The 115,343-nt window shown below is 45.2% G+C and carries 108 protein-coding genes, 3 tRNA genes and 5 pseudogenes (1 of these 116 running past the window's edge); 35 read left to right on the plus strand and 81 right to left on the minus strand.

Translation table 11 applies throughout. The features are described from left to right. Both fabV and MKX30_RS12875 read right to left on the minus strand, forming a co-directional pair. A protein-coding gene (fabV, locus tag MKX30_RS12870; protein ID WP_341062877.1) for an enoyl-ACP reductase FabV crosses the window boundary here: on the minus strand, nt 1-696 show its 5' portion. 486 nt of this gene lie to the left of the window's left edge; only the first 696 of its 1,182 coding nucleotides appear in the window; the start codon lies at nt 694-696; its stop codon lies off the left edge, out of view. Nucleotides 697-864: 168 nt separating this feature from the next. Then, nucleotides 865-1,221 (minus strand): winged helix-turn-helix transcriptional regulator, encoded by a 357-nt coding sequence (locus MKX30_RS12875; RefSeq protein ID WP_023987974.1) that lies wholly within the window; start codon nt 1,219-1,221, stop codon nt 865-867. A 197-nt stretch (nt 1,222-1,418) separates the two neighbouring features. Here MKX30_RS12875 and MKX30_RS12880 point away from each other — a divergent pair, with 197 nt between their 5' ends. Beyond that, entirely contained in the window at nt 1,419-1,949 is a 531-nt protein-coding gene (locus MKX30_RS12880; protein ID WP_341063006.1) for an NAD(P)H-dependent oxidoreductase, read from the plus strand. 93 nt (nt 1,950-2,042) lie between these two features. Here the strand turns inward: MKX30_RS12880 and MKX30_RS12885 are convergent. Continuing rightward, nucleotides 2,043-2,126, minus strand: a tRNA-Leu gene (locus MKX30_RS12885). 377 nt (nt 2,127-2,503) lie between these two features. On the opposite strand from MKX30_RS12885, the gene MKX30_RS12890 reads away from it, so the two are divergent. Next, nucleotides 2,504-2,938, plus strand: a complete 435-nt coding sequence (locus MKX30_RS12890) for an N-acetyltransferase (protein ID WP_341062878.1) — start codon at nt 2,504-2,506, stop codon at nt 2,936-2,938. A gap of 20 nt (nt 2,939-2,958) precedes the next feature. Here MKX30_RS12890 and MKX30_RS12895 read toward each other — a convergent pair whose 3' ends face one another. Together MKX30_RS12895 and MKX30_RS12900 are read right to left on the minus strand one after the other, a co-directional pair. Beyond that, nucleotides 2,959-3,477 (minus strand): GNAT family N-acetyltransferase, encoded by a 519-nt coding sequence (locus tag MKX30_RS12895; RefSeq protein ID WP_023987972.1) that lies wholly within the window; start codon nt 3,475-3,477, stop codon nt 2,959-2,961. Between the two features lie 70 nt (nt 3,478-3,547). Further along, nucleotides 3,548-4,063: a hypothetical protein gene (locus tag MKX30_RS12900; protein WP_341062879.1), complete on the minus strand. Its 516-nt coding sequence runs from the start codon at nt 4,061-4,063 to the stop codon at nt 3,548-3,550. A gap of 309 nt (nt 4,064-4,372) precedes the next feature. On the opposite strand from MKX30_RS12900, the gene MKX30_RS12905 reads away from it, so the two are divergent. After that, a complete protein-coding gene (locus MKX30_RS12905) occupies nt 4,373-4,870 on the plus strand; it encodes a hypothetical protein (protein ID WP_341062880.1) in 498 nt (165 codons plus the stop codon). A gap of 200 nt (nt 4,871-5,070) precedes the next feature. Here the strand turns inward: MKX30_RS12905 and nspC are convergent, their stop codons facing one another. The 7 genes from nspC to MKX30_RS12940 all read right to left on the minus strand — a co-directional run bounded on the left by nspC (nt 5,071) and on the right by MKX30_RS12940 (nt 12,826). Continuing rightward, the gene (gene nspC / locus MKX30_RS12910) at nt 5,071-6,210 is read right to left on the minus strand and encodes a carboxynorspermidine decarboxylase (RefSeq protein WP_023987969.1); all 1,140 of its coding nucleotides are present in this window, start codon (nt 6,208-6,210) and stop codon (nt 5,071-5,073) included. Nucleotides 6,211-6,218: 8 nt separating this feature from the next. Beyond that, nucleotides 6,219-7,418 (minus strand): saccharopine dehydrogenase family protein, encoded by a 1,200-nt coding sequence (locus MKX30_RS12915; RefSeq protein WP_013309649.1) that lies wholly within the window; start codon nt 7,416-7,418, stop codon nt 6,219-6,221. 315 nt (nt 7,419-7,733) lie between these two features. Further along, complete coding sequence (locus MKX30_RS12920; protein WP_252508810.1) at nt 7,734-7,883, minus strand: hypothetical protein; 150 nt, start codon at nt 7,881-7,883, stop codon at nt 7,734-7,736. Between the two features lie 264 nt (nt 7,884-8,147). Beyond that, nucleotides 8,148-10,028 (minus strand): molecular chaperone HtpG, encoded by a 1,881-nt coding sequence (gene htpG, locus MKX30_RS12925; protein WP_341062881.1) that lies wholly within the window; start codon nt 10,026-10,028, stop codon nt 8,148-8,150. Nucleotides 10,029-10,208: 180 nt separating this feature from the next. Then, nucleotides 10,209-10,832, minus strand: coding sequence for an SMI1/KNR4 family protein (locus MKX30_RS12930; protein ID WP_341062882.1), 624 nt, complete (start codon nt 10,830-10,832; stop codon nt 10,209-10,211). 155 nt (nt 10,833-10,987) lie between these two features. Next, on the minus strand, nt 10,988-12,301 hold the full coding sequence (locus tag MKX30_RS12935) for a PQQ-binding-like beta-propeller repeat protein (protein WP_339201785.1): 1,314 nt from the start codon (nt 12,299-12,301) through the stop codon (nt 10,988-10,990). Nucleotides 12,302-12,355: 54 nt separating this feature from the next. Then, the gene (locus tag MKX30_RS12940; protein ID WP_053325130.1) at nt 12,356-12,826 is read right to left on the minus strand and encodes a DUF7716 domain-containing protein; all 471 of its coding nucleotides are present in this window, start codon (nt 12,824-12,826) and stop codon (nt 12,356-12,358) included. 132 nt (nt 12,827-12,958) lie between these two features. On the opposite strand from MKX30_RS12940, the gene MKX30_RS12945 reads away from it, so the two are divergent. Further along, entirely contained in the window at nt 12,959-14,089 is a 1,131-nt protein-coding gene (locus MKX30_RS12945; protein WP_341062883.1) for a phosphodiester glycosidase family protein, read from the plus strand. 133 nt (nt 14,090-14,222) lie between these two features. Here the strand turns inward: MKX30_RS12945 and MKX30_RS12950 are convergent, their stop codons facing one another. Together MKX30_RS12950 and MKX30_RS12955 are read right to left on the minus strand one after the other, a co-directional pair. Next, nucleotides 14,223-14,672, minus strand: a complete 450-nt coding sequence (locus MKX30_RS12950; protein ID WP_341062884.1) for a DUF6386 family protein — start codon at nt 14,670-14,672, stop codon at nt 14,223-14,225. A gap of 221 nt (nt 14,673-14,893) precedes the next feature. Then, a complete protein-coding gene (locus tag MKX30_RS12955; RefSeq protein ID WP_014599622.1) occupies nt 14,894-14,992 on the minus strand; it encodes a hypothetical protein in 99 nt (32 codons plus the stop codon). Nucleotides 14,993-15,716: 724 nt separating this feature from the next. On the opposite strand from MKX30_RS12955, the gene MKX30_RS12960 reads away from it, so the two are divergent. After that, nucleotides 15,717-16,055 carry a helix-turn-helix domain-containing protein gene (locus MKX30_RS12960; protein WP_023987960.1) on the plus strand — a complete coding sequence of 113 codons (339 nt, stop codon included), beginning with the start codon at nt 15,717-15,719 and terminating at the stop codon, nt 16,053-16,055. On the opposite strand, the gene MKX30_RS12965 is transcribed toward MKX30_RS12960, so the two are convergent. Both MKX30_RS12965 and MKX30_RS12970 read right to left on the minus strand, forming a co-directional pair. Beyond that, nucleotides 16,052-16,423, minus strand: coding sequence for a hypothetical protein (locus tag MKX30_RS12965; protein WP_340958426.1), 372 nt, complete (start codon nt 16,421-16,423; stop codon nt 16,052-16,054). The two genes, MKX30_RS12960 and MKX30_RS12965, sit on opposite strands and share 4 nt — an antisense overlap. Nucleotides 16,424-16,449: 26 nt before the next feature. Next, nucleotides 16,450-16,863, minus strand: a complete 414-nt coding sequence (locus tag MKX30_RS12970) for a hypothetical protein (RefSeq protein WP_340958427.1) — start codon at nt 16,861-16,863, stop codon at nt 16,450-16,452. A 382-nt stretch (nt 16,864-17,245) separates the two neighbouring features. Here MKX30_RS12970 and MKX30_RS12975 point away from each other — a divergent pair, with 382 nt between their 5' ends. The 3 genes from MKX30_RS12975 to MKX30_RS27385 all read left to right on the plus strand — a co-directional run bounded on the left by MKX30_RS12975 (nt 17,246) and on the right by MKX30_RS27385 (nt 18,142). After that, the gene (locus MKX30_RS12975) at nt 17,246-17,560 is read left to right on the plus strand and encodes a transposase (RefSeq protein WP_340958428.1); all 315 of its coding nucleotides are present in this window, start codon (nt 17,246-17,248) and stop codon (nt 17,558-17,560) included. 151 nt (nt 17,561-17,711) lie between these two features. Then, nucleotides 17,712-17,876: a hypothetical protein gene (locus tag MKX30_RS12980; protein WP_341062885.1), complete on the plus strand. Its 165-nt coding sequence runs from the start codon at nt 17,712-17,714 to the stop codon at nt 17,874-17,876. 47 nt (nt 17,877-17,923) lie between these two features. Further along, nucleotides 17,924-18,142: a helix-turn-helix domain-containing protein gene (locus MKX30_RS27385; protein WP_441952288.1), complete on the plus strand. Its 219-nt coding sequence runs from the start codon at nt 17,924-17,926 to the stop codon at nt 18,140-18,142. Between the two features lie 179 nt (nt 18,143-18,321). Here MKX30_RS27385 and MKX30_RS12985 read toward each other — a convergent pair whose 3' ends face one another. The 3 genes from MKX30_RS12985 to MKX30_RS12995 are packed head-to-tail and all read right to left on the minus strand — an operon-like array spanning nt 18,322 to nt 24,771. Then, nucleotides 18,322-19,704, minus strand: coding sequence for a lanthionine synthetase C family protein (locus tag MKX30_RS12985; RefSeq protein WP_053325125.1), 1,383 nt, complete (start codon nt 19,702-19,704; stop codon nt 18,322-18,324). 16 nt (nt 19,705-19,720) lie between these two features. After that, nucleotides 19,721-21,586: an ABC transporter ATP-binding protein gene (locus MKX30_RS12990; RefSeq protein ID WP_341062886.1), complete on the minus strand. Its 1,866-nt coding sequence runs from the start codon at nt 21,584-21,586 to the stop codon at nt 19,721-19,723. Continuing rightward, complete coding sequence (locus MKX30_RS12995) at nt 21,583-24,771, minus strand: lantibiotic dehydratase (protein WP_341062887.1); 3,189 nt, start codon at nt 24,769-24,771, stop codon at nt 21,583-21,585. The genes MKX30_RS12990 and MKX30_RS12995 overlap by 4 nt, the downstream gene beginning before the upstream one ends. 533 nt (nt 24,772-25,304) lie before the next feature. Here MKX30_RS12995 and MKX30_RS13000 point away from each other — a divergent pair. The 3 genes from MKX30_RS13000 (at nt 25,305) to MKX30_RS27395 (ending at nt 26,124) form a co-directional block, all read left to right on the plus strand. After that, nucleotides 25,305-25,607, plus strand: a complete 303-nt coding sequence (locus MKX30_RS13000) for a transposase (RefSeq protein ID WP_445671353.1) — start codon at nt 25,305-25,307, stop codon at nt 25,605-25,607. A gap of 71 nt (nt 25,608-25,678) precedes the next feature. Beyond that, nucleotides 25,679-25,795 (plus strand): IS3 family transposase, encoded by a 117-nt coding sequence (locus MKX30_RS27390; protein WP_209435656.1) that lies wholly within the window; start codon nt 25,679-25,681, stop codon nt 25,793-25,795. Between the two features lie 230 nt (nt 25,796-26,025). After that, nucleotides 26,026-26,124, plus strand: coding sequence for a hypothetical protein (locus MKX30_RS27395; protein ID WP_425325617.1), 99 nt, complete (start codon nt 26,026-26,028; stop codon nt 26,122-26,124). 183 nt (nt 26,125-26,307) lie between these two features. Here the strand turns inward: MKX30_RS27395 and MKX30_RS13005 are convergent, their stop codons facing one another. The 6 genes and pseudogenes from MKX30_RS13005 to MKX30_RS13030 all read right to left on the minus strand — a co-directional run. Next, the gene (locus tag MKX30_RS13005; RefSeq protein WP_053325122.1) at nt 26,308-27,075 is read right to left on the minus strand and encodes a hypothetical protein; all 768 of its coding nucleotides are present in this window, start codon (nt 27,073-27,075) and stop codon (nt 26,308-26,310) included. Between the two features lie 12 nt (nt 27,076-27,087). Then, a complete protein-coding gene (locus tag MKX30_RS13010; protein WP_053325121.1) occupies nt 27,088-27,921 on the minus strand; it encodes an ABC transporter permease in 834 nt (277 codons plus the stop codon). After that, nucleotides 27,918-28,646, minus strand: coding sequence for an ABC transporter ATP-binding protein (locus MKX30_RS13015; RefSeq protein ID WP_053325120.1), 729 nt, complete (start codon nt 28,644-28,646; stop codon nt 27,918-27,920). Before MKX30_RS13015 ends, MKX30_RS13010 begins: the two co-directional genes overlap by 4 nt. Before the next feature lie 156 nt (nt 28,647-28,802). Further along, entirely contained in the window at nt 28,803-28,976 is a 174-nt protein-coding gene (locus MKX30_RS13020; RefSeq protein WP_081047461.1) for a gallidermin/nisin family lantibiotic, read from the minus strand. 180 nt (nt 28,977-29,156) lie between these two features. Further along, on the minus strand, nt 29,157-29,798 hold the full coding sequence (locus MKX30_RS13025) for a response regulator transcription factor (RefSeq protein WP_338533438.1): 642 nt from the start codon (nt 29,796-29,798) through the stop codon (nt 29,157-29,159). 246 nt (nt 29,799-30,044) lie between these two features. Next, nucleotides 30,045-31,028, minus strand: a pseudogene (locus MKX30_RS13030) (helix-turn-helix domain-containing protein); the annotation flags it as partial. A gap of 313 nt (nt 31,029-31,341) precedes the next feature. On the opposite strand from MKX30_RS13030, the pseudogene MKX30_RS13035 reads away from it, so the two are divergent. Then, nucleotides 31,342-31,464 (plus strand): annotated as a pseudogene (locus MKX30_RS13035) (Tn3 family transposase); the annotation flags it as partial. Between the two features lie 2 nt (nt 31,465-31,466). Further along, nucleotides 31,467-31,937: pseudogene (locus MKX30_RS13040) on the plus strand (IS3 family transposase); the annotation flags it as partial. A 71-nt stretch (nt 31,938-32,008) separates the two neighbouring features. Here the strand turns inward: MKX30_RS13040 and MKX30_RS13045 are convergent. The 8 genes from MKX30_RS13045 to garR all read right to left on the minus strand — a co-directional run bounded on the left by MKX30_RS13045 (nt 32,009) and on the right by garR (nt 42,778). Beyond that, entirely contained in the window at nt 32,009-33,148 is a 1,140-nt protein-coding gene (locus tag MKX30_RS13045) for a 5-methyltetrahydropteroyltriglutamate--homocysteine S-methyltransferase (protein ID WP_023987955.1), read from the minus strand. Between the two features lie 123 nt (nt 33,149-33,271). Continuing rightward, entirely contained in the window at nt 33,272-34,174 is a 903-nt protein-coding gene (locus tag MKX30_RS13050; protein WP_023987954.1) for a LysR family transcriptional regulator, read from the minus strand. 179 nt (nt 34,175-34,353) lie between these two features. Further along, on the minus strand, nt 34,354-35,763 hold the full coding sequence (locus tag MKX30_RS13055; RefSeq protein ID WP_340958431.1) for a glycoside hydrolase family 1 protein: 1,410 nt from the start codon (nt 35,761-35,763) through the stop codon (nt 34,354-34,356). Between the two features lie 76 nt (nt 35,764-35,839). Beyond that, on the minus strand, nt 35,840-37,720 hold the full coding sequence (locus tag MKX30_RS13060) for a beta-glucoside-specific PTS transporter subunit IIABC (protein WP_023987952.1): 1,881 nt from the start codon (nt 37,718-37,720) through the stop codon (nt 35,840-35,842). Between the two features lie 184 nt (nt 37,721-37,904). After that, nucleotides 37,905-38,762 (minus strand): BglG family transcription antiterminator LicT, encoded by an 858-nt coding sequence (gene licT / locus MKX30_RS13065; RefSeq protein ID WP_023987951.1) that lies wholly within the window; start codon nt 38,760-38,762, stop codon nt 37,905-37,907. 223 nt (nt 38,763-38,985) lie between these two features. Further along, the gene (locus MKX30_RS13070; RefSeq protein ID WP_028542872.1) at nt 38,986-40,344 is read right to left on the minus strand and encodes a GntP family permease; all 1,359 of its coding nucleotides are present in this window, start codon (nt 40,342-40,344) and stop codon (nt 38,986-38,988) included. A 53-nt stretch (nt 40,345-40,397) separates the two neighbouring features. Next, nucleotides 40,398-41,843, minus strand: a complete 1,446-nt coding sequence (locus tag MKX30_RS13075; RefSeq protein WP_340958432.1) for a four-carbon acid sugar kinase family protein — start codon at nt 41,841-41,843, stop codon at nt 40,398-40,400. 41 nt (nt 41,844-41,884) lie between these two features. Beyond that, entirely contained in the window at nt 41,885-42,778 is an 894-nt protein-coding gene (garR, locus tag MKX30_RS13080; RefSeq protein WP_341062888.1) for a 2-hydroxy-3-oxopropionate reductase, read from the minus strand. Between the two features lie 242 nt (nt 42,779-43,020). Between garR and MKX30_RS13085 the strand changes: the two genes are divergently transcribed. Then, nucleotides 43,021-43,641 (plus strand): GntR family transcriptional regulator, encoded by a 621-nt coding sequence (locus MKX30_RS13085; RefSeq protein WP_023987947.1) that lies wholly within the window; start codon nt 43,021-43,023, stop codon nt 43,639-43,641. 87 nt (nt 43,642-43,728) lie between these two features. Here MKX30_RS13085 and MKX30_RS13090 read toward each other — a convergent pair whose 3' ends face one another. Next, nucleotides 43,729-44,064 (minus strand): carboxymuconolactone decarboxylase family protein, encoded by a 336-nt coding sequence (locus MKX30_RS13090; RefSeq protein WP_023987946.1) that lies wholly within the window; start codon nt 44,062-44,064, stop codon nt 43,729-43,731. Next, nucleotides 44,061-44,447 carry a tautomerase family protein gene (locus MKX30_RS13095; protein WP_023987945.1) on the minus strand — a complete coding sequence of 129 codons (387 nt, stop codon included), beginning with the start codon at nt 44,445-44,447 and terminating at the stop codon, nt 44,061-44,063. The genes MKX30_RS13090 and MKX30_RS13095 overlap by 4 nt, the downstream gene beginning before the upstream one ends. 111 nt (nt 44,448-44,558) lie before the next feature. Here MKX30_RS13095 and MKX30_RS13100 point away from each other — a divergent pair, with 111 nt between their 5' ends. Then, complete coding sequence (locus tag MKX30_RS13100) at nt 44,559-45,434, plus strand: LysR family transcriptional regulator (RefSeq protein WP_023987944.1); 876 nt, start codon at nt 44,559-44,561, stop codon at nt 45,432-45,434. A gap of 163 nt (nt 45,435-45,597) precedes the next feature. On the opposite strand, the gene MKX30_RS13105 is transcribed toward MKX30_RS13100, so the two are convergent. From MKX30_RS13105 to MKX30_RS13120, 4 genes and pseudogenes are all read right to left on the minus strand, one after another. After that, the gene (locus MKX30_RS13105; protein WP_341062889.1) at nt 45,598-47,526 is read right to left on the minus strand and encodes a PTS fructose transporter subunit IIABC; all 1,929 of its coding nucleotides are present in this window, start codon (nt 47,524-47,526) and stop codon (nt 45,598-45,600) included. A 67-nt stretch (nt 47,527-47,593) separates the two neighbouring features. Next, a complete protein-coding gene (pfkB, locus tag MKX30_RS13110) occupies nt 47,594-48,505 on the minus strand; it encodes a 1-phosphofructokinase (RefSeq protein ID WP_338533435.1) in 912 nt (303 codons plus the stop codon). Between the two features lie 2 nt (nt 48,506-48,507). Next, a complete protein-coding gene (locus tag MKX30_RS13115) occupies nt 48,508-49,254 on the minus strand; it encodes a DeoR/GlpR family DNA-binding transcription regulator (protein WP_023987941.1) in 747 nt (248 codons plus the stop codon). A 350-nt stretch (nt 49,255-49,604) separates the two neighbouring features. Beyond that, nucleotides 49,605-49,820: pseudogene (locus MKX30_RS13120) on the minus strand (methyltransferase); the annotation flags it as partial. Between the two features lie 9 nt (nt 49,821-49,829). Between MKX30_RS13120 and MKX30_RS13125 the strand changes: the two are divergent. After that, nucleotides 49,830-50,069: pseudogene (locus MKX30_RS13125) on the plus strand (LysR substrate-binding domain-containing protein); the annotation flags it as partial. Between the two features lie 89 nt (nt 50,070-50,158). Here the strand turns inward: MKX30_RS13125 and MKX30_RS13130 are convergent. Next, nucleotides 50,159-51,241: an ankyrin repeat domain-containing protein gene (locus tag MKX30_RS13130; protein ID WP_341062891.1), complete on the minus strand. Its 1,083-nt coding sequence runs from the start codon at nt 51,239-51,241 to the stop codon at nt 50,159-50,161. A gap of 205 nt (nt 51,242-51,446) precedes the next feature. Here MKX30_RS13130 and MKX30_RS13135 point away from each other — a divergent pair, with 205 nt between their 5' ends. From MKX30_RS13135 to MKX30_RS13145, 3 genes are all read left to right on the plus strand, one after another. Then, nucleotides 51,447-52,121, plus strand: coding sequence for a Crp/Fnr family transcriptional regulator (locus MKX30_RS13135; protein ID WP_341062892.1), 675 nt, complete (start codon nt 51,447-51,449; stop codon nt 52,119-52,121). Between the two features lie 76 nt (nt 52,122-52,197). Then, nucleotides 52,198-53,010 (plus strand): DNA alkylation repair protein, encoded by an 813-nt coding sequence (locus tag MKX30_RS13140; protein ID WP_341062893.1) that lies wholly within the window; start codon nt 52,198-52,200, stop codon nt 53,008-53,010. A 90-nt stretch (nt 53,011-53,100) separates the two neighbouring features. Beyond that, nucleotides 53,101-53,511: a DUF4183 domain-containing protein gene (locus tag MKX30_RS13145; protein ID WP_023987937.1), complete on the plus strand. Its 411-nt coding sequence runs from the start codon at nt 53,101-53,103 to the stop codon at nt 53,509-53,511. A 92-nt stretch (nt 53,512-53,603) separates the two neighbouring features. Here the strand turns inward: MKX30_RS13145 and MKX30_RS13150 are convergent, their stop codons facing one another. The 3 genes from MKX30_RS13150 to lpdA all read right to left on the minus strand — a co-directional run bounded on the left by MKX30_RS13150 (nt 53,604) and on the right by lpdA (nt 59,134). Continuing rightward, a complete protein-coding gene (locus MKX30_RS13150; RefSeq protein WP_053325106.1) occupies nt 53,604-55,298 on the minus strand; it encodes a methyl-accepting chemotaxis protein in 1,695 nt (564 codons plus the stop codon). 346 nt (nt 55,299-55,644) lie between these two features. Next, the gene (locus MKX30_RS13155; RefSeq protein WP_341062894.1) at nt 55,645-57,627 is read right to left on the minus strand and encodes an AraC family transcriptional regulator; all 1,983 of its coding nucleotides are present in this window, start codon (nt 57,625-57,627) and stop codon (nt 55,645-55,647) included. 121 nt (nt 57,628-57,748) lie between these two features. Continuing rightward, nucleotides 57,749-59,134: a dihydrolipoyl dehydrogenase gene (lpdA, locus tag MKX30_RS13160; protein ID WP_053325104.1), complete on the minus strand. Its 1,386-nt coding sequence runs from the start codon at nt 59,132-59,134 to the stop codon at nt 57,749-57,751. A gap of 196 nt (nt 59,135-59,330) precedes the next feature. Between lpdA and MKX30_RS13165 the strand changes: the two genes are divergently transcribed. Continuing rightward, nucleotides 59,331-59,897, plus strand: a complete 567-nt coding sequence (locus MKX30_RS13165) for a TetR/AcrR family transcriptional regulator (protein ID WP_023987933.1) — start codon at nt 59,331-59,333, stop codon at nt 59,895-59,897. Nucleotides 59,898-60,040: 143 nt separating this feature from the next. Here the strand turns inward: MKX30_RS13165 and MKX30_RS13170 are convergent, their stop codons facing one another. Continuing rightward, entirely contained in the window at nt 60,041-60,919 is an 879-nt protein-coding gene (locus MKX30_RS13170) for a radical SAM/SPASM domain-containing protein (protein ID WP_025719701.1), read from the minus strand. A 229-nt stretch (nt 60,920-61,148) separates the two neighbouring features. On the opposite strand from MKX30_RS13170, the gene MKX30_RS13175 reads away from it, so the two are divergent. From MKX30_RS13175 to MKX30_RS13185, 3 genes are read left to right on the plus strand one after another with little or no spacing between them, the layout of a single operon-like run. Further along, nucleotides 61,149-61,904, plus strand: coding sequence for a helix-turn-helix domain-containing protein (locus MKX30_RS13175; RefSeq protein ID WP_028542888.1), 756 nt, complete (start codon nt 61,149-61,151; stop codon nt 61,902-61,904). A 17-nt stretch (nt 61,905-61,921) separates the two neighbouring features. Continuing rightward, nucleotides 61,922-62,572 carry a GNAT family N-acetyltransferase gene (locus MKX30_RS13180; protein ID WP_104411499.1) on the plus strand — a complete coding sequence of 217 codons (651 nt, stop codon included), beginning with the start codon at nt 61,922-61,924 and terminating at the stop codon, nt 62,570-62,572. Then, nucleotides 62,569-63,573: an alpha/beta hydrolase family protein gene (locus tag MKX30_RS13185; protein ID WP_341062895.1), complete on the plus strand. Its 1,005-nt coding sequence runs from the start codon at nt 62,569-62,571 to the stop codon at nt 63,571-63,573. The genes MKX30_RS13180 and MKX30_RS13185 overlap by 4 nt, the downstream gene beginning before the upstream one ends. A gap of 144 nt (nt 63,574-63,717) precedes the next feature. Here the strand turns inward: MKX30_RS13185 and MKX30_RS13190 are convergent. The 3 genes from MKX30_RS13190 to nrdR form a co-directional block, all read right to left on the minus strand. Then, a tRNA-Lys gene (locus MKX30_RS13190) sits at nt 63,718-63,790 on the minus strand. Nucleotides 63,791-63,802: 12 nt separating this feature from the next. Further along, nucleotides 63,803-63,878: transfer RNA gene (locus MKX30_RS13195), tRNA-Ala, on the minus strand. Nucleotides 63,879-64,008: 130 nt separating this feature from the next. Beyond that, complete coding sequence (nrdR, locus tag MKX30_RS13200) at nt 64,009-64,476, minus strand: transcriptional regulator NrdR (RefSeq protein WP_013309614.1); 468 nt, start codon at nt 64,474-64,476, stop codon at nt 64,009-64,011. A 105-nt stretch (nt 64,477-64,581) separates the two neighbouring features. Between nrdR and MKX30_RS13205 the strand changes: the two genes are divergently transcribed. Continuing rightward, nucleotides 64,582-64,806: an alpha/beta-type small acid-soluble spore protein gene (locus MKX30_RS13205; protein ID WP_013309613.1), complete on the plus strand. Its 225-nt coding sequence runs from the start codon at nt 64,582-64,584 to the stop codon at nt 64,804-64,806. A 119-nt stretch (nt 64,807-64,925) separates the two neighbouring features. Here the strand turns inward: MKX30_RS13205 and MKX30_RS13210 are convergent, their stop codons facing one another. The 15 genes from MKX30_RS13210 to citZ form a co-directional block, all read right to left on the minus strand. Continuing rightward, nucleotides 64,926-65,489, minus strand: coding sequence for a lytic transglycosylase domain-containing protein (locus tag MKX30_RS13210; RefSeq protein WP_341062896.1), 564 nt, complete (start codon nt 65,487-65,489; stop codon nt 64,926-64,928). Next, nucleotides 65,486-66,082, minus strand: a complete 597-nt coding sequence (gene coaE, locus MKX30_RS13215) for a dephospho-CoA kinase (protein WP_023987927.1) — start codon at nt 66,080-66,082, stop codon at nt 65,486-65,488. Before coaE ends, MKX30_RS13210 begins: the two co-directional genes overlap by 4 nt. 11 nt (nt 66,083-66,093) lie before the next feature. Next, a complete protein-coding gene (locus tag MKX30_RS13220; RefSeq protein ID WP_341062897.1) occupies nt 66,094-66,885 on the minus strand; it encodes an MntP/YtaF family protein in 792 nt (263 codons plus the stop codon). A 111-nt stretch (nt 66,886-66,996) separates the two neighbouring features. Then, complete coding sequence (gene mutM, locus MKX30_RS13225) at nt 66,997-67,827, minus strand: DNA-formamidopyrimidine glycosylase (protein WP_023987925.1); 831 nt, start codon at nt 67,825-67,827, stop codon at nt 66,997-66,999. A 71-nt stretch (nt 67,828-67,898) separates the two neighbouring features. After that, nucleotides 67,899-70,553: a DNA polymerase I gene (gene polA / locus MKX30_RS13230; RefSeq protein ID WP_341062898.1), complete on the minus strand. Its 2,655-nt coding sequence runs from the start codon at nt 70,551-70,553 to the stop codon at nt 67,899-67,901. Between the two features lie 177 nt (nt 70,554-70,730). Further along, nucleotides 70,731-71,390 (minus strand): phosphate signaling complex protein PhoU, encoded by a 660-nt coding sequence (gene phoU, locus MKX30_RS13235; RefSeq protein WP_023987923.1) that lies wholly within the window; start codon nt 71,388-71,390, stop codon nt 70,731-70,733. A 39-nt stretch (nt 71,391-71,429) separates the two neighbouring features. Next, complete coding sequence (pstB, locus tag MKX30_RS13240) at nt 71,430-72,188, minus strand: phosphate ABC transporter ATP-binding protein PstB (RefSeq protein WP_023987922.1); 759 nt, start codon at nt 72,186-72,188, stop codon at nt 71,430-71,432. Nucleotides 72,189-72,315: 127 nt separating this feature from the next. Then, entirely contained in the window at nt 72,316-73,440 is a 1,125-nt protein-coding gene (locus MKX30_RS13245; protein WP_023987921.1) for a methyl-accepting chemotaxis protein, read from the minus strand. Between the two features lie 159 nt (nt 73,441-73,599). Beyond that, nucleotides 73,600-74,331, minus strand: coding sequence for a response regulator transcription factor (locus MKX30_RS13250; RefSeq protein WP_013309604.1), 732 nt, complete (start codon nt 74,329-74,331; stop codon nt 73,600-73,602). A 128-nt stretch (nt 74,332-74,459) separates the two neighbouring features. Beyond that, nucleotides 74,460-76,262: a two-component system histidine kinase PnpS gene (gene pnpS / locus MKX30_RS13255; protein WP_028542891.1), complete on the minus strand. Its 1,803-nt coding sequence runs from the start codon at nt 76,260-76,262 to the stop codon at nt 74,460-74,462. Between the two features lie 120 nt (nt 76,263-76,382). Then, nucleotides 76,383-77,252 (minus strand): SDR family oxidoreductase, encoded by an 870-nt coding sequence (locus MKX30_RS13260; RefSeq protein WP_023987919.1) that lies wholly within the window; start codon nt 77,250-77,252, stop codon nt 76,383-76,385. A 208-nt stretch (nt 77,253-77,460) separates the two neighbouring features. Further along, nucleotides 77,461-77,877 carry a hypothetical protein gene (locus MKX30_RS13265; RefSeq protein ID WP_023987918.1) on the minus strand — a complete coding sequence of 139 codons (417 nt, stop codon included), beginning with the start codon at nt 77,875-77,877 and terminating at the stop codon, nt 77,461-77,463. A 306-nt stretch (nt 77,878-78,183) separates the two neighbouring features. Further along, nucleotides 78,184-79,125 (minus strand): malate dehydrogenase, encoded by a 942-nt coding sequence (gene mdh, locus MKX30_RS13270; protein ID WP_028542892.1) that lies wholly within the window; start codon nt 79,123-79,125, stop codon nt 78,184-78,186. A gap of 16 nt (nt 79,126-79,141) precedes the next feature. After that, entirely contained in the window at nt 79,142-80,437 is a 1,296-nt protein-coding gene (gene icd, locus MKX30_RS13275) for an NADP-dependent isocitrate dehydrogenase (RefSeq protein ID WP_023987916.1), read from the minus strand. Between the two features lie 151 nt (nt 80,438-80,588). Further along, nucleotides 80,589-81,701: a citrate synthase gene (gene citZ / locus MKX30_RS13280; protein WP_028542893.1), complete on the minus strand. Its 1,113-nt coding sequence runs from the start codon at nt 81,699-81,701 to the stop codon at nt 80,589-80,591. Nucleotides 81,702-82,046: 345 nt separating this feature from the next. On the opposite strand from citZ, the gene ytvI reads away from it, so the two are divergent. Then, on the plus strand, nt 82,047-83,165 hold the full coding sequence (gene ytvI / locus MKX30_RS13285; protein ID WP_023987915.1) for a sporulation integral membrane protein YtvI: 1,119 nt from the start codon (nt 82,047-82,049) through the stop codon (nt 83,163-83,165). A gap of 29 nt (nt 83,166-83,194) precedes the next feature. On the opposite strand, the gene MKX30_RS13290 is transcribed toward ytvI, so the two are convergent. The 7 genes from MKX30_RS13290 to MKX30_RS13320 all read right to left on the minus strand — a co-directional run bounded on the left by MKX30_RS13290 (nt 83,195) and on the right by MKX30_RS13320 (nt 89,540). Continuing rightward, nucleotides 83,195-83,593 carry an FxsA family protein gene (locus tag MKX30_RS13290; protein ID WP_013309596.1) on the minus strand — a complete coding sequence of 133 codons (399 nt, stop codon included), beginning with the start codon at nt 83,591-83,593 and terminating at the stop codon, nt 83,195-83,197. Further along, the gene (locus tag MKX30_RS13295; RefSeq protein WP_023987913.1) at nt 83,590-84,108 is read right to left on the minus strand and encodes an acyl-CoA thioesterase; all 519 of its coding nucleotides are present in this window, start codon (nt 84,106-84,108) and stop codon (nt 83,590-83,592) included. The genes MKX30_RS13290 and MKX30_RS13295 overlap by 4 nt, the downstream gene beginning before the upstream one ends. A 134-nt stretch (nt 84,109-84,242) precedes the next feature. Beyond that, a complete protein-coding gene (gene pelA, locus MKX30_RS13300) occupies nt 84,243-85,532 on the minus strand; it encodes a pectate lyase (RefSeq protein ID WP_028542895.1) in 1,290 nt (429 codons plus the stop codon). 288 nt (nt 85,533-85,820) lie between these two features. Then, nucleotides 85,821-86,663, minus strand: a complete 843-nt coding sequence (pstB, locus tag MKX30_RS13305) for a phosphate ABC transporter ATP-binding protein PstB (protein ID WP_023987911.1) — start codon at nt 86,661-86,663, stop codon at nt 85,821-85,823. A 17-nt stretch (nt 86,664-86,680) separates the two neighbouring features. Then, nucleotides 86,681-87,577 carry a phosphate ABC transporter permease PstA gene (gene pstA, locus MKX30_RS13310; protein ID WP_023987910.1) on the minus strand — a complete coding sequence of 299 codons (897 nt, stop codon included), beginning with the start codon at nt 87,575-87,577 and terminating at the stop codon, nt 86,681-86,683. Next, nucleotides 87,577-88,509 (minus strand): phosphate ABC transporter permease subunit PstC, encoded by a 933-nt coding sequence (gene pstC, locus MKX30_RS13315; protein ID WP_013370343.1) that lies wholly within the window; start codon nt 88,507-88,509, stop codon nt 87,577-87,579. Before pstC ends, pstA begins: the two co-directional genes overlap by 1 nt. A 107-nt stretch (nt 88,510-88,616) precedes the next feature. Further along, nucleotides 88,617-89,540: a phosphate ABC transporter substrate-binding protein PstS family protein gene (locus MKX30_RS13320; RefSeq protein ID WP_025722004.1), complete on the minus strand. Its 924-nt coding sequence runs from the start codon at nt 89,538-89,540 to the stop codon at nt 88,617-88,619. 207 nt (nt 89,541-89,747) lie between these two features. Here MKX30_RS13320 and MKX30_RS13325 point away from each other — a divergent pair, with 207 nt between their 5' ends. After that, on the plus strand, nt 89,748-90,644 hold the full coding sequence (locus MKX30_RS13325) for a LysR family transcriptional regulator (protein ID WP_028542897.1): 897 nt from the start codon (nt 89,748-89,750) through the stop codon (nt 90,642-90,644). 98 nt (nt 90,645-90,742) lie between these two features. Here MKX30_RS13325 and pyk read toward each other — a convergent pair whose 3' ends face one another. The 6 genes from pyk to MKX30_RS13355 form a co-directional block, all read right to left on the minus strand. After that, a complete protein-coding gene (gene pyk, locus MKX30_RS13330) occupies nt 90,743-92,173 on the minus strand; it encodes a pyruvate kinase (protein ID WP_023987907.1) in 1,431 nt (476 codons plus the stop codon). A 125-nt stretch (nt 92,174-92,298) separates the two neighbouring features. Next, nucleotides 92,299-93,282, minus strand: coding sequence for an acetyl-CoA carboxylase carboxyltransferase subunit alpha (locus MKX30_RS13335; protein WP_023987906.1), 984 nt, complete (start codon nt 93,280-93,282; stop codon nt 92,299-92,301). Next, a complete protein-coding gene (gene accD, locus MKX30_RS13340; RefSeq protein WP_013309586.1) occupies nt 93,283-94,176 on the minus strand; it encodes an acetyl-CoA carboxylase, carboxyltransferase subunit beta in 894 nt (297 codons plus the stop codon). 180 nt (nt 94,177-94,356) lie between these two features. Continuing rightward, a complete protein-coding gene (locus MKX30_RS13345) occupies nt 94,357-94,545 on the minus strand; it encodes a hypothetical protein (protein ID WP_013309585.1) in 189 nt (62 codons plus the stop codon). A gap of 153 nt (nt 94,546-94,698) precedes the next feature. Then, a complete protein-coding gene (locus MKX30_RS13350; RefSeq protein WP_023987905.1) occupies nt 94,699-95,196 on the minus strand; it encodes a phosphatidylglycerophosphatase A family protein in 498 nt (165 codons plus the stop codon). 167 nt (nt 95,197-95,363) lie between these two features. Further along, complete coding sequence (locus tag MKX30_RS13355; protein ID WP_071558957.1) at nt 95,364-99,053, minus strand: DNA polymerase III subunit alpha; 3,690 nt, start codon at nt 99,051-99,053, stop codon at nt 95,364-95,366. A gap of 137 nt (nt 99,054-99,190) precedes the next feature. Here MKX30_RS13355 and MKX30_RS13360 point away from each other — a divergent pair, with 137 nt between their 5' ends. Beyond that, a complete protein-coding gene (locus MKX30_RS13360) occupies nt 99,191-99,520 on the plus strand; it encodes a YtrH family sporulation protein (protein ID WP_013309582.1) in 330 nt (109 codons plus the stop codon). A 12-nt stretch (nt 99,521-99,532) separates the two neighbouring features. Next, a complete protein-coding gene (locus MKX30_RS13365) occupies nt 99,533-100,030 on the plus strand; it encodes a hypothetical protein (protein WP_023987904.1) in 498 nt (165 codons plus the stop codon). 44 nt (nt 100,031-100,074) lie between these two features. Here the strand turns inward: MKX30_RS13365 and MKX30_RS13370 are convergent, their stop codons facing one another. The 3 genes from MKX30_RS13370 to MKX30_RS13380 all read right to left on the minus strand — a co-directional run bounded on the left by MKX30_RS13370 (nt 100,075) and on the right by MKX30_RS13380 (nt 102,308). Next, nucleotides 100,075-101,409 (minus strand): DRTGG domain-containing protein, encoded by a 1,335-nt coding sequence (locus MKX30_RS13370; protein WP_013309580.1) that lies wholly within the window; start codon nt 101,407-101,409, stop codon nt 100,075-100,077. A gap of 197 nt (nt 101,410-101,606) precedes the next feature. Beyond that, complete coding sequence (locus MKX30_RS13375) at nt 101,607-101,891, minus strand: hypothetical protein (protein ID WP_013309579.1); 285 nt, start codon at nt 101,889-101,891, stop codon at nt 101,607-101,609. Nucleotides 101,892-101,963: 72 nt separating this feature from the next. Beyond that, nucleotides 101,964-102,308, minus strand: coding sequence for a YlbF family regulator (locus MKX30_RS13380; RefSeq protein ID WP_013309578.1), 345 nt, complete (start codon nt 102,306-102,308; stop codon nt 101,964-101,966). Nucleotides 102,309-102,470: 162 nt separating this feature from the next. Between MKX30_RS13380 and MKX30_RS13385 the strand changes: the two genes are divergently transcribed. From MKX30_RS13385 to MKX30_RS13410, 6 genes are read left to right on the plus strand one after another with little or no spacing between them, the layout of a single operon-like run. After that, nucleotides 102,471-103,841, plus strand: coding sequence for a YheC/YheD family endospore coat-associated protein (locus MKX30_RS13385; RefSeq protein WP_023987902.1), 1,371 nt, complete (start codon nt 102,471-102,473; stop codon nt 103,839-103,841). A gap of 43 nt (nt 103,842-103,884) precedes the next feature. Further along, a complete protein-coding gene (locus tag MKX30_RS13390; RefSeq protein ID WP_103744401.1) occupies nt 103,885-105,039 on the plus strand; it encodes a YheC/YheD family endospore coat-associated protein in 1,155 nt (384 codons plus the stop codon). 12 nt (nt 105,040-105,051) lie between these two features. Then, complete coding sequence (locus MKX30_RS13395) at nt 105,052-106,422, plus strand: YheC/YheD family endospore coat-associated protein (protein ID WP_013309575.1); 1,371 nt, start codon at nt 105,052-105,054, stop codon at nt 106,420-106,422. Next, nucleotides 106,419-107,528 carry a YheC/YheD family endospore coat-associated protein gene (locus MKX30_RS13400; RefSeq protein WP_103744402.1) on the plus strand — a complete coding sequence of 370 codons (1,110 nt, stop codon included), beginning with the start codon at nt 106,419-106,421 and terminating at the stop codon, nt 107,526-107,528. The genes MKX30_RS13395 and MKX30_RS13400 overlap by 4 nt, the downstream gene beginning before the upstream one ends. A 16-nt stretch (nt 107,529-107,544) precedes the next feature. Beyond that, nucleotides 107,545-108,060 (plus strand): GNAT family N-acetyltransferase, encoded by a 516-nt coding sequence (locus MKX30_RS13405; protein ID WP_023987899.1) that lies wholly within the window; start codon nt 107,545-107,547, stop codon nt 108,058-108,060. Continuing rightward, nucleotides 108,042-109,244 (plus strand): YheC/YheD family endospore coat-associated protein, encoded by a 1,203-nt coding sequence (locus tag MKX30_RS13410; protein ID WP_028542900.1) that lies wholly within the window; start codon nt 108,042-108,044, stop codon nt 109,242-109,244. Before MKX30_RS13405 ends, MKX30_RS13410 begins: the two co-directional genes overlap by 19 nt. Before the next feature lie 103 nt (nt 109,245-109,347). Here MKX30_RS13410 and MKX30_RS13415 read toward each other — a convergent pair whose 3' ends face one another. From MKX30_RS13415 to MKX30_RS13425, 3 genes are all read right to left on the minus strand, one after another. Further along, complete coding sequence (locus MKX30_RS13415) at nt 109,348-110,049, minus strand: HAD family hydrolase (protein WP_013309571.1); 702 nt, start codon at nt 110,047-110,049, stop codon at nt 109,348-109,350. Nucleotides 110,050-110,133: 84 nt separating this feature from the next. After that, nucleotides 110,134-110,796, minus strand: a complete 663-nt coding sequence (locus MKX30_RS13420; protein ID WP_068940180.1) for a class I SAM-dependent methyltransferase — start codon at nt 110,794-110,796, stop codon at nt 110,134-110,136. A 25-nt stretch (nt 110,797-110,821) separates the two neighbouring features. Beyond that, a complete protein-coding gene (locus MKX30_RS13425; RefSeq protein ID WP_341062899.1) occupies nt 110,822-113,629 on the minus strand; it encodes a bifunctional glycosyltransferase/class I SAM-dependent methyltransferase in 2,808 nt (935 codons plus the stop codon). Nucleotides 113,630-114,064: 435 nt separating this feature from the next. Between MKX30_RS13425 and MKX30_RS13430 the strand changes: the two genes are divergently transcribed. Then, on the plus strand, nt 114,065-115,135 hold the full coding sequence (locus MKX30_RS13430) for a glycosyltransferase family 2 protein (RefSeq protein WP_023987894.1): 1,071 nt from the start codon (nt 114,065-114,067) through the stop codon (nt 115,133-115,135). Nucleotides 115,136-115,343: the final 208 nt, after the last annotated feature.

Consider the following 115,343-nt stretch of genomic DNA (forward strand, 5'->3'; position numbering starts at 1 on the left):
AGCCTCCGTAATTTCGGGACCAATATACGAGTAAGCCAGTGTGGTTACCCCTTCAGCCAGCAGATCAGCTTCTTCCAACGCTTTCAGCCACAAGGACCAATCTTCGCCACCCATTACCGTAATGGTGTTCTCAATTTCCTCCTGCGTAGCCGGTTCTAGCGTAATTTCTGATACGACACCTGTATTCGTATTCACTGTTTTATTAGAAAAAGACTGTCCGATAGGCTTGAGAACGGAATTAAAGGTCTCACCCGTATCGGGATGTGTCCGTCGCGGTGAAGCGACACTATACACAATCAGGTCTACCTTGCCCAGCTTTTCCTTTACCAGCTTCAACGTCTCCTGCTTAATTTCATGAGAAAAAGCATCTCCATTAATGCTTTCTGCTATGTAGCCAGCTGCTCTGGCCGCTCTTTCAAAGGCTACCGTATTGTACCAGCCTGCTGAAGCCGTGCGCCCCTCTGATGCGGGACGTTCATAGGATACCCCTATGGTGTCCGCTCCCAGACCGAAGCTCGCAGCAATACGAGAAGCCAGCCCATATCCAGTAGATGCTCCGATCACAAGTACCTTTTTAGCTCCTTGTATTGATGTGCTATCTTTGATGTAGTTGATCTGACGGTTAACATGAGCCGCGCATCCTGCAGGATGTGCAGTCGTACATATGAAACCACGAATTTTCGGTTTAATAATCATTGCAAGGGTCCCCCTACTTTAGCATTCATTTAATATGGATGTAATGGTTGTCCAGTCATAACTATATAGCAAATCAGCTTGCGGCTCAACATATAACCTAGCACTTGAAGGCAGCCGAAGAAAACCGTCGTAAACATCATAGTCTACAACGCTTTTTTACTCCACTATTCATTTTGAATCATTTTCTAACAACATCACATCTTCTCCTTGCTGTTGTCTTATTTGGATATTAGCCCTTCCCCAAGAACACATTAAGTCAATAATTTCATTTGCTGTAATTCCATATTCCGTTATATAATACTCCACTTTTGGAGGCATTTGATTATACACATGTCTACCTATGATACCATCCTTTTCAAGTTCGCGAAGTTGCTGTATAAGAACCTTTTGAGAAATGCCCGGAATACTACGCTGTAATTCACTTGTCCTTTTTCTACCAGACATTAATAAACAAATGATTAATGATTTCCATTTACCTCCGATGATCTCAAGTGTTGCTTCTATGCCTAAATTATATTGTTTCATAGTACCACCTCTTCAACGCTAAAAATAACAAAGTTTATCTAATTAATTTTATAATTGCGTATCTTCACTCTAAGTCCAATGCACACTTTCAAGTAACTATCTTACTTTATTGTGTGTATTTACTTTTTTTGAAGCATACAGAATAATAATAGAGCATCTACAAAGGCAAATATGTTACGTAAGAAAGGTGATTTATGATGAAAACTCTTGTGATTTTAGCTCATCCCAATATCGAAGATTCTAGAGTAAATAACAGATGGAAACGAGAATTACTTCAATATACCAATGAAATTACAATTCACGAAATTTATAAAGAGTACCCAAACTGGAGCATTGATGTTTTGAAAGAGCAAAAGTTACTTGAAGCACATAGTAATATCATATTTCAATTCCCTTTATATTGGTATAGTTACCCGCCTTTATTAAAAAAATGGATGGATGATGTTTTTACTCATGGATGGGCTTATGGTTCACAAGGTGATAAGTTAAAAGGAAAGAAGCTAGGGATAGCCATGTCCATTGGCGATAAAAAAGAAAATTACTCACCTACTGGTTCCGTTTCTTTTACTGTAGATGAAGTTATAGCACCTTTTAAAGCAAGCGCAGTGCATGTTGGCGCGATAACATTACCCTATTTCGCTGTCTTCGGAGCCTCGTTTCAAGCAAGCGACGAAGACATTAATCAGAGTGCAAAGGACTATATTAAATATATATTTCAGTATAAATAAAATAGTTATAATGGTACACGCATCTTAACCATATAAAAACAGGCTCTTGGTGGCATCCAGCCAATCCAAGAACCTGTAAATGTTAGGCTATGATGCGGTCGAGAGGACTCGAACCTCCACGGGGGTTAGCCCACACGGACCTGAACCGTGCGCGTCTGCCAATTCCGCCACGACCGCATATTATGTACTCACACCGATGTTTTTCAGTCACCGTAATTAAGATTATATCTTCCATAGAACATAAAATCAAGCCATTTTTATTTTGTATTTTCTATGAATCATTTCCGCAAATATAAGAAAATCACTGGATATCACAATCCATATATGGTAAAATGGGTCCATCAGGAAAGGAGGTGCGTCAACATCAATAATCGCATGTTGAGCGTATCCCTTACCCGGTCCGTTATTCTCTAATTTACAGAGTTGACGGAGGCGCGGGATACGGATCAAAGCTTTAATTAAGCGCCACGGGTAGAAAGACCGTCCTCGGACGGTCTTTTTTATTTCAACATCATCTATAAGATTACATACTGCACTGTGAAAGAGGAGATACGATGTCGATTAGACCCGCAAATGTGGAAGAGCTCAACGAGTTGACAGCCATCTGGCTGGATGCTTCCATAGAAGCCCATCATTTTATTGCTCCGCAGTATTGGGCATCACAAGTTACCGAGATGGAAAACAGGTACCTTCCCCTCGCTCAAAACTACGTTATCATACAAGATGATCATAGCATTGGCGGCTTTGTTTCCATGTTGGATGGATACTTGGCGGCTCTGTTTATACGTGTTGGTTCTCAAAGAAAAGGCTATGGCAAGTTACTACTAGATTGGGTGAAGAAGCAACATAATGAGATTCAATTAAAGGTATACCAGTCGAACACGAAAGCATTTAGCTTCTATACTAAAAATGGATTTACCATTCAAGCGGAATCTGTTGATGCCGAAACTGACGAGAAAGAATTTGTGATGGCATGGACAAAACATTAACGATAATGAAACACCTTTAGCTATATAGTCTTCTTATTTAACCTATAGACCTCGGTATATAAAATCTCTTTAAACGGAGCAAAATCCTGTTCAGCCAGCGCACCTGGATAGCTCATTATTTGAAGCCGCAGATCAGCCTGTCCTTCTCTTAAAGGAGGCTGTACATAGTCAAAATGGTTCAGATGAAATCCCAAACGTTCATAAAAACCAATTCTTCTCCGGGTCCATTCATCCACTGGTGGCTCAACCTCCAGTACTACCGGTTTACCGGACTGTGAAATAAACTTGCTCATAAGCTCTTTACCTAACCCGCCACCTCGTATAGCCGAATCTACGGCAATATGCTCTACAAACCGAAAATCTGTAAACTCCCATCCCGCCAAAAAAGCAATTATTTGCCCTTGTTCGTCCTTTTTGGTAAGTAAACGATAACATGGATGATGAAGCAGAGCCCTTTGTGACTCGGATGTTCTGCATTCCGTTTCAGGAAAAGAAGCCTCCATAATCGCATATACTTGAGAGAATTCTAGTTCATTCATTTATACTTTCAACTCCTCTAACGTTAACTTGTTGGTCTACTAATGTCATTTACATTAGGGCCCTAACCCTTTAGACCTTGTTTAATTCCATAAGCGTCAGCAATATGTGTTCCAACAGCTCTGGAATGTCTTCCATCTGATCTTCGTTAATTTGTCTGGAAAATCGGAGTTCAATCCTGTTTTGGTACATAGACGTCTTCTCTCCGTAAATCTGACTAAGGGTTTGTACCGGTCTAAGATCGGGCTTCCAATTTTCGGCCAGTATATTTTCAATCCGGCTGCATTGTGACTCAATCTCACGAATTTCCATGTAAAAACTCAGCAACAAGACACATCCCGGAACTTGATCTTTGATTTCCAAAATTTCCGCAGCCAAGTTGTTTAAATCCGCCTTTAGTTGAATCTCTGCTGTCACACTCGGGTGTTCTCTCAGTCTGAATTGGACAGCAAATTCACGTGACATCACGGACATTTCCAATCTGTCGATCCGCTGTGTAATGTCAATACGTGAATCCAAATTATCCAGATCGTAAACCGTATTTTCCATAGCCACTTTTAAATTATCAAAAACCGTAGGGTCGAACATGTACAATTCACCTCTGCCTATCGTTACAATTTATTTCCCCAACTCATGTCGAAGTTTGTTCCTAATCCAATGAGTATACCATATATATTTTCCTCCAAGAAACCTAACCTTTAAACAGAAGTCCTGAAAAAAACCTGTAAACAAGCGAAATGCAATTCTGTAACAAAATATTCTATTATATTTATTTTATTGATAAATATCCCTTTTATTATTCCAATTTACTGGTAATTAATATACAATAGTTCACGTTGGCTACTAATATATTCATATAAATGAATATAAATCCTAAAAAAGAAAGGAATCTTATTCATGAAAAAAACGTTGTTAGCTTCATTAGGTCTTACACTTTTGCTAAGCACTTCTGCAGGTGCCGCTTTTGCTGAAGATGCAAATTCTGTACCAGTAGCAAAGGAATCAAATCTCACCTCCTTACTTGAATATCATGAACAGGAACCAAATGATAGTTTTGAACAAGCTAACTATTATTTTATAACTGATGCTGTCATTGGAACCCTCGGGGAAAAAGTACAAGGAACTTTTGAAAACTACGATGTATATAAAATTATGGCCTCTAGATCAAACGAAATTCAGTTTACTATTCAGGGCGACAGTTATCCTGATTCTTGGTTGGAACTAACTCTTTACGATAGTAATAGTCAAAAGATTAAAAGATCAAGAAACGGTCAATATTTTTTAAACGCAGATCTTGAAAAAGGTAAGGACTACTACTTGACCGTCACTGCGTTAGGACTTCAACCTGGAGGACATATATTTGACTATAAAATCTCTTCTGAAGTTGTAAGGTAGACTAATTAAATTTATGTAACTTACCAAATTGTTAATCATTATTTAATGCCTGCTGTTATATTGGATACATACAGAAGGCAAATAAAAATCAATAAATCACTAACTACGCCAAAAAGCCTCACCCCTTTCTTAAGGGGCGAGGCTTTTGTAGTTCAGTCATTCTATTCAGTGCACTTAGTTCTTTTACCCCTGTGTAAGCCTTACGACAAACGCGAGCTAAAGTCCTCGTAGGAGAACTGACGGATTACCTTAATGCCTTCCTCGTCGTTGTAGCTGGCGATGGCTGGCAGGTTGACTCCGTTGAACATGTGGTTTTTGACCATCGTGTAATGGGCCATGTCGCAGAATACAAGCTTGTCTCCCGGCTTCAATGGCTCTTTAAAGGAATAGTCTCCAATCACATCTCCAGCCAAGCACGTAAGTCCACCAAGTCTGTAGGTGTAAGCATACTCGCCAGGCTGGCCTGCATCGATGATGTTCGGGCGATATGGCATTGCCAGTACATCAGGCATATGACATTCAGCCGAAGTATCCAAAATGGCAATATCCATTCCGTTTTTCATCGTATCCAATACGGTAGCCACCAGATATCCAGTATTCAAAGCAATAGCTTCGCCCGGCTCCAAATAAACCTGCACACCATATTTATCTTGAAAATATTGAATACAGCGTACCAGCGTGTCCAGATCATAGTCTTCTCTGGTAATATGGTGGCCGCCGCCGAAATTGAGCCATTTCATGTTCTTAATGTATGGTCCGAATTTCTCATCCACGACTTTAATGGTGCGCTCTAGCGTATCTGAATTCTGTTCACACATCGTATGAAAATGAATACCGTCTACGCCATCCAGATCCTCAGGTCTAAAGTTAGCCAGAGTCACACCCATTCTGGAGTTGTTGTAGCAAGGATCATACAGCGGCGTTTCGATTTCCGAATATTCTGGATTAACCCGAATGCCGATGTCGATTTTTTTGGAAGTTACGCCTTGCACTCTGCTTTTGTAGCGTTTCAGTTGATCAAAGGAGTTGAAAACAATATGGTCAACATACTCCAATAGCTCATCAAATTCACTGTCAACATAAGCAGGTGCGTATACGTGAACCTCTTTGTCCATTTTTTCGCGACCAAGTCGTGCTTCGAACAACGAACTGGAGGTTACGCCTTTTAAGTATTTGCCAACCAGAGGAAAGGTCGAAAACATCGAAAATCCCTTAAGAGCGAGCAAAATACTGCAGCCTGTCCGCTCTTGAACGGAATTTAAAACCTCAAGGTTTTTGACAAGAAGTCTTTCGTCAACAAGATAACAAGGTGATGGAAGTCCTGTAATATCAATATTCATCGCAGACCTCAATCAAGCAACGTTGGCGTAAAGTTCTCTTGCCATGGCAATCCGTGTTTATTTAGTGCTTCCATAAATGGATCTGGATCAAATTCCTCAACGTTGTAAACGCCTGGTTTTTTCCAGATACCTTTGATAATAAGCATTGCGCCGATCATGGCAGGAACACCAGTTGTGTAAGAAATGGCTTGAGAGCCAACCTCTGCATAACATTCCTCATGATCACAAACATTGTAAACATAATACGTTTTTGGTTTTCCATCTTTCACACCTTGGATGATGCAACCAATGTTCGTTTTGCCTTTTGTTCTTGGTCCCAGAGAAGCCGGGTCTGGCAAAATAGCTTTCAGGAATTGCAGTGGAATGATTTGTTGTCCTTCGTAATCAATAGGCTCGATAGAAGTCATGCCTACGTTTTGAAGTACATTCAGATGATTCAGATAATTGTCCGAGAACGTCATCCAGAAGCGGATTTTTTTCACGCCTTTAATATTCACTGCAAGAGATTCCAGTTCTTCATGGTACAAAAGATATATATTTTTCGGTCCAATTTCAGGAAGGTCGTATACCTTTTTCTCAGAAAGTGGCTCAGTTTCAATCCATTCTCCGTTTTCAAAGTAACGGCCCTTCGCCGTAATTTCACGAATATTGATTTCCGGATTAAAATTAGTTGCAAAAGGATATCCGTGGTCCCCTGCATTCGCATCCACAATATCAATCGTATGAATTTCATCAAAGTAGTGCTTTTGAGCATAAGCCGTAAATACTCCAGTTACGCCTGGATCAAAACCGCTGCCCAGCAGAGCTGTAATTCCTGCTTTTTCGAATCTTTCTTTGTAGGCCCATTGCCAGCTGTATTCAAACTTCGGCGTATCCGGCGGTTCATAGTTCGCCGTATCAACGTAATGAACACCTGTCTCAAGGCAAGCATCCATTATCGTCAAATCCTGATAAGGGAGAGCCACATTGATAACTACATCCGGTTGAAAGCTTCGAATCAAGTCAATGACCATGTCGGTGTTGTCAGCATCAAGCTGAGCCGTTTGTATCTTCGTACGACCTCCACCCAGCTTCTCTTTAAGCGCATCGCATTTCTCAACAGTTCTGCTTGCGATACAAATTTCTTCAAATACATCTGGGTTTTGGCAACATTTATGCACCACAACGCTGGCCACGCCACCGGCGCCAATAATCAATGCTTTTCCCAAAATAAATAACCTCCTTATTCCATACGCTAATCGCTAATCATTCTTGCAAACAAAATGATTATAAAGACATCCCACCAAATAATCAAGAAAAACGACAATTTGCTGTATCAAAATTCACAGGAGCATGTCACAAAAACTTTACAAATCCCAAAATTAGGAATAAAAACTTCGTAAAGTGTGCAGAAAACAAACATTACCCCATACATACCAGGGAAGTCAGCACGCATTTAACGGAAGTTTTTTTGAATATAATGCTCATAGCCCTAAAGAATTAATATTATCTTATTTCTAAACAAAAGACCACCCCTCCGCATCCTATGAAGAAGATTCATGTGGGGGTAAAATTATGGGCTGATAGCGTAATGCCTCATCTACGATCTCTGCCGCACTCAAATCACGATCATCCCAGTAGATCAAATTACTGATCCCCGGATGGGGCGTATTTTGCATCACTATGGTCAGCATGCTGTCGATTTACTCTTCTGTTCCCTCATCTCTGATGATTTTTTCCACCAACTGTATAAGCTCACTTCGGTTTAAATTTTGGAGTTCCTCGCTGGCTCGATCCAGACTCATGTAATCGCCCTCCTTTGTATTGAGTATGATCGGCATTGTGTGGCCCATCCTTTCTTCTGTAAGCGCTATATGACCTATTATGGAGCTTTAAGAAGCGTTTATGATAAATAAAGCCGCCCCCAGTATGGGAACGGCTCTATACAGTAAAGCTTTTTAAACCATGATTTTGCAAATATCATTCGTGAATTCAACCGGATCTTGCAGCGGCAAGCCTTCGATCAGCAAAGCCTGATTATACAGTAATGCCGTATAGAGGTTTACTTTCTCCTTATCCTCGGCAAAAGCTTCTTTCAAAGAGTTGAACACCGCATGGTTTATGTTGATTTCCAGCACTTTATTCGCTTTGACATCGGCGTTATTAGGCATAGCGTTCAAGATTTTCTCCATCTCAATCGTCACTTCGCCGTCTGCGGACAGACATACCGGATGTGTCTTCAAGCGCTTGGAGGCTTTAACACTGGATACCTTGCCTTCCAGCAAGCCCTTCATGTACTCGAACAGCTCTTTGTTGTCGTTTTGTTCTGCTTCTGTTTCTTTCTCGTTTTCGTCAGGCTCAATGCCCAGATCGCCGCTCGATACAGATTTGAATTCTTTCTCTTTGTAGCTTAAGAGCATTTTAATAGCGAACTCATCAATATCATCGGTGAAGTACAGAATTTCGTAGCCTTTATCGGCCACCATTTCGGTTTGCGGCAGTTTTTCAATACGCTCGTTGGACTCGCCGGAAGCATAATAAATATACTTCTGATCCTCTGGCATACGTGATACGTATTCGTCCAAAGTAACCTGCTTTTTCTCTGTAGAAGAGTAGAACATGAGCAGATCCTGGAGAGTTTCTTTATGTCTGCCGTAATCGTTGTAGACACCAAATTTCAATTGTCTGCCAAATGATTTGTAGAATTGATCATATTTCTCCCGGTCATTTTTGAGCAAGGTCAGCAATTGGCCTTTAATTTTGCTTTCGATATTTTTGGCAATCAGCTTCAGCTGACGGTCATGCTGCAGCATTTCTCTGGAAATGTTGAGTGACAGGCTTTCGGAGTCAACCATACCTTTGACAAAGCTAAAATAATCCGGCAGCAGGTCAGGAGATTTTTCCATAATCAGCACACCGTTGGCATACAATTCCAGCCCTTTTTCATATTCCTTGGAGTAGAAATCAAACGGGATATTTTCAGGAATAAACAGAATAGCTTGGTACACTACCGCGCCGTCCGCGCTGACGTGGATATGCTGGAGCGGCTTGTCGTAGCCATAGCGTTTTTCCGCATAGAAATTTTGATAATCCTCGTCGGTCAGCTCGCTTTTGTTTTTTCTCCAGATAGGAACCATGCTGTTGATACGCTGTTCTTCTTCGTAATCCTCGAATTCGTTGTCGCTTCCCTCTTTCAGACGCTTGCCTGTAATATCCATTTTAATCGGATAGCGGATAAAGTCGGAGTATTTTTTAATCAGTGCTTTTAAACGATACTCGTCCAAATATTCGTCGTAGGACTCATCTTCGGTGTTTGCTTTGATTTTCAGAACAATCTCGGTTCCGACCTCGTCCTTCTCAGTTGCTTCAATGGTATACCCGTCTGCACCTGTGGATTCCCATTTATAAGCAGTATCACTTTCCAAAGCCTTGGTAGTCACTGTAACCACATCGGCTACCATAAAAGCTGAATAGAAGCCGACGCCGAATTGACCGATGATATCATGACCATCCTTGGATTCATTTTCATTTTTGAATGCCAGTGAGCCGCTTTTAGCAATAACACCCAGGTTATTTTCTAGTTCTTCTTTGGTCATACCAATCCCGGTATCACGCAGGGTTAGCGTTCTGTTATCCTTATCGGCAGTTACTTTGATATAATAATTTTCTTTGTCAAAGACCAGTTGATCATCCGTCAATGCTTTGTAATAAATTTTGTCAATCGCATCACTTGCATTGGAGATCAGCTCTCTTAGGAAAATTTCCTTTTGCGTGTAAATCGAGTTAATCATCATTTCTAGCAGACGCTTGGACTCAGCCTGAAACTGTTTTTTCTCCATTCGGATATCTCCTTTCAGATATGAACCTATGTAAGGCCAGCAGATATGAGCTATGCAAACGATTCAACTTTGTTAGCACTCCCATCATTCGAGTGCTAGCCTACCTTTTTTATAACATTCCTCATTTTTTATGTCAATATCTCGGTTGGCTGAGCAGTAAAATTACATTTTAGGAAATCGCTAGTGTCTAATGTACTTAAACATCACGTTAAACATTTCGACAGAAGATGGAAACAGCCCCTGTACATGGGGAAGCAGATTACTCCTGATTCGCAGCTCATCCTCATTCAAATGCTGTAGGTCCTCATGAAAGAACCAAACAATAGGATAATCGCCGTCCTTATGTCTGCTGCCTGCATTTAAACAAACGGGACCCTGATCGTCCTCTGCTATTGCAAAAGGAATGTAGCCTGCTGACAGCAGAGGTGACCATTGATTAATCAAATCATAAAATGCCTTTAAGCCTTGACCTACAGGCAGACGTGGAAACTCAACAAACGTACAATCGCTCCAGTATACTCCCGGAATGGATTCATTATCGAATTGTAAAGATACATAATGGTAGGCCATGATAAAACTCCTCAGCAGGGGCGGCAGCTCAAAATGGTATTTTTCCTCCATCTCCCGAACTTCCTGTTCAGTAATCTGTGAAGGGAGAGGCTTCCATTTGATCCATCCCTCCTCGTCGACATTCCCATCACGCATTTCAATCGGTACATTTTCTTCCACATCCATAAAAAAGGCTTCATCCATTTGAGCAAATAGTTCCTTCATGGATGTACGAATATCCGCTTTCTTGTCCATGTCCTCACACCTCTTTCCTCTCTATTCACATTTTGCATCATGGGTTAATGCCAAATGCCCTCTATCTGAAAATAGCATTGTAATCATGTGTTACTACACTTTTTAAGTTCAGCTTATCAGAACTTGCTTTTATCACCATTTGCGGAATATTAGTATTACCAGCGCAATGGCTCATAGTTCCGCCAGATCACCCAACGCGCTGTCTCGTGAATTGGCGCGGTGCCAATGCTATATTCGTCCTTCGTGCCGCTCTGCAAATCAATCAAATGAAGCATACCTCCGTACGTTCCAACCGCCAACATACCTTCATCAGGTGTAACTGCCAGCCCGGATATCGTACTGCCGACAAAATAGCGCCAAAGTTCACGACCCTTCCTGTCAATCAGACGGAGATAACCGTAGGCATCACCCAAAATAGATCCTTGTGTCAGCGCTGTTGCGGCGTATACTCGCATTTCTTCATTGATTATCGGCCATTCTTCCTTATTCTGAGCAAGACCCTGCTCCACCTCAGCAATCGATACTTGAATGGTGGCACCGTTATAGAAATGACAGGCATTGTACCAGACGTCCAGATCATCTTTGGAAAATAGGGCATAATGCGGATAACTAGAACTTGGCTCCAATGTATGCACCGTCTTATCGGACAGATCCATAAGCATATGCTCACTCATCTGGCTGCCGTAAGCGATCCAGCGTCCATCCCTCGACACAGCTCCATGAGCCATATCCACAATCGTGTCTTCCAGCTCTAGTTCTCTTCGTTCAGACGCCTTGGGATGGATCAAATCCACCTGATCAACACCCAGCAAATAAACACCGTAACCGCAAACCAGCAGAAGTCGCTGTCCATCGCCAAACGGGATCACTTCATCTAATATATCTTCAGGATGCTCCTCATCTCCCAAGCACTCCAGACCAGGAATGGATGCTTTTAAGCGTCCTTGTATATCCTTCCACTGAAAATGTGCTGTCTCTTCTCCTTGCAGATTTCGGTCCGGTTGACGAACAATACGAATCCCCTGTCCATCCACCAACGCAAAATAAGTCCCGTCCGGCGAACAGCCTACTCGATGCAGTCCGGGGATTTGCAAGATTCCATCTTTTCCCGTCACATAGATCGTCCCACGTTCCCGAGGATTGCCCGCATGTACAATGATTTCATTGGCTCCATTCACAAAAGCTATCGGCCTAACGGCTTGCAAAGCCTCCTCGAACGCTGGTGTAAGCGGCCAAGACGCGGCTGGAATTTCTCGACGTAACTGCTCCATTTCACCAGCCTGATTTGCCTCCTGAATCATACGAAAAATATCTTTAGCCATCTTGGGGCGTTCGTCCTGCTTTGGCTCTGATTGCTCCTGCTGCCATTCACTTTCCATGCCGACTCTGATAAATTCATTCACATCTGCGGCATACCTTTTTCCTTCCTGTCGCCACTTTGCTGCCATTTCATGATTCAACCAACTCATTTGCTTCCCCCATCCAGTGTATGTATGCCCTGTTTGTTCTACAGGCTTTGTTCATTATGTAAGGTGGTTTCTCACCTTTGTCAGCACAGACCACAGGTCTGTCACTGCCTTCACCTCTTCATAGTCCAGATAGGCATCTCGTTTGTCATAGTATTTTACCGCCATAATCACCATCTGAAGCGTCACTGGCTGTCCAGCAGCCTTAAGGACTTCTACAATACTTTCGAAGGTCGCCAACTCAAACCAGGTTTGAACCTGACGATCCGGCACCCACTTGGGAATATACTCGTCCTGTTCGTTGGTTACGGCTGTACCCTCCTCTGCACATTCCTCTAGCCAATGCTCATCCCAATAATAAATCGGTGTGTAAACAGGGTCCTGATCCCATTGATCCACATTCACATATAACCAGTTATTATGCAGTTGCCCCACGCTACGCACCAATTCCTGTAATCCTTCAAATACACGATAAGACGGGCGCTCTCTGCGACGGTAATCCTCAAGTCTTGTCTCATACCTGCTCATCTCCAACCTCCCGCTTCCTATATCAGCTAAACACTCAAAATTCGCATAACATACATTTACAACTTATAAAACCCGATATAATTACAAGCACCTCGTAAAGTGTCAAGACTACATAAGGAGATTGATCTATTCATGAAAAGAATCACCGCACTTGTTATCCTGTCCTTGCTATTACTTGTATCCCCGATCTACGCTGCTGCCCCAGCACCTATGCTGGTCTATGTGGACCAGAGTAACCACTCCTTCATCCCGCTTCGTCTCCTGAACAACTATGAAGGGATCACACTCAACATGACGGCAGCGGACAAAAAAATAGAAATTGCGCAAGGCAATACTCGGATTACCCTATTTGCCGGAAAATCTACTGCCAAAGTGAACGATCAAACGGTCCGTTTGCAAAATGCTCCTTTTACCGATAATGGTTCGACCTATGTACCCTTGCAGTTCATCAGCCAATATCTAAACCTGCAAGTCTCATGGCAAAAGGAAACCTCAGCTGTACGCATTAAGCAGGGTACAACGTCCGTCACGCTTCCGGTACTTACCGGTAAGCTACCCGGAAATACTACACCCATTACGACGGCTCATAAAAGCTTCAAGGTCGGATCTCGTACCTTTTCCGCTAAGGTGGTCACCATCTCTATGCTCCATCCCAAGGTAAGCCTGGATGTGGCTCTGGCAGGCAATACTATCGGCAAAGTGGAAGACTTAAGCAGTCTCGCCAAACGTAATCAAGCGGTTGTAGCCATAAATGGTACATTCTTTGACGCCTATACCAAAAGCTCCTACAAAACGCCTTACGGCTACCTGGTCAGTCACGGAAAGATGTTGAAAAAAAGCTCCGGCGACCAACGGACAGTCTTCACCTACGATGCGAACCATTTAGCTGAACTGGTGTCAGGTTCTGCCTTTGAACAACGGTTAAGCCAAGGTAACGTCGAAGGTGCCCTGCAAGCTGGGCCTCGTCTGGTCACAAATGGACAGGTTTCCCTAAATGTCAAAGCCGAAGGCTTCAAGGACCCAAAAATATTAACAGGCGGCGGCGCCCGCAGCGCAATAGGAATGAGTCGGGATCATAAGCTGATCCTCCTGACCACAAGCGGAGCGACTATACCGCAGCTCGCCCAAATGATGAAACAGGCCGGAGCTTATCAGGCCATGAATCTGGACGGCGGTGCTTCCAGCGGGCTGTATTACAACGGCTCCTACCTCACCACACCCGGCCGCCAAATCAGCAATGCCATTATTGTAAAGTATCAATAGACGGATAAAGGGCTGTCTTCACGGATGTGTAAGCCGTGGGGATAGCCCTTTTTCCATTTTCCCCGGTTCCGGTTGTTCCTGCTTCCACCTGTTCAGGTGGCTTGTATGGGCCATTACGGGTTGATCCTGCAACCTACAATCGAATCAGACCCGTAAAGCTATTGGTGCCTTCGCTTCCTTTTTTTAAAGAAAGATAAATACGATTGTCTTCTCTGCTCGCCAAGCATTCATAAAGTCCGGGTTGCACAGAAAGGAACGTCCCTCCCCATACACATTCAGGCTCCAGTCCACCACTTGTGGCTTCCTCCCCTGCTCCAATAAATAGGTTACCTGAGGGAACCTTCAAAAACAGTCGTACAGCAGGCTTGTCAATATGATCTGTCATCACAACCTCATAGGTCCCGTCGACTCCCAGATTCAAAAAAGCTACATTTCCCGCATTCAACTCGCCCAGCTCGTCCTCTTCGATGGACCACCAATCCGGATCATCGTCCAAACGATGCTTAAGTGCTTGCGTATCAAATAGGCAGAGAGTCGCCGTGTCTGTCGTAAATTGAAATGGACTGCTTGCCATATTCATCATCCGATCCTCCTGATTTTGGTCAGCGAATTTCCGTTTTTCCACGTCTTACGCTATCCGTATTGCTATATACTTGAGGGAAAATCTCCCTGTATGTAAAGTATAACAATGCTTGCAGAGCCAGACAACATACAGGACTAACACCCATTCTGCATAAAAAAGCCCTCCCTCACGATGTCGTGAAAGAAGGCCGATTTGTGGATTTAAGCGATGCTAACCTGCTGTTAGATCAGAAACGACTTAGTAATAATCACCAACAAAATGAACAATACCAAAATCGCTCCTGTGGATGTCCATGCTCCACCGTAACCTACTTCACCCATGTCTGAATCCCTCCTTGCGTTAAAGCTTACTCTTATCGTATGAAGAAAAGCGGATTACGACAGGGCGAATTGGCAAGTTTATTTGCCATGGAAGGGCTATTCAGAAAATGGACTGATACGTCTCGGATGGATCGCTAATCACTCGGGATGACAACTGGCAGAGAATGTCGTCCGTTCTTCGCAGTAACCTGCTCACATCCTTGTACTTCATTTTTTAAAGGAGCGGGGTTTCTAACTGGGATGAAAGAAATTGAGTGGTACCTATAAATACAACAACATCCAATCCCGGGTTGGTTTCGGTATGTAATAAGTGCAGCAGATCAGTCATAGACAGGAATCCGGGAGGGAAAAGGCTGTTGTTTTCTTTCATATGTATAGCTTTTAACATGGAGGTTAACGCCCAGTCACTTAGGATAATGCAACATTGGAGTTGGTTGTGCTTGTGCAGAATTCGGGCTAGTTTCATGTGGTATTGGGATAGAGTGTGGAAATCGGTTATTGAATTATGTAGGTGTTGTGAGGGTCTGGACGGTTGAGTGGAACTTGGAATAAAGGTAGAAGGAGCTTCTTTCATATCTATTCCTCCAGAGAATTTCAATATTAGTCTTATTATACTCTAAAATAATACTTATAGATATAATCAATGCTGAATATACGATTCTTAATCTCATGTTTACCCAAGAAAATCTTGACTACACTTTTTAGTATGAAGGGGTGTAGATAAATGCAGGACAAAGAAGTACTAAAGCTAGTTGGGGCTAGAATAAGAGTGTTACGCAAAGAAAAAGGTCTCTCACAAGAAGCTCTTGGGGAAAAAGGTGGATTTCATTTTACATACATTGGACAGATCGAACGTGGAGAAAAGAATGTTTCTTTGATAAATGTAGCTAAAATTGCAAAAGCACTAGACGTAAACTTAGTTCAGTTGTTTTCATATGTAAGCGAGGACCCCAAAATTGTGGAGTCTGATGAAGATATTATAGAAATTATTACGATGCTCAAAAAGTCGAGTCCAGAGAAAGTACGTTTGGCGAGGAATGTGATAAGGGAAATTACAAATTAAAAGGATTTTTTTGTTTTCAAAATTGGGGAAGTATCAGGTCGTAGTAACTCTGACTTTACACGGGATAAATTAACGGGTTCTGTTTGTGGTTCTAAAGGTGATAAACTGATCCAACCATTCCCTTTCTCTGTAATTCGAACTTTTTCGTTTTTGGATAGCCCGCGATCCATTTTCTCCAATCCATCTTTCATAGCTTGTTTCAGCATTTCAATAAAGACATGGGCGTCCAAAGATTGCTTTAGGGCCTTGTAGTTTTCTTCACGTCGTTCCTCAAAATCGGTAGATAAGTCATCATCCGGGTTCCGATATCGGTTCGCACCGACCGCCCATATTTCCTTACAGCGAAGCTTATCTCTTAATGCTTGCAAAACACTGATCTCATAATTCATACGATTTATGCGCTCTGCCCTTTCTCGTCTTTCTCTACAATGATTTCTCTATTAACGTTACGTATGACTCCATCAATCGGGACATCTTCCAACAGGGGTAAATAGTGTTGGCCTGTATCTGAATACCTTTTGACCAGTTCCAGCGCGAGGATTACTGGCTGATGAACCTCGTTATTGGAGCGGAAGTCCAGGATACCCAATATCTCAGGAACCATGCGGGGATAATGGCTCCCATAGGAAGCACGGATAATCGTATGAACTTTCTCGCGATAAGCCGGGCCTGTATGCTTGAACTCTTTTACTAGATCCCTCAATGTTTGCTCGTTGACGATTGGAAAGATCACATCCTGTACAATTCCATCCGGATTATTGACGGCAGATTGTGCTAGGTTAAATAAGATACCGTACTTATTGCCCACTTTCCGCAGGTCGTTCAGAATTTCCTTCTCAACCTATCGTTCAGCCCGAACGCCGATACAGTGAACAATCTGAATGAGCAGTTCAATTAAATTATCGGTAATCTCCATGCTCTGGAGCCAAAAAAAAGGCCGACCAGAAGTTTCTGGCTGACCTAATAATACGAAAAAAGAGCAGAGACGGTAGACGCAGGCCGTTCCGCTCCTTTTACTCTTCTTCTTGTTAGGCATTCTATTTAAGATACCAAAAGCCCATTACGCAGATTACCTCGTGGTATTTACGGCCGTTGATTTCTTCGCTCATCAGACTAGGGTTTGTCTTCAAACTATAAAACAAGCAAAGAGTCTCAAGGATGAAGATCTGAAAACGGCAAAAGCGTAACACTTGAAGCTCACATTTTCGAAGTTGTGGAAGCAGGAAACGCCTGAGAAAGCGAAAGTGTTCTTGGATAGCTGGTATTTTTGGGCGACACATAATCAAATCCCTGATATGGTGAAATCCGCGAAAACGATTCGTCAGCATGCAACAGGGATCTTAAAGTGGTTTACATCGAAAATAACAAACGGTATTATGGAGGTCATTAACGGTCTTATTCAATGTGCCAAACGACGGGCACACGGCTACAGGTCGCTCAAAAACCTGAAGACGACGATTTATTTGATCGCTGGCAGACTTAAACTGAAGACAGGCGAGATTTAAAACAAAAGAGAACCGCGATCAGTTTGGAGCCACAACCCGCTCATCTCACCGAACACGATTCCCTTGTCCGATTTTTATAGATTTACGTGACCCACGCTAAACTACGAATAACCCGAAATAACTATAAAGTCATAAAAGCGACGGTGAAAATGTGGAACAGACACAAGGATTTATTGAAATTGAAGCTTTGATGAAAAAGGAGAAAGATAGGCGTATGTTCGAGCATTATCAAGACATTTATCAGCATTTGAAAGAAAAGAATGCACAAGAGATCTCAGAAATCATCGACAGAACGGAACGAACGGTCTACAAATAAGTAGTCGAACTACAAGTGACTACGCGGTTCCACACGAAGTCGGATTTCTGAAAAAATATTGTTGGGCTCTATCTCTTATTGGCGAATACATCAAGCGGGAGTTTGGTCATCCCTATTCTCTGCGTGGTATTTCTAAAATGGTGCACCGACTTGGACTCAATCACACCAAACCCACGTATAACTTGGCCGCGGCGGATGAAGCTAAGCAGAAGATATTTACCGAAGTGACTTTCCCCGGTTTGAAAAACGACGGGGGAACGAGCTGACTGCTCATACTGCCTCTTTTCGACGTTGTCCCTCAACATTCTACGAATGCTTGAAGCTCTAGCCAGACCAATGAAGAATCACATCGTTTGTGAAATACCCATGGATAAAGGGTCTGAAGATTTTTTCCTCAGACCCTTCTGTCATCAGTCCCGGCGGTGTTCGGTGGTATGGTGTTAACCTATCGTATCAACAAAGCCATATCCCAATCCGGGCTTTCCTCGTAAAGCAAAGAAGCTAGCACAAGTGCCACGCCCGCGGCACCCGTCAAAAAGCCCGCTTCATCCACTTGCTCATACTTGCCATTCACAAAATGTTCATCATAATAACCAAACTTCGACTCTGCCGCATACTTATCCAGCACAGCCACAACTAGTTCATCACGCATCACGCCAAGCGTCACATGACCCGTATCCGAATACATACGTTGAATCATATGAAGCAGTCCCCCTACACCGTGGCACAAGGTAGAGGCGGTGAGTCCACCCATAGTCTGGATGCGATTCTCTATCTCTACATACGCCTGCAATCCAATTGCGCTCCATTCCTGATTATCCATCGCTTGCCCAGCTAGCCAGATGGATCGTGCAATCCCAGGCACCCCATAGCACCAGGAGTCCCACGGGTCTCGGATACTGCTCGGATGCAATTCACCCTGAAGTACCTCTTCAACAGCGACTCGCCCCGGCCAGAACGTTCCCGCTTCACCGCTCACTCGCCATCGACATGTCCACTCGGTGAGCCGCCGTAGATCTGCACGCATCGCTTCTGTTGTCATGCCCTGCAATTGCGATAGACTCAGAAAAGCCAGCGGTCCTGAGATACCATGGGATAGACCTACGTTAAAATTCCCATTTGGATACTGCACCTTTTCATGTTCGAGGAACTGATTCGCAGACGGGATATGCCAAGCAGGGATCCGATGTCCTAGATAATCTTTTTCCCCACAGAAGACATGGAATACTTCAACAATCCGTTGCCAGATGATCTTCATCTGCGGTCGATCTGAGAAAGCCAACACAACTCGTCCAATTCCTGTCAAACCTTCGATTGTATCGTACTGACTAATACGCAATTGCCCTTCTTCCCACTGGTTTTTGCATATCTCTACATAATTTAACACGGCTTCCTCGAACCAACTAGCCAGTGTATCTAGCATGCCTTGGTAGCGCGTATTCTTTCGTGACAGAGCACGGACGCCTATCAAAATACCCGCTAACCCACTGTATAAAGATAGAGTATGAATACCTTGCTGTTCGATTACCTGTTGAATCTTTTGCAGGTAACTATGCCCTACCATATCCCAACCTTCATCAGGATATAACTGATCAAGTTGTCCCATTAATACACAAATACCTGTAAATCCACCCGAGAAGCTTGTGTCTGACCATCGTGCTACCTGTTTCCCTTCAATCACTTGCCCAGGAACTTGCTTCATCTGGGCACGTACCTGATCAGGATCCTTATAACGCTGCACAATCGCCTGCAACACTTGTGCTACTTGCTTTCTAACTTCCCCTTTTAAGGGGATCCATTGTGTTGATACCGCACTTGCCGCTTTCACCCTCAATCATCTCCTTCTAATTCACCCCAACTTCTTCTGCAAATGAACTTGCTTGCACTTGATACATCTGCGCATATACCCCACCTAAACGCATCAATTCAGCATGCGATCCCTGCTCAATAATCCGGCCGTCCTCCATGACTAAAATCTGATCCGCTAGACGCGCAGACGAGATACGATGTGTAATGAAAATCCCTATCGTATCTCTCATTAAATGTATGAACAATTGCAGTAAGTCCCGTTCAGCCAATGGATCCAAGAACGAGCTCGGCTCGTCTAGAACATATACATCCGCACTTCGCAGAATGGCTCTTGCAATTGCAATACGTTGCCACTGTCCCCCCGAAAGTTGATGTCCTTCATCGAACCATTTGCCAAGTTGTGTATCGAGACCGCTTGGCAAATTCGCAATCATTTGGTCAATAGCTGCAACTTTGGCTGCATCCATCAATCGCTCATCTTGTTCGAGCTCAGCCAATGAGCCGAAGCCAATATTATGGCGAGCCGACATTTCATAGTGAACAAAATCTTGAAACACAACCCCCATGCGTTCTTGGACTTGTTGCAGATCGTAGTCGAGAACATTTCGGCCATTGACTTGGATGGTACCACGATAATCCGTGTACAATTGCATTAACAGCTTCACGAGTGTGGACTTACCCGAACCATTCTTCCCTACAATAGCCACAGTCTGCCCCTTCTTGAATGTCACATCCACTTCTCGAATCGTATCCGAATCTTGTCCTGGATAAGCGAAAGATACCTGATCGAACGAAATCTGTGTAATCTGGATACTTGCATTTGCGTCACACGATAGTTCTGTTGCATTGGGAAACTGTTTCTGTCGATGAACAGGATCTGACGTGGGCAATTGCAAGAACAAGAGCAATTGCTCCATGTAAAGATTGTTCTGTGAGAACTGGACAAGCCCCTGAATAACCCCCTTCGTCTGGTTCTGCGTGAGCATAATCGCTTGGATATACCCATACAAACTCCCGATCATCATCGCTCCTATAAATGTCTCGTGAATTACAAGCCCAATTAGCCAGAACAAAGCCACCATTTCTAGCATATCGTACAGAAAAGTAACTCGAATTCGCTTCAACAATATGCGACGATCCACAAGGAGGAAGCCGTGCAACAAATCGCGGTATCGGTTTAACAAGTAAGAACCCAATTGGAATATTTTCACTTCCTTAAATGTGCTATCGTTTGTTAATAGATACGTCATGTACCACGATTCTCGACTCTGCGGAGTGCGATCCAAGTAGATTTGGAACTGTTCTCGATTGATTTTGAAAATCGAATAGATAGAAACCGTTGATATCATGAGAATCACGAGCACCACCCACCATTTCCACAGAACAAGTAAGATAGCAGATGAAATAAGTGTAATGAGTCCAGAAGCTATGCCAGCCATCTGGCTATACAATTGATAGGGGCGATAAGTGGCTTCTTGTGAAACCCTTTTTAATTGGTCATTAATCGAAGCATTCTCAAAATCGGCCAATCCCAACGTGGTTGATTTCTCGCAGATCATGACATTCATCGAATTGGAAATGACCGCCTGAAGATTACCCTCCACATAGCTTTGAGCGACGTCGATGAAATTCTTCAAAACATAGATGACGATGAACCAAACAAATTGAGAAAGTACCCAATATTCCCCTTCTTTCCATCCCACGGAAACACTATTCAACAAATTCTGTGTAACCATTAATGTCATCACAGGCACAGCGCCTTGAATGATGTGTAGTATCATACTTGGAATCATATACTGTTTATTCATATGGAAAATCAATTGGAAGAGTTGCAGCCCGTGTCGAACCGTCTTCCAGAGTGAAGCTAATTCATGCTGACATCCCTTCCAAATAAAGTTCATTGGCTCTTCCTCCAATATTGCAACAAGCTATTAAGGGCATGACGAGCCATAATCATTACCTTACGTTCTTTATCTCGATCAATCCCAATCAAGCGGTTTAAGTACATATGAATCACACTGAATAGGATATCGTCTTTGTTGTTCATAAGAGTGCCCTGCCGCTCATGCTCAAGAAGTGCTTGCTGATAACACTTGACAGCCTCTTCCCTGTGCTGACCAATCTGATGAATCAGCTTACCTTCTTGATGCAATGATATTAATTCGGATGAATCCCTCCCTAACAACTGCAGGAATAAACGCCGTTCATTACGGAAGTCATCCAGATATTCTTTTACATCGAAGCGCTCATTGAGGAGCTCGTAAACCTTCTGCTCGTTGTAACCAAACTGAGTCATGTATTGTATTACACTACACACCGCCACGACCTCCTGACTTAGCTGTATCTGCTTAAATCGAAGCAGCCGAACCAAATTCGCTGTGACATCGCTGTCACAAGCAAACATACGTTCCGCTAATCGCATAAGCTCAGGTCCACCATATCGTTCGATCTCTGGTTCATACGTATCCACAACAACCTTATTTATCATTCCATCTTGAAGTAACATAGTCGTCCATTCATGGAAGATTGGGATGAACGAAGATATGTCATTACCGCTTGGCATGTTGAACCGTACCCGAATATGACGAATTGGATCGGAGTAACGAATGAAATACGCTTGTTCAATTACACCTGCCTCACGGCATTTCTGAACAAAATCTCCCCACTGACGACCAATGAATTCATCTTGGCGACTGTCTATCCCATAGAACTTGGCATAGAACCACGATCCACCCGGCAACTGCACACGCTGCGATGCATCAACAACAGTCAGGCGAGAGATTTCTGTCTCCTTACTTACCGCCACTTCCGCTTGGGTCAGATCCATCTCTTCCGTGCGTCTAACGAGTGGGAAGACAAATTCCGCCGTCAGGCGCCCATCGCTCCGCTGGATCGGCATATCCTCGAATCCCCCTATATGCTCGATCAGCGTCACTTGACCATTTGATTTCAAGTCTTTGCAGATCTCCTCCACATGCAGAGAATGCTCCATATCGAACAAGATACGATTATCGAATTGGGTCATATACACATACCGAGGTACTTTCCACTGTATACTGAATTCCCTAACCAGAAGCGCCAATTGCTCCTCGCTCTCGCGCTCAGATGTCTTGCCACTCAATTGTATACGCCATGTCGCTGGACTTAACACGATGTTCCCATACCTTAAACGCGGAGTAAAGGGGGATTGATCCATTACTCCCCATTCTAATGTCGACCATTGTCGATACCCTTCCTGACTAACTTCCACCAAAAACCGGTACACATTCGGTGCACCCTGGTAGTTCAGCATATGCCCCGCTGTCGGGATCACTTCGCAATTGTGCTTGCGTGACTTCAAATAAAACTTATCGTCTCGCACCCCAACCATCAGATCGGACACAAGAATCTGTTGATCCTCTGGTACAGTGTGATTCGTGCCAATTCCGATTTCATAAGTGCGAAAATTTTCCGTGAGAACGACATTCGTCGATCTGGCTGCACTGGGTAAGTACGAAATCTCTGCAAGTAGTTTACCTGGTGATAGGCGTTGCTCTTCCTCATGAATCTCATTGAACATGTTTTTAAACGAGACACCCATTAAATCAATAAATCGTCCGAACGTTTTCCCCGCGCCACTCGATCCAGGATTCGGTCCAAGTACTAACGTGTACTCTCCGCGATTGAGCGCTTCCCGATCCTGCACAACCATTAAAAAGTAGAGTTCCATTGACGGAGTAGGAATTAACTCACTGGTGGTTTTATCAGATTCATCCTCCAAGATCTGTTGAATCCTTTCGTTCGTGAGAACAATCTCTTGTTCACCCTGATGCATACACGAGACGAACCATTTGAAGAGTAATTGTTCACACTTCGTACTGAATGGCACACTCGGATTCTTCAACTGCCTATGAACGCTGCTCGGATTTTGATAGGTGGCCGGTGCCCCTAGCCCAATCTCCTCATCCAACAACTCCAGAATTGGTATCTCTCGATACGGACCGTATTTCTCTAGGAATTCATTGCAGTATTCCTCCAGGTGTCGGTACTTACGCGTAGAAATTCGACTAAACAAATGTGCAACTTTCTCAACATCCTCACGAACCTGAGAGGGCAAGGTCACGGAACGGTCTTCCAAGGACAAGTCAACCTGTACCGTCGTCTTCACCTCCGCCAAAGCATTCATCATCTGTCGCAACTGAAGTAGTTGCTCCTCGCCCTGCCCAATTGATCGGCTATTATAAGAGCGAATATTCCGACGAATTTCATTGAGAGCAACCTTCCATTCATCTATACCCTCTACCCGATCCAACACAGACAAGATATGATCGAAGGGCTCTATACTCGTCGTCGGAGGTCGCAATTCCGAAATTAAGAATTCTTGTTCAAAAAGCTGCCAAATGTAATGATGAATCGTATCTAATTCTGCCTCCATGAAAGCACTCTTAATCCGGGATACGAGTTCTAGGTACGGAATTGGATTCATACTAGCTTCCATCACCAGATCGAATACTGCAGAGGCTCGTACGGATACGCTATCACTTTCTCCGACGCCGAGATCGCCATATCTCGCTACGTAAGGAATCTTTGCTCGTTCGCCTTGACGGTAGATAAGAGAGTTGCGCTGAATACGAAACTGAACCACAACTTCACGTTGTTTCTCGATCTTATCAACAATCTTTAACAACCATTCCATATCTGGTCGCACGCGTTTGCGATACGTAGCGATGCCTTCTATGTTCATCTGCGACTGTTCGGCGAATTGCCCGTAAGTCACACCGGAAAACAGGCCAAATGGTGTGGGACGCGTCATCATGCGGAGCAGATAGCGCATGAAACCTTTGATAGCCTGCGCTTTCTTTCGTGCATTCTGGTCATTACCAAGATGAGAAAGTGACTCAAGCAAGCTCGGGCTCGCTACCGCAATCGCTTCGCGAATGATCGGGTCATTGGATAATTCGACAAGTTTATTTAGCGAATAACGCTTAAGCTCTTCTTGGTCTTTCCAATCGGAAGGAAAACACTGTATAAACAAATTGAATGGCAAAACAGGCGTACGAATCATAAAAAAATCGAGTGCACGATAAATATTGGGTTCTTTCGTCATGTTTCCTCCTAATTATAGTGGACTAAAAAAAAGATTTAGGGAGTACTTTTAGAGCCTAAATACTTTCAGACCTCTTTACATTCGACACATACCCGAAATCTTTTATAATCCTAAATTTTGAAAGCACGTAACAGCGTTGAATCAAATAGAAGGATGATCAGTATGACTATAATAAAATGGCAAATATATAAAAAATGTTTATTACCAAAAATGAAGAATATTCACCTCTTCCCCACGAACAGGGCAAAGTGATCTCCATGTTAAATTATGAGTATTATTATTCTAAATCGGCTATGCTGAATTGATGAGCAAGTCAATCTCATCAACGGTAAAGTCACTAGTCGTACCGCATCACCACACTGCTCACATCCAAACTACGGTGCATTGGTTAAATGCTACTAGAGTAGAAAGTGGACATGGAGAACCGAGAATGCGAAAATAAAAAAATCAGTATTCGAGGTGAGCGATATGACTAAGAACTACGACAAAGAATTTAAAATCCAAACCGTACAGATGATGAAGAGAGTAAGTCGGTGGCGCAGGTAGCCCGCGAGCTTGGCATCAGCACGAACACGTTATATCGCTGGAAAGCTGAATATGTACAGCATGGAAAACAGGCTTTCCCAGGCAGCGGGAATTTGTCGCCCGCAGATCAGGCTATGCGCGGTCTGCAAAAGCAGATCCGTGAACTGCAGGAGGAAAACGAAGTCTTAGCACTACTTCGCAAAAGACCAGCGCTAATCTTTTCTTTCATCCACAATCACCGCTTCAAGCTCCGTGTCGTGAAGATGTATCTGTATTTAAGGTTTCACGAAGCAATTATTATGAAGGGGTAAAGAACAAGGGCAAGGAAACCCTGCGTAAGAAAAAACGGAAGGAGCTCGAGCAACGCATACGCCGAATCTTCTTGGATTCGTGTCGCCTTTACGGTAGCCGAAAAATAAAGGAAGCGCTAGAGCAGCAAGGCGTTTATGTGACGGGAAAAACCGTTGCACGCATCATGAAAGAACTGGGCTTTGCTTGAAATCGCGAACCATCAAGAAGTATAAAGCAACTACGAACTCTAAGCCTAACTTACCCGTACATGAAAACGTGCTGGACCGCGCGGCGAAGTTCTCCACTATTCAGATCGTGGTAGCCAGTATGCTTTCCTGGAATACCAAGCACGATTGCAGAAATACGGGATGAAAAGCAGCATGAGCCGCAAAGACAATTACTACGATAACGCGTGTACAAGCCAAGAAGAGCATATTCGTGTATATTACCTGCTTCTATAATGGCAAACAAATTCATTCTGCCATCGGGTACTTAACGCCCAACCAATGCGAACGTGTGTACCGTCCCGCGGCGTAATCTTCTCAATTCTATGTGTCCAATCTATTCATTCACCTTTACTACACCCTAAAACAAGCTGCGGATTAACTTTTTTCTGTCTTCCTTTCTTTGGGGCTTCTTCTTTTCATTTGATTGGTTTCACTCCCGGGTTGCTACGAAAGACTATGTGGGTTTTATCTGTATCAACAATAATGCGTGCTTTTACATTCCTCTCTTACTCCAAATCCAGAAACTGATGATTGGACATATCACAACAATCCCGGTTAAGTACACCCAGAAGATCATACTTCCTTGTCCGCAAAGTACTCTCAAAATACTGACAAACGGATCATGCAGAAAACGAAGTTCAGAGACGATGACATAACTGCCAAGCAACCCTAAAATGGTGCATGCATACACAATTGAAACTCGTGTGATAAGGATAGAAAAAACACTGCATATCACAAGCACCGCAATGCTAGTCAGTACAAGAAGGAGATCGTATTGGATCGTTAGCCACAACACATTGCCATATCCAATCGATTCTGGCACTAAGTACACCACTGTCGATTGCGGATGAGAAAAGAACAACCATCCACACGCTAGCGAGACCAGCGTTGTCCCAAAGATAAACGAGACAATCAAAACGATCTGTGTAAGTAATTTAACTAGCCAGTGCTGATAGCGATCGAACGAACGTAACATATATATGCGATACGCACCCGAATGTATCTCATCAGCAAGCGACTCTACAAATAAGCCCGGCAACACAAACAATTGCAACAAGAACGACATATCCTTCATAATGAATACCGGCAGATTTAGTGCATCAACCGAAAACCACGAGCTTAGGTCAATTTTAATACCGCCTGTTAGACGTAAGAATCCAATATCGATCAATAGAGCGAGTAGATAAACGCATCCAAACGCTCGAATCCGCTTCCCCTTCCATATCCGTTCCAGTTCACTGATCCACAAGCCAGTGTTCACACGCCAACACTCCTAATTTAAATAATCTGCTCTCGTAAATTTTCTCCGAGCAGCTACAATACATACGAAAAAGTAAATAACTAAACCCACGGCTATTGAAATTTGTGCATATTCATCGCCCGTCAATGCCTTCTCCACACCAACAATCTGCATACCTGGAATTAACCCTGCATAAATCAAGGCAAGCAAGAATGCATTTTCCGTTATTAAAGGACTTCCCGGATCGAAAATACTTGTAGCAAATATTGATATAATGATATAGATCATCGCAATACCAATTGTACGGGCCGCAGTCCTACAGTACATGGCAATCCAAATAAACAAACCGCCCCCCCCGATCAATGTAGCGAAATCAAGTGCATATTGTTTCAAAGTATAGAATAGTATTGCAACATTTGTGGAAGGAATCCTATTCCCTGATATCATTACCTCTGGGGGAGATGGAAGTTTCATTACGCCAAAAATCGTGAACGATACGCCTAAAATAACCATCATCAACAGGATGAATAAATTCATTATCATCCATTTGCTAACAAAGATTTGACCCCGAGAATAGCTTCTTAAAAAAAACATTCGCAATTTACCACCCTGAAACTCTTCTGTGTATAAGAGACCAGCCAACAGCGCGACCATTAAATTCCCAAATAAATATATACTTTCTTTCATCCCTCTCGATGCCGACATGCTCGCAGCTACATAGAATGGGCTATCAGGTAGATGTCGCTGATCAACCCACACAAAATATGTTATCAATGCATAAGCAAACGGAATGCAAGAAACTAATATGAACCATGCCCATTTCTGATGGATCAACTTCTCGAATTCAATCCTGATTAACACTTTCATGACAACATCAACTCCAAGAATGCGTCTTCTAGCCTCTGACCATCCACAATCAAATCATTCACATTCCCCGTCCATATGACCACCCCTGCTCGAATAACAATGAGATGGTCACACATGAGTTGCAGCTCATCTAGAAGGTGGCTGGATACGAAGAATGATAAACCTCGTGATTCCCTCAGCCGGAGGATCAGATTACGAAGTTCCCGCATACCTAGCGGATCAAGTCCATTGGATGGCTCATCCAAAAGCAGCAGGTCGGGGGACCCTAACATAGCTTGCGCGATACCTAATCGTTGCTTCATCCCTAACGAATAAGTCTTCACTTTATCATCTGCTCGGGACTGCAATTCCACACTCTGGAGCAACTGATCGATGTGCTTTTCTCGATCTGCTGAGCGAATTTCAGAGTGCAATCGAGATAAATTTCGAAGCACCTGCCTTCCGGTCATATACTCAAAAAAGATGGGGGATTCTATAATCGCCCCTACATTAGCTAGTGCCTGTTTTCTCTGCTTTTGCACATCATATGTCCCAATGCGAATCGCTCCGCTTGTTGGCTGGATAAGCCCTGTCATTAATCGCATTAATGTTGTTTTTCCTGCTCCATTAGGACCTATAAATCCGTAGATCATACCTTTTTCCAATTTAAAGGACGTCTCTTGAATAAGAGTCTTATTACCTATTCGCTTCGTCACACGATCCACTTCCAGAATCAGTTCGGTCATCAGTCACACCTCTGTATGCTATATTGGTTACTCTCTTCCTTTCACTACAAAAAAGTGCAGACATCTGTCTTGCATTAGCCCACACGACTAACAACTAGACAGAAGCCTGCAGAACGTTAACATTACTGACTACATATGATCATACTTGGTTTTTTATTAACAAAGTCTCGATGTTGTTTTACCACAAGGCACAGTTCCGCACTCACTAGATCCACAATTCGGTCCAGTAATACATCCTGGAGTGCAAGCAAACACACTGGTAACTTGAGGCTCGATTTTACCAACATTTTTGCTTACTTGTACATCAAGATCAAATTGATTATTAGACATAATAACTACCTCCTCAGATTTTCATTGTCTCTCGGTATTTCACCAAGCTAGACAAATTCCTAATTAGAGAAGCAGTGATAGCAATCTATACCGGCGCCAATACAGATAGCGCGATCCAGCTCCTCTATTACAAATTATATTATAGATTCTATTTTTTACTAGGGTTACATTTTTCTCCCCCTATCGCATAACGTAATTGTTATCAAACAATCCTCGCCGTCTTGCTACTTTGACTGCGTCTTTGCAACTACCCACATCTAGCTTTGTGAGTATATGTTTCACATGTGTTTTAATTGTTTCCGGTTCGACATGCAGAACTTCGCTTATTTTTGATTTAGAGTACCCTTCGTGTAGATACACGATTACTTGTCGCTCGGTCCGCGTAAGGGAGCGTTCAAGCTCTTCCAATCTTAGTTTGCGGAACTCATCGCACAGCACGCTAGCAGCGTCAGGATGAATCGCTACGCGATTATGATACGCATCGCGAATAGCCGCAGCAAGATCCGTGTAGTTCTTCTTCATAATATAGTTGACGGCTCCAACGCTAAAGGAGTCTGCAATCACTTCCAAATTATCTACTGAAGATAAGATAATAATGCTAACATGTTTTCTCATCAAAATCTCTCTCACTGCATCCAACCCATCATACTGCGAAGAGGTCAGTGTTACATCCATCACGATAACATCGACTTTATACTGTTCTGCAAAATGAATGGCTTCCTGCTCCGTTGCTATACTTGCGACATATTTCATATCTGGCTGCTGCTTCACATATTTGCAGATTAAATCACGCCATACCGAATCAGTCTCCACATGTAACACACTGATAAACTCCATAATTTGTAATAGCTGCGCAATATTTCCTAACAACAAACCTAAAGGTATACTTTTTAGCGCAGCAAGTACCTCCTTTTCATTTTGTAATTCTTGGTACTAGACAACGTTTTCTTAAACGTACGGGCCTCCTTGAAATACGACGATCAACAGCACCAGAGATGTTACCCATAAAAATACGTTTTTCACATTTCATTTACATGGGGTAGTATCAGCTACGCTGGAACTACCCCATGTTGCAGCGATATATTCAATATAATCATGTAGTACATTTATATCTCCCGACAAAAGCTTATATACGTAAGTATTGCCTTCCGCCCATTGTTGAAACAAACCAATCCAGTGTCGGGTATCCTCATCAGTCTCTATGGCCCAATCTAAATCAGCGTAGTCATATGTATATTGTAGAACTTGTTGATAATCGCCTTGGGCTTCACAGACACTAGCACACAGTAGATCAGCATAAATGATGTACACAAAGATGGGACGACTTAGCTTCTTGGCGGAATCATCACGCTCTCGACTTTCTTGTTGATGTTTCATCGAATATTGGATTTCCGCTTTAGCCCTCATTTCCTCGCCATTTCGTCAAACTTGTCCCATTTACGCAAAGACCTATACATTAGCCAGATCCTTCAATACGTTAAGCTGCTCTATTTCATCCAGTCGTTCGACAAAAGCTTCAAAAACGGCTACTGCTCTGACATTTCGGCTTTGATCGTCTCCAACCTGAATCGTGAATATACGATACTGACAGACTGCCAAGCGCTCGGAGTGCTTATATCTTTCCATTTCTGAAATATTCTAACATATAAACAGTGCAGCAGCATGTTGTCGCTGTGAAAATAATGTTTCTGCAATTTGATATAGTCTGGGAAAGTACATAAGCTTGTCCATAATATGTCCAACCATTCGACGGATCGCTTCCAGCTTGTCCAGCTCCGTACAACGATATAACAATGGTTCAATTCGTCTCATGTTTAGGGGGAGGTCAATGATGTAGTTTTCTATGTATAGATCGTAAAAGTGACCTTCCGATAAACCCATAGTCACAGTGATTCGATCAAGCTGCTGCACGGAAAGTGGACGATGCTGAATAATCCAATTACTAAGTGTTCTTTGATGGACACCTGAATATTCCGCAAATTGAGCCAGTGTCATATCGTTTAGTTTTATATAATCTTCAAACTTCGCCGAAACTGTAGGTGTATTGTACAAAAATAACCACCCCTTATCAGGAACATATAGAAAATCAACTCATGAAACGAGGACTACTGCAATCAGATGAATCGCATAGACCTTTCCGCAATTCATCATACCATTTTTTAGAATAAAATCATATACATATCAAAATTTACTTAGGATACCTATTTAGATACTTGCAATGATTTCATTATTAAGGGTGTCGCCATTTTTCTTATGTCAGTATTTTCATAATTCAATTTCCAACGCTCGTAGTTACAATATATAGACGAACTAAAACGTTTCGATTTATATATTGCTGATTGGAAAACGCCCCTGGGCTGCTATTAGACCGGAACCAGGCATGACCGATGCTTATCCGAATTTGCAACCGGTACTGACTCGCCCGATCAATTGGGAACTGGTTAGGCAGCAGTACAACCAAATGATGAAGTATGCTACTGCTTTACGCCCAAGCTGGTTACCGATATTACATACATACGAGCTGGAGAGCGGTTTGTATATCTCTCTGTCATTCAAGATCTGTTTAGCTATGAAATTGTGGCTTGGCGTCTTTCGGAACGAAATGACCTTGCTCTAGTTAGCGAGACGCTAGACGTTCTAAGTAAGAACGTGAACATGGAGGGTGTCATTCTCCATTCAGACCAGGGGTTTCAGTATACCTCCAAGCCGTTTAACCGCAAACTTAAGCGGCTTGGAATGCTTGGAAGCCATTCAAGGCGTGGAAATTGCCTAGACAATGCCTGTATAGAATCCTTCTTTTCCCATCTTAAAACAGAGAAGATTTATTTAACGAAACCCGGAACCCTAGCGGGGGTAGAACAACACGTACGGGAGTATATCTTATTTTATAATGAAAATAGATTTCAGAAAAAATTAAACAACCGTTCCCCGATTGAATACCGAGAAACGGTTGCCGCTTAAAGATGTCTTTTTAGTTCTGTCTACTTGACAGGGGTATGACCAAATTTCTCCAAGGTATTTCTCCTAAACCCTTACTTCCAAATCTCGTCCGCAATCTCTTTAATGAAAGCAAGCTTTTTCCACTGCTGCTCTTCTGTCAGAATATTGCCCTCTTCTGTCGAAGCAAAGCCGCATTGTGGGCTGAGGCAGATGTGGTTGATGTCGACGAATTGAGTCGCTTCCTTAATACGGTTAATGACCGTCTGCTTGTCTTCCAGTTCACCCGTTTTGGAGGAAACGAGGCCTAGTACGACCTGCTTTTGATCTTTCAGATGCTTAAGCGGTGTGAAATCACCTGCACGGTCGGTATCGAATTCGAGGTAGTAGCCGTCGATGTTGTCGATGCCGAACAGAGTTTCAGCTACAGGCTCATAGCCGCCAGAGGATGCCCAGGTGGAATGGTAGTTACCACGGCATACGTGGGTCGTAACGACCAAATCGGCTGGGAGATCATTCACCGTTTCCTGATTCACACGGGCAAACAGCTTTTTGGTATCTTCCACATTCTCACCCGCATGCTGTCTAGCTTCCCAATAGTTTTTATCACAGAGCATACCCCATGTGCAATCATCTAGTTGTAAGCTGCGGCAGCCCTCATTGTACAACGCTTGAATCACGGATTTGTAAGCTTTGGCGATATCCGTCACCAGCTCATCCAGATTGCTGTAATACGTGTCGGTTGTTTCTTTATTTTCGCCACGCAACAGCTCAGCCAGAAATTGCGCAGGTGCCGGAATCGTTTGGCGCGCGATGGCATCCTCACCTGCTACTTGCTTCAGGAATTTGAAATCTTCAATGAAAGGGTGACGGGAATGTCCGATTTTACCGGACAAGCGTGCGGTTTCCGCTCTTGTTTCCACACCTTGGAATTGGTAGCCGTTCGAAAGCTGTACCTTTTCCACGCCGTCCAGACCCCACATAAAATCAAGATGCCACCAGGAGCGTCTGAATTCACCGTCTGTCACGGCTTGAAGTCCTACGGATTTTTGCTTTTCCACTAGCTTGATAATTTCGTTATCTTCAATCTTTCTCAGCTCGTCCGCAGAGATTTCATTATTTTGAAATTGAATTCTGGCGTCTTTAATTGCTTGCGGGCGCAAAAAGCTTCCGACCATATCATGTCTAAAAGGGGTCACTTTACGTTGGGATGCATTGTCAAGGATGCTGCTCATTAGGGTTATCTCCTTTTTCGCTTCTGTAGTGAAGTTCTTGTAAGAAAGATAACATACATTTTCAGTTATAAGGTAACTCCAATAAACTATAGCTAGTTATAGCCTAAGGCTATATCCAACCTTTTATTCCCCTATCGCCTCATGCAGCGCTTCTACATAGACGGTAGCCAGCTTGGAGAGCGCAGCGTTTTTATGGCAAATCCATCCCACATTAATAGACTCATCACATTCCAGAGGGACGGAAATAATGTCGTTACCGTTCAGATCCGCACTGATCACCCCGGTAGAAATCGTATAGCCGTTCAAGCCAATGAGCAAATTAAAAAGGGTCGCCCGGTCATGGACACGAATGCTTTTGGGATGTGATAACGTACTGAGAATCTCCTCGGAAAAGTGAAAGGAATTGTACTCCCCTTGTTCAAAGGACAAATACGGATACGGATGAAGCTGATCAATGGTCACGATAGACTGTCGGGATAGCGGATTATTGGCACTGATAAAAATATGCGGCTTGGCCGTAAACAGGCTATTGAATTGCAGATTCGCATCTTTTAGCAGCTTGTTAATGACCTTGGCGTTAAATTCGTTCAGATACAGGATTCCAATCTCACTGCGCAGGCTTTTGACATCCTGTATGATTTCATGGGTTTTGGTCTCTCGTAAAGCCAATTCATACTCTTCTTGACCATATTGATTCACCAGATTCACAAATGCATTTACAGCAAAAGCGTAATGCTGCGTGGACACAGCAAAATGCTGTGGTGAAGGCTTGGCATCCAGATAGCGACTTTCCAGCAGCTCCGCCTGCTCAACGACCTGGCGTGCATAACCGAGGAATTCCACGCCTTCCTTGGACAAAGAAATCCCCTTATTGGTACGCTCAAAAATGGTGATATGAATTTCTTCCTCCAAATCACGAATCGCGTTCGACAGACTGGGCTGGGAAATGAACAACCGCTTTGCCGCCTCATTCATGGAACCGCGATTGGCAACCTCAATGACATATTTTAATTGTTGTAAGGTCAATGCATAATGTCCTTTCCGTTTGTGTTTCTTCTATTATATAATACATAATCACACTTCTGGAAAAGGGATAATTGTTGCTTAAATGAAATCAACCTCTCCCCCTAAGGTTTAAAAAATATAAACACCTCCCTAAATGGAAATCTTCCATTTAGAGAGGTGCTCTAGTTACGATACTTTAATTAACGAATTTCACCGTTTGTGGAGATCAACTTTTGATACCAATAGAAGCTTTGTTTACGAATACGACGCAGATCCTTGAGATCAAACTCCTCACGATCCACATAGATAAACCCGTAACGCTTGCTGGAGCCCTGATGGGTACTAACAAGATCAATCGCAGACCACGGACAGAAGCCGAATACTTCTACACCGTCTGTAATAGCCAGTTGAATCTGCTCGATATGTTTCTTGAAAAAGTCAATGCGGTAAGGATCATTCACTAAATCCCCTTCTTCAAGCTTGTCAAAAGCGCCCAAGCCGTTCTCTGTCACGATTAAAGGCAAGTGGTAGCGAGAATAAATTTGGCGTAATGTGGTTCTAAAACCGACCGGATCAATCTCCCAACCAAACTCCGTCGTTTGCAGGTTGGGGTTGACGGAACCTCGATATGCTCCGGGTTCACCCACAATTTCATGCTGATCTCCTGTATGTGAAAAATCATTTCCGTCATCTAAACTTTCTCCTACGGTTTGAGAGGTATAATAATTAAATGCGATAAAGTCCGGGTTCCCCTTCGCTAAAATGTCCATATCCCCTTCTTCAATGACAGGCTCATAGCCTTTCTCGACCAAATAGCTCCACGCAATGTGATTGTAACGGCCAAATACAGCCATATCCAGATAGAGCCAGTTGCGAATCGCTGCATAGTTATCAGCCGCCAGTGTATCTTCCGGCTTGGAACTGGCTGGATAGATAACCCCGATATTCGGCGCAGGTCCAATTTTCGCGTCAGGTAGCATTTCATGGCACAATACCATTGCTTTCGCCTGCGCGACTAACATATGATGATTTTGTTGATACAGTACCCTTTGTGGATTTTCGAGACTTGTATCTAATGTGCCAATAGAACCGGGATGGAGAATCAGCATGTTCTGCTCATTAATGGTTAACCAATATTTCACCCTGTCTCCAAAGTTCTCAAACAATGTTTTGGCATACTGTTCGAAGGCATCAATCGTCTCCCTCTTCGACCAACCGCCTTGTTTTTCAAGAGCATAAGGCAGATCAAAATGATACATAGTAACAATCGGTTCAATCCCGTATTTAATTAGTTCATCAATTAATGAGCTGTAAAACGCAATTCCCTTCTGATTAACTTCACCTGCGCCCTGGGGATAAATACGTGTCCAAGCAATAGAGAAACGATATGCTTTAAAGCCCATTTCAGCCATCAGAGCTACGTCTTCTTTGAACATATGGTAATGATCACTGGTTACCTTAAAATCAGTGACCCCTTCGACGTGATTAGCCATGTCAATGACAGAAGGTCCTTTTCCATCTTCGTCCCATGCACCCTCTACTTGATAAGCGGAAGTGGAAGCTCCCCAGAAAAAATTTTCAGGAAATGCCTTCAATTGATTATGTTTCATGATCTAGTCCCTCCAGTTATAGTTATATCCTTCTGATGTTCGCAATTCATATATGTGATGATGATGCTTGCCAGTATCACACAACCAAAGTTAACAATACTTCATTTTTTTGAATCTGCTCCTGATTTGTCTCAAATACGTCCACTTTATGTTGCGTAAGTGTGACGATGACAGGCGTTACGATTTCGTATCCTGCTTCAATAATCTGCTCCCTGTCAAATTGGATTAACAAATCGCCCTGTTTCACGCTGTCGCCCTCTTTAACCACTGGATTAAAATGCTTCCCTTTCAGCGCAACGGTGTTAATTCCGATATGAATTAATATCTCTGTACCTGCACTGGAAGTCAATCCTATGGCATGTCCTGTGGGGAACAGCGAGGTTACGACCCCATCTATTGGCGCTACAACCTCGCCGACAGACGGTTCAATGGCTAACCCTTTTCCCATAGCCCCTGTAGAAAATGCAGAATCATTCACTTGACTCAGTGGTGTGGTCCTGCCTGTGATCGGGCTGTAGATTGTTTCTTTCTTGATATCAACGGCCTTGGTTGCTGTAACAACAGGCTCTGGTTCTGCTGTTTTCACGGATTCAACTGTTTCTGGGGCCTCCCCCTTCACCTTGCTTTCATATCCAAAAATAAGGATCAGCATCGTTGCAGCTATAAATGAACATGCAATGGCGATAACATAAATTAAGGTTGGCGTATATACTGGAATCGCAAAAATGTTGTGAAAAACATAAGCCGTCATTTTCACCCCAAAATGTCCATTGATGGCACCGCCTATAGCCCCTGCAATAATAACGATTGGAATGACACGTTTAAAGCGAAGTACAAGTCCATACACTATCGGCTCTGTCACACCAGCCAGCAATCCTGTAATACTCGTGGAACCAGCAAGAGTTCTAAGTGTTTTATCTTTTCTCGCCTTCAGGAAGATACCAAATGCGACACCAATTTGAGCAAATACAGCTGCTGCAGCCATCGCCTCAATCGGATCACCGCCAACACCGATATTTTGAATCGTAATGGGTGTAAAACCCCAGTGAAGTCCGAAGACGACCATAAAGGTCATAAAACCGCCAAGAACAATCCCTGACAAAATGCCACTTACACCGATTAACCATGTCACACCTGAAGAAATCCAATCTCCTACCCCTGTACCGAAAGGTCCGAAAGCCATCGCAGATAGCGGAACCATAATCATTAAAGCCAGCATCGGAACTAAAAATAGTTGTAAATCCTTAAGAATGATCTTCTTCAAAAACTTATCCACCAACGCATATATGCTAATGGATATGAAAATCGGGAAAACACTGGCGGAGTAGTTCATCATGACCACTGGTATTCCTAAAAACGATACATCAGAGCCTTTGTCCATCAGCCCCGTAAAGTTGGGTTCCATGAGAGCCGCACCGATCACACCAGCTACATAAGGATTCGCCTTCAGCTTTATACCAAGCGTGATCCCAAGCAAAATCGGCAAAAAGTAAAACACAGCATTCCCTGCAGCAGACAGGATCATATAAGTATCACTTGTTGCAGACATCCATCCCAGCAAGGTCAAAACCGTCAGGAGTGCTTTTATCATTCCCGAGCCCGCCATCGCCGGAATCAACGGGGAGAAACTGCCGGAAATGACTTCAAAGATTGTGGATATGACCGATGTTTTTTTACCACTAGATTCACTGGCTGTAGAGGAATTCGATTCAAAATTCCTGTTTTTCATGATCTCCGCATATACATAGGCAACATGGCTGCCAATAACAACTTGAAATTGTCCTCCGCTTTCAACAACTGTAATGATCCCCTCGTGCTTCTCAAGCGCTTCTCTTTCGGCTTTTCGTGAATCCTTCAGGTCAAATCGGAGTCGTGTAGCACAATGGACAAGCCCATTGATATTTTCTTCTCCTCCAACGAGACGTACGATGTCTTCGCCCATTTTCTTATGGTCCATGTTCATTCTCCTCTTGGGCAGATTGCCTGAAAACAAAAAAATACCTAAACGAAAGGCCTGTATGATCAAAGAACATGATCACTGCCATTCATTTAGGTATCGCCTGCTTAACCAGTAACAATCCTTATATTTAAGTTGTGAGCCTACTATAAATCACTTAGAAATCGTTTGCAAGCTTTTTTTTCTAAGAAGTAGCCATATCGTTTCTGGAGGTTACACGCTGTATATGAATCGTCAAATACACTTTTTCGTCAATTGACATAGCACTTTCATGCTTTAATTCCAAATATTGATTGATTAATTGGGTGCATTGAAAAGCCCTCGCATATTTATCTTTGACCTGATCATACAAGAAATTGTCACCTGAAGCCAGTTGCTCTTGTTCATTGCTCAGCAATCGTTGGGCAAAGTACTGCAAATGAGTAATAAACCGGGAATAATTGAACGAAGTTTCATCCAGTGTAATCTGATAGTAATCGGTTACAATGTTGAAAATATCATCAATGACCTCGGTAATCTCAACCGTTTGTTTCATTCCCTGACCGTCTTGTCTTGCATTTACAAAATGCATAGCAATAAAGCTGGCTTCATGCTCATCCATTTGGATGCCAAATTGAGCATGGATGATATCCAATGCATTCATTCCAATCATAAATTCTTTCTTGTAAAATTTTTTAATTTGCCATAACAGTGAATTTTTAAGTCCCACGGATTTTCTGTATCGAGAGATGGCAAATTGAATATGGTCAATCAGAGAAATATAGATATTATCACTAAAAATATCTCCCATTTCCCTTTTCGCGCTGCCTACAATTTCATCCGCCACCTTTAAATACTCTACAGATGTTTCTCCAATGAGATCAATTAATTTTTGCGGAATTTTATCAGACTTTAATACAAAGGTTTTTTCTATTTTTTCCTCATCAACCCTCTGACCATTTTTCTTTTTAAAGCCCAGACCATTCCCGATGACAACAAATTCATGACCCACCTGATTTTCGGCCCGGATGACATTGTTGTTAAATATTTGCCGGATGATCATTTATCTGCTCACCTCATTGATGTAATGACAAAGTTTGTAATAACAAAAAAAACCAAATAACGACTAAATCAATTAGTCATTATTTGGGTATCGCCTGCTAACCAGTAACAATCCCGAAGGGCACTTGACCCTTCATTCAATTACTCTTACTATACCGCTTTCAAAGCAGAATAACAATACAATCATGCTGAAAAGTCTTCTGGGAAGATCGTTTATGAACAAATCAGATAAAAATACTGAGTATCATCACGATACCAAAAGCACTGAACCCGAGAATGGTTTCCATGACTGTCCACGTTTTCAGCGTTTGAGGTACGGACAGGTTCATGTATTCTTTAACAATCCAGAAGCCGGAGTCATTCACGTGGGACAAAATGATCGAGCCTGCTCCGGTAGCCAACACCAGTAGCTCCGGGCTCACCCCCGGCATCGTGACTGCAATCGGAGCGACAATACCTGCCGCCGTCGTCATGGCTACCGTGGCGGAACCAACGGCGGCCCGGATAAGACCTGCAATCACAAAGGCCAATACAAGCGGAGACAAATGTGCATGCTGGGCAAAACCTGCAATCGCATCTCCTACACCGCTGGCAGTCAGAATCTTGTTGAAACCACCGCCTGCACCGATCAGCAGGATGATAGAAGCAACCGGACCCAGGCAATCGTTCGTAAACTTCAATAGCTGCTTGCTATCGAAGTTGCGTGCATAACCAAAAGAGTAAAGCGAGAACAGCAAAGCAATCAGCAACGCAATAATCGGACTGCCGATGAAATCAATGACCTGTCTGAAGACGTTGGCTTCTGGCAAAATCAGATCGACAATCGTCGCCAGCAGCATCAGGATAACGGGAAGCATAATGGTGAAGAGTGTAATACCAAAGCCCGGCAATTCTCTTTCTTTCGTTTCTGTAAATTGTTCCATCAATTCACTCGAAGTCTCCACCTTGATACGTTTGGAAATCCAGCTTCCGTAGATCGGACCCGCAATCGCTGCGGACGGCAATGCTACGATAAGCGCAAGGAAGATCGTTTTACCAATATTCGCGTTAAAGATACCTACTGCCAGCATCGCTGCCGGATGCGGAGGGATAAGACTATGCACAACCGCCAATCCAGCCACGAGAGAAATTCCGATTTTGATCAGCGAAGTTCCGGTATGCTTGGCGATTACGAATACGAGCGGAAACAACAGTACGATACCTACCTGAATGAATACCGGGATACCACAAATAACAGCGACCACCATCATGGCCCAGTGAACATTTTTCTCACCGAACACCCGCACCATGGTCTTGGCAATCTGCTCCGCACCACCAGACTCAGCCATCAGCTTACCCAGCATCGTACCCAGACCAAGAACAATGGCGATAAAACCGAGCACACTGGCCACACCTTCTTGATAAGCTGTCACAATACTTTTCAGCGGCATACCTGCAATTAGACCCATGAATACAGCACCGACGATGAGCGCGACAAATGGGTTCATTTTGACTTTAGCGATCAGCACAATCAGTCCAATAATAGAAATAAGTGCATACAATAACAAACTTGCATCATGACTGAGTCCGAATACGGAATACATGTTATAACCCCCTCATTAAGTAAGCGCTCTCTAAGTTTGTTGAAAAACAGGGGTTAACCCTGCTCGTTTTCAATTTTCTCTACGGTTTCCAGCAATGTTCGTTCTCCGCCCACATTACCAGGGAACACAATATACGGAATGCCGCTGAATTTGGCTTCGTTTCCGGTCAGCCACACAGGGATGCCTGCCGCAACCTGGCCGAGTACACGTGCTTTTCGGATAGCAAGACCTTTGGTTGCCACATCACTGGAAGTAATGCCGCCTTTGGCGATGATAAACTTAGGCACCGTCTCAAGCGACTGTACGATTTCGACCAGTGCACCGGATACCGTTTGACTAATTTTGAAATTATCAGCTTTATTATCTACCGCAATGAGTTTGCGGCTACTGTATACCACCACATTGTTGCCCGCAGCCAGTTGTGTATTGGCTTCTGCGATAACACGGCTTAATTCCTGTGTGTAGCCCTCAGAATCCAACACCCGTTCCACATCAATTTCAAGACCCACAATTTCCGGGTACGTAAGTAACTGCTCCAGCTGTTTTGTTGTTTTTTGAACATAGGAACCGACGACCACAATACCACCGTGACCTTCCTGTCCACTTGCAATCAGTCGTTCCTTTGGCAAATATTCCTGGTCAGATATCCCGGCATACGATTTCACAAAAGAAGCAGCTGTGCGGAAAATAAACGTTTTCCCTTGCTCTTCTGCTTTCAGCAGCCCCAGTGATACTACATCCATATCCGCATACGAAAGCACGTTGACGATGATTGGTACGTTATCCTTCGCTTGTAGCAATACTTCTTGCACAGCGTCTGGTCCCTTGCGAATCTGTTCCAGTGAAATAACAAGACATTCCGAGGCATGAATACGGCCTTCTGTCTTTTCTTCCACCCAAGCGGTTAAATCGCCGTTTTCATAGCCAAATACCTTATCCTTGGCAAACTCCGACTCATGTACGGGGATTAGCGTATCATCCTCCACCATATAGTGGGTGTTGCCTCCGGTTACTCGTCCAGCTTCGAAAAAGGCTGGAATGATCAAATGACCGTCGTAGCTCCGTCCACTTTGACGCGATCCTTCTTCTGCCAGTACGTCCGTTTCCAGCGGGTAATACCCACGCAACATGGAATCACTACGGCTGACAAAGGTAAATGATTTTCCCTTTTCGGTGGCGACAGCCTGTACGTTGCGAGCAATCTCGCGGTTAATCCGTTCTGCGGTTTGCGCATCAAGTCCGCGTGTATTGGTCAGGATATAAAAAAGCGTTTCCGGTGAGTCGAATGCTTCACGAAGCAATGCTTCATCCCACTGCGTCAAAACATCAATATCATGAACGGTTTGTACCCCGGTCGGATCATCGTCTAATACGATAATTTTCCGTCCTCTGGCGTCATTAATCCGGCGAATTTCCTGACGCAATCCTTTGCTGTCCCATTCAGGAGGCAATTCTGCTTGAAGAGCTAACAACGAAGTATATCCTGCATTTACATTCATGTGATCTCCACCTTATTCAAATTCTTGATTAGCATGCTCTACTACTCTGCTTTTACCTGTACGCCTGCGAGTTTTTCAAAATATTGCACGATTCCGCCGTGATCATCCGCCGCTTTACCATCCACTTTGAGTGCGTGGAATATTTCCAGCAGTTGGCTACTAAGTGGCAACGGTACACCGATGTCATGCGCGGTTTCCATAACGTTCGTGATGTCCTTGAGGTTAATATCAATCCGACCCCCAGCTACAAAATTCCGTTGCAAGATCAGAGGAACTTTAGCATCCAGTACCGCACTGCCTGCCAATCCACCGCGAATCGCTTGCACCATTTTTTCAATATTAATTCCCGCCTTGGCTGCAAATACAAGCGCTTCGGACATGGCCGCGATATTCAGGTTCACCATGATCTGGTTAGCCAGCTTTGCCGTTGTGCCGCAGCCGTTATCACCAACCAAGGTGATATCCTGACCCAGCACATGCAGAACATCCAAGACATGCTCAAACACTGATTCTTTGCCACCAACCATAATCGCCAATGTCCCATCAATTGCTTTCGGTTCGCCACCACTGACAGGGGCATCCAGCATGTGCAGACCAGCCTCAACGGCTTTCACCGACAGCTCTTTGGAGACGACTGGAGAAATCGAGCTCATATCAACGATAACGCTTCCAATACTAGCCCCTTTTAAAATCCCGTTCTCACCCAAAATGACTTCTTTCACATGATTGGAATTCGGCAGCATCGTAAAAATGATTTCACTGCGCTCCGCAACTTCCTTCGGGGATGCCGCTGCATGTGCGCCTGACGCAACCAAAGTAGCGACGGTTTCCTGATTAATATCAAATACGGTCAGCTCATAATCCGCTTTCAAAAGATTTAACGACATCGGACGACCCATAATACCTAATCCAATAAATCCAATTTTCTTTGTCATGTTAAAGTCCCTCCATAGCTTTTCGAATTCGATTTCCTATTCAGGATTTTAGATAAATCCATTTGTAAACGCTTTTTATCACATGTAAGCGCTATTAATTTGTATTTACATTTGCGATTGTACACAATAAATTAATTTTTGTATACAAAAATTTAAAATTTGCATCAATTTTTATCAAATACATAGGAAAGACATTGTTTAACCTCCATCTTTTCGCTAAAGTAGACGTAGAGGTGAATGACATGCAGTACAGCAGCAATAACTCTCGAACGGCGCACCAGCAATCTTATGAAACACTGCGTGATATGATCCTGAACGGAACCATCCCTCAAGGAACCAAGTTGGTCGAGGAAAAGCTTGCCACGCAGCTCGGTGTAAGCCGCACGCCTATCCGTGAATCCATCCGCAAATTGGAGCAGGAAGGGCTTATCGTCAATAAACGTGTAGTCAAGCTATCTGAAACCGACCTGCGCAATACCTTTGAGCTACGGATGCTGCTTGAAGGACATGCGGCGCGCAGCGCGGCTGCCTACTTGTCCGAGACAGAGCTACTGGCTTTGGAGCAATGTGTGGACATCGGGCGTTCCGGCTCGCTGGATGAGGTGATGCAAGCGAACAAAGAGTTTCATGAGATCATTATGAAGGCCAGTAATAATTCGATGATGATTGATTTGTTTGATCGGATGCAATCCGTTATTTATTTATTCCGTCATACGGTCGTCTACTATCATCGTCCCTTTCTGATTGATGAGCACCAGCATATTTGTGAGGCTATCCGCGCACATGACGGCGATGCAGCAGAACGGCTGATGAAGGAGCATCTGCAGGCCGATCTGGACTTTTGCCTGCATCTGATCAGATAGTCCTTCGCTTCTCCATTTGTATGCCATACCAAAAAACCGCCAAACACTCGGAATCCCTTGTGCTTAGCGGTTTTTTTAGGTTCATGTTTAACTCTCTTTCTCTTTACAAAATACCTCTTTGGCAACCTGAATAGCTGAGGCTGCCCGGGGCCATCCTACATAAAAGGCAAGCTGTGTAATGACCTCAACCAGTTCTTCCTCCGAAATCCCGTTCTCCTTGGCCAGTTTCAGGTGATAAGGGAGTTGATTTACATGCTCACCCGCTACCAATGCGGAGACGGTGATGAGACTCCGTTCTCTGAGAGATAGCTCACTTCTTCTCCATACATCTCCAAAAAGAACATCCTCCGTATAACCTACAAAAGCGGGAGCAAAATCACCGATGGTTTCTCGAACACTCGATTTGATCAATTTATGCTTCATACAATCATCTGGGCAAGTCCGTTGCCAAAGGACCAATCCTCTAATTCAGTCTCTACCAGTGTTACAAATACATCCTCCGGTCTAACCTTACATTCAATAGATAAGAGTTCCGCTAACTTTTGGTAGAAACTCTTTTTTTGTTCCGTAGTTCTACCCGTTCCCATTGTAATTTGAATATACAGCAGCTTATCTGTTCTGGGTACATTCAAATAATCGGGACTATAATAAAACTCGCTTTGCTTATGAGCATGAAAAACCTGAAAGTAATCTTTTTCCGGAACCTGAAAATGTTCGATCAAAGCGTTCATGATACAGCGGCTAATCCAAGGCAGCTCTTGCTCTGTGTATTGCTGCTCCATGTATCCAACTCGTACAAATGGCATGCTCATCTCTCCTATCCGTTGGGATAAGATAATTGTACTCCCCTTACTTTCATCTGTATAATTGAAAATAATCATAAATATATTCAATTTCACCGATGGAGATGAGCATGCGTGGATCTGAAAGAATTAACTACATTTCGTACCATAATCGAAGAAGGAACGTTTTCAAAAGCTGCTGCCAAATTAAACTACGCTCAGTCTACAGTCACGAGCCAAATCCAGAGGCTAGAGAAAGAGCTGGGATTTCAGCTTTTTAAAAGGGGTTGGGATGCGGAGTTAACGTCCCCAGGCAAACTATATGCCGAGGAGATAGACGGGCTTATTCAGCATTGGAATTTTGTAATGGACCAGGCGAAGTCTCTGAAAAAGGAGGAGATTGGCACGCTTCATATCGGTGTGATTGAAACGGTGGCGGCTACCGTACTGCCCTTGGTTCTACAGCAGTTTCGAGAGCATAAACCGAATATTACGTGCCATTTTACAGTTGGAAACACGGATGCACTCGCAAATGCTTTGGTGGACGGTAAGCTGGATTTTGCAATCTCTGGGGAACCTCACTCGATTCCTTCCTTACACTTTGAACCCATATATCACGAACACATCGCCTTTATTGTGTCCCGTAATCACCCTTTTGCGGTAAAAAGTGAGCTTCATCTCGAATATCTGTACGAGTACCCGCTTATCGTCGGAGGTAAGAACTGCTTGTACCATATACGACTGGAAAAAGAACTTTCCCGCTTCCCGTCGATGCCGTTTTTTTATACTGTCAGTCAAATCTCGTCGATCCCCACATTTGTAAAAACGATTCCTTCAGTTGGAGTGGTTCTATCGTCAATGCCTTTGCGGGAGGAGCTGGTCACCGTCCCCCTCCAGTTAATAGACCCGAATATTCCTATTGGACTATTACAAAACAACCATCACCAGCAGTATATGTCTTCGGCCCGAAAGCTGTTTATACAGCTGGTTAAGGAGCTTTGTAGGCTATAGCTCCAATGCAATAACTACTAATAAGCTATATAGGCAAAACCGACACCTTTGCATAAAGAAAAAGCCGCCAAACACTCAGAAACCTGGTGTTTAGCGGCTTTACTATTTTGAAGGCCTAAGGAAATGTGACCCTCTTTTTATTTTTTCACTCCTGTGATACCCGTTATTTCGCTTCGAGCGGTTTTTTCCACAATCCCAGAATGAGCGCGGAAATCACGGAACCAATCGCCACTGCAAGCAAGAACAACAAAGCATGATTGGCAAGAGCTGCTACAAAAATTCCGCCATGTGGAGCTGGAAGATTGATTTGCCAGAACTGCGTCAGACCACCAGCAATCGCTGAACCTACAATACAAGAGGTCAGGACACGCAGAGGATCAGCAGCTGCGAATGGAATGGCTCCTTCCGTAATGAAGGACAATCCAAGTACATAGTTCGTCAAGCCAGACTTGCGCTCTTGCTCAGTAAACTTATTTTTGAAGAACGTCGAAGCTAATGCGATCGCCAACGGAGGTACCATACCACCTGCCATAACAGCCGCCATCATAGCTCCGTTCGTGTTACCACTGGAAGTAAAGACACCGATCGAAAATGCGTAAGCTGCTTTGTTAAAAGGTCCACCCATGTCGATCGACATCATTCCGCCCAGAATCAGACCCAAAATAACTGCATTACCTGTTCCCAAATTGTTCAGAACATTGACAAGCCACGTATTAATACCACCGAAAATCGGATCGAACAGGTAGAACATAATCGCGCCTGAAATTAGGAGTCCAAATACAGGGTATAACAAGATTGGTTTTAAACCATCCAGCGCTTTCGGCAGACCTGCAAAAGCTTTACGCAGGAAGATCACCACATAACCAGCCATGAAACCAGCTGCCAGACCGCCAAGGAAACCTGCATTAGAGTTTACAGCCATCAGACCCCCAACCATACCTGGCATCAGTGCCGGGCGGTCTCCAATGCTCATCGCGATAAATCCGGCCAGTATCGGAATCAGGAAGTGGAACGCACCTGTTCCACCGCCAATTGTCTGCAACAGTTGGAACAATACATTGTCTTCTCCTGCCACTTGTTCAATCAAGAAGGAAATTGCTAACAAAATCCCCCCGCCTACAACGAATGGCAGCATATGAGAAATACCGTTCATTAAATCCTTGTAGATTTTGCTGCCCACGCTGCTCTTCTCCGCTTTCGACTCTTCAGCACTGCCTTTACCTTCACTACGATAAATTGGGGCATCGCCATTCAGCGCTTTGCGGATCAGTTCCTCAGATTTACGGATACCGTCGCTTACCGGTCTTTGCAATACAGGTTTACCGTCAAATCTGGCCATTTCAACCTTCTTGTCAGCTGCAACGATTACACCTTTGGCACGGCGAATTTCATCCGCTGTCAGTACGTTTTGTGCGCCTTCCGAGCCGTTCGTCTCTACACGGATATTTACACCCATTTCTTTCGCTTTCTTAATGAGAGCATCTTCTGCCATAAACGTGTGTGCAATGCCTGTAGGACAAGCGGTCACTGCAACCACAAATTCGTCAGAATTCGGATTGCCAACGATAACGTCTGGCGTTTGCTGTGCTTTGGCATCCTCTTTCTTAGCCTCTTTTGCTTTCTTGGCAGCTTCTTCTTCCGCCTGCTTGGTATCAAACAGCATAGATACTTCATCCGGTGTTTGCGTTTTCATAAGGCTCCCGATAAAATCGGTATCAATCAACAGCCGGGAAAGGGCAGCCAATGTGCGAAGATGCGTATTTGCTGCTCCCTCCGGAGCCGCAATCATAAAGAATACTTTCGCCGGCTCACCGTCCAACGATTCGAATTCTACGCCTTTACTGCTTTTGGCGAAAACGACGGTCGCTTCATTCACGGCTTTGGTCTTGGCATGCGGCATCGCAATGCCGCCGCCAATTCCAGTGCTGGATTCTGCTTCGCGTTTGTAAATCATTTCTTTAAACAACGCCCGGTCATTAATACGTCCACTTGCTTCGAGACTAGCGATGAGCTCCTCAATCGCCTCGTCTTTTGTCGTCGCCTGCAGGTCCATGATCATCGTTTCTTTAATCATCAGGTCTGTTATTCTCATTTTTCACACTCTCCTAAGTTCGATCAGCGTGTTGACACACGCATAATAAGCTCATGATGCAGCTGGATTACTGTTTTGAAATCGTGACTTGCGGCCGTAATTGTTCAATCTTCTCTCTAGTAGCCAGATCATCGGAGAACGCAGTTGCGCTTCCGGATGCCACCCCTGCACGGAATGCTTCGATCGGATCGCCATGAAGAGCCAGCGTACCCACGAATCCAGCAATCATTGAATCACCTGCGCCTACAGAATTTTTCACCGTTCCTGCTGGTACATTTGCGTGATACACTTCATCTGCCGTAATGAACAAAGCCCCTTCTCCTGCCATGGAAATCAGTACATTTTTTGCACCTGCTTCCAGCAGCTTACGACCGTAAGTGACGATCTCCTCCTTTGAATGAATAGTTACGCCAAACAACTCAGCCAGCTCATGGTGATTCGGCTTGATGAGCAGCGGTTTATGAACCAGTGCCTTCATCAGCGCCTCACCTGTGGTGTCGATGACGAATTCAGCTCCAGTTTGCTGGCATACGCTAATCAGCCGATCATAGAAGTCTCCTCCAAGTGACGGCGGGATACTTCCCGACAAGACGACAATGTCATTTTTCTGGAGTCCCGCCAGCTTTTGCACCAACGCATCGGCCTCTTGCTCACGAATCGCAGGTCCCAAACCGTTAATTTCCGTTTCATCGCCATGCTTGAGCTTAATGTTAATCCGTGTGTCATCTTCGATAATTACAAAATCAGTTTTAATGGATTCTTCCCGCAATGTATCGTCGATAAACCTGCCTGTGAATCCTCCGAGAAAACCAATCGCCGTGCTATCTGCTCCCAACTGGTTCAGTACACGTGATACATTAATTCCCTTACCACCTGGCAGTTTTAAATCACGTTTCATCCGGTTCAAATCACCAAGCTTCAAATCATCAACTTCCACGATATAATCAATGGAAGGGTTCAGCGTTACTGTATATATCATTGTTATCCCTCGATTATCTTAGTTTTCTGAGCGATGGATCGGCGTGACCGTTCTGGCATCGATTCGGTAATAAGTATAGCTTCCTTGAGCTCGAACAGTTTGGCGAAGGTTACTTCTCCAATTTTGCTGGAATCGGCTAACACATACGTTTTGCCAGACAGCTGGTGGGCACGCCGCTTGATCAGCGCCTCTTCGGGATCAGGAGTTGTATACCCCATTTCCATATCCACCCCGTTCGTTCCTAGAAAGCACTTGTCGAATCGAAAATTGTCCAAATTTTGTAGGGCAATACTCCCGATTACGGCTTTGGTATGAATTTTCATCATCCCTCCCAGTAGATAGCTTCTGATTCTTTTGCTTACCAGTGCTTCTACGTGGGATAGTCCATTCGTCACGACCGTCACGTCTTTAGCTTCAATGTAAGGAATCATCGCCATCGTTGTTGTTCCCGCATCCAGATAAATACATTCGCCATCCAAAATTTCTTTGGCTGCTATACGGGCCACTGCATTTTTTTCTTGAACGTTTTTGAATGTTTTTTCTTCCATGCCAGGTTCCTGACTTTTCTGATTCAGCAAGGTTGCCCCGCCATGAATCCGCTTGAGCAACTGACGGCCCTCAAGATCTATCAAATCACGCCGAATCGTTGACTCAGAAGCTCCCAACAGATCAGCCAATTCTTGCAACTTTACAACACCACATTCTTGTAAGCGCTGTATTATTAACTTGTATCTTTCTTCCGTCAGCATCATCATTCCCCCAACTGTTCATATCGTACCACAAACTTGACAAAAAACAATCATTTTTCTTCAAAAAGATTCAAAAAAATTCATTTCTAATTCATTTTTTTACAAAATGGTGAATTCCTGCTCCAATCATTATGATTGCGTTTACATTTTAAAGAAAATCCATCTACTTTTATGTAAATTCATTCTTCTTACATAGGAATTCAGCAGTAAACGTTCAAAAACGTTCTAAGGCTTCCATCAGTACTATTTTACCATTATGCGCACAATTCGTTCCCACCTTCTCTACTCAGAAAAAAGCTAAACACGAGGACTGATCCCCTTTGTGTTTAGCCAATCGAGACGCTTAGCGTTCAGCCCTTAACGATTCCAATGACGAAACCGTCATACCCCTTGCTCCCCACGGTTTGGATAGCTGTAGCTGTAATTCTTGATTCTTCAGCCAGCATATCATAAAACTTTCTTACTCCCTGCACCCGAGGGTCTGTGCTATAAGCTTGAATTACTTCTCCTTCACGGATAACATTATCACCGATAATAACGGTGCCAGGATGCGAGAAGCGAAGTGCCCCCGCCCCCCCCAAGTCACCCTAAACTTCACAGGGCTGCATGAGGCGATTACCGCGGTTATTGCCGGATATGGTGCCAACTTTGTGTCCTCACTGGTCGTGCGTGAATATGTAGAACGCGGCGAGCTGTGCCGGGTATATGTAGAAGACATCCAGCTTCTCAATTCAATCGCCATCTGTACCCGCAAGAACGAACCCCTATCTACCGCTACCCTAAATCTCATTCAGCTCATACGTAACCATTCCTGATGAGCATTAGGCATCTGTGTACACTAGCGCTGTATTTTAAAATAACAAGAGCCATGACTGCGTGCATACCGCATTCATGGCTCACCTCGTTATGATAAATATTCACCCTCAATAATCTTCTCCAGATAATCTTGCGGCTGTGCAAGAAACTCGGCAAAGCTGCACACATCCGCATATTCCTGATGCTCCTCGTCATAATAACCCAGGCACTTCTGCTTCGGATTCCACACCAATATAATATCCGAGTAATTATCTACTTTTAGAGACAGACGCAACAGCTTTTGCCGACCCACCTTCATCTCAACCGTATCTATGAATGAGAAGAACTCAACAAATTGAATATCAAGATCATTTTCTGACAGGTCCACACGGAGCTGATCCCCCGTCAGAAAGGCTATAAGATCCTTCGGAAGCTTGTAGCTTTTTAAAGCATGTCGTTTATTTTCCAGATTATGTAATGCTGGAGGCTCTACAGACTTTAAATACTCACCCATTTCTACGTTTTTATTACTTAGTGCAATTGTATATGCCCGTTCTCCATCTTTTTCTGCCAGCGTCACATCAGCGCCTTGCTGAACCAAATACTTCACCATCGCAAAATCATTGTTGCGTGCCGCCACTGTCAAAGGCGTGGCTTTATAAGGATATACCATATTAGGGGCATTGAAATTAATATCTACGCCATGTTCCAATAGTAATGCTACTGTTTTCAGGTCATGCTTACTAACTGCGTTGCGGAGTGTTGCTCCAGCATGCTGCTTCATATCGAGGCCCAGCTCATGGATAAGCAGCATATTGCTTTTGTTACCGTAGTAGGCTTGCTCATAGGCACCGGATTTGACATGATTTTTCCCGTCCAGCTTGGCGCCATGGGCGACCACATAACGGACAATCTCTTCGGTACCATAGCGAACAGCCGTCAGGAATGCGGGATTATCCTTCACATTAAGTTGAACCCCCTCATCGACCAGTAGCTTCAAGACTTCCATTTGCTCAGTGATGAGTGTAATATCCAATGGACTTAATGTCGTATATTTGCTGAGTACGATCCCTTGTTCTATATCCCAGCCTTCGGTCAGCGCTTGGCGTAAAGCGGATATATTGCCTTGAACGATATGCATCGCTCTCTCAGGAAGGACCTCGAAATTGCCTACATCTTTTAATTTAATCATCGTTATTCCCTCGCTCTTTATGTATCTACTATCAAACATGCATATCTATTTTATACCAACCTCCCCTTTACATAAATCCGACAGATTCCCCAAAATTCATTATTCACTCTAGCGCAAACAAGTGAGTAATAGAGGTCAAAATACCTCAGAGAAGCTATAATTGTATTATGATTCTGTATACCCTGTGCAACGAAAAGGAGAACATATGAATAGCATTCAATACCTGTCCCAATTTAATTTGCTTCATAGTCTCTCATTAGAAGATTTAATTGAAATGGACCAAATGACCTCCATTACGACTATAGCGAAAAAAACCTTTATACAAACCCCAGAAACCTTTTCCGAGGGACTTTATTTTGTGAAAAAGGGAAAAGTACGTCTGTATAAGCTAAACGCTGACGGAAAGCAATTTACTTTGGATATCCTCAGCGAAGGAAATGTATTTGGTGAAATGGATATGATTTCACTAGGAACAAGGGATATGTATATAGAAACGATAGAAGAATGCGATATCTGCCGGATGGACAAAGACCGATTCGAGCATTTTTTAATAGAACATCCCCGGTTCATGATGAACATGATCAAGGTGTTAAGTGACCGAATCTCAGGAATGAGCAGTCTGGCCCAGCATTTAGCTTTGGGAAATTTACAGGATAAAATTTTGTATGTTCTTCTGAAATTGTCCGATCAGTTCGCCCTCCAAAGCCGTGAAGAGTATTGCAAAATCAATTTTCCTCTCTCCCATCAGGAAATTGCGAATCTGGTCGGGGCTACCCGTGAGGCTGTAACAACTGCTCTTCAGGAGCTTGTCAAAGAAAAGGTCATTAAAACCGGCTTTAAGGCGATTTACATCCATCGCGAAAAGCTAATGAAGTTGTAAACTACATTACATCTATACTCCTACCCAAAAAAGTATCGTATACCTATCAGACAATTTACGATATGGAGTGAATGAAATGTTACACCGAAAAGGGGCCCGCAAAGGGTCAGATATTCCTAATGATGTGCTTCAGCTGCTACAGCAGGGGCGGCTTGAGACGGTGAATCTCACCGAATGGCTGGCTGTCGATCATGTTGTACTATTGCAAAATACTCTTGATGAATTTGGCTTGCAGCGATCATCCGATGTCTTCATGACCGAATTGAATCAGCTGAAGGAAAAGAAGATCATGAAAATGATACCTGCAATCGCGCGAGCGTGGCTTCATGTGTTTGAGCAACAAGCGATAGAAGAACGTATTCGCATCTTTGATGCGATGGCCTCCCATCTTTCAGACAGTATTCGCTGCTGGGCTGCCTACATCATCGGGATTGATCCCCGTTTAAGTGTAAAGGAAAAATTGGCTGGCATTCGCCCCTTTACAGCCGATTCCCATTTCGGAGTACGTGAAATAGCCTGGATGGCCGTGAGAGAATCCATATCCTTGCAACTGCTTGAAGGGCTTGCCCTGTTAGACAGTTGGGTGCGAGATGAGGATGCTAACATACGTCGTTTTGCCATTGAATTAACCCGACCGCAAGGCGTTTGGGCCAAGCACATCCCTGAACTAAAAGAACATCCCGAGCTGGCTCTTCCTCTCTTGGAGGCTGTTCAGTCCGATCCGGCCAAATATGTCCAGGACTCCGTTGGTAATTGGTTGAATGACGCCAGCAAAACCAACCCAGAATGGGTTTTTCAAGTTTGTAATGCATGGCTGATGATTTCGGATACCAAAGAAACGAAGCGAATAGTAACCCGGGCCCAAAGAAGCTTGAACAAAGAGAAATAATTGGAAGACTCCTCCCCCATCCAATCCATATCTAGAATATTCACATAAACTATAATATTTATCTGGAATATTAGGAATGGAGGAATTCCTATGTCTATTATTCGAATCTATCTGGAAGCAGACAGTATCGTATCTGGAAACATTGCTATTACAACAAGTATCAATGTCACTCCAGTGGTTAATCGTTACACAGCTATTGTCGTGCTTGGTAATATATTAGGTGGAGTGACCACTATCCCGGCACAAAATTTCACAAATGATAGTGGTACTTCAGTCGCGGCAAACAGTCTTGTTGTTCCGACCAGTAGCGGATACTACAATGTATTTGTAAATGGGACGTTGCAGCGAGGCGGCTTAACAACGCTTTCTGCTACAAATCTAATTATAAATACAGGCCTGATTGTTGGTGCAACAGTAGTCGTTGAGGTTGTTAATTTCAACTCTAGTGCTTCCTCAACCTCTGTCAACAATGTCACAGTAACGACTACCATAAGCGACTGAGTGAATGCCTTCGTAAAATTACTATAAAAAACCGCCAAACACAGGGTTTATCCTCGTCTTTAGCGGTTTATTTCTCTTTGAACCTCGAATATTTAAATCTTGAAGTTCTCTACAAGCACCTGAAGCTTCTCGGCCAGTGATGAGAGGAGCGCTGCGGAGGATTCCACTTCTTGCATGGCAGCAAGCTGTTGCTCCGAAGAGGCGGACAGGGACTCTGCCCCTTTAACCGTATGGTTAGAGACCATTACGGTATTCTGAATGGCTTCAACGAGCTCTTCAGAGATCAGCGCCAGATCCCGAACTGTGGCTGATATTTGCTCGCTTTGGGAAGACATGTCGGAGATGGAGACTTCAATCTCGGAGAAGGAGCGCCCGGCTGATATGATCAACTCCTTGCCCTGCATCATTTCGTTCGTGGAACGCTTCATAGTTTCTCCTGCCTTGTCCATTTGGGCGATAATCAGACTGATCAGTTCGCTGATTTGTGTGGCAGAATTGGCAGAACGTTCGGCCAATTTGCGGACAGAGCCAGCGACAACGGCAAAGCCCTGACCTTCTTCTCCGGCGCGCGCAGCTTCTATCGCTGCATTCAAAGACAGCAAGTTGGTCTCCTCGGCGATGCTGGCAATGGTGCCGACAATGTTCTCAATCTCCTTGGAGTGGCTGCCAAGCGTATGAATAATGCTTGAGAGATCGCCGATGCTTTCGCTGACAACTCCCATTTGGGAGGTGGTGGAATCCATTGATTCCCGGCCAAGGCGTGCTTTCTGGACATTATCCGCGGCCTTGTTCATTGCGATGTCCGCATTGCCAGCAATATCGCTGATGAAGCGGGACATATCCTGAATAGCTTTATAGCTTCCTTCCAGGTTTTGCAGTTGGGTATGCGCCCCATCTGCCAACTCAATCGTAACATTCACGCTATGCTCTCCAGCACGGTTCGTTGCCTGTGCGCTGGCAGACAGCTCTTGAGAGGAAGAAGCGACCAGCATAGAGGTGTCATTGACCTGAGTAATCAGGTTGCGCAGGTTCATTGTCATATCGTTGAAGTCGCGGGCCAGCGTCCCGATTTCATCCTTGTTTTTGAAGAGAAGCGGTTCATGGGTAAGGTCGCCCTTGGTAATGGTGTTCACAGAGGCTGACAGCTTGGTAAGCGGACTTACCATATGGCGAATCAACAGGTAAACAACAAGGATAGCCACGATGAAAATGGAGCCGCCAATAATAAAGGGCTGAACAATAATATCCAACGTCCGTTCCTGAATTAACGAGCCGTCAAAATTGATGGCCATCAGTGCAACAATGGGCTTGGTGGGATCATGGTCCTGATAAATGGGGCCGTATCCAGTTTTGAGCGAGGTTCCTTCATATGTATAAACCTTGGAATATGCTGAATGTTTCATGGTAGTTATCATTTCTTTGTCTTCGTCTGTAAAGTAGAAAGAATCGCCAGCTTGATAGCCTCTTTGCTTAAAGTTGGCATCGGCGGCCAAAATTTTTCCATCCAAAGAGATAATAAAAGCCTCCTTAAAAATAGGCTTATGGGCTACAATCCAGCCGATCCGGTCTTCAATGGCAGCAAGTTTGCTGTTATCTCCACTGACCAAAGCCGATATATCCGCAGGATCTATAAGGCCAGTCGTAATATTGGCGCAACCCACCAGCTCGATTCCAGCAGCTTCATCCACTTGATGGTAAGCGGTACGATATCCGAAGTATCCAATGGAGGAGCCTACGAGAAGCAATATGATGAGCATCATCCAAGTTAATTTTGTTGCCAGCTTCATTATTTGAACCACCAATCCTGACTCTAATAAATTTTTGTGACAATCCGTTTTCACTGCTACGATTATAGCCTATCAACACTTACTATAATATGGCATTCCAGTGTCGGAAGATGTCGTTTTTTGTGAGAATAGTCACTGTTTTTTGTAAACGAGGATGTTGCAGCGAACGGCAGTCATTAATGGCGTGGTGACGACTACAATAAGCGACTGAGGTGAGTGCCTCTGTTGAATTACGACAAAAAAACTGCTAAACACAGAGGTTTACCCTCGTTTTAGCAGTTTTTTTGTCTATGAATCAAGTGTTTCATCGGTAACGTATTTTCGATTTTTATAGCTGTATTCAGCTTTATTTCTTGTGGGCTAATAAGAGATTAACTATGGTATCCAATTGAAGCTCCAATGAATAAGGATCTTCCATCACAAACTCATCCCCTTTATCGCTAAATGAACCGTACATATAAACCTGTCCTTTTTTTACAGCCGGAAGGCCTTTCCATAGCTCACTATGCAGAATCTGATTAGCCCCTTCATCTTCTGAACCGTATACAAAGATGTGATCTCCCATATACTCGGGTAAAACTTCAAGCGAAATATTTTCAAATCCTTCTTTCATGTTCAATGCCTTTTTGGTAGGTGGCAGCTTTAGCATCTGATAAATGGTCGGACTTCCGTAATTGCCGCCTTTTGCTGCCAAAACATATATCGATTTATTGGCGACTTGTACAATTGAAACCGTCTCTCCGTCTTTAACGATACCTTGAATTTTCGTTCTGGCCTCTGCAGCTTTCTTCTCATATTCAGTAATCCACTGCTCGGCTTCTTTCTGCTTGCCAAAGATTTCGCTAATTCTGCGGAATTTATCCAGCGGTCCCGCTGTAGATTCGCCTTCCCAATACGGCAGGAACACAGTCGTTCCTACCTTTTGGTAGCTGTCGATGTTCTTTTCGATTGAACCGATAATTAAATCCGGTTGCAGAACGGTCAGTTCCTCCAAATCCATAGGAAATTCACCGAGATCCTTGATTCCGGCCAATTTCTCTTTGGGATATCCCGATTGATCAATCCAAGCCTCATTCAGCATAAAGCTTCTGACCCCCACCGGAATAATCCCCAGCTTCAAAAGATGACCCATATACTGATCCGATGCCACTCGTTTCGGGTTTGCAGGTACTTCCACATCGCCTTTTAATGTCTTAACCGTTCTTGTCTGTGCTTGCACTGCCGCTTGTCCATCGCTGTTGGATGATGTCGCTGTATGATTAGCCTTCGTTTGCGAGCTTCCATTTGTATTCGTCGGAGCCGAGCAAGCTCCCAGCATCAATGATAAACACAGCATAATCATCATGGCCGTTATTTTGACTCTTCCGTGCATAAACAAATCTCCTTCCGCGTTATACCGATATTGATAATCAATATCAGTATAACGTGCGAAAGATGTCCGCTGAAGGGCATATTTAAGCATCGTTTGGGGCATATCCTGATCTTGCTTCTGAGCATGATGCTCCCGTTCCTTTTTGAATCGTACGGGAGATAGTCCCTTATATTTCTTGAAGCTGCGACTTAAAGAATGGGCATCTGGATATCCCACACGCTCTGCGATCTCCTGCAAAGTGGCGTCTGTCTGCATTAGCAGTTCTGCCGCTCGATCTGCTCTTACTTGGCCCAAGTAATGAATCGGACTGGTATGCATTTTATTTTTGAACAACCTGGATAAATGTCCAATACTGCATTCTAGCTCCTCTGCAATGGACTCAAGTGCCATAGGCCGACTAAAATGCTCACGAATATAGGCTACAGCCTGCGATACCAGGTCGGGCTTAAGAGGCTCAATGCCCTGCCGATACAACTGCTGCATCAACTCATATACAAATTGTTGAAATAAGGCTTTGACATGCAGTTTGCCAAGTCCGGAATCTTCACGCCATTCTTGCTCCAACAGCTTCACTTTATCGTACAGGGGCAGTGGGTAATGAGGTGCGAAAGCATACTGGTTCTGAAAAGGATTTTCCTTTTCCAGCAATTGTGCAATCTCTTTGCGGCTAGGCAGGGCCAACGTTGCCTTGTACAAAATGATGTAATATTCAAGCACCTCTTCCGCCAGGATACTCAGGCACATTCCTTTTCCGCCATGCAGTACATGGAAACGCTCTACCCTGTGAATACTGTTATCCAACCGTACCCGTGCGTTTCCACGAACGGTATACAAGAACGCACTGGCAGGAAGTCGATAGGTTCGTAGCTCCTCCACTTCTTCGATCTTCTTATGACGAACATCCATCACCTGTATAAAAACATGATTCCACAGCAAAATGTGATCATTCAACTTCATTGCTTTTGTTCAGCCCCCGATCCAAACCATCCACGTACCTGCTCAAACTCATATTCAAACTATAATATATTATAGTTGATAATTATTCTCACAGGCAATGAAGTGATTTCATACGGAGCCTCTACTTTGGACGGTCCATTTTTCTGACCGCATTCTCCGCAGCCTCCATGATTACTTCTCCCAATGTAGGATGGGGATGAATGGTTAGAGCTAAGTCTTCTACGGTTGCTCCCATCTCGATAGCCAGAGCAAGCTCGGAAATGAGTGTTGAAGCTTCGACGCCGACGATTTGCGCCCCCAGTACGATCCCCGACCCCTGCTTTGCTACGATTTTGATGTACCCCTCTGCTGCCCTTAGCGCCAATGCTCTGCCGTTAATTGCAAAGGAAGCTCTGCCAATGACAATCGGTAAGGCTTTTTCCTTTGCTTCTGTTTCACTTAGGCCAACACTAGCCAGCTCTGGTTCAGAAAAGACAACCAGCGGCATGGCTTTATAATCCACTTTAGCAGCTTGACCTGCAATCGCTTCTGCCGCAATCTTCGCTTCATAGGAAGCCTTATGGGCAAGGGCTGGACCCTCCGTAATATCTCCAATGGCAAAAATATGCGGAATAGCCGTTCTACACTGCTCGTCTGTCTCGATCAACCCCCTGCTCGTCAGTGGCAAGCCAATGTGCTCCAATCCTAATCTGCCATCCGTATTCGGTTTTCTGCCTACAGTAACTAATACAAACTCAGCGGTGACATGATGCTGCTCTTGATCTTTTGAATAATGCAGCGTAATAGTATCCGTATTATGCACGACTTTTTCGGCTATCGCCCCAGTTACGATGCTTGCACCATCTGTTTTCAATTGCTTAACAACAGGGGCCACAAGGTCCGTCTCAAATCCCGGCAGCACCCGTTCCCCTCCCTCCAGAATCATTACCTTTGTTCCAAATTTGGCATACATTTGTCCAAGCTCAACGCCAATATATCCACCACCTATCACGATCAGGCTGGACGGAACCGCTGGAAGCGAAAGCGCCTCTGTAGAGGACAAAATACGTCCGCCAAACGGAAATGCTTTCAGCTCGATTGGACGGGAGCCGGTTGCCAATATGGCATACTTAAAGGATATCGTTTGTTCCGCTCCATTTTGATTGATGATGGCTGTATGCCCATCAACCAAACTCGCCTCCCCTTCCAGAATGCTCACACCTGCCGTTTTCATTAAAAAGCCAACTCCGCCTGCCTGCTTATTCACAATCCCCTGTTTGAAAGCCTGAGCATTCACGAATGACATCGCTGCATCTGCCTGATTTACCTGCCTGAGTATCTCATAGCGATGTGCTTCGGCAATCAAAGCTTTGGATGGAATGCAGCCCACATTCGTGCACACTCCACCTAGCTGACTGCGTTCAACAATCGCCGTTTTCATTCCAAGCTGAGAAGAACGCAATGCTGCCACATAACCTCCTGGCCCTGATCCAATGACCAGTGTTTCTACAGATTCAAGCTTGCTCATAACTAATACCTCCTGTTAAAATGGCATGATTTAAAATATGATGATTATAATATATTATAGTCATCATATTTTAAAAGCGTCAATAGTCTTGATCAGCCTTTCTGAAGTTGTCGTTATAGGAAGACAAATTGACACGTTTTATTATGATGATTATAATATTTTGAAGTTAGCATTATAAACCCGTGGAGTGATTACAATGCCTTATCCAAAAGGCCATAAGATGAAAGTGCGGAGTAAGATCGTTGAAAGTGCTGCCCAAGCTTTCCGTGCCAACGGTATTCAAGATGTAAGTGTGCCCTTTATTATGAAAGGGGCAGGATTAACTCACGGCGGGTTTTATTCACACTTTGATAACAAAGAACAGCTAGTCGCCGAAGCCTGTCGCTATGCCGTCAGTGATACCCTCGCACTGCTTCAGGAGGCCGTTGACCAAGAAAAGCAAGATCCTAAAATTAATGTTGTCATCGATTACTATTTAAGCACCCATCACCGTGATCGAACAGAAATAGGCTGTATTATTCCTGCCCTTTCCGTAGAAATAGCCCGTTCTTCCGAAGAAATCCGGCAGATATTCACGCAGGAGTTGGAAAGAATGATTACGTTTATCTCCAATTTGGGGGGAATGGATCAGTCCAAGGGCAGTGCATTGTTCAGTAGTATGGTTGGTTCTCTTGTGCTTGCACGTTCTGTTAATGATCCTAAACTGAGTGACAGCCTTCTCTCGGCAGGCAAACAGTATGCCAAAGCGCTGGTTAATAGTTGAATGTAAGTATGTTTTACGTATGCAAAAAATCCGCTAAACACCAAGAAATCCTTGATGTTTAGCGGATTTTTCCTAAGAATCTAAACTCAAAACGGAGGTAACGATTTGTCAGAGATTCGAAGTCTCCACCTGCCAAATCTCCGTTATGTTCCAAATCGTTTGCGGTACCCGCATTTTCGGCATAACTCTTCTACCGCTTCTCTCTTAGAGAACCCGAAGTACAGACGGTTTGCACGCTCCCCTTCCACAATGTCGGAAAAAGATTGTTCATGCACGTTACCTAAATTTATGACACCTTCTCCATCCAGACAGCAAGGGACCACCGTTCCATCCACCAATACCGCCGCTTGGCTACGGAGTGCATGGCAAAAGCCTTTTCCGTCATCTTCCGGGGCGCTGAGGCTCGGCCATTCAAATTCATGGTCTTGATTCAAATAAACGTTTGGTGCGATTTTGACCCCACTGCCCGGTATCACCTTTTCCTCAATCCGATAGTCCAGTCCAAATTCTTGCTCCAGTCGTTCAAGTGTTTCCCGGTTGCGCTGACGCTGCACATTAGTCAAATTATCTTCAGTCAAGTTCCAGAGACGGAACGAAATAATGACATTGTGTTTCACCGCTTCTCTTACAAACGTGAAAATATTACCCAAATACCCTTCTCGATCCACGGAGCCTTCATGCCCGTCAAAACTGTGGAGAGAGAAGTTCATCTGACGCAGCGCTGGTTGCCCAAGCAGCTTATGTCCGGTCTTCGGCAGCAAGGTACCATTGGTGGTTATATTGACCTTCAAGCCTTTCTCATGAGCACTTTCCAGCAAAAGATCAATTTTCGGATGGAGCAACGGCTCTCCTTTTACATGCAAATAGATGTAATCCGTATGTGGTTTGACCTGATCAAGCACATTTCGAAAGACTTCCGGATCAATAAATTTTTTGACACGCTGTGTTTGAGGACAAAAACTGCATGCGAGATTGCAAATGCTCGTTATCTCAATGTATACCTTTTTAAAAGTTTTCAACATGATTTCCCCATTCTAACCTTCATCCGGAGCATCTTGTTTATGCTCACTAATCTTATGATTATAACGGGTTATCACCGACAGGTAAACTCTCCAGTCTCCCCCTTGGTGTGGGCATCAAATGCTCGACACATACGCCTATCCAAGATTTGATTTGATATTTTCTATTGACCCTAGGTCTGACCTAAGGTTTATAGTGGAGTTATTCAACTATCAGTAAGGAGTCCTGTCATTGAAAGAACACATTACGATCAGCCAGCTTGCTCAGCTCATGAATGTATCTGTACATCAACTGCGTTATTTTGAAGAAAAGGGAGTCCTGTATCCATCACATACAGAAGAAAATCAATATCGAATGTACGGGCTTCATGAGATTTATCAGCTTTCGCATATTTTATTATTACGCAAATTAAATGTCCCTGTCGATCAGATTCAAGAATGTATGACTTCCTATGCTGCCGATGACTATAACCAGCTTTTAGAGCATTCGTTGCAGAAGGTACAGGCCGAAATAGCTAACTTGAAGATGCATGAACAGTTTATTCACAAAGTGTTAGAAGAACATAATAATCGGACCCAGCAGGACGATGAGTATCAGGTCAAACGATTAGGTCCCCGTCATTTAAAGCTATGGTTTGCATTGGAGAATGGTCAAGAGCTCACTGCCGGTAACCTATTTGAACACCGCCCTGCCCCACCTCGATTATTTGAAAATGACCTGCATTACTTGTCTGATGCTGGACAGGCGAAGCTATGTTATGAAACGGCGGATGTGGCTGACTATATTCTGGAAGAGGGCAACTATCTTTATAAGCATCTTTCCGTCATTGAAGAACCAGAGATTGATTATGAAATTAAACAAATGGAACGATATGTAGCTCATCACCAATATAACTGCCAAAGCAAGATTGTTCTAGTAGAAAAATCTTATCTTTCGATGTTCGACAACAACAAGCTGCAATACGAAATTCAGGTTAAAGTAGAATAAATCTTGGAGGGCGTTAAATGAGTGCAAAATCCTTTGACATTGTTGCATACCAGAAACAAGACCATGAAGCTGTTTGCAGTCTTTTAGTCGAATCGTTTAAAGCAAAATTCCAATCTCTTGTTACACTGGAGGAGCAAGATATACAGAAGTTGTTAATGCAGGTTTGGGTTCAAAATCCTTATTCTTCATCTATGAAACAATTTGTAGCCAAAGAGAACGAAGATGTTGTCGGTGTTCTTTCCCTCAAATGGAAGGCCCCCTCCTCTTCACTTCCTGAAACAAATCCCATTTCTTTAGCTCCGCTCCTAAAACAGTTTGGTTGCTTCAATGTATTTAAATTTTTGACAGGTATGCATGCGCTGGAGTATACCCCCGCTGCAAATGAGTGTTACATTGATCATTTGGCGATTCGTTCAAGTCATCGTAACCAGGGAATAGGACGCCGTCTTCTAGCTTTCGCACAGCAATTTACGGTTGAATCTGGGTTTCATGCATTGACGCTTCATGTAGCGCATAAGAACCAAGGGGCTATCCGTTTGTATCACAAACTGGCGTTTGAAGTAGAACAATCCAAGTATAATGGGTTACGGCATTTTTGGTTCAAGGAGCCTGTATGGTATCTGATGAGTTGGAAAGAGAACCTGCATTCGAGGAGAGAGCATCGTTGAAAAAAACATTCAAGCTTACTTTTGGTATTGCGGCAGCTCTGGCTGTTGCCTTGATACTAATTGTTCTATATCAAAATTCCTACAAGATGACAGAAGAAAAAATACAAATTAAGACACCTAAAGGGCTGTTAACAGGTACATTAGCTTTGCCTAAGAACTACTCGGGAAAGGTTGGATTGGTTGTTTTTGTCCATGGGGATGGTCCTATTAATGACACATATGATGATGGATACAAACCACTGTGGGAAAAGTTCGCTTCCAAGGGTTATGCCTCCCTGTCACTGAATAAGCCCGGTATTAACAGCGCTCCTGGCAATTGGCTCGACCAAAGCATGGAGGACCGCGCACAGGAGATCCGATATGCAATAGACTGGGCAAGAAGCTTACCGATGATTGATAAGCAAAAAATCGGCCTATGGGGAGCCAGTCAAGCAGGATGGGTCATTCCGAAGATCGTTAAAGAGGAGCATGATATTGCATTCAGCATCCTTGTATCGCCTGCCGTGAACTGGATTTCCCAAGGACAATTTAATACCAGAAAAGAAATGGAACAAGAAGGAGCTACTCCGCAAGAAATTCAAAAGACATTGAACTACGATCAAGAAGTTCTACAGTTACTGAAAAAACATGCTTCTTATGAAGAATATCTAGGCATAGCCGATCCTGACGATATGATTTCCAAAGAAAGATGGAGCTTTATAGGCAAAAATTTTCTGTCTGATTCCACCGAAGAATTAAGTCACTTCCATTCTCCTGTACTCTTGGTTCTGGCTGGCAAAGATATTAATGTTGATGTAAAGGGTACCGAGCGAGTCTATCGCCAGAAAATACCTCCAGAACTGCTGTCCGTGATTCATTTACCTGAAGCCGACCATTCCATGATGGATGAAAAAATCGCGCGTTCAAAATCTCTAACTTTCTTAACAGCCGTATTCGCCCCAAGAAAATTGGTGAATGGTGAGTATCTCAAATCCCTTTCCGATTATGTCAGTCAGCGTTAAACAATGATGTTCTTTTTTGCCATACTTCTTTTGATATGCTAATGAAAAAATGCTAATGAAAACCCCATAACTGTTCTCGGTTAGACTGGGAATAGATCTATAAACAACAAAAAAACGGCATCTCTGCCGTTTTTTCTAAAAGGATGGACTCTCAGGGACTCGAACCCTGGACCAATTGATTAAGAGTCAACTGCTCTACCAACTGAGCTAAGAGTCCATAATAAAAGTTTGGTGGAGCCTAGGGGGATCGAACCCCTGACCTCATCGCTGCCAGCGATGCGCTCTCCCAGCTGAGCTAAGGCCCCATCATAAGTAAGTTAATCAACGTTTCAAGCGACTTCTATATCATATAAAATTTTTATTCCTGTGTCAATACTTTTATAAAAAAAATATAATCATCTTCCCACCTTGACCCAAGAAAGATACAGTCAGCGATCAGTCGCTGGCTGTATCTTTGGATAACAATGTTTTCAGTTCCTTCATAAACATATTGATGTCTTTAAACTGACGATAGACGGACGCAAAACGTACGTAGGCGACTTCATCCACTGGGTAAAGCTGTTCCATGACCAGCTCCCCGATCTGCTGACTATCGACTTCTGTGGCTGCTGTGTTGCGGATAGCGTTCTCCACCTGGGATACGATCATATCCAATTGCTCGACGGATACTGGGCGCTTCTCACAGGCTCGAATGAGACCGCGCAGCATTTTATCACGACTAAACTCTTCACGGCTGCCGTCTTTTTTGATGACCATGAGTGGGGTTTCCTCCACCATTTCAAAGGTGGTAAAACGCCTGGCACACTGCTCACATTCACGGCGGCGACGGATGGACTTGTTATCATTCGCAGGTCGCGAATCCAACACTTTCGTGCCATTGTAGGCACAATACGGACATTTCATAATCTCACCACTTTCTTTTTCCAATAAATTCCCGAAGATTTTTAGTAATAATTTTGTCAAAACGGATCATAATATGTTTACCACATCGCGAGGAGGTGAACAACAATGGCACAAGGAAACAATGGCAACTCCAACAATCTGGTAGTCAGCAGATCCTCCGGCGCTCTGGAGCAAATGAAATATGAGATCGCTCAAGAGCTGGGTATCAGCATTCCTCAAGATGGATACCAAGGTAACATGACTTCCTATGAGAACGGTTCGATCGGGGGCTACATCACAAAACGCCTCGTAACGATCGCCGAACAACAATTGGCAGGTCAATACCAATAATCGCGGTAATAATGCAGAAATAACAAGAAAAAGTGTATGGACGGGCTGCTAAAAACAGCCTGTCCTGCGCTTTTTTTCATTTTAAAGCGAAAAGGCTCATCATGTCATTAACTTGTCTTTTAAAAATCATTATAAATTTTCGTGTATTGCCTGTAGTAATAAATGACCCGCTGTACATAATGTCGTGTCTCACCAAAAGGGATTTGCTTAATGGACTCTTCTTTTCCATCCCACACTCCCTTATCGAGCCACTCTTGAACTTTACCCGGCCCTGCATTGTAAGCAGCTACGATTGCTACAGGATTATCCTGAAACTTCATGGATAGGTTATGCAAATACCAGGTTCCCAGCTCTATATTGGTACCAGGCTCGTGCTTGACACTGTCTAGCGGAACCTTTTGAATCTGGGCGCTGTCCATAATCCAATTTGCTGTATTCGGCATAATCTGCATCAACCCCAGTGCACCCTTATGCGATTGCTTACTGGTTTTAAAATTGGTTTCTACGCGGATAATAGACGCCACCAAAAATGGGTCCACTTCATACGTTTGTGAATACTGCCGAATCTCATCCTTATATTGAATCGGATAGAACCAGGACATCCAATTTGAATTGAGGAACAGAATCAGGATAAACCCGACAAACAAAGTGAGCAGGACTCTTTTCTTTCGCAAAATATTCATGCAAGTCCCTTCCGCTGCCAAAATTGATCAATTTGTCGTTTCGTCTCAGACTGTGTTCCGCTATTATCGATAACGATATCGGCCAAGTTTTTCTTTTGTTCAATATCCATTTGTGCGGACAGCCGAAGTCCAGCTTGTTCCTCCGTCAGACCGTCTCTGAGCATCAGACGCTGGAGCTGAATATCACGTGGTACGTACACAACCATAATTTCCTCGTACAAGCTCTCCAGCCCGGACTCGTACATTAACGGGATATCTGCCAAAACAAGCTTGTCCGGCTGTTCCCGTTCATATGCTTCCATACGCAGTCGCATTTCCTCACGAATAGCAGGATGTGTAATATCGTTAAGTGCCTGCCGCTGGGCAGGGTCTCCGAATACAATCTCACCCAGTTTTTTGCGGTGCAGGGTTCCGTCACTGTTCACTATAGCTTGTCCAAAATGCTGTATGACCGCCGCCAGCACCGGATGCCCCGGAAGCATCACTTCCCGGGCAATGGCATCTGCGTCGATCAGCAGCGCACCTTTGGCGACCAAAAGAGCCGACACGGTGCTTTTTCCGGTAGCAATACCTCCGGTTAATCCGATATTCATGCTCTTTCACCTCATAACAGCTTCAATATGCCCATCATAATCAGTAATAATGCCGGCAATACACCCAGCGCCTTCATAAATCGAAATGCTGATAGAAAGAAGCCTGCCTTCATCCCTGCAATCAAAAATGTTCCACTGAATAACGTAATAGCCAGCGCAGTAGACAGTGGCTGAAAACCAAGCATAGCTGCCCCTAATCCCGCTCCGAACGCATCGACCGATAATGCAATACCCAGCCAAACCGCTTCGGTAGCAGATATACTGCCAGAACGGTCCATATCCGCAGCAGACGGGCTTCGAAGAATCCGAATAACAAGTCCCCATTTGCGGAACTCCAGAGAAAATAGCGTTCGCTCCTGCTGCTCTACAGAAGCTTCTGCCGACAGATCTTTTCTTGAGCTAAGGAAAGACTCTGTATCAGTATCCTCTATACTCTTCTTCTCTCCAAGAACAGATCTGCTCACTGGATCAGTCTGTTCTGTAAGAAGCAGCCCCCGAGAGGCCTCCGCTGAATCCTCTAGCGAATCCTCTTTGCGGTGCAGAGCTTGAAACAAAGAGTAACAGCCGATACAGATCAGGATGACAGCGCCGAAAACGGTCGTATATACAGGAGACAGGACACGAGATAGTAATGCGCCCAATTGCATGGATATGCCAATCACCAAACCTGAACATACGGAGATGATAGCAATCGACAACAGTGGAATTTTCATTTTGCGCAGACCATATGTAACACCGACTCCGAAACTGTCCAAACTTAGCGCAAATGCCAGTAACAGCAGGGCTCCCCAATGATTAGCCACTCCAATTCCCTCCCATTGCGAAGGCAGGGCCTTATAACAACCGAAACCCTCCGCAGTATTGGTACTTGGAACAATATATGAGAGGGATGGGCTTGGGGTGACTGTGCCTGTTTAGCGCAGAGGCTGGCAGACCGGACAATGATGTGTGCCACGTCCGGCTACGACAGATTTTTCGATCAATGTGCCACAGTTAATGCAAGGCTTCGCGTTACGTCCATAGATTTGCAATTGATGCTGGAAGTCGCCCGTTTTGCCCTGTCCATTAACGAACGATTTAATGGACGAGCCTCCAACCTGAATCGACGCACCCAGCGTGGAGACAATAGCTTCATGCAAGACATGAAATTGGCTATCCGTTAGGCTTTTGGCTGGCTGTGCTGGATGAATCCCCGCCTTAAACAACGATTCATCTACATAAATATTCCCAATGCCCACCACATATGACTGGTTTAACAGCGCTGCCTTGATCGAAGTCGAACGAGTTCCAACAGCGACACGCAGCATTTCGGGTGTAAAGGCCTCGTCCATCGGTTCCAAACCAAGCTTGTTCAGCGGCTTTTCCAGCAAATCCTGTCCTGCCGGAAATAAGTGCATCGTGCCAAACTGGCGCACATCCTGATAACGCAGCTCCGTACCATCTTTAAAATGAAAGATGACATGGGTATGCTTTTCCACAGGATCATGTTGCGAATACAATCCATATCGCCCTTCCATTCGAAGATGGGAGACCAACACCAGCCCGTCCAGCAAAATCCGCAGAAACTTTCCGCGTCTCTCCACCCCTGTAATCCGGTGATCGGCCAATTCCATCGCAAAAGCATGGATATCATCGGGCCGTTGAATGATCCGCGGTAAATTCACGGTGACATGATCTATATGTTTATCAACGATAAGCTCGTTTAGCGTTCGTTTAATTGTTTCTACTTCCGGTAATTCCGGCATGATGTCTTCACCTCACCCTATATTATAACGGAAGCAGCGTCAAATTGGGACTATCTACTCATTGAAATATCTTACTTGGCCTCATACCAATTGCTGCCATAGCTTACTTCGGCTTTGAGCGGCACAGCCAGCTTTAATGCAGCTTCCATGGTAGCCGGGACAAGCTCTTTCATCGTTTCCATTTCCTCAGGCGGAACCTCGAACACAAGCTCATCATGTACTTGGAGCAGCATTCTGCTGCGAAGATTACGTTCACGTAGCGCCTTATCCATCTGTACCATTGCCAACTTGATAATATCGGCAGCGGTACCTTGAATCGGCGTATTCATCGCTGTACGCTCAGCGAATGAACGCAGGTTGAAATTGCTGGCGTTAATCTCCGGCAAATAGCGTCTGCGTTCCAACAGCGTTTTTACGTAGCCGTCCCGCTTCGCATCCTTCACAATATCATCCATGTAACGGCGAACGCCTTGGAACACATCAAAATACTGGTCGATAAAGCGAGCCGCTTCCTTCCGCGTAATATTCAAATTTTGTGACAGACCATAATCACTGATTCCATAGACAATCCCAAAGTTGACTGCCTTCGCAGAACGCCGCATGTTGGAGTCCACATCTTCCGCTGCTACACCAAACACATCGGATGCGGTCTTGGTATGGATGTCCATATCGTGGACAAAGGCTTCCTTCAAACGTTCATCATCCGAAATATCAGCTAGCACCCGCAGCTCAATCTGTGAGTAGTCTGCCGCCAAAATAGACCAGCCCGGTTCGGACGGAACAAACACTTTGCGGATTTTGCGACCCTCTTCAAGACGAATCGGAATGTTTTGCAAATTCGGAAATTGACTGCTCAAGCGTCCAGTTGCTGCAACCGTCTGCCGGAAATACGTATGCACCTTACCTGTTTTCTCCGAAATTTCTTTCAGCAATCCTTCGACATACGTCGATTGGAGTTTGGCAATAGTGCGGTACTGCAAAATATTTTGCACAATATCATGATAGGGGGCCAGCTTTTCCAATACCTCCGCATCGGTCGAGTGCCCCGTTTTCGTCTTTTTAATGACAGGCAAACCCAGTTTATCAAACAAAATCTCACCCAGCTGTTTAGGTGAATTCAGATTGAACTCTACTCCGGCAATGCTGTAGATTTCACCCACCAACGTTGCAATCTGGGCTTCAAATTCTTTCCCCAAAGCGCGCAGTTCTTCTACGTTCACCAAGATGCCCTGCTTCTCCATATCCGCCAAAATGCGGGACAACGGCATCTCCAGCTCATGAAACAGCTTGTGCATTTCCGTTTTTTCCAGCTCCGCCTGCTGCACAGGCACCAAAGCTTCAATCACCGCTGCCTTACGCGCCACATGATCGGACAGTACATCCACGTCAGGGACTTTATATTTAGCTCCTTTGCCGAACACTTCTTCGTCTGGACGGATCGAAGACAAGCCATATTTGGCTGCCAATCCGCTCAATGTCTGGTTTGCATCGGTTGGGTCCAGCAAGTACCCTGCCAGTTGCACATCAAACTCGGCACCTGCAAACTCAATTCCATGCCAGTGTAAAGCCAAATCCGTTCGATGCAGATCATGACCGCGTTTTTTGCGTTCAGGGTCAGCAAGCCATGCGCGAATAGGTGTAGCTGCATCGCTTTGCAGTGCATCCAGTGTCATAAAAAATTGCTGTCCCGTTGCGGCAAATATCAGACCTACAATGTCAGCATGATGCGGATTATCACCATGCGTCTCAACATGCAGCACATCCACACGATCCAACACTTCTACCAATTCGCTAATCCGCTGCTCATCCAGCACTGTTACGTCAGCCTCGGCTTCCTCTACGTCTACCCCAGTACTTCCAACCTCACCTGAAAAGGATAAACGCTCCAGCAAGGACTTGAACTCCAGCTTCGCCAGAGCTGGCCCGGCCGTTTCTGCTTGCAGCCCGCCGAAGGCCACATCTTCCAGCTGCTTGTCCAACGTTACATCCCGATAAATGGTCGCCAAATCTTTGCTCATTCGCGCATCATCAGCATGTGTCTCTACACGTTCTTTCATTTTGCCCTTCAGCTCATTCGTGTGCGCCAGCACTTCTTCGACTGAACCGTATTGATGCAGCAGCTTGAGCGCTGTTTTTTCTCCCACGCCAGGAATACCAGGAATATTGTCCGACGTATCGCCCATCAGACCCTTAAGATCAATAATTTGCAGCGGCTTCAGGCCATATCGTTCCTGAATTTGCTCAGGTCCATACGTCTCCACCTCAGTAACCCCTTTGCGGGTCAAGCCGACTGTGACATGGTCTGAGGCCAATTGGAGCATATCCTTGTCCCCAGTCACGACCAGCACATTAAAACCGGCTTCGTCCGCTGTCTTGGACAGGGTGCCTATAATATCGTCCGCCTCATAGCCATCCAGTTCAAACTGGGCAATGCCGAAAGCGGTCAATAGCTCTTTCAGCAACGGAAATTGCTGAGACAGCTCTGGCGGTGTTTTCTCCCGTCCACCTTTGTAATCCTCGTATCCTTTATGGCGAAACGTTATTTTGCCGGCATCGAAGGCAACCAGAATATGTGTTGGTTTGTGCTCCTCCAAGAGCCGCAATAACATCGTCGTAAATCCGTACACCGCGTTCGTCTGCTGCCCGCTCGAATTCGTTAACGGTGGCATAGCAAAAAACGCCCGGTAAATGATACTGTTACCATCTATAAGCATGAGTTTATCCATTTAGCACCTCGCAAGTTCATCAATGCATTCGTAACGTTCTTACGTTTTACGCATTCCTCTTCCTATCTTAACATACAAGACTCCTTTTTCAGAAAAAAACGGCTGCTTCCTAACCAAATTTGCCTTTTGCTCAAAGACAAGTCTGGGTCAGAAACAACCGCTATATACCTGAAAGCTCTACTGGTTCAAATCTGGTCTCTCCCCTGTCACGAGATATACAGTACTTTCACCGATATTCGTAGCATGGTCACCAATTCGTTCAATGTATCGTCCTACAAGCAGTTGCAGCATGGCTTGTGAAGCCTCTGCCGGCTTTTCTACCATAAAGGCGTACAGATCGCTGATCATGTGGCTATACATGGAATCCACACGATCATCCTCTTTGGCCATTTTGTAGGCCAGATCTGTATTTTCATCCAAATAGGATTTGATCGCATCATCTATCATTTCTTTAACAATGGAAGCCATGTGCGGAATATCCACCAGAGGCTTAATGATCTGCTGCCCTTCCAAACGAAGTGTCACCTTGGCAATATCAAGTGCCAAATCGCCCATTCGTTCCAGATCACTGGAAATTTTAAATGCAACAATGATCCGGCGCAAATCCTTCGCTACCGGTTGCTGGGTAATAATGAGCTTGGAACCCATATCGAGAATATTCTCTTCCAGCGTATTGAGGGATGCATCATTTTTGACCACCTGCTGAGCCAATTCTATATTTTTGGTCTGCAAACATTCAATGGCCTGATCGAGCGCCTTCGAAACGTGTGCACCCATTTCGCGCAGTACGGCTCTCAGCTCATCTAACCCTTCATCAAAACCTTTTCTACGTATCATTTCGAAGTCACCCCTTCTGGCATATTCATCTGGTAGGCTTTAGCCAAATCGCCCTGAAATATAATCTTCTGTACGTGAATCTTGCGGCGTGGAAAACATCGTCTCTGTATCCGCCGCTTCCACCACAACACCATTTAAAAAGAACGCAGTTCGACCGGACACACGCGCTGCCTGATGCATGTTATGCGTCACCATGACGATGGTATATGTGTCTCGCAATTCCTGAACCAGTTCTTCAATTTTCATCGTGGAGATCGGATCTAGCGCAGATGTCGCCTCGTCCATCAGTAAAATATCTGGCTGTACGGCAAGCGCCCGGGCAATGCACAACCGCTGCTGTTGTCCACCGGACAAGCTCAGAGCTGAACGCTTCAGAAAGTCCTTGACCTCTTCCCAGAGTGCCGCCTGCCGCAGGCTTTGCTCGACCAATTCGTCCAACTTGTCCTTTTGCCGAACTCCATGCAGACGTGGGCCGTAGGCCACGTTATCATAAATTGATTTGGGAAATGGGTTAGGCTGTTGAAAAACCATTCCTACCTGCTTACGCAGAGTTTCTACTTCCATAGTATCGCCGTATATATCCTGACCTGCGATACTCACGGTGCCTTCAATACGCGTTCCCGGTATCATGTCATTCATCCGGTTCAGCGTACGCAGCAGGGTCGATTTGCCGCAGCCGGACGGGCCGATAAAGGCAGTTACCGTTTTTTCAGGAATATCGAGGTTTATATGTTTCAGCGCGTGAAATTTCTCATAATATAAATTCAGCTTATCAATCCGGATTACGGAATCATTCATGGATTTATGATCTCCTTCGTGTTGCAGTTATGATCCTCAAGCATTGCACCTGATTTGCACAATATGAAGATTATATAAGCTGTGTGTAAATTTAGTGTGGTGGATTTGTTAACGGTATGTAAAATGATCAAGAACTTAGCATGAGCTCAAGCTCCTGTGCAATTTCGGCTGCATTCAAAGCCGCTTCCTCTGCGGAATGGGACATTTCGCTGTTTTTGGCTTCAATTTCATCGACAGCCTGCAATAGTTTGGCAAAAGTTTGTGTTCCAGCAGAAATATATTGAGAGCCTGTATGAATCTGCTGCATACTCGTATCCGTCAGTTCAGCAGTGTCACGCAGCATCTGCTCGATATGGGTGAGTAAGCCTGTAATCTGCGTGGAAAAAGCTTTCGTCTGGAGTGACATATTCCTCACCTCCTGAGACACAATCTGGAAGCCTCGTCCGTGTTCGCCAGCATGCGCCGCTTCAATGGACGCATTGATCGCCAGCAGTCCGCTTTGATCTGCCAGTGCACGAATGGATGAGGCCATGCCCGCAATGTCATTCAGCGATTGGGTCAACGCCGTCATCTGCTCATGCTGGCGCTTCATTTGCTCCGTGACCGCACGATAGGAGAGCAAAACATCCTCCAATTCTACTTTGCCACGGCGGGATAATTCACTCATTGAGCGGGTTAGCCGCACACTGTCATCGGCCTCTTTAGCTGCATCCAGCACAGTCAGCTGAATACGCTGGACTCCGTCATAGCTATGCCGAATCACATCGCCCCGCTCTTCGTCCGCTTCTCTTTGCATTCGCTGCACGACGGACAGGATATCACGAATCGTGAGTACGCCGAGTAATCGTGTGCCTTCCTTAATCAACACACAATCGTAAAAACGCTGTTCTTCACGCAACATCGCCAATTCCACAATATCCGATGCCCGGCTTTTTAAATCCACAATTAATGTATCGGGGTCGGCAAATATGGCCGCAGGCTTGTCATAGAACAACGCCGCAGCAAATCTGCCCGTAAAATGGCGATTGTACGCATCTCTCATAATAATGCCCAGTGGAAGATCATTTTTATCCACAACAATAACACAAGGTATATCTTCCTGTGTTTTCATAAGTGCTAACAGTTCTTTACAAGACATGTCCGTACCAATGATCGGAACCTCCCGGCATGGCACATAGGTAGTAATCGGCTTGTATGCTTCACGTTCAATCACGGCAGTGGAACTCGGCTGGGTCTTTGGTTCCGTTATCATCGTTCTGAAGTCCCCTTTTTTTAACTACTTGGAGTGACGGGAACATCATATCGGTCATTTGTTGATTCTAGCGATCAGTTTTGTTAATGAAATGTAAAATCACGAAATGGACACAAAAGTCGCCGGACACTGCCATAGATAAAGAAAAACGCTCCTCATTTATAATAAATGAGAAGCGCTTCTTTTTTTATTTACAACCAGCTTGTACCCCACTCCACGGATCGAATCAATATGAACCGAGTCGGGATCTAGCTCCAGCTTTTTACGTAAGGAACTGACGTGCACATCCACGGTCCGTTGACCGCCAATGTAGTCAAAACCCCAAACAGCATTCATCAGATCATCTCGGGTCAATACCACACCCGGCTTGCGGGACAAATAAAGAAGTACCTCAAATTCCTTTGGTCTGAGGCTGATGGACTGACCTCCAAGAATGACTTCATATTTTTCGGGGTAAATCTCCAGCTCGCCCAATTGAATTTTGGAGCTATCTTTCTGATCAGACAACACTCCTTCATCCCCGCCGGAAGTTCTTCGCAGCACAGCCGTCACGCGGGCCAACAGCTCAGAAACGCCAAAAGGCTTCGTGATGTAATCATCCGCACCCGACTTCAGCCCTTGAACAACCTCTGCTTCACCGTTTTTGGCCGTTAAAATAATGATAGGCGTCGTCAGCCCCTGATGGCGAAGTCTGCTCAGAATGTCCAGTCCGTTCATTCCCGGCAACATCAAATCCAGCAGGATCAAATCGTAGGACTCTCTGGAGGCTTTCTCAAACCCGGCACTGCCATGATCCTCCGTGTCCACTTCGAAGCCTTCTTGTATCAAATTGTAGGATAGCAATCTGGCAAGCGTTGGTTCATCCTCAATAACCAGCAAGCGTTGTCCCATAAATAACTTCATCTCCTGTTTACCTGTTAAAGGCGCATTGGTCAAAATCCTGAAACCTTTTCCATACTCATGCGACACCCGTTTATTTTATCACGGCATTGTTAACAGAATGTAAAAAATGTTCTAGTTCATTCTTCCTGTTGCAATAGTGGTAATTCAACTGTAAACGTGGTACCCAATCCAAGCTCACTTTCCACCGAAAGGGTGCCATGATGCAAATCGACCAAGTGTTTGACGATCGACAATCCCAGCCCCGTTCCGCCAGAGTTGCGCGAGCGTCCTTTGTCCACCCGGTAAAAGCGCTCAAAGATACGTGGCAGGTCCTTCTTCGGAATTCCAATACCTGTATCACTGACTGTAAATACGACCTTTTCCGTGTCATTCTCCCGCTGTATCGTTAGAACCTTAATCTTTACCTTGCCACCATCAAGTGTATAGTTGATGCCATTAGACAAAAGGTTCAAGAAAATCTGCTGAAGCTTATCTTCATCTGCCTCCATAAACAACTCATCCGGGATATCCATGTGTAGCGTAATTCTTTTTTTGGCCGCAACATTGTTCAGTTTTTCCAGCAATGAATCTATGAACGACGAAACGTGCACCGGCGAGCAATCCAGCGGAGAACGCTTGGATTCAATTTTGGATAGCTCCAGAATGTCACCGATCAGCCGATTCAATCGTTCGCTTTCATCATATATAATTTGCAAAAATGAGCGGGCCGTTTCTTCATCTTTAACCCCGCCACCGAGTAACGTCTCGGCAAAGCCCTTGACCGCGGCAATCGGTGTTTTTAGCTCATGAGAAACGTTAGCCACAAATTCACTCCGCATATTTTCCAACCGTCGAATGGCCGTAATATCCTGTAAAAGGAACAGCATCCCGCGGTATCCGCCTTCATCCTCATACATCGGGACACCGTCCAGCAACACGAGTCTCTCCTCGGGATTGTACAAATGAACCTCACCATGCAACCTCTCTCTGCTTTGTATGCTGCCCTCAATTAGCTTTGTGAGCTCATAGTGCTTTTTCAACTCATGATACGGCTTGTCCGTCACCCGTTTACCCACGACACCAAGCATTCGCTCAGACTCACGGTTTACAAGCGCAATACACTCACTTGCATCAATCATTAGAATTCCGCCTGTCATATTACTCATGACGCTCTGGAGTAGATCCTCATTGTCGCGTATCGTTTTCATTTGGTTTTGGAGACTGTCAGCCATACGATTAATGGCTTCACCCAGTTGCCCTACCTCATCCCGGCGCTGTACACCGACTCTTGCGTCATAATCCAGCCCTGATATGCGGTTGGCTACCCCTGTAATATGTTCAATGGGCGAGGTGAGGCTGCGAGCAATACGATAGCTCACCAGTCCAGCAGCAATAAACAGCAACACAAGACCAATCCCGATGGCCGTCCAGCCACGCCGTACTCCCTCCTCCACCGCTTTCAGGCTCATAGACAAACGGATATACCCATCAAAGCCCTTGTCCGATACAACAGGTTCAGCGACGTATAGCATGTTTCGTTGCAGAGTTTCGCTGTAGCGTATTGTCCGACCGATTCCTTCCGCCGTGGCTTGCCGTATTTCATCACGAGATGCGTGGTTTTCCATCTTACGAGGATCACTTAACGAATCGCCAACCACCGTCCCGTCCTTGCGAATGAAGGTCACCCGCGATTCCGTCAGACGGGCAATTTCCTTCGCCTTTTGAGAATAATAAGAGACATAATCCGTACTGGACAGGGCATCTGCATTAACAAAAGGGAATGTAGCGCGAAGCAGGTCAATCTCCCGTCCCATGTTCTCCTCTAGCACCTTCATATTCGAATTTTTAAAAATTTGTCCCATCGTGATTCCAGCAGCAAGGACAGATACGCCAATCAAAATCAGCATGATCAGGGTAAGCCTGAAACGAAACGATTTCATAAAATATGCCCATCCTTTATGTAAGTTAAGTCTCATTCTACAGGCTACCTTCATTATGTTCCACTGTGAAAAGAAAAAAAGGCTAGGGCATAACACGCCCCCAGCCTTTCCTTTATCCTCTTATCCGTTTATAACTTCACCGCCGTTGATATGAATAACCTGCCCGCTTACATATGAAGAATCGTCTGAAGCAAGGTACACATAGGCTGGCGCCAATTCTTCCGGCTGACCCGGACGCTTCATTGGCTGTGCTCCTCCAAACTCGCTGACCGTCTTGGCATCAAATGTGGACGGGATTAACGGCGTCCAGATTGGCCCTGGTGCTACAGCGTTCACCCGAATACCTTGATCCGCCAAATTGAGTGAAAGGGAACGAGTAAAGGATGTGATTGCCCCTTTCGTCGATGAATAATCAATGAGTGTCTTGTTCCCAGCGTACGCGGTAATTGATGTTGTGTTGACGATAGTGCTTCCTTTCTTCAAATGCGGCAATGCTGCTTGCGTCAGGAAGAACATACCAAAAATATTCGTACGGAAAGTACGCTCCAACTGTTCTTTGGTAATATCCTCCAGTTTTTGCTGTGGATGCTGCTCTGCCGCATTGTTCACAACGATGTCGAGCTTGCCCAGCTCGTGAACCGTCTGTTGAACCGCTTTTTTGGCAAATTGGTCATCTCCGATATCGCCAGGAATCAACACACATTTGCGTCCCTCCTGCTCTACCTGACGTTTTGTTTCTTCCGCGTCCTTGTGTTCATTCAAGTAAATGATAGCTACGTCCGCACCTTCTTTGGCATACGTGACAGCTACAGCCCGTCCAATTCCACTGTCTCCACCAGTAATAAGTGCAACTTTACCTGTTAGCTTGCCAGCAGCTTTGTAAGTTGGTTTTTCAAACTGGGGTGCAGGCGACATTTTGGACTCAATCCCCGGTTGCTGGTCCTGATGCTGTGGGGGCAAGGTTTGCTGAGGTTGGTTACTTTTAGGCATTGTACATTCTCCCTTCAAAATCAGATATTTTTTAGGATGCAACATTTGCATCCTCTCTACTCCTGATTTACCACACAAAGTTATTCGTTAAACGAAAAATGTAGTTATTTGAGCGCACAAAAAAACGACCTATGCTTATTCAGCACAGACCGTTTTTTCAATTTAGCATTTGTCATCATTCGATTACAGGCTCTCACCAAATGCATAATTAAATAATATGGCTGTATACCATTAAAAACGTAATTAAAATCAGGAAGACGGCAAGCAGCGTACTGAACATTCGCATTTTGCCAGCGTATTGCGTAATAGGCTGTTGGCTACGAATCGCTTCCAGCGACAGCCGTAACGGCTTACCCATGGCTCCCGCGATACCAGAAATGGCGAGAAACAACAGCAAAACGACAACGATCCATGCTACCGAATAAGAACCCCAGGGAAAAATCATATAGATACCGCTAACAAGCACAAGGATCAGTGCAAATTGAGCCAAACGGTTCAATAGCTGAACAGCCGATATCGTTCCCTCCTGCACGCTAGGAGCCAATTTGTCGATTTTGCCCACAACGAAGGGGAGCAATAAATAAAAACCCATTGCCAGTGATCCAATAATGTGAATAAAAAACATTCTTTACAACCTCCATTTCTTTGTTTTCTTACAAACTTTTTTTCCATAGAACGATCATATTCCAACGAATGACTACCATCTTTTCAGTGTTTTGGGACATGCTTTTCTATGTCAGGATTTTGCAAAATCCTCATGTAACTATCAATACATATGAACTCTATTATACCGGGGAAGTGGGTCAAAGCAAAGGAATACAGAAGAAAACGAATAGATTACTTAAAAGTAAAAGAGGTGTCCAGCGGCCATGACTATGGCTTGGGGACACCTCTTCAAGTAAAAGTATACCGTCTTAGTAGAAAATTGAATCTATACGGTAACTATTTTAATCACACTGCGGACCGATTCGGCGGATTGATCGAGCGCTGCTTTTTCTTCGGCTGTCAATTCCAACTCGAACACTTTTTCGATGCCATTGCCGCCAAGAAGTGTCGGTACGCCAAGGAATAAATCCTGATAGCCGTACTCTCCCTCCAGGTATGCAATGACCGGAATAATCCGTTTTTTATCTTTTACAATCGCTTCTGTCATTTGTGCAAGCGAAGCTGCCGGAGCATAATATGCGCTACCATTACCCAACAGATTAACGATCTCTCCGCCACCGCCGCGTGTACGTTGTACGATTGCTTCGATACGTTCCTGCGAAATCAGGGTTTCGATAGGTATACCTCCAACGCTGGAATAGCGTACCAGGGGCACCATATCATCACCGTGACCACCCATAACGAAGCCGCGCACGTCTTCGACAGAAACGTTCAGTTCTTGTGCAATAAAGGTACAATATCGCGCTGTATCCAGCACACCTGATTGGCCAATAACCCGATTTTTCGGGAACCCAAGCGTTTGATAGGCAGTATAGGTCATAGCATCTACCGGATTACTCAGAATAATGACGATAGAATCCGGCGCATACTTCTTCACGTTCTCACAAACGGATTTTACAATTCCTGCGTTCGTATTTACCAAATCATCACGGCTCATACCCGGCTTGCGTGCAATCCCGGCTGTAATAATGACGATATCCGAGTTAGCTGCATCCTCGTAATTGGAAGTGCCCGTGATCTGGCTGTCAAATCCCTGTACCGGACCGGCCTCCAAAATATCAAGCGCCTTGCCTTTGGTCGGATTCTCTAGTTGCGGAATATCGATGAGTACGATATCACCTAGCTCCTTTTGAGCCAGCAGCAATGCGGTAGTGGCACCGGTAAAACCGGCGCCAACAATGGATATTTTTTTACGTTGAATGGACAAGTGGTATTCCCCTTCCTTACAGGTTACTAATAATGGTATCTGCGAACTCGGAGCATTTCACTTGTGTAGCACCATCCATCAGACGAGCAAAGTCATAAGTTACAATCTTCTTATTAATGGACGTCTCCAGCCCTTTGTAAATCAGGTCAGCCGCTTCTTGCCAACCCAAGTGTTCAAGCAACATTACGCCCGACAGAATTACGGAACCAGGGTTCACTACGTCTTTGTCGGCGTATTTTGGAGCTGTACCATGTGTAGCTTCAAAGATAGCATGCCCTGTTACATAGTTAATGTTCGCACCTGGCGCAATACCAATTCCACCAACTTGGGCAGCAAGAGCATCGGACAGATAGTCCCCGTTCAGGTTGAGCGTAGCAATCACATCAAATTCAGAAGGACGAGTCAGTACTTGCTGAAGTGCAATATCAGCAATCGCATCCTTGATAATGATTTTGCCTGCATCTTCAGCTGCTTTTTGAGCTGCATTCGCCGCATCCTCACCGTCTTTTTCCTTGATTACATCATATTGGGCCCAAGTAAATACTTTATCTGCAAATTCTTCCTCAGCCACTTCATAACCCCAGTTTTTGAAGGCACCCTCGGTAAATTTCATAATGTTACCTTTGTGTACGAGCGTTACACTCTTGCGTCCGTGGTCAACAGCATACTGAATGGCAGCCCGCACCAGACGCTTTGAACCCTCGGAAGAAACTGGCTTAATGCCAATACCAGAGGTTTCAGGGAAACGGATTTTGTTCACACCCAGCTCTTGTTGGAGGAACTGAATAACCTTTTTCACGTCTTCGGACCCTTCAGCATACTCGATCCCCGCGTAAATATCTTCTGTGTTCTCACGGAAAATAACCATGTCTACCAATTCAGGACGTTTCACTGGAGAAGGAACACCGTTAAAATAACGAACAGGACGCAGACATACGTATAAATCCAGTTCTTGACGCAATGCCACATTCAACGAACGAATACCACCGCCAATAGGTGTCGTAAGTGGTCCTTTGATGGCTACAATATACTCACGGATGGCTTCCAAAGTATCGTTAGGGAGCCATTCGCCGTATGTATTGAAAGCTTTCTCACCAGCGAATACTTCATACCAGGCAATCTTTTTGCTGCCGTTATATGCTTTTTCTACAGCTGCGTCCAGTACGCGTTTGGAAGCTTTCCAGATGTCGCGACCCGTGCCGTCACCTTCGATAAACGGAATTACCGGATGGTTCGGAACCTGTAGTTGACCGTTATCAATCGTAATTTTTTCGCCTTCAGTTGGGAGCTCAAACTTTTCAAATTTCGCCATAAGTTCCTTTTCCTCCTCAGATATGAATGGGTACAGGACGAAAGACATGATCTTTATCACTGACAAAAACGTACATCTCTCGTCGTCCCCTCTATTGTACCTTATTTTTTAAATTCAGGGTATACAACCTCAATCTTCCTTCGACAAGGGGTTAGCGCAACTCTGGTGATACATATTTTTGATCCATTGGACCTGTATATTCGGCGCGAGGACGAATCAGGCGGTTATTTTCATACTGCTCTAAAATGTGTGCGGTCCATCCAGATACACGACTCACAGCAAAAATAGGTGTAAACAGGTCTCTCTTGATACCCAGTTGGGTATACACAGAGGCAGAATAAAAATCCACATTGGGCTTCAAGCCTTTTTGCCCTGTTACAATTCCTTCAATTCGAACTGACATATCAAACAACGTTGTGTCACCGTTCATTTCCCCCAGCTCGCGGGACATTTTGTGCAAGTGCTTGGCACGCGGATCACCGTTTTTATAGACTCGGTGTCCAAAGCCCATAATTTTTTCGCGGTTATCCAGTTTCGCCTGAATATAGGAGTCCACCTGATCCAAACCACCAATCTCCTCCAGCGTTTTGGCCACAGCCTCATTGGCCCCACCATGCAGTGGTCCTTTTAAAGCTCCAATAGCAGATGTGATTCCGGAATAAATATCCGACAATGTGGCTACCGTTACACGCGCAGCAAAGGTAGAAGCATTTAATTCATGATCGGCGTGCAGCACAAGAGCCTGATTGAACGCTTTAATAGCCGTCTCCTCTGGATCCTTGCCAGTCAGCTGATACAAAAAGTTTTCAGCGATGGAAATACCTTTTTTAGGCGCAATCGGCTCCAAGCCCTCGCGTATACGTGCTATCGCTGCCACAATGGTGGGCAATTGCGCCTGAAGCTTGACGGTTTTAGTCACATTAGACTCTCTCGACATATCATCCGCCTCTGGGTCATACAAAGCGAGAGACGATACGGCTGACCTCAAGGCAGCCATCGTGCTCAAATTTTTCGGGTATAACTTTAATTGAGTAACAATTTCATCCGGAATAGCAGCGTATTCGCTTAACTGGTTGCGAAGCTCCTGCAATTGCTCTTTATCAGGTAATTTTCCAAACCACAACAAATAAGCTACCTCTTCAAAATCGGCGTTAACAGCCAAATCATCAATGTTATAACCCCGGTACGTGAGAACGCCATCTACGATAGAGCTTATGGAGGAAGTGGTCGCTACGATCCCTTCCAGACCTTTAGTCGCTGTCATCGTTACATCTCTCCTTTGTAAAAACATTGTGAACGGACTTGCAATGTAAACATTTTCAAAAGTAAGATATGTCTTTTAAATAGCTGAGTAATGTTAACGCCATATGTCAATATTTAAACCTTCTTTCACTATACTGGATTTTGTCGTTTATGTGAACATTGAGGGCTATTCCAACACATTCAAATGTTTTATCGCTTCCATAAAGAATTTTTTGAAACCCCTTACAAAAATTATTGATTCATTTGCACTTTTTTACACAGGTCTTGTCTCCCCCCTTTCCCGCATATGTATAGTAGAGCATTTATTTTATGAAAAACTATCGCAAAAGAAAGGAGCCGTGAGAGCTTGAGCCGGTTAATCCTGAATCGCATATTTCGTGCTCTATGGGTGGCAATCGTGATTGTAGCTCTGTTACTGGGCATATATGCGCTTTTCCCTCTCATCTATCCTTTCCTATTCGCCTGGCTTGTGGCTTATGCCATGAATCCACTGGTTAGTTTTCTGCGTAACAAAGCCCGTATGCCGCGTTGGACGGCTGTCACGGTCTCATTATTTGTATATTTAGGTGGAATTGCAATTATCCTATCTGCGGCAATCACCCGCATGGTCCGAGAAGTTATAAAGTTGGCCATGACTTTCGACGGACATATTGAGCGTTTTAAAAGTCTGTTTATCGATTGGACACAAAGCGATTTGATTCAAAATGTAATTATTGAAATTAACCATTTTATCCGGGATAATCCGGATTACCAACATACCATTAACAGTAATATTGATAAGACAACTCAAACCGTGAGTTCGGCTGTCACTACGCTAGTCGCTCAATTTTTTAATGGAGTTTTGAACTTGCTAACCTCTCTGCCTAATATGGGAGCAGTTCTAATGGTTATTGTATTAGCAGCCTTTTTTATTAGTAAGGACTGGGACCGACATAGTCGGATGCTCTCAAATACGGTTCCTGATACGATTCGCAAACCATTGTCGGATATATGGCACGATCTGCGTAAAGCACTGTACGGCTATTTGCGTGCACAGTTTATTATTATCTCCATTACGGCATTAACAGTCATTGTTGGGCTGTTCATATTGCGTGTGGAATCCGCCTTTACCATCGGTTTGATGATCGGGCTAGTGGACTTGCTACCTTATTTGGGGGTTGGCATTGTGATGATTCCGTGGATACTGTATGCGTATATGTCTGGTAATTTGGCACTAGGGGTAGGATTGTCGATCCTTTATATCATCCTGTTGATTGGACGACAGATCGTGGAGCCTAAGGTGCTGGCCAGCAGCGTGGGCTTGAACCCGCTTCCCACCCTCATCGGTATGTTCATCGGGCTCAAGCTGTTTGGCGTTTTAGGACTAATTATCGGACCTGTATCACTGATTGTCGTTGATGCACTGAATCGCGCGAATGTCATTCAGGACTTGCGCAACTATATTCTCGCTGGAAGAGTCCGCTAGATCATGGATAGGAAAAACGGCAGCTCACGTCAAAATCGCCGAAACGTAATACTGCCGTTTTTCATTTTTTTCTCCAGCCACTTCAATAAAAAGCGTCGGTACAACGCTCGTGTTAAAGGGAATACCAACGTAAAACCAATAATATCTGTTAAAAATCCGGGGATAAGCAGCAAGCTCCCACCGAAAAAGACACATAATCCATCCAGCATTTTACGGCCGGGCATTTGCCCCCGGTTCATTTCATTTTTCGCATCGGCAATCACCTTACGACCTTCAAATTGCATCATGGCAGCCCCGATTAGGGTCGTCAGAATGATGAGTAAAATCGTTTTGCCCGCTCCAATCCAATGACTTACCCATATAAACCCGTACAGCTCCGCCAAAGGAATGAGCAGCAGCAACAGCCATAGACGTTTACGCATCATCATGACTTCTGCCCCTCCCCGCCTGTAAAAGCAAACCTTAATGCAGTGTACAGCTCAGGTAGCGCCTGATCTAGTCGAACAGGCTTCCATTCGGTGTTCAACCATACATGACGTGTCATCCCTGTGACAAGCAGTTCTCCCGGTAGCGTGTCTGCCTGGGTCCATACCTTTCCCAGATACCTTTGATGCTCATCGTCCGTTACCCGTCGAACCTCATAGGTATAGTTTAGACGTAGTCTAGAGAAGTCCGTAATTGCCGTATAAATGGTAATTAAATCATCATATCGAGCAGGACTCGCATATTTCGCATTGATTTCAATAACTGGCAGCAAGACTCCTCGTTCCTCCATGCTCCGATAGTTAAAGCCCGCCTGCCGGATCATTTCGGTACGCCCGATCTCAAACCAGTTCAAATAATTTGCATGATATACGACCCCCATCTGGTCGCTTTCCTGATAACGGACACGTAGCGGTGCGCCATACCAGCGTAATTCCGTTTGTTTCTCCTCTTGAGTCATACAAGCTCTCCTATCTTTGTGCATCTTTATCTCTATTTTGCCCTCTCTCCATTAAACCATATTTACAGCCCAGGAACAAAAAGAGGGCAGACCGACCGGTCCACCCTCGCAAATCATATATAATAATGCCTTTATTATTGTGGCAACGGCTTGGACAGTTTATAATATCCGCTATCCGAAGCCAGCTTAAGCAAACTCTTAGCCTGGCTTCCCGCCCAGGCGTAACCAAGTCGTCTTTCCTCACTAATTTTCATGATGTCGGTATACTTTTTCCCATCCCGGTCTGAAAAGAAATACTTATTGTCTTCCACATTATAGAAACGATACCACATTACGCTCGATGCATCCTTTTGAAAAAACTCCGGACCTTGACGATTGTATTTGATACCGTCGATTCGGTTCGCGTCGAACCATTTCAAAGCGCTCTGAGCCGCTTTTTTCACTTCAGCGGTTTGCGGCTGGGACATGAGAAAAGCAGTAATGCCTACTGATTCCGTAGTTGTTTTGGAAGGTAGCTCAAATGCCCGGGCTTCAACAGATGCATAAGTAGCCGGATCGTGCTGTGCACCCCAGATTGTCGGTGTACCATTATTTACAATTTGAGACTTAATTGTGTACTGGATACCTTTGTTTAGCGCTTGCTGAAGTCTGGAGCGAGATGCATCGTCCAAAATATCGCTATCAAACGGCTGCTTCTTGTTCACAATATCGTCAGCCAAAACCATAACTCTAACCATCGCATCATCATTATAAGTTACAGCATCGGAATAATTACCACGTTTAGGGTATACTTGCGGCCAGCCACCGGAGGAATACTGAGAGGTTAAAACGAAGTCAATTGCTTTTTGTACACTGTTCTTAATGTCTTTATTTTTTGTTTTTTTGTATACATCCGCCAAAAAGCGAATCTCGGTTGTCGTGGCCTCGTTATCGAACGTTCCGAGCTCAACACCATCCTTGCTCTTCCATGTGGAGCGTGCAGTTTTGCCATCCCATTTGGATTTATAATTCTTTTCCATAGCTTTGAAGAATCCGCCATGTGGTAATTGCCAGGATACAATATTTAAGGCAAGTGTAGTATCCTTGGATGTATTCCCCGTAGAGAACTTGCTAAAGTCGCGCATTTTGTTCAGGAGGCTGTCTGTATTCACAACAGCGGTTGGCTTCGTCACAGCCGACAGCCCAAATAATTGCTCACGATCCAAAACACCTGAATTTACACCGTCACCATAAACGTCCCGTCCCACAGCTGAATCTGTGGTAAGCTCATAAGAAGCAGTCGCCGATTCACGTCCTGAATCATATGTAGCCGGCACCATCTCCTGTGCCGCAGCCCATGAGGGACTTAGGAGTCCTGACGTTACTGTAATCGCCAAACTTGAGAGCGCTATCATCTTTACGGTTGGACACATCTTCTTCTTCATTTGAACCTCTCCCTTATTTTGAGTTGGGTAATTGCGTTCAGTTTAACCCTATATATTCTTGCTGAAGATTCTTTTTGATAGCGAAGGGAACTGAACCACTATTTATGCATGATAAATAGTTAGTTGTATTATATGAAAATATATCCAAACGATCAATATATTTTAATTTACTAATAGATTAAAAAAGTTACAAAACGTTGAAAACAATAAAAATCCTCTTACTAATGCTGGATTAGTAAGAGGATTTTACGTGCAGCTAATATATAGTAGGTCGATGAGCAACATCGCTTAACCAAATCGACCCATGATGTACTCCTGAGTCAGCTCATTTTCAGGATTCGTGAAAATATCGTTCGTTTTCCCATGTTCAACCAGACTTCCGATATAAAAATAAGCAGTATAATCGGAAATTCGTGCAGCCTGCTGCATATTGTGCGTCACAATAACGATGCGCAGTTCTTTTTTTAATTCGGTAATGAGCTCTTCTACCTTGCCTGTAGACACAGGGTCCAGCGCGGAGGCTGGCTCGTCAAGCAATAGAATTTTCGGTTGAACGGATAGTGCACGTGCAATGCAAAGCCGCTGCTGTTGCCCGCCAGACAGCGCCAGAGCGGAGTCATGAAGGCGATCCTTGACCTCATCCCATAATGCTGCTTTACGCAGGCTACTTTCGACGATTTCATCAAGCTGTTTCTTCTTACGCACCCCACGGTATTTGGGACCGAAGGCGATATTATTGTAAATAGATTTGTAAAAAGGGTTGGGACGCTGCCACACCATGCCAATTTGCTGACGCAGCTTGATCACGTCCGTTTCCGGTGCTGTCAAATCCTGTCCATCCATCCAGATGTGACCTGTTGTAGAGGAAGATGCAATCTCATCATTCATTCGATTAAGGGAGCGCAAAAAGGTCGATTTACCGCAGCCGGAAGGCCCGATCAGGGCAGTCACAGTCTGCTCGGGAAAGGCCAGATTCACTTTTTTCACAGCCTCAAAGCTGCCATAATAAATACTCAAATCCTCAGTACTGAACGGATGCGGCGGTTGCCCCGCAAGCTGTTCCGAACGCGTAGACTGAACGGATGTTGCTGGTGCGGCGGTTTTTGCCGTTCGCGTAATCACATGTTCCATTGTTCTCCATCCCCTTTCTAATCCATACGTTTGGCAGCTGTCAGACGGCGGTATACAACTCTTCCGAACCATCTTGCACTCAAGTTGAATGCAAGCACAAGCAGCACCAGTACGGCAGAAGCGCCTGCAGCAATATCTTTGGAGTCAGGAGCAATCCCCTCACTGTTGACCTTCCAAATATGAACAGCCAATGTTTCAGCAGGTCGCATCGGGTTAATAGGCGATCTGGCATGCAATGGATTCCAATCGGTAAAATCAAGCGGCGGCGTACTCATCCCTGCTGTAAACAGCAGTGCGGCGGCTTCCCCGAAAATACGGCCTGCGGCCAAAATCGTACCCGTAATCAAGCTTGGCAGCGCAGCTGGCAACAAAATGGAGGTGATGATTTTCCACTTGGATAATCCAAGCGCGAGTCCAGCTTCCTTTTGCTCCTTCGGCACAGCTCGGAAAGCCTGCTCAGTTGTGCGAACCATCAGCGGCAGGTTGAATACGGCCAAAGCCAAGGCTCCTGATAAGAGGGAAAAGCCAAAATCAAACGTATTTACGATAAGTAGTAGTCCAAACAATCCGATGACGATAGACGGGAAGGAGGACAATACTTCGACGACAAGTCGTATAAAGTCCGTAATTTTCCCCGGCTTTGCATATTGCGCCATGTAAATACCTGCGCCCCAGCCAATCGGAATGGTGATAATCAAAGTTAAGATTAACAAAAATACGGAATTAAATAGTTGTGGGCCAATGCCACCGCCTGCACGTAATGTTTGGGGAGCACTGGTTAAAAAGTCAAAAGAAATATGACTGACTCCGCGGGCCAAAATGAAGCCCAGTAATCCCACCAAAAGCGCAACAATGAACAAGGCGAAGAAACAGATTACAAATGTAGCGATCTTGTCGGTCGTTTTAGCTTTCATCAAACCCGGTTTCTCCTTTCAAGCAGCCTTACCAGCAGCACGAAAATGAATGTCATGAGCAGAAGAACAAGCGCCATGCTCCAGAGAGCATTGTTATGAACGGAGCCCATCGCTGTATTCCCCATGCTAAGTGTAATGACGCTGGTCAAGGTCGAAGCGGATTCCAGCAAGGAATGCGGTATGTGCGGAGCATTCCCGATTACCATCTGTACAGCCAACGCTTCCCCGAAGGCACGAGCCATACCGAGAATAATTCCTGTTAAAAGAGCAGGCAGCAGCGTCGGAATAATAACACGGGCAATTGTCTGCCAGCGGGTAGCACCCAAAGCATAAGAGGATTCACGCAGCCCCCCCGGTAAGGAAGACAACGCATCCGCCATAATACTCGTAATCGTCGGCAAAATCATGACTGACAACACTAGGCAGCCTGCCAGAATGCCAATGCCTTGTCCTCCAAACACGTTCCGCAGCAGCGGGACGATGACGGTCAAGCCGACAAAGCCATATACAACCGACGGAATACCAGATAATAATTCAATCGCGGGTTGAAGGATACGTTTACCCGATTTCGGCACGATTTCCGTCATAAATAAAGCCGCACATAAGCTGAGCGGACTGGCAATTAAAGCCGCCAGTATGGTTACTGCAAAAGAACCCGTAATAAACGGAAGCGCTCCGAAGGACTTAGGCTCGCCATCCGGGCTCCATTTGGTTCCAAAGAAAAACTCTCGCAGACTGACTCCATTCACCGCAAATGTAGCTACACCTTTGGAGGCAACAAAATATACGATGGAGACAATGACTGCAACTAAAAAAACGACACAAACCGACGTATATATGCGGCCGGTCCATTCTTCCCAGTAATGTCTTTCTTTCATAACTCGGGATCGTTTATTCTGTTCCATGTATGCCTTCCCTTCAATTGGTTCCATACTGTAACTCCTTTTAACCGAAGAATAGAGGCAGGACGCTAGTCCGCCTCTTCTTCGTGAATATACTCGCGTTAGCTGCGTTCATCGAACAGGAGGTGTGACTCTCCTTATTTCGTGATATTACCGTCAGCATCACGTTTCACTTGCATACCTGCTACTGGAATGTATCCCAAGTCTACGACATCCGTTTTTTGGATTTCATCTGACAGAATGTAGTCAAGGAATGCTTTCACATGCTCTTTTGGCTCACCTTTAGTGTACATATGCTCGTAAGCCCATACTGGATATTTACCTTGTTCTACATTTTCAACGTTAGCTTCAACGCCATCGTATTTCAAAGTAGTTACTGTGTTGTCGATGTAGGACAGAGCCAGATAACCAATCGCACCCGGTGTTTCAGCAATCAGTTTTTTCACAGTACCGGAGGAATCTTCTTGAATGGAGCCCGGCAGATCTTCCGTTTTTTGTCCCAATGCGTATTTTTCAAATGTTGCACGAGTACCGGAGCTGCTTGGACGGTTTACGATAACGATTTTTTGATCTGCACCGCCAACTTCTTTCCAGTTCGTGATTTTACCTGTAAAGATTTGTACCAATTGATCTTTTTTCAGGTCTGTAACGCCTACTTTAGGATTCGCTACCGCTGACATGGCTACAACAGCTACTTGGTGATCGACCAGTTCATCTGCGCCGCTCTCCAGTTTTTCTTTTGCAAACACGTCGGAGTTACCGATGTCCGCTTGTCCGCCGGAAACTTGAGTCAAGCCAGTACCGCTACCGCCGCCCTGTACTTGAACTGCAATGCCTTTATATTTATCGACAGCCATAAATTTTTGTCCCGCTTGCTCTACCAATGGTTGAAGTGCAGTGGAGCCAACAGCCAGAATATTTCCTGTCAGTTCAGCAGCTGCTTTATTGTCTGTTCCTGTAGCAGCTTCTCCTTGTGGTGCAGCATTGTTACCTGATCCGCAAGCTGCAAGTGCAAATACCATGGTGAGAGTCATCAGAATGAACGGCCATTTTTTCAACATTTTTTATTGTCCTCCCCTTAGTTAAGTGACGGTTTTTTATTTATGACCATCAACACTTTTACATTGTAGGCCTGGAATGTTAGACGAACGACGTGGTTTTGTAAAACAAATATAAAATATTGATAGATAAATTTTTTTTCGGTATATAATTAATCTATAGTTTGAAATTCACATATGAATGACATATAAGGAGAGCTGCTGGATTCCATGAATATTCTAAAATTGCGTATCTTGATGCTGATCGACAAATTCCATAAGGCGACGGATGTGGCCGAAGCTTTGCAAGTCAAACAACCTACCGTCAGCTTTCATATGAAAAGCTTGGAAAAGGAAATGGGTGTTTCCCTATTCTCTCTTCAACAAGGCAGGATTATGCTAACGGAAGCTGGAAAAAAATTATTACCTTACGCAAAACAGATCATCTCTCTGGAGCAAGAAGCTAGACAAGCTGTAGATGAACTGACAGAAGAGTCACAGAGTCAATTACATCTGAGTGCAGAGTCGATATCAGGTACGTATCTCCTCCCCACTTTGATGGCTAAGTTTGCTCAACGATATCCAGATTGTCGTATTCAGTTGGAGATTCAATCCCCGGATGCCATTAAGCAGCTACTGAAACAGGGAGAAATTGATTTTGCTTTTCTCGACGATAGAGATTCTCTTTCAGAGTATACGGTGGCAGAGCCAGTGGCTTCAGATCAAGTAGGAGTTATCCGTTCTGCATCTGCACTTGCACCTGCATCCATATCAGAGGAGTTCGATGGACCCGATATGCTGGACAAGCACACATGGGTAAAATATAGCGGTTCATCAGTTGTAGATCAGTATTCCTCGCTAGTTAAGCCTCATCTGGAGATCAACTCTTGGGAAGCGGTAAAGCAAGTCGTAAGCGGCGGAGAAGCGCTTGCCTTCTTTCCTGCAAGTGGAGTCGATAATAATGAAAATGCTGTTCCCTCGGTGGAATGGCTTCCTTATCCCGAGGCTGATAACAAAAGGAGTCATTATCAAATAAACATCGTGTACCAACAAGATACACACATGAACTTGACGCAACAGGCATTCCTTGATTTCATACGACGAGAAGGACTGGAAATAAAAAGCTAGAGAACATAAAAAAAGAGCATCCAAGTCTTATTGACTTGAATGCTCTTTTACTTGTTGTAACGAATACATACAGCCTCGGTATTATTTCGAGACTTTAATTACGCTTGTGCTGGAACGCAGCTAATTTTGATCAGGTTCGTAGAACCGGAATCACCAAGAGGTACGCCCGCAGTAATCACAACCAAATCGCCCTCTTTAACGAGGCCAGATTTGCGACCGCCTTCCAGCGCATTGTCAAACAGACTATCTGTTGTGTCAACGACTGGTCTGCCTTGTACTGCATGTACACCCCAGATCAGAGCCAAACGGCGAACTGTTCTTTCCTGTGTTGTAACAGCAACAATCGGAGCTTCAGGACGGTATTTAGAAATCATACGCGCCGTTGTTCCGCTTTGTGTGGACGTCAGGATCGCTTTGGCATGCAGGTCAAGCGCAGAAATAGAAACGGATTGGCTGATTGCTTCTGTAATACTAATTTCTTGAGCCGTTCTTTGTTTTTTGAACAAATCACGGTAGTTCAGAGAAGACTCAGCTTTTTCTGCAATACGTGACATCGTCAATACGGATTCTACCGGATATTTACCCGCAGCTGTTTCGCCGGACAGCATAATTGCGTCTGTTCCGTCAAAAATAGCATTCGCCACGTCACTTGCTTCCGCACGAGTCGGACGCGGGTTACGTTGCATGGAATCCAGCATTTGTGTTGCCGTAATAACAGGCTTGCCAGCAACATTACATTTGTTAATCATCAATTTTTGCGCCAGAGGCACTTCTTCAGCAGGAATTTCCACACCGAGGTCACCACGAGCAACCATCAGGCCATCCGAAGCTTCCAAAATTTCATCCAGGTTGTCAACACCTTGCTGATTTTCTATTTTGGAGATGATTTGAATATGACTTGCGTTGTGTTTCGCCAGCAATTCGCGGATTTCCAGCACATCACTTGCTTTACGAACAAAAGAAGCCGCGATGAAATCAATGTCCTGCTCAATACCGAAAATGATATCATTAGCATCTTTTTCCGTAATACCAGGCAAAGAAATAGCGACGCCTGGAACGTTAACGCCCTTCTTGCTCTTGATCGTTCCGCCATTAACAATGCGGCATTTGATTTCAGTGCCTGATACTTCAATAACGGTGAGTCCGATCAGACCATCGTCGATCAGAATGGTGGAGCCGGGCTCCACGTCCGAGGGAAGATCTTTGTACGTAATAGAAATACGATCTTGCGTACCGAGAATTTCTTCCGTTGTCAGCGTAATGAACTCGTCCTGAACAAGCTCAATAGGTTCAACTTCGAGCTTTCCTGTCCGGATTTCCGGCCCCTTCGTATCGAGCAAAATAGCAACGTTCTTGTTAAGCTCCTTACAAGCTTGACGGATGTTTTTAATCCGGTTGCCATGCTCCTCGAAATCACCGTGAGAGAAATTCAGGCGGGCTACGTTCATACCAGCCAAAATCAGTTTCTTCACATTTTCCAATGACTCACTGGAAGGACCGATGGTACATACAATCTTAGTTTTGCGCATTTGGGTTTTTCCTCCGTTTTCAAAGGTGCTACTCTTTATATCTTTTTCCAACAATTAAATCTACTACACTTTTTCCTATTTGTATAGGAAGTTCGTCATATTTATTGTTACCCGTTTACAGCGTATTACAACATAGGCTCAGATTCCGAAGACTTCAAGAAGGTGTATTGACCTATTTTTCGGAATTTTTGATACCGATCTTCCCTCAATTCATCGCAGCTCATATTCGTAAGGTCTGCCAAATGACGTTCCAATAGCTCCTTGATTGCGGCAGCGGTCACTTCATAGTTACGATGCGCGCCCCCTTTCGGCTCCGGCACAATATCCTCGATAATTTCCATGCGCAGGAGGTCATTAGCCGTGATCTTCATGGCTTCAGCTGCCTGATCGGCCTTGGAAGCATCTTTCCATAGAATCGAGGCAGCACCGTTTGGAGAAATGGCCGAATAAATGGCATGTTCCAGCATCAGCACACGGTTACCAACTGCAAACGCAAGCGCACCGCCGCTTCCACCCTCGCCGATGACCACACAAATAACAGGCACCGAAAGCTTTGCCATCTCCCGCAAGTTGCGGGCAATCGCTTCCGATTGACCTCTCTCCTCTGCTGTATTACCCGGATAAGCGCCCTTCGTATCAATGAATGTAATAATAGGGCGTTTGAATTTATCAGCCTGCTGCATCAGACGCAAGCCTTTACGAAATCCTTCCGGATGAGCACTACCAAAGAAACGTGCAATGTTATCTTTCGTATCCTTACCACGCTGTTGACCAATGACGGTCACCGGAATACCATTTAGCTTGGCAATTCCGCCCACAACCGCCAGATCGTCTCCAAACAAGCGGTCGCCGTGTAATTCAATAAAGTCCGTAAACACCTGCTCAATCAGATCAAGAGACGTTGGTCTTTGATGATGACGAGCCAAATGCATTTTTTGTGGTGCTGTAATGTTCGAATATATTTCTTCTTCCATCTCGAGATAACGGTCCTCGAGACGGTTGATTTCATCTGTAAAATCAATTTGCTTATCCTGTCCGAATTGCTTGAGTTCTTCGATCTTCTGTCGCATCTCGACCAGGGGCTTTTCATAAGGCAATTCACCAGCCATCTATTCCACCCCTTTCACACTGTGCAGATCAAGCAGTTGCCCGAGGGTATCACGCAGTTCCTTGCGGTGTACAACCATATCCAATTGTCCGTGCTGCAAATTAAATTCGGATGTTTGAAAATCATCCGGCAACTTCTGTCTGATTGTCTGTTCAATTACAATACGCCCTGCAAAGCCGAATACAGCTCCTGGCTCCGCAATATTAATATCTCCAAGCGTAGCAAAGCTGGCGGATACTCCGCCTGTAGTCGGGTCGGTGATAACAGAAATATAGAGCAAGCCCTGCTCATCCAGACGAGCAAGAGCAGCACTTGTTTTGGCCATCTGCATCAAGCTTAAAATACTTTCCTGCATACGTGCCCCGCCAGAAGTTGAGAAAATAATTAGCGGCAGACGCTTGTCTATTGCTTGCTCAATGGCGCGTGTAATTTTCTCTCCTACGACCGAACCCATACTGCCAGTAAAAAAGTCAAAGCTCATCACAGCAACGACAACAGGATGTCCATAAATAAGGCCGTCGCCTGTAACGACAGCCTCTCGCAAGCCAGATTTCAGGGTCTGTTGCTCCAGCTTGCTCGCATATCCTGGAAAGTCCAGCGGGTCAACCGAAATCATATCTGCATCATATTCCGTAAATGTGTCTTCGTCGAGCACCATGCGAATGCGATCCATTGCATTCAAACGCATATGGTATCCGCACACCGGACACACTTTCAAATTTTTCTCTAGTTCTTTGCTGTATTGAATACTTCCGCACTTGCCACATTTGGTCATAAGACCTTCGGGAATTTCCCGTTTGGGACGATCCGGCATGTCCGCTTGATCGCCGCTCAGCGCCCGTTCCGAAGGGATGGTCGCGTATTTACGCTTCTTTTGGAATAAATCTTTAAACACAACTACACCTCTCCAGCCGTTTATTTGTCAGCCGTAACCGATACAAGGTCCTCTGCCGTCTATGCGGCACCTCTAAGCATTATGTTCATACACACGTCAACGCCTGTTACTAAAACATTACCGCCGATCGTGCATCCTTTGTTCCACTCATGCTGCTGTATCACTTCCGCCGTTCCGGACTCAAGGGCGCAAAATCGAATTAAGCACTTCCTGTATTTCTTCGACTTCACCCGAAGGCACAAGTATCTCAAACTGTTGCTTGGATGCGCTGATGGCCCGGGCCTGCACCATAAAACCTTCTTCAGACAGTTTGAGCTTAATCATGTCAGCCAGTCTGGCCGTCGGTGCAATATAAATCACCGTCCACATGCCTTGTTTCTACCCCCTAAGCCTCAAGTTTTGAGCCCATATAATAGACTCATGATAACATACCTTACTTTTTTCCCGCAACAAAAGCCCCCCTGATCATTCAAGTTCCGTCGGAGGGCCTAGAAAATCATCAACTCTGTCCACACAGGTCAATTAAGCGTCCAATGATGCAGGATAATGCTTAGCATGGAGGCTCCGATGTGCAATGCGCGAAGAAGCAGCGGCAGCCAGTCCGGCGACAAGATCGTCTAAAAACACATGAATACCACTGCCTTTTTGGTTCAGCTGTTCAATAATCCCCGTCTTTTCCTTATCCAGATAACCAAAACTGGTTAAGCCGATCATACCGTACACACTCGTAATTCCAAGAGCCAGTGTCTCGTCCACTCCGTACAGCGGTTCGTCAGCCTCCATAATGGCTTGCAATGGCTGGGGGAGAAGTTTTTTTTCGGCCAGTTCATCAAGCGCAATACCTGTGAGCAACGTATATTGAACCTCGCGCTTTTGCAAAACCGCTTTGACACTGTCTATACATTCTTCCATCGTCAAATGAGGATAATATTTTAGCTGAAGCTGAAAAACAATGTCCGCAATGGACTCGATCCGAATGCCTCTGCGATTTAACAAAGTTTCTGCATATTCATAGGACATAATTTCCCTCCCGCTTTCACCGTGCAGTTCTATTCTTTCACCGTACGGGACCTTATGGTGCAGGGTACGTGTTGAATCTCCTGTTCCGCCAGTTTTCCAAGTGTATGCTGGAGGGAAGGAAAATGTTCATTAAACCGTTACAATAAGGGCGCTTTGCTGTGTGCCTATCATTTGACTTTCACTGTGCCTTCACCCAACATCGACTCCATTTGATCAAAAAGCTGAGGAGAAGGCTTAATGTTGTAAGCATCGCTCAACGCAAGCAGACGCTGGTTGCTCTCATAAAAAAGCACGGTAGGCATAGCACCGGGATGCTCCTGTAGCAGTGCCTTGAGACTGACCAGCAAGCTGGCGTCCTCCTCGGCCTGGCGGGTGATTTTGACAAACACCCGCTGACGAGTGGTCGACTCCACGCTGCGCGGGCCCGGCACCTGCTCACCGCGAGCCGCTTCGGCTCCGCGCGGTGAAGTAGCCGTCACAGGACGGGCCGCCTTCGGCTGAGGCGAAGCAGATGCAGTGGCTGCCGAAGGCGAGGGTGACACACGCGGCGCTCTCCCACCCGCGCCGCCAGCAGCAGGGCCAGCAGCAGGGCCAGCAGCTGGTACGGATGCTCCAGCTGTGGCGGACGAGCGCGTACTGGCACGTCGGCGCTGGAGGAGCCGTGCCAGCGAGTCTTCCGCCAGCGGGGCGGTCTCATCCGCAAGGAGCTTGAAGTGCTCGTCCTGCTGCTGCATCTTGGCTCGAAGCGTAAGCAAAGCTCCCTTTTCAATCCACTGCTGGCTTCGCTTCCATACCTCAGGAAACAGCACAACCTCACAGCGCTCAATCTGATCCTCCAGCTCAATAAAGGCCATAGCCTTACCCTGCTTGGTCGTAATCGTTTTGAGTGACACTACCATGCCTGCAGTCACAACAACCGTTTCATCGGGGACATCGCCCAGCTCCATCAAACGATCCGCCTCGCTGCTTTCCAACAGCGACTCAAAATCATCCAACGGATGCCCCGATAAATACAGTCCCAGCAGTTCACGTTCCAGCTCTAATTGCTGGCTGGCACTAAATTGGGGTACATTGGGATATTCGATATCCCAATTGGGCATTTCCACAAAACCAAACATATCAATTTGCAAGTCATCCCGTTCCTTGCGCCATTTGACGGCTGCATCCACCGTTTCATCCAGCATGGCAAGCAACTGTGCCCGATGACCCGTCAACGAATCAAAGGCCCCTGCCTGAATAAGCGATTCAATTACTCTCTTATTACATACCCGCAAATCGACACGTCGACAAAAATCGAGCAGGCTGTCGAAAGGCCGTTCCTTGCGAACAGCGAGAATGCTCTCCATCGCCTGTGTGCCGACATTTTTAATCGCAGCCAGGCCGAAGCGGATGCCTCCCTGCTGTAACGGAGTAAACAGCACTCCGCTCTCATTCACATCAGGTGGCAACACTGCGATATCCATACGACGGCATTCGACAACATATTCAGCCACTTTCCGATGACTTCCCATCACCGCTGTCAGCATTGAAGCCATAAATTGTACCGGATAATGGGCCTTTAGATAAGCCGTCTGAAATGCTAGCACACCATAAGCAGCTGCATGGGCACGTGGGAAGCCATAGTCAGCAAAACGGACAATCATATCGTAAACCCTTCCGGCCTCTTCCTCCGTGTATCCCTGCTTGATACTGCCTTCGACAAAATGCCCGCGCTCCAGATCCAGCACTTCGCGCTTTTTCTTGGACACAGCCCGGCGCAACAGATCGGCTTCTCCCAGGGAAAAACCCGCCATGCGCGAAGCAATCTGCATGATTTGCTCCTGATACACAATAATACCGTACGTGTCCTTTAAGATCGGTTCCAGGTCAGGATGCGGATAAGAAATCTCAATCTGACCATGTTTGGCCTGTATAAAGTTAGGAATAAATCCCATCGGGCCCGGACGATACAAAGCCAGGACAGAAATGATATCCTCGAATACACTCGGCTTCAAATCCTTGAGTACCCGGCGTACACCAGCCGACTCCAGCTGGAATACGCCTCCTGTATCTCCTTTGCCTAACAAGTCATAGGTATGTGGATCATTATCGGGAATACGGCTAAAATCAGGCGTTTCTCCATGGTCTTCCGCAATCCAGTGTATGCACCGTTCAATAATGGAGAGTGTACGCAGCCCAAGGAAATCCATTTTAAGCAAACCAATGCGCTCTAGATTTTCCATCGAGTACTGCGTCAAAGGTACCCCTTCACTCCCCTCTTGAAGCGGAACCGCATCGGTCAATGGAGTCCGCGAAATGACAACACCTGCTGCATGTGTCGAAGCATGACGAGGCATTCCTTCAACCTTGATCGCCATATCCAGCAGTTCACGTGTCTTGGGCTTCGTTTCATATAGCGTTTTCAGCTCCGGGGTAATTTCCAACGCATGACGGATATTAATGCCTAGCTGCGCCGGAATCAGCTTGGCTGCCTTGTCCACCTCGCCATATGGCACGTTCAATACACGACCGACGTCACGGACAGCGGCTCTTGCCGCCAGCGTTCCAAAGGTAATAATTTGCGCTACATGCTCATTTCCGTACTTTTGTACTACATAGTCGATAACCTCGTCACGCCGTTCATCACTAAAATCAATATCTATATCCGGCATACTAATTCGTTCGGGATTCAGAAACCGTTCAAAGAGCAGGTTGTATTTCATCGGATCGACATTCGTGATGTTAAGCACATAGGCAACCAAACTGCCTGCTGAGGAACCCCGCCCCGGTCCCGTTGCTATCTTATGCTTATGAGCGAAGGCAATAAAATCCCATACAATCAGGAAATAATCGCTGAAACCCATACTGTCAATGGTATTTAACTCATAGTTTAGCCGTTGGTTCAGCCTTTCCCGTTCTTCCGGCTGCTCCCATCCGGGATCGCTTCCATAGCGATGCTCCAGCCCTTGCACGCACAAATTGCGTAAATAGGACGAAGAGGTCATTCCTTCCGGCAGCGGACGATATTCAGGCAAAATGGATTGACCGAATTCCAGCTCCAGTTCGCATTTTTCAGCAATACGCACCGTGTTGGCGATGGCTTCTGCCACATGCGGGAATAAACGAGCCATATCCTCCTGACTTTTCAGATACAACTGACGTGTTGGTATACGCAAGCGCTCCTCATCGTCAACTGTCTTCCCAGTCCCGATACAGATCAGAACGTCCTGCACGTCTGCATCTGGCTCAGTCAAGTAATGCACGTCATTCGTCGCCACCAGTGGAATATCCAGTTCCTTCGCCAGTGCGATCAAGAGAGGATTTACGCGTTTTTGCTCCGAGAGACCATGATCCTGGAGTTCCAGATAAAAATCATCGCCAAAAATGTTACGATATCGCTCCGCTGCTCGTCGTGCTTCGGCTTCCCGACCATGCAGTAAATGCTGCGGCACTTCACCGCCCAAACAAGCGCTCAGGCATATGATACCTTCATGATGGGCAGCCAAAGCCTCCATGTCGATGCGCGGCTTGTAGTGAAAGCCCTCCAAATGGCCGATGGAGCACAGCTTCATCAGATTTTGATAGCCTGTTTTATTTTTGGCGAGCAAAATTAAATGATATATGGGCTGATCCTTCCGGCTGCCACGCTCCTTGCGCGATCCTGCCGTCATATAGGCCTCACACCCGATAATCGGCTTAATGCCGTTTTCTACACACGCTCTATAAAAAGGAATGGCACCGTACATGACCCCGTGATCTGTAAGGGCCAGCGCCTTCATTCCGTAAGCTGATGCCTGTTTGACCAACTCCGCGGTACGAGCCGCGCCGTCCAGCAGGCTGTACTCGCTATGAACATGCAAATGCACAAATGAACTCATGCGCTTCTCTTCCTTTCACCGCTTGATTTTCTTCAAACTATTTTATCATATCCGCGTTAGTAGCGCCCATAGAATAAAAGTACAGACCTCGGCGGACAAGCGCGGTCCTGATTCGTATACCTAAGGAGGAAAAGAGCATGAGCACTTTTATATCCAAAGCGATTCTCGACTTCTTCATTGCCTTCGGCATCGTGCTCGGGGGAGCCATGCTCGGCGGAATGGGAGCTGTGGTATCGCTTCAGCCGCCTACCCAGACGATGCTGGAGGTTGCTGGAAGAATTAAAATATGGGCGCTTGCCGCTGCTGTGGGGGGGACGATGGACCCGATCCGGGTCATTGAAAGCAATATGTTAGATGGTAATTTGTCACCTGCCATTAAGCAGATATTGTATTTGATTTTCGCCTTTTTAGGCGCTCATATGGGTGCAGAGCTGGTCAAGTGGGTATGCGGCAACGGACGACCGTGAGGTGAAACGACTATGAGAGTCCCCCCTTTTGAGCGCCTGCGCCCTTTTATGCAATTATCCTCCGTCTTTGTACTCGGTATGATTACGGGAGGAATGATCTACAATGCCATCTGGCATGCCAGCTTCAATCAGCTATGGACGAACAACCAGGATCTTCAATTCCAGCTCCAGCAAGCCGAGGAGGACAACAAAACATTGCGCAAATACAGCAAGCGCCAAACCGTTGTCAAAGAGATCAAGCTGATTCCGGAGGAAGCTTCGGCCGAAAAAATTGATTCTATTAACCTAAAGGAACTTCTGCGCCGTGTCAGTCGTGATCTGGAGGTGCTGCGTGGCAGAGATATGTTTGAGATTGACTCTGACAGCAAGCTGGTACGTATGTTGCTGCACCAAAAAAAATACACCGTTCGTGACAAGGAGTATACGATCCAGGTCAAAACGATGCTTGTAATGGAAGGTGTGCTGCAAATTTGGCTGGAAGCAAAAGAAAGATTGCCTGAAAGCCACTAAGTCGATCTATTCGCCTTCACACCTTGTTCCAATCCATTGGTAGACTAACCATGTTCAATGGATTGAAGCGTCATCACTGCTTTGCATACCAAATGATTTTCCCGTGAAATTGCAATTTCTAGCTTGCAGGTACGGCGACTCATCTCAAGCAACAACGGACGAAGAACGACAGCATCCTCTATCTGTACGGGTCTAATAAAATAAGTCGTTAAATTGTCCAGCACATAATCCTTGCCGGTCATGTCTCTAGCTGCCCGGTAGCCCGCTTGTGTCATCACGTTGACCAGTACGCCTTCCGAGATCGTACCTAAATTGGTCGCCATTTGCGGAATGATAAAACCGCGGAAAAATAACGATCCATCCTCATTACGCTCTTCAGCAAACCCGTTCCAGATCAACTGGTCGAACGTCTCGCCAAGTTGTGGCTGCTTTTGGGCGTTACGTAGCGCCTCCAGCACCTCACGCCGTGTAACGGACCCGAGCAGCTTGCGGTTGCGGTCCACGACCGGCAAGTAATCCACACCTTCCCACGCCATCATTTGCGCGGCTGAAGCCAGCGAGGTCTGGTAAGTGACCGTTATCGGATTGCGGATCAGACATTTATCCATCGTATGCTCAGGTTGAAGCCCCTCCACATCTTTGCGGCTGACGATACCAATTAAACGATTCCATTCATCCACTATTGCAAAATGATGATGTCCAGTCGTCACCGAAAGTTCTTCAAACTCGGTAAGCGTGCTGTTGATTTTCAAGGTCAACGTTTTCGGTTTGCCTGCCGCAATGTCTTCAATCAGCATAATTTTCTTTTTGATCAAGCGGTCAAATATGGCTCTATTAATCATAGATGCCACTGTAAAAGTATCATGACGTGAGGAAATAATCGGCAGACTGATCTTGTCTGCGAGCTGCTTAACCTCTCGGCTCGTACCGAATCCCCCTGTAATCAGCACACCTGCCCCCTGCTCCAATGCAAGTGAATGCGCATCCTCACGGTTACCAACGATCAGCAAACTGCCAGCGTCAATATAACGGGCCATAGCTTCCTCGCGCATCGCCCCAATAACATACTTGTGCAAGGGCTTCTCCAGCCCCTCACTTCCGCCCAGCACATGTCCCTCTACAATATTCACGACATCTGCAAAGGTCAGCTGCTCGGACAAGCCGCGCGGACGCTTCTCTACTCGTACTGTTCCGATCCGTTCCTTGGTAATGACAATTCCCAGGTTCTCGGCTTCCTTCACGGCCCGATAGGCCGTTCCTTCGCTGACGCTCATTTCTTTAGCCAACCTGCGCACAGAAATTTTGGAGCCTATTTTCAACTGCTCGATATGTCGCAATAGCTGCTCATGCTTCGTAACTGTTTCATCTAGCCCGTCCAACTCTGTTACACCCCCAACGTTCAATCTGTATCATTCTGTATCTATTATAGCACAAAATACCTTTATTTTAGACCTTTGTTCATTTTGAGTTTTCTGCTTCGGAAATAGCAAAAAAGCGATCCCCTCTATTACAAGGACCGCTTCTTACTATGATTGATTTGTATCTGGGGGCAATCCCAGGACAAGCTAAAAAAAACTCACTGCATGCTACCTTTGTCAGCTTTTTTATCCCATTTCATCTGCCACTGCTGCATTTTGGCCCGCCGCACACGCTCCAGCGTTTTGCGCTTTTCCTCATCCACACCCAGCAAAAAATGCATGTTCGCCCCGATGACTAGCAGCGCAAAAAGTACCCATACTATCCCAAAGCCGTTGACCCAGTTCAAACCGCCTGCAAGCGAGATGCGTGGTAACGCAACCAAGACCATAGCCAGCGCAATCAGTGTGTACAAACCGTGTTTCCATTTTTTAAAAGAACCCAATCGTATCCCTTCCTCTCCCTGTGACTCTATGTATCTAGTCTATGAGAGGACAGGAAGGAATATGAGACAAACTTACAGAGATGAACCGTACAAATCTTGAAGACTGTCTGCAATAATTTTGTTAACATCCTCAATAATCACGCTCAAGCGGCGTTCAGCGTCGAACAGGCGTCGGATGTTGAGGTTCAAGCTAAGTACCTCAAACAGCTTCTCCATCTTTTCCATCTCTTCCTGTGCTGGCATATCGCCGCTCATCATCCGTTGCTGTACTTCCATTTGGCGTTCACGGAAATCGTCGAGCATTTTCTTGGCTTCTGGATCGGTTTCGATCAGCTTCATCGCTGACGTAATTTCCTCTACCTCTTTGCTTTCCTTCAATGCTTTCGCTAAATCATGGGCTTTGTCATAGATGTTCATGATTGTTTATTCCTCCAATACAAGTTTAGTGTCAACATTTCACATTGTCCGTCAATCACCAAGGGATATATGTCCTCATATGATGAATCAGTGCTATTACAGCCCATTCACGTTTCCCGTTACTTTCAAGACATCAAGTTGCTGCCCGGAAGGAGATCCACGATGTCCATCAAAAAAACAACGATTCAAATCATCGGATCGGGCATCTTGCAGGATGACGTACTCATGGTCGGCGAGTCCCTGCTTCGCAAATGGAAAATATCCGCTGGCCACCCCGTTCAGCTCGCCTTCGGTTCGTTCCGCCAAGAGGTTACCGTCATATCGGTGCCCCGCTACAGCGGCCTACGTGTGGGAAGCGTGCTAGCCCGAAAAATGGGGCTTCATGCCAATTGTGATCTGCGAGTAACCTACAGCCGAGGTCGCCGGACACTTCGAGTGGGCCCACTTATTAGCGTGCTGGTCAGTCGGGACTATCCCGAACAGCCCGACAAGCCTTTCGGGTCGATCACCCTGTTCTGCCGTGAACTAGTCGGGGAATGCCGCAGACAAGGAGCATATGTGTATTTTTTCACCCCGGAGCATATCGGAAGTCAGCCCGGGCGAGTTCAGGGATGGGTGTATGACGGAGGCTGGAAAAAGACGGTCATGCCCGCAGGCGATGTCGTCAATAATCGTCTTACCTCCCGTAAACTCGAGAACAGAACTAGCGTACAGCATTTCATGAAAGAAGTAAAATCGCAGTACGGCACGACCATTTTTAACGAAAAGTTTCTGGATAAGAATGAAGTATTTGATGCGCTTAAATCAAATTCTTCCCTGCGCAAGTATTTACCCGAGTCCCACTTGCTGCAAACCTTTGCTGTTTTCAAAAAAATGTGCAACCAGTATCCCGCTGTTTTTCTCAAGCCAGTGCGCGGAAGCTTAGGTAAAGGCATAATGCGCATTAACAAGCAAACCGATGGCACCTTTTCGGTGTTATCCACAACAGCGGGCACGCCCCGCAAGCAAACGTATGCCAACGTAGATAAGCTGTACAAAAGCTTAGCGGGAAAAATGAAAACAACACGCTTTCAACTCCAACAGGGACTTACCTTGATTGATCACGGTAAGCGTCCGGTCGACTTTCGTGCGCTTGTACAGAAAAATTCGTCCGGAACCTGGACCGTAACATCCATTGTCGCCCGGATCGCTGGAGGAAGCCACTTTGTGTCCAATCTGGCAAGAGGCGGCACGCTGAGCACAGTCAAGGAAGCACTTGCCAAAACCACGCTGCCCGCAACCGTTAAATCGAATGGGCATACCTCTCTGAAAACAGCAGCACTGGATATCGCAAGCGGAGTGGAAAAAGAAATTCCCGCCCATTTCGCGGAATTTGGTATTGATCTGGCAATAGATAGCACAGGGCGCATCTGGTTGCTGGAGGTCAATTCGAAGCCATCAAAGAATGACAACACGCCGTTAAATGATCAGAAAACTCGCCCGTCCGTTAAAAAAATGATTGAATACTGCTGTTATTCAGCCGGCTTCAAATGAATTCATCTCTTCCAGAGTCTGGCTGCCAAAGGAGCTGTTGTCGGTGTCTCTTGTTGTGCCAGGTACGCTGGGCGTGCTTGTTAGCCGGAATCAGGCCGTCACTCCCCCTATTACCGAAGCCGATTTTTGCCGCAGGCTAAGTCTGTTGGGCAGGCGCTCTGGTCTTAGCGTAATGGCGTTTACCGCCGAAGGAGTCTCACCTGAAGATCACTCCATACGAGGTTATGTTTATCGTAACGGAGTATGGACATCCGGCCGCTTTCCGTTGCCAGACATTGTGTATAACCGCTGTCTCCATGTCCACGAGAGCCAGAATGTCAGGCGCACACTGGAAGACATGGCGGAGCAAAAATCGCGCAAGCTCATCTACTGGTCGCGTAACTTACCTGGCAAATGGCAGGTGTATCGCGCTTTGCATGCGGTAGATAAAGTGCGTCCCTTTGTGCCGCCTACGGCGCCTTACCGGGACACGACTCAGCTTGTGGAATGGCTACGACGCCATTCGGAGCTGTTTATGAAGCCACAGACCGGAACACATGGCAAGAGCACACTGTATCTCCGGCTGGCAGAAGGAGGTCAGGGACTACTTGTACAGGGTAGAGACTCCCGTAACCACCCGTTCCGGCGCTCGTTTTCCGAATTGGATGCAGGATTGTCATGGATCCACGGAATTGCACACAAACGCGCTTATATCGTGCAGCCTTATTTGAAATTAACAAGCCAAAGCAATCATCCCTTTGATGTTCGCGCACTCATACAAAAGGATGGCAACGGCTATTGGTGCCTGACGGGCTTTGCCGTAAGAGAAGGCAGAAAAGGAACCCTGACTTCTAATCTGCACGGTGGAGGCGAAGCCCATCCTGCTGAGCCTTACCTTCGTGAACAATTTGGCGCGGACACCACGCGTCTCATCATCAGGCAGATGATGACGCTGTCCTTGACCATTACCAGGGCGCTGGAGGAACGTTATGGCCGCCTTGGCGAGTTGGGAATTGATTACGGTATTGACCGGATCGGGAACATCTGGCTATTGGAGGTTAATTCCCGACCTGGGCGGGCCTCCTTTTTTCAGACCCGTCAGCCAGAGTGCGCTTTCCAGTCGGTCAACCGCCCGCTCGAATATGCTCGATATTTAATGACCCATTCCAAAGCGACAGGGCCAAAGGGCGCGGACGCCTCCCTTGAACATACGGTATAGGAGGATAAACAGATGAGTTTAACGCATTGCAATGTGCATTTCTCACAGCAGCCCGACAAGGTGGCGTATATATCCACTGCCTTGTTGAAAAGCCTTAAATTATCCGGAGCCAAGTCCGTTCGTCTGCGGCTCGGTAAGGATCAGATCCCCGCTACAGTAAAACCAATTCAGAAGGCGGGACGCCATCTATACTTGACCTCCGGCTTACGTAACGCAATCCGTGTTCCCAAAAGCGGGTCCATCTATTTGCGAAATCTGGATGGTGATATACAGCTAGGGCCGTTGATTGGCGTGCTGTCTGACGGTACCACCTCCACCACTCGCCCTTTCGGATCACGCACAGGCTTTATTAAGCAACTGCTGAAGGAAGGTAGCAAAAAATCGTATATTTTTGCCTTCACCCCTCGGGATATCAACTGGCAAAATGATACGATTAACGGCTATTTTCTGTCATCCAGCGGGGAATTTACACGTAAACTTGTACCTTTGCCAGACGTGATCTATAATCGTTTGCCGAGCCGTCGCTCTGATTTTTCCCCGGCGATCAATCAACTACGCGAACGTTTTTCCCGCAAACGAATTCCCTTCTTTAACTGGAGCTTTTTCAATAAGTCCGATATCTATAATCTGCTGGAGAATAACCCAGATGTTAACCGCTATGTCCCTGAATCATACACGAATCCCAGCTCTGAACGTATCCGAAGTATGCTGGAGCGACATCAATTTGCTTATTACAAGCCAAGTGGAGGCAGTCTCGGTAAAGGAATCTACCGTCTGTCCCATGTTCCCAAGCAAGGATATTATGTGAGGTACCGTAAGAAAAATAGCAATGTATTGCTAAAATTCACCTCTTTTAACTCCATGCTCAGGATGCTTCACTCCAATCAGGGACAGATGCTAAAGGGTTATGTCATTCAACAGGGCATCCAGCTGATCGAGATTGACAATTGCCCGATTGATTTCCGGTTTCACATGCATAAAAATGGAAATAACCAGTGGGTCGTTGTCGGCATTGGAGCTAAAAAATCCGGACGTGGCAGTGTCACAACCCATATCAAAAATGGCGGCTCCCTTATGACACCTGAACAGGCGTTGAACCGGGTATTCGGAGACCGGGCGGGTGAAGTGCTTCAACGTGCCAAGAACGTAGCAGTTACGCTCGCTGAAGCCATTGAACACCACCACCAGCATCTACTGGGTGAAATCGGCTTTGATCTGGGCATTGATCAGGATGAAAAGGTATGGATGTTTGAAGCCAACTCCAAGCCAGGCCGATCCATTTTTCAGCATCCATCGTTGCGTGCGGAGGGTAAAGCATCCGTGGAGCATATTTTGGACCACTGTCTTTACCTCAGTAAATTCCGCAGAAAAGAGGAACTATGAATACCCGGGCGGAGCATAAGCCAGTCGTTGCTGTATTGACAGTGCACGACGAAGGGCAATTTTTCAAGGGCAATCAGCGCAATTTCAGGGATATTCTTGAAACGGGAACACGGATGGGATATCAAGTGTACATTGTTACCGTCAGGGACCTGAAACTGGCAGATGAGACGGTTAAGGGCTATGTCTTCAACAAGAGCTTACAGACGTGGGAGGAACAGAATTTCCCACCTCCACAGGTCATTTATAATCGCATCCCAAACCGTAATTATGAACTTAAAACCTCTGTGCGCACAAAGTTGGATGAAATTTCACATGCCTCAGGCATTGAACTGTACAATCCAGGCTTTTTTAACAAATGGGAACTGTTCAAGTGGTTGCGTACCTCGGAAAGCACTCGTCAGCTTGTTCCGGCAACCAAACGGTTAAGCAACCTGTCTTCATTAGGAAAAATGCTGTCTGCGTATCCATACCTGTATCTCAAGCCGGAAAACGGTAAGGCCGGAAAAGGGATTATGATTCTTAAATTCCACCCAGACCATCTCATGGCTTACAGACTGACCATTCAGCATGACAAAAAAAGTGTAACCTACAAATCTGTATCGCTATCCCGGCTGTGGGGACGTATCCGCCGGGAAGCAGGCAACTCGCCTTATATCATTCAACAGGGTATCGATCTGGCAACCTATCAGAAAAAACCCTTCGACCTGCGTATCCTGGTACAAAAAAATATCCGTGGCTCCTGGAGTATAACCGGGGTCGGTGCCAGACTGGCGGGTAAAGGGAGCATCACCACACATGTCCCGCGTGGCGGGAGTGTAGAGGACCCGTTCAAGCTACTGTCCTCGCTGTTTGGGCCTGAGGACAGCACGGATCTACTGAACAAAGTTAAAAGTACGGCCATACAGATTGCACGTCAAATTGAACGCGCATCCGGTCTTTCTCACGGCGAAATGTCCATGGATTTGGGCGTGGATACGCTCGGAACACTCTGGTTTTTTGAGGCCAATGCCAAACCGATGAAATTTGACGAGCCGGAAATCCGCCAAAAGTCGCTTAGACGCATATTCCAGTACAGCTCCTTTTTGGCCGGACGATTGAAATCATGATCAAGGAAGTGGAATCATGCCGCAAATTAGCGATGTTCAACATTTGCCTGCCCGGAGCTGGCTACTGAGACGACGACAGTTGCTGTTTTTGGCCCGCAGTTCAGGGGGCATGCGCATTACTCGTAATGCTCTGCGGCAGTTGGCAGTTTTAACGCCCGAGCTATTGAACACCCCTGGCTCCTCCCTCCTGTGCGCATATGTGCGCACGGAGAAGGGGCTGCGGATTGCGGGATTTTCCCTCGCTCTGAATTACGGGAAGGATGCTTGCATCGTAATTGTTCGTCCGCTTTACCGGGGCCGCAGACTGGGCGCTAGACTGCTGTCCGCCCAGCTCAAACAGCTGCGCCGTCTGACGTGCAGCGTAGCCGCCGACAATATGTCCAGTCTCAAAACCTGTTTCCGCGCTGGACTTGTTGCGCACGAAATGACAACTGGACCGACCGGGAAACCCACGCTGATATTTCACGGGGAGTTATCCCAAGATAAGCAGACGGCAGAGGAAGGTGGAATGCTGTGCCAAAACCTGTCCTAGGCATCATGACCTTGTATTTGAACAACAAGAAGCAATTGGAGGAGCGCGACATATATGAGCGCATGATTGCAGAAGGGAAAAGGCTGGGACTGGATATGTATGTATTCACTCCTGCAGATGTCCACAAGGATCGCAGGCTGCTCCTTGCCCAAATCTATGATCCACACAGCGGAAAATGGACCCGAAAATGGCGAGAGTTTCCAGATATGATTTTCGACCGTTGCCGGGTTCAGCGCAGTGAGCGATATCGTCAGTTGAAGCAGTTCCGATTGCAATACACAGACCTTGTATATTTAAACCGACCGCTGAGTAACAAGTGGGTCATTCATCAGCAGCTTGCGAGGAGGTCTGCCTTTCGCGCCCATTTGCCTGCAACAGAGCTGTTCAGTGGATTTCATAGTGTAAAACGGATGCTTAAACAGAATTCACTAGTGTACCTCAAGCCGATTAACGGTACGGGAGGCCGCGGCATTTTACGTATTGAACCTGTTAACAAGCAAGGAGGCCTGTATCTGATTGAGGGCCGCAATCGCAAACGCCATATTATTCCCCAGCAGCGGGTACGTCTAGACCGTCTGGAGCCGCGTCTGAGCAGCTGGAACATGGATAACTACATTGTTCAGGAAGGCATTCCTGTGCAGTTGCCGAATGGCAGAGTCCATGATTACCGTATGCTGGTACAGAAAAATAGCCAAGGAGTATGGGAGCTAACCGGATGCGCCGGGCGAATCGGGGCACATCGGAGTGTCACTTCCAACCTGCATGGTGGAGGCAAGGCGGTACCGATGAGCCAATTGCTGACGCAATGGATTCGTGATGAAAGCCATAGAGAGAAAATCATCAAGCAAGGGGAAAAACTCGGACTGGACATCGCTGCATATCTGGAAGAAAGCTACGGGGCATTGTGCGAGCTTGCGCTCGATTTGGCAATTAATAAGGACGGTCATATATACGTGCTGGAAGTCAACCCGAAGCCAGCCCGTGAGGTCTTTTCACGTATTGGTGAAAAAGAAACCTATCGCCGTTCCATCGCCAAGCCCATGGAATATGCTTTGTGGGTCTACCACACACAAATTAATCCTAAGCCTCAGACGGACTACAAAGCAGAAGATAAAACAGAAGATAAAGCAGAAAATAAGACAGAGAATAAGACAGAGAATAAGACAAAGGAAGGCTCCACGTAAAGTGGCTGCCTTCCTTTCTTTTTTCGTCTGCCCGACAGTACCAGCATGTTTTAATTATATGGTGCGTCGAGCCTATTTATAACCAATTACCTGTGTTTCACAGTTACTCGGCGTTTTTATAAAGTGTAAGCAGTTGCGTAAAGTCTGTAATAATCGCATCGGACCCCTTCAACTCATCGTTCACACCAAATCCAGCATAAGCGCAACCGATCACCGTCTGTCCGTTCTTTTTGCCTGCTTCCACATCTGAGGAACGATCTCCTACCATCCATACGTTCGAAATATCGTGCTTGCTCAACAGAATTTCCAGCAAATTCACTTTGGAAAGCGTGCTGTACTCCCCAGCACTGTACAGTCCTTCAAAAATGGGAACCATTTCATACGCAGCAGCGATCCCCTTTACATAGTCCTCCAGCCCGTTACTGGCTACGAACAATCGAACACCTTGCTCATGAAGGGTCTGGAGTGTTTCTTTTACATGTGGATACAGGGCATGACTTCCGTTCTTCAATCCTTCCAGTTCCAGCTGAAGCAGCAGCTCGTCCGCTCTTCTATGGGCCGCTTCGCTGGCTTCCGGCATCACTCTTCTCCAGATTTCATCCAGCAGCATGCCCAAACTATTCAAAATAAGCTCCTCGGGAGGAGTCTCTCCTTCATAAAGCCCTTCGGCGCGCAGCGTATCAAACAGCTTGTGGTACGCAGGAAGCAATAGCGTCTCCGTCTGAAAAAGTGTACCGTCCATATCAAATACCATAGCCTCAGGTTTCTTCAACACAGGTGCATTGTTCATGTAGTTATCAGTCATTCCTTTCCTATGTAGGTTTACAACTCTAACCCCTCTCATGATAAGCAATAAGAGAGGTCCGTGTAAACCTCATTGCGCATACCGCTAACTCTTATATTTTTTTAAAACAGTCCTGAAACAATGCAAACCACCCCACATATCCGTGTGTAAAGCACCCCGTGGAAGCTTGAGATCCACACCATTCCAATACGAAAATCCCACCTGCTCTATCCATTGCTCCATCGCTGACAGGTCCACTGTAGGGTAATCAAACGTCAGCAGAAGCATTCCGTCATCGCGTAAGGTCCGGTGAAATTCACGTAAGGCTGCCAAAGATTCATCAGGTGTTAAATGCTCCAGCACCGAAATACATACAATTTTGTCAAAACTGGCATCCTCATAGGGCAGAGCCGTCAGATTGGCATGTGCGGAGTGGAGCCGAACTGGCAAAATCTCCTGAATGCGCTCGGCAGCCTCCTCTCCGATATCCCGCCGCACCTCGGCCAAAATGGCATCCACGGAAATGATCCGAATATCCAGATCGCAGGCATAGACCTGAGCGCAACGGCGGGCCAACTCAAATTTGAATGGATGTGGGATTCCACATGCTGCGTCCAGCACTGTATCTTGCCCAGACATAAATTGAAGACACCACTCATACTCATAGGGGCGACTCCACCAGCTTTGGGGGAGTCTGTAAATCATGCTGGAGGAGTTGGGATCAGAATATACAAAAAAGCGAGACAGATACGGGTCAGACATGTTCATGGATGCTGCCTCCTTTTAGGGATGATTAAATTACTCTTGCGACACAGCACAGTTCATGACCCCGTTTCTCGCCTTGAAGTTTGGCTAACAATCCCATTTGCTCCGTAAAGGCAAGCTCACCGTACAAAGGATGGGCTTGCAGCAGGGCATCCAAACCAGAGGGAAGTTGGCGGGTGAACATAGCCACTGGGCGGAAGCCAGACTTTGCTAGTAAGAGCGCAAGCGTGTGCTCAGAATAATGATACAAATGATCTTCCTCCGTAAATAAAGGCGAATAAACACCATAAGCCTCATTGGTGAACGAGTTTTTGTTGGGCACCGTAATATATAACGTTCCGTCAGGTTGAAGCTGTTCGCGTAAATCTGTCAAAAATGTAACAGGGTCCGCAATATGCTCCAGCACATGCCAGCATGCTACGGCCTCGTATTTGTGATCCAGTGATAAGTCAGTATCTTCTTCTGCTTCTTGTTCTTCATTCAATTCCTGTATTTCATGTGCTTCTTCGGTTTGAGTATCTTCTTCGGCTTCATCGCCCCAGTAACCCGGCAATAAATCCACGTCATATTTGTATTTGGCGTAAGCACGCGAGTCTATGGAAGGTTCAATGCCCACTGCATCCCAGCCGGCTTGAAGGGCAGCATGAATAAATTCTCCGGTACCTGATCCAATCTCAAGCAATTTTCCTTTACTGGTACTGAACATATCCAGCAGCATAAGTCCAAAAAGGGCATGATCTCCATAAGTTGAAGTTGCTGCACTATCCCGCATAGCAACCCATTCGGCATTATAAATTTTTGCAATCATATCCTCTGGCTGTATATGATCCACATCATTACGAAAAACCAATCCGCAGGAGCCGCATCCCATCAAGGTAAAGCGTTCATAGCTATGAAATACTGCCGTGTCGGATGAGCCACACAGTTTGCATTTACTATAAAGTAAGCCCTTTGTTTCAATTTTTATTTGTAGGTCGGAATTATTAATAACCTGGACACTCGCAATCTCTGCAACATCCATGGCGTTCACATCATCGGCAGCTTCATACTCTGGTGCAGTTTCTTTTTCTGCATTTATGTTGTCCTGATCTACCCAAAGCGTGAGTCGGGGGTTCGGGTCCAAAATAGATTCATATTGCTCTTTCCAGCCATAACGAGCACTTGGATCAAGCAACTGGTATCGCTGAAATTTGGCCATGCGAATAGCAGGTGTACACCATCCCCAATGCTGGATACGGTAGTTGCTGATTTCACTGGGTAGGTCAAGCACATTTTCGGGAAATCTCCCACAGTGCAAGGACTGCTCCTTCCATTTATAAGAAAACCCTTCCTTATATCGAATTAAAAAAGGACGGTAATACTGATGAGCCTGCCAATAATCATCATCGCGATAATGCGTGGAAGTCCACATATCAAACAACCTGAAACAAATCGTATCCGCTTTCGTTCCTGCTAACAACGAATGTACCCCTTGAGCAAAACGGGATTCGAACATTTCGTCAGCGTCCATGTTTAATATCCATTCGGGAGAGGATGCCAACGTCTCTCTCCACTGCTGTTTTCGCAGCTCTAATTCATTGGTAAAAGAAGCTGTTTCATTGCGTATTAAACGCAATGGGATTCCCTTCAGGATCTCGCGGCACAACTCTCCGCTATCATCCTGACTGCCATCATCAATAATGACCGCTTCATCAATATATTCCCGATGACTCCGCAGCACGTCAATGAGCTTGCGATCTGCCTCATTGTATACCGTCATGGTCAGCGTCAATTTGGGTTTGGAGACAGGCGGCGTATGAAGTTCACTTTGTCGTGGACCAGAGAATGTTTGTGGTACAGCAAAAGAATCTGCAGTGTACTTGGCAAAGACAGCTGACTCACGGAGATCATAAGGTATAACAGGAGGTTCAGAGAACTTAGAGGGACTTGATGATGCAGAACGATTGAAGGCAGGAGAGTTAGTAGAAGTATCGGAGTGATCCAGATATGCTAAATGTTCTGAATGGTCCGTATGAACACCACTCGTTGTAAAATACTTTAGGGTGAATAGTAGCTGCTCTGCCTTTATTCTGTCCGCTTCCCGGTACAGATGCATCGCCGGATAGTGTGTATCCACAAAAAGTGGAAATCCAAATGCAGCTGCCCGAATACAGAAATGTCGATCTTCTCCCCAATAGGAAACGTTTTTGATTTTACCAAAGTGAATCCCTGCTTCCAGTGCACGTCTGCGGATTAGGGTGCAAGCGCCTAGACCACCCACCTCGTACAAACCAGGAACATGCAATTGGTGTATGAAATGCAACTCGCGTTGCGCTCGCTCCTCTGCCGACAACACTTCGCCTTCTTCACGATGGAACAAATTATATTCATCACTAACCCACACCTGAGGCAATAGAGGCCCCTCCGGCTGCCAGCGTGTCCAGAAAATCTCAGATACAATATCCTTCTCCGCCTCTACCAGTTTACATAAGGTACGGGAATGGAGAATCAGGTCTGAATCGACCAAAAACAGCGCGTCATAATTATGCTGAAGTGCATAATCAATAAGACGATTTTTAAAATCAGCCACTTTCCAGACGAGGGCAGGCGGCCAATAATGAGTGTGCTCATCACTTCGGTTCTCCACTTGCTGTGAGCCTGTCAACAAGGGCAAAACCCTGCCTGGCAGTCGATTGGAAAAATCGGCAAGCCATTGGCTTGAAGTCGGATTGTCATTATCATCGACAAATAAATAATCGGGCAGCACGTCAGGTGCCTCCAGTCGCTCCAAAGCTTGAAGAAATAAAGACAATGTTTCCGGTTTCTGGTGCACCGGGCTACCGATTAGTATACGCATGATTCAACGCCTCCATCAGGTAGAAGCCTCATAAACCGTTCTCCCTCCATGTCCTTAGGCATACCATAATTGCGACCAAGCGATATGGGAGTGAGCGTGGTAGGAATGGACTTACACCTGGAAATATCAATGAAAACGACATCAATACAAAAATACAACCTTAACATCCAGTTAACTGCCTTTTTTCTGTTTTTCACCTGTTTTCCAACTACATTTAGCCATCAAATTTATTTCCCGGTCGCACTTGATAATATCGAATTTCGCACAATCTCCTCCCCCTTCATATCAGACTTTGATTTTCTAATTTATTAGAGCAAGTTTGAATTTATGATCATTACACATCCTCTAAATGCTCCATCGGAATTACTACATAATGAGCAAGCTATCCTACATAAAATGGAGATTATATCAAGTTTTTTGGGAGGGACAAAGAGCATGGTAACTGTCAGCTTATGTATGATTGTCAAAAATGAAGAAGAAGCACTTCATACCTGTCTGAAATCAGTCCATGACCTGGTAGATGAAATCATTATCGTTGATACTGGCTCTACCGACAGTACCCAAGAGGTAGCTGCATCGTTCAACGCTCGGATATACCCTTTTGAATGGTGTGATGATTTTTCCGCAGCCCGCAATTATGCGTTTGATCAGGCAACACAGGAATATCAATTTTGGCTGGATGCCGACGACATCTTAGAAGAGCAAGACCGACTGGCATTTCTCGACTGGAAAAAACAAGCCACCGTCTCGTATGACAGCATTACGATGGATTATGTGCTATCTGTAGATGAACAGGGGCAGCCGCTGCATAAGCTCAAAAGAAACCGAATGGTGCGACGTGATCGTAAATTCAGATGGATCGGATTTGTTCACGAATTCCTGAATGTGACAGGCAGTACCTTTCACAGTAATATGGCGGTGACTCATAAAAAGACACGTGCTTACACTGATCGTAATTTGCATATCTATCTCAAACATCGGGAGCAAGGCACCGCATTTTCTGAACGAGATCACTACTACTTCGCTAATGAACTTTATGATAACGGACGCATACTAGAAGCCATCCAGCAGTACAAACACTATCTGGGTCTAGATCTCGGATGGATTGAAGATCGGATTGCTGCTTGCTTTAAGCTAGCGGATTGCTACGCTCACCAGGGTCAAAAACAGGAGCAGCGTATGGCTCTGCTTCGCACACTTAACCTTGATGTACCACGCGCACAGTTCTGCTGTGCCTTTGGCAATTTGTTCATTGAAGATGAGCAGTATACTCAAGCCATTTACTGGTTTCGTCAGGCGACGCTGATAGAGCCTCCACAAGATGTGATGGCCTTAACCAATTCCTCGTACTATACCTGGTTTCCACACTTGCAATTATGCCTGTGTTACGACCGAATCGGTGACATCGAAAAGGCAAAATCGCATCATCGCATCGCTCAGTTGCACCATCCTACCCATCCAAGCGTGTTATATAACGAGCAATATTTTGCACAACTGAAGCAATAGGGATGAGAAAAACGCGCCAGGGAAGGTCGTTTAATGTAGGCGGCCTTTTAGTCATCATGCCGATATGTGCTCGGCACGATACCCGGGCTGACAGCCTGCAATTTTTGGGGGCTTTTATTTTTGCCCCCTCTTATATACAAAATGCCCATTGCTACTCCTTGAGAACGACCATTTCATAGCTTAGATGACTTCAAAAGAAAAAAGTCTC

The organism is Paenibacillus sp. FSL P2-0173 (genome assembly GCF_038008045.1).
Taxonomy (GTDB): Bacteria; Bacillota; Bacilli; order Paenibacillales; family Paenibacillaceae; genus Paenibacillus; species Paenibacillus polymyxa_B.

What these genes read in the sequence shown, in the direction of transcription:
- nrdR (WP_013309614.1), bottom strand. Translation starts at nt 64,476, where the DNA reads ATGAAATGTCCGTATTGTGCCTACAATGGCACGAAAGTGTTGGATTCG.
- coaE (WP_023987927.1), bottom strand. Translation starts at nt 66,082, where the DNA reads ATGAATATCGGATTAACCGGAGGTATTGCTACCGGAAAAAGCACCGTG.
- MKX30_RS12960 (WP_023987960.1), top strand. Translation starts at nt 15,717, where the DNA reads ATGCAGGACAAAGAAGTACTAAAGCTAGTTGGGGCTAGAATAAGAGTG.
- MKX30_RS12945 (WP_341062883.1), top strand. Translation starts at nt 12,959, where the DNA reads ATGAAAAGAATCACCGCACTTGTTATCCTGTCCTTGCTATTACTTGTA.
- MKX30_RS13095 (WP_023987945.1), bottom strand. Translation starts at nt 44,447, where the DNA reads ATGCCATTTGTACGAGTTGGATACATGGAGCAGCAATACACAGAGCAA.
- MKX30_RS13360 (WP_013309582.1), top strand. Translation starts at nt 99,191, where the DNA reads ATGAGCACTTTTATATCCAAAGCGATTCTCGACTTCTTCATTGCCTTC.
- MKX30_RS13295 (WP_023987913.1), bottom strand. Translation starts at nt 84,108, where the DNA reads ATGACTCAAGAGGAGAAACAAACGGAATTACGCTGGTATGGCGCACCG.
- MKX30_RS13250 (WP_013309604.1), bottom strand. Translation starts at nt 74,331, where the DNA reads ATGGGACAACGCTTGCTGGTTATTGAGGATGAACCAACGCTTGCCAGA.
- lpdA (WP_053325104.1), bottom strand. Translation starts at nt 59,134, where the DNA reads ATGAGCAAGCTTGAATCTGTAGAAACACTGGTCATTGGATCAGGGCCA.
- mutM (WP_023987925.1), bottom strand. Translation starts at nt 67,827, where the DNA reads ATGCCGGAATTACCGGAAGTAGAAACAATTAAACGAACGCTAAACGAG.
- pfkB (WP_338533435.1), bottom strand. Translation starts at nt 48,505, where the DNA reads ATGATATATACAGTAACGCTGAACCCTTCCATTGATTATATCGTGGAA.
- MKX30_RS12950 (WP_341062884.1), bottom strand. Translation starts at nt 14,672, where the DNA reads ATGATGAATATGGCAAGCAGTCCATTTCAATTTACGACAGACACGGCG.
- MKX30_RS12930 (WP_341062882.1), bottom strand. Translation starts at nt 10,832, where the DNA reads ATGGACAAGAAAGCGGATATTCGTACATCCATGAAGGAACTATTTGCT.
- phoU (WP_023987923.1), bottom strand. Translation starts at nt 71,390, where the DNA reads ATGATACGTAGAAAAGGTTTTGATGAAGGGTTAGATGAGCTGAGAGCC.
- MKX30_RS13070 (WP_028542872.1), bottom strand. Translation starts at nt 40,344, where the DNA reads ATGTATTCCGTATTCGGACTCAGTCATGATGCAAGTTTGTTATTGTAT.
- MKX30_RS13015 (WP_053325120.1), bottom strand. Translation starts at nt 28,646, where the DNA reads ATGACCGAACTGATTCTGGAAGTGGATCGTGTGACGAAGCGAATAGGT.
- MKX30_RS13205 (WP_013309613.1), top strand. Translation starts at nt 64,582, where the DNA reads ATGGCACAAGGAAACAATGGCAACTCCAACAATCTGGTAGTCAGCAGA.
- MKX30_RS13145 (WP_023987937.1), top strand. Translation starts at nt 53,101, where the DNA reads ATGTCTATTATTCGAATCTATCTGGAAGCAGACAGTATCGTATCTGGA.
- MKX30_RS13105 (WP_341062889.1), bottom strand. Translation starts at nt 47,526, where the DNA reads ATGAGAATAACAGACCTGATGATTAAAGAAACGATGATCATGGACCTG.
- licT (WP_023987951.1), bottom strand. Translation starts at nt 38,762, where the DNA reads ATGATCATCCGGCAAATATTTAACAACAATGTCATCCGGGCCGAAAAT.
- MKX30_RS13155 (WP_341062894.1), bottom strand. Translation starts at nt 57,627, where the DNA reads ATGAAGTTGAATGATCACATTTTGCTGTGGAATCATGTTTTTATACAG.
- pelA (WP_028542895.1), bottom strand. Translation starts at nt 85,532, where the DNA reads ATGAAGAAGAAGATGTGTCCAACCGTAAAGATGATAGCGCTCTCAAGT.
- pyk (WP_023987907.1), bottom strand. Translation starts at nt 92,173, where the DNA reads ATGCGCAAAACTAAGATTGTATGTACCATCGGTCCTTCCAGTGAGTCA.
- MKX30_RS12955 (WP_014599622.1), bottom strand. Translation starts at nt 14,992, where the DNA reads ATGGGTGAAGTAGGTTACGGTGGAGCATGGACATCCACAGGAGCGATT.
- MKX30_RS13430 (WP_023987894.1), top strand. Translation starts at nt 114,065, where the DNA reads ATGGTAACTGTCAGCTTATGTATGATTGTCAAAAATGAAGAAGAAGCA.
- pstA (WP_023987910.1), bottom strand. Translation starts at nt 87,577, where the DNA reads ATGAAAGCTAAAACGACCGACAAGATCGCTACATTTGTAATCTGTTTC.
- MKX30_RS12940 (WP_053325130.1), bottom strand. Translation starts at nt 12,826, where the DNA reads ATGAGCAGGTATGAGACAAGACTTGAGGATTACCGTCGCAGAGAGCGC.
- pstC (WP_013370343.1), bottom strand. Translation starts at nt 88,509, where the DNA reads ATGGAACCAATTGAAGGGAAGGCATACATGGAACAGAATAAACGATCC.
- MKX30_RS13395 (WP_013309575.1), top strand. Translation starts at nt 105,052, where the DNA reads ATGAGTTTAACGCATTGCAATGTGCATTTCTCACAGCAGCCCGACAAG.
- pstB (WP_023987911.1), bottom strand. Translation starts at nt 86,663, where the DNA reads ATGGAACATGTGATTACGCGAACGGCAAAAACCGCCGCACCAGCAACA.
- MKX30_RS13385 (WP_023987902.1), top strand. Translation starts at nt 102,471, where the DNA reads ATGTCCATCAAAAAAACAACGATTCAAATCATCGGATCGGGCATCTTG.
- MKX30_RS13335 (WP_023987906.1), bottom strand. Translation starts at nt 93,282, where the DNA reads ATGGCTGGTGAATTGCCTTATGAAAAGCCCCTGGTCGAGATGCGACAG.
- MKX30_RS13165 (WP_023987933.1), top strand. Translation starts at nt 59,331, where the DNA reads ATGCCTTATCCAAAAGGCCATAAGATGAAAGTGCGGAGTAAGATCGTT.
- MKX30_RS13420 (WP_068940180.1), bottom strand. Translation starts at nt 110,796, where the DNA reads ATGAACATGTCTGACCCGTATCTGTCTCGCTTTTTTGTATATTCTGAT.
- MKX30_RS13180 (WP_104411499.1), top strand. Translation starts at nt 61,922, where the DNA reads ATGAGTGCAAAATCCTTTGACATTGTTGCATACCAGAAACAAGACCAT.
- MKX30_RS13075 (WP_340958432.1), bottom strand. Translation starts at nt 41,843, where the DNA reads ATGAATGTAAATGCAGGATATACTTCGTTGTTAGCTCTTCAAGCAGAA.
- MKX30_RS13055 (WP_340958431.1), bottom strand. Translation starts at nt 35,763, where the DNA reads ATGAAACATAATCAATTGAAGGCATTTCCTGAAAATTTTTTCTGGGGA.
- MKX30_RS12990 (WP_341062886.1), bottom strand. Translation starts at nt 21,586, where the DNA reads ATGAACTTTATTTGGAAGGGATGTCAGCATGAATTAGCTTCACTCTGG.
- MKX30_RS12995 (WP_341062887.1), bottom strand. Translation starts at nt 24,771, where the DNA reads ATGACGAAAGAACCCAATATTTATCGTGCACTCGATTTTTTTATGATT.
- pstB (WP_023987922.1), bottom strand. Translation starts at nt 72,188, where the DNA reads ATGAATGATTCCGTAATCCGGATTGATAAGCTGAATTTATATTATGAG.
- MKX30_RS13135 (WP_341062892.1), top strand. Translation starts at nt 51,447, where the DNA reads ATGAATAGCATTCAATACCTGTCCCAATTTAATTTGCTTCATAGTCTC.
- pnpS (WP_028542891.1), bottom strand. Translation starts at nt 76,262, where the DNA reads ATGAAATCGTTTCGTTTCAGGCTTACCCTGATCATGCTGATTTTGATT.
- MKX30_RS13320 (WP_025722004.1), bottom strand. Translation starts at nt 89,540, where the DNA reads ATGTTGAAAAAATGGCCGTTCATTCTGATGACTCTCACCATGGTATTT.
- MKX30_RS13045 (WP_023987955.1), bottom strand. Translation starts at nt 33,148, where the DNA reads ATGAGCAGCATCCTTGACAATGCATCCCAACGTAAAGTGACCCCTTTT.
- MKX30_RS12880 (WP_341063006.1), top strand. Translation starts at nt 1,419, where the DNA reads ATGAAAACTCTTGTGATTTTAGCTCATCCCAATATCGAAGATTCTAGA.
- MKX30_RS13325 (WP_028542897.1), top strand. Translation starts at nt 89,748, where the DNA reads ATGAATATTCTAAAATTGCGTATCTTGATGCTGATCGACAAATTCCAT.
- MKX30_RS12900 (WP_341062879.1), bottom strand. Translation starts at nt 4,063, where the DNA reads ATGTTCGACCCTACGGTTTTTGATAATTTAAAAGTGGCTATGGAAAAT.
- MKX30_RS13350 (WP_023987905.1), bottom strand. Translation starts at nt 95,196, where the DNA reads ATGTCCTATGAATATGCAGAAACTTTGTTAAATCGCAGAGGCATTCGG.
- MKX30_RS13210 (WP_341062896.1), bottom strand. Translation starts at nt 65,489, where the DNA reads ATGAATATTTTGCGAAAGAAAAGAGTCCTGCTCACTTTGTTTGTCGGG.
- garR (WP_341062888.1), bottom strand. Translation starts at nt 42,778, where the DNA reads ATGACAAAGAAAATTGGATTTATTGGATTAGGTATTATGGGTCGTCCG.
- MKX30_RS13415 (WP_013309571.1), bottom strand. Translation starts at nt 110,049, where the DNA reads ATGACTGATAACTACATGAACAATGCACCTGTGTTGAAGAAACCTGAG.
- nspC (WP_023987969.1), bottom strand. Translation starts at nt 6,210, where the DNA reads ATGAATATTGATATTACAGGACTTCCATCACCTTGTTATCTTGTTGAC.
- MKX30_RS13380 (WP_013309578.1), bottom strand. Translation starts at nt 102,308, where the DNA reads ATGAACATCTATGACAAAGCCCATGATTTAGCGAAAGCATTGAAGGAA.
- MKX30_RS12890 (WP_341062878.1), top strand. Translation starts at nt 2,504, where the DNA reads ATGTCGATTAGACCCGCAAATGTGGAAGAGCTCAACGAGTTGACAGCC.
- MKX30_RS13265 (WP_023987918.1), bottom strand. Translation starts at nt 77,877, where the DNA reads ATGTTTTTTATTCACATTATTGGATCACTGGCAATGGGTTTTTATTTA.
- MKX30_RS12895 (WP_023987972.1), bottom strand. Translation starts at nt 3,477, where the DNA reads ATGAATGAACTAGAATTCTCTCAAGTATATGCGATTATGGAGGCTTCT.
- MKX30_RS13365 (WP_023987904.1), top strand. Translation starts at nt 99,533, where the DNA reads ATGAGAGTCCCCCCTTTTGAGCGCCTGCGCCCTTTTATGCAATTATCC.
- MKX30_RS13085 (WP_023987947.1), top strand. Translation starts at nt 43,021, where the DNA reads ATGCAGTACAGCAGCAATAACTCTCGAACGGCGCACCAGCAATCTTAT.
- MKX30_RS13130 (WP_341062891.1), bottom strand. Translation starts at nt 51,241, where the DNA reads ATGATTAAATTAAAAGATGTAGGCAATTTCGAGGTCCTTCCTGAGAGA.
- MKX30_RS13260 (WP_023987919.1), bottom strand. Translation starts at nt 77,252, where the DNA reads ATGCCTAAAAGTAACCAACCTCAGCAAACCTTGCCCCCACAGCATCAG.
- MKX30_RS13400 (WP_103744402.1), top strand. Translation starts at nt 106,419, where the DNA reads ATGAATACCCGGGCGGAGCATAAGCCAGTCGTTGCTGTATTGACAGTG.
- MKX30_RS13150 (WP_053325106.1), bottom strand. Translation starts at nt 55,298, where the DNA reads ATGAAGCTGGCAACAAAATTAACTTGGATGATGCTCATCATATTGCTT.
- citZ (WP_028542893.1), bottom strand. Translation starts at nt 81,701, where the DNA reads ATGACAGCGACTAAAGGTCTGGAAGGGATCGTAGCGACCACTTCCTCC.
- MKX30_RS13170 (WP_025719701.1), bottom strand. Translation starts at nt 60,919, where the DNA reads ATGTTGAAAACTTTTAAAAAGGTATACATTGAGATAACGAGCATTTGC.
- MKX30_RS12905 (WP_341062880.1), top strand. Translation starts at nt 4,373, where the DNA reads ATGAAAAAAACGTTGTTAGCTTCATTAGGTCTTACACTTTTGCTAAGC.
- MKX30_RS13245 (WP_023987921.1), bottom strand. Translation starts at nt 73,440, where the DNA reads ATGATAACGGAACCAAAGACCCAGCCGAGTTCCACTGCCGTGATTGAA.
- MKX30_RS13290 (WP_013309596.1), bottom strand. Translation starts at nt 83,593, where the DNA reads ATGATGATGCGTAAACGTCTATGGCTGTTGCTGCTGCTCATTCCTTTG.
- MKX30_RS13140 (WP_341062893.1), top strand. Translation starts at nt 52,198, where the DNA reads ATGTTACACCGAAAAGGGGCCCGCAAAGGGTCAGATATTCCTAATGAT.
- icd (WP_023987916.1), bottom strand. Translation starts at nt 80,437, where the DNA reads ATGGCGAAATTTGAAAAGTTTGAGCTCCCAACTGAAGGCGAAAAAATT.
- MKX30_RS13115 (WP_023987941.1), bottom strand. Translation starts at nt 49,254, where the DNA reads ATGCTGACGGAAGAAAGATACAAGTTAATAATACAGCGCTTACAAGAA.
- MKX30_RS12935 (WP_339201785.1), bottom strand. Translation starts at nt 12,301, where the DNA reads ATGAGTTGGTTGAATCATGAAATGGCAGCAAAGTGGCGACAGGAAGGA.
- MKX30_RS13060 (WP_023987952.1), bottom strand. Translation starts at nt 37,720, where the DNA reads ATGGACCATAAGAAAATGGGCGAAGACATCGTACGTCTCGTTGGAGGA.
- MKX30_RS13090 (WP_023987946.1), bottom strand. Translation starts at nt 44,064, where the DNA reads ATGAAGCATAAATTGATCAAATCGAGTGTTCGAGAAACCATCGGTGAT.
- MKX30_RS13020 (WP_081047461.1), bottom strand. Translation starts at nt 28,976, where the DNA reads ATGTCTAATAATCAATTTGATCTTGATGTACAAGTAAGCAAAAATGTT.
- MKX30_RS13425 (WP_341062899.1), bottom strand. Translation starts at nt 113,629, where the DNA reads ATGCGTATACTAATCGGTAGCCCGGTGCACCAGAAACCGGAAACATTG.
- MKX30_RS12920 (WP_252508810.1), bottom strand. Translation starts at nt 7,883, where the DNA reads ATGCTGACCATAGTGATGCAAAATACGCCCCATCCGGGGATCAGTAAT.
- polA (WP_341062898.1), bottom strand. Translation starts at nt 70,553, where the DNA reads ATGGATAAACTCATGCTTATAGATGGTAACAGTATCATTTACCGGGCG.
- MKX30_RS13355 (WP_071558957.1), bottom strand. Translation starts at nt 99,053, where the DNA reads ATGAGTTCATTTGTGCATTTGCATGTTCATAGCGAGTACAGCCTGCTG.
- MKX30_RS13010 (WP_053325121.1), bottom strand. Translation starts at nt 27,921, where the DNA reads ATGAAAGTGTTAATCAGGATTGAATTCGAGAAGTTGATCCATCAGAAA.
- MKX30_RS13345 (WP_013309585.1), bottom strand. Translation starts at nt 94,545, where the DNA reads ATGTGGACGGTGATTTATATTGCACCGACGGCCAGACTGGCTGACATG.
- htpG (WP_341062881.1), bottom strand. Translation starts at nt 10,028, where the DNA reads ATGGAGAAAAAACAGTTTCAGGCTGAGTCCAAGCGTCTGCTAGAAATG.
- MKX30_RS13405 (WP_023987899.1), top strand. Translation starts at nt 107,545, where the DNA reads ATGCCGCAAATTAGCGATGTTCAACATTTGCCTGCCCGGAGCTGGCTA.
- MKX30_RS12875 (WP_023987974.1), bottom strand. Translation starts at nt 1,221, where the DNA reads ATGAAACAATATAATTTAGGCATAGAAGCAACACTTGAGATCATCGGA.